Raw genomic sequence first — 115,343 nt, forward strand, 5'->3', positions numbered from 1 at the left:
TTCGTGGCCAGGGGATGCCGCGTTTGCGGGCGGCGGGCCAGGGGGACCAGCTCGTGCGGGTCCACACGTGGACGCCAAGCGAACTGTCCCGGCGGCAGCGCGACATCCTGGAGTCGCTGCGGGAGGTCGAGGATGCGCCGCCCGAACCCCGCCGGGGCGAGGATCCGAGCTTCTGGGAGCGGGTAAAGGCGGCGTTTACGGCGTAGCGGACCCGGACGCGACGGCCGCGGCGGGCTGCGACGCCATCCGCTCCGCAAGGCTCGCGAGGAGCCGGTCGAAGGGGACGGCGAACTTCTCGACCCCCTCCGCCAGGAGCTGATCCGTAACCTCGTCCAGGTCGATCCCGACGGCGGCCAACTCCGCCATCGTGCGACGGGCTTCTTCAACGCCTTCGGTCAGCGTGCCGGCAACGCGCCCGTGGTCCCTGAAGGCATCGATCGTCTTCTCGGGCAGCGTGTTGACCGTCAGGTCGCCGATGAGCGGCTCGACGTACATCACGTCGGAATACGCGGGGTTCTTCGTGCTCGTGCTCGCCCACAGCATGCGTTGGGGGTGGGCGCCGAGCCCTGCGAGACGGGTCCAGCGGTCCGTGGCCAGCCGCCGCTGGAAGCCGACGTAGGCGAGTTTCGCGTTGGCGATCGCCGCCTTGCCGAGCAGGGCCTCGCAGCGAGCGGCGTCGCCCTCGGCCCGGTCGGCCAGCGCCTCGAGCCTCCGGTCGGTCAGCCCGTCGATCCGGCTCACGAAGAAGCTGGCTACCGAGGCGACATGGTCAACCGCCCGGCCCGCTTCGAGCCGCTGCTCCAGCGCCTCCGTGTGGGCGTCCGCCACCGCCTCGTACGCGGCGATGGAGAAGAGGAGCGTGACGTTCACGTTCACGCCCTCGAACAGTGCCTGCCGGATGGCCGGGACTCCGGCCGGCGTGCCGGGGATCTTGATGAGGACGTTCTCGCGGGCCACCTCATCGTGGAGGCGACGCGCCTCCCGTACCGTGCCCTCCGTGTCGTTCGCGAGGTGGGGAGACACTTCGAGGGAAACGTATCCGTCGACGCCGCCGGAACTCTCCCACACGCCCCGCAGGATGTCGCACGCGCCCTGGACGTCGGCGATCGTGAGCCGGTCGTAGACGTCCTCGACGCCGAGACCCGCAGCGGTGAAGCGGGCGATGTCCGCATCGTACTGCGCGCTGCCCGTGATGGCGTTGTGGAAGATCGCGGGGTTCGAGGTGACCCCTCGCAACCCTTCGGCTTCGACCCGGTGGGCCAGCGTTCCGTCGACCAGCATCCCGCGCGTCAGGTTGTCGAGCCAGTAGCTCTGGCCCTGCGCCTGGAGTTGAAGCAGCGCGCTCATCTCTCTCCCCTCCCCATGGTGTCTCAGGATCGTGTGTCTCAGGCGTCCGATTTCAGGTGTCGGGCCTCGATATCCAGCACCTTTTGGAGCCGGCGTCGATGCCTCGACTCGGCCGAGAAATCCGCGGCCAGAAAGGCCTCCGTGATCGCGCGCGCGAGGGCGATCCCGATCACGCGCTCCCCCATGCAGAGGACGTTCATGTCGTCGTGATCGACCCCCTGCGCCGCCGAATACGTGTCGTGGCAGACGCCCGCCCGCACTCCCGGCACCTTGTTCGCGGCGATGCAGACGCCCACGGCGGATCCGCAGATGACGATGCCGCGCTTCACCTCGCCGCGCGCCACCCGCTCGGCGACGGCGAAGGCGAAGTCGGGGTAGTCGACGGAGTCCGTGCCGTGCGTGCCGACGTCGACGATCTCGTGGCCGGCTTCGCGAAGCTCCGCGGCGAGGATGTCCTTATAACCGACGCCCGCGTGGTCCGCCCCGACCGCGAGCTTCACGCCGGTCGCTCCGCCGCGAGCGCCTCCAGGGCCCGCGCGACGAGCGCCTCCGCGGTGAAGCCGAAGTGGGCGAAGTTGTCCGCCGCGGAGGCGGACTGGCCGAAGCGGTCGATCCCGATGACGGCGCCGTCCCGCCCCACCCATTCCGTCCACCCGAGGGTGGCGCCGGCTTCGATCGCGACCCTCGGAAGGTCGGGCGGAAGAACTTCGTTCCGGTAGGACGCCGGCTGGGCGCGGAAGAGTTCCCAGCTCGGGAACGAGACGACGCGCGCCGATACCCCGCGGGCCTCGAGGGCTTCCGCCGCTTCGACCGCCACCTGAAGTTCCGAACCGGTCCCGACGAGCACGACCTCGGGGGGGCCGGGCGCCGGCCTGACGATGTAGGCGCCGCGCTCCACCCCCTCGCGGGCAGCGCCGGCGGCGCGCGGGAGATGGGGGACCTTCTGGCGCGTGAGCACGAGGATCGTGGGTCCCGTGCGACGCTCGATCGCGACGCGCCACGCCTCGACGGTCTCCTCCGGATCGGCGGGGCGCAGCAGGACGACGCCTGGCATCGCCCGGAAGGAGGCGAGGTGCTCGATCGGCTGGTGCGTCGGCCCGTCGGCCCCGAGGCCGATCGAGTCGTGCGTCATCACGTAGATATTGGACAGTCCCATCAGGGCGGCGAGCCGCATCGATGGCCGGGCGTAGTCCGTGAAGGTGAAGAACGTCGCGATGTACGGCCGGATGCCGCCGTGGAGGACGAGGCCGTTCGCGATGGACGCCATCGCGTGCTCGCGGACGCCCCACCGCAGGTTGCGGCCCTCGGGCGCCTCCCTCGAGAAGTTCGGCGAGTCGATCAACGTGTTGTTCGAACCCGACAGGTCGGCGCTCCCGCCGACGAGTTCGGGGAGGCGGGGGGCCAGCGCGGTCAGGATCCGGCCGGAAGCGGCGCGCGTGGCGATCGGATCGTCGTCCGGACCGAAGCTCGGCAGGTCCTCTTCCCACGCCTCCGGCAGAACCGACCGGATGCGGCGTTCGAGTTCCGCGGCCAGCTCCGGGTGCGCCGCGCGGTAGCGCTCGAAGCGCTCTTCCCACTCCCCGGCGAGCGCTTCGCCGCGGGCGACCTGCCGGCCCATGTGAGTCCGGACGGCGTCCGGCACGAGGAACGGAGGTTCCGCCGGCCAGCCGTACACCTCCTTGGTGAGCCGGACCTCTTCCTCGCCGAGCGGCGCGCCGTGCGCGGCGGCCGTGTCCTGCTTGTTGGGAGCGCCGTAGCCGATGTGCGAGCGGACGATGATGAGCGACGGGCGGTCCTCCGCGCGCCGGGCCCCTTCGATCGCCGCGTCGAGCGCCCCGAGGTCGTTCGCGTCCGCGACGGACTGCACGTGCCACCCCAGCGACTCGAATCGCCCGCGCACATCCTCGGAAAAGGCGAGGTCGACGTCGCCATCGATCGTGATCCTGTTGTCATCGTAGAGCCAGACGAGCTTGCCGAGGCCCAGGTGTCCGGCGAGCGAGGCGGCTTCGTACGAGACGCCCTCCATGAGGTCGCCGTCGCTGCAGATGACGTACGTCCGGTGATCGATGATCGAGTGGCCCGGCCGGTTGAACACCGCCGCGAGATGCGCTTCGGCGATCGCCATCCCCACGGAGTTCGCGACGCCCTGGCCCAGCGGACCGGTCGTCGTCTCGACGCCGTCGACGTGGCCGTACTCGGGGTGGCCCGCCGTGCAGCTTCCCGCCCGCCGAAAATTGCGGATTTCCTCCAGGGGAAGGTCGAACCCGGTGAGATGGAGAACGGCGTACTGGAGGATCGCGGCGTGGCCGGCGGAGAGTACGAAGCGGTCCCGGCCGAACCAGGCGGGGTCTTGCGGGCTGTACCGCATGTGGCGCATCCACAGCGTGTACGCCACGGGGGCGAGCGCCATCGCCGTGCCTGGATGCCCGGATCCGGCTCGCTGGACGGCGTCCATGGCAAGCGTGCGGATCGTGTCGATGGACTGGGTTTCTACGGAAGGCCCCGCGCCCGGAGCGGCGGACCCGGAAACGGCTTCGACGGTCCCTGTCTCGTTCAATCGCCCCCTCGCGCGAGTTGAATCGCCCTTGGCTGGCCCAATGCCGGGAAGCCGGAGGCCGCGCGAGACAACTCGTAATGGGCGGGCCGCTTCGGCGGAGCGAACATAAGGGTTGGAGGCGCCGCCGGAAAAGGCTCCGCCGCGAAGGGCGCGAGGTTGGTGGCGATGGCGCGCCGACGACGGATACGTTGCCCCCCGTGAGCGATCAGACGTTCTTCGCCGAAGGTCTTTCGGGCCTGGAAGCCGGCGCGCGGGCCGAACTCGCGAGCGACGACGTGAGCCATGTCCGTGCCGCCCGGCTCCGCCCCGGCGGTCGCCTCGCGGTCACCGACGGCGCCGGGTGCCGTTGGGAGGCGGAACTCGTCGCGTTGGACCGGCGCCGCGCCAGCTGTCGGCTGCTCGCGCCCCTTCCGCCGGAACCCGCGCTTCCGCTGCACCTGTGGGCCCCCGTGGCGAACCGCGACCGTTCCCTGTGGCTCGTCGAGAAGGCCGTGGAGCTGGGCGCCGCCGCGATCACCTGGATCGAATGGGAGCGGTCGCGCTCCGTGGCCGACGCCGCCCGCTCCGAGGGCTTTCTGCGGCGGGCGGAGGGCCGCGCGAGGGCGGCGCTGAAGCAATCGGGCCGCAGTTGGCTCCCCCGTTTGCGCGGGTCCATGATGCCGGACGAGGCGCTCGGCCGCCACGACGGAGCCGGGTGGCTGGCCGACGCGGAAGGGCGACCCTGGCTCGCCGACGCGGAAGGGCGACCCTGGCTCGCCGCCGGGATCGCCCGCGGCCGGGAAGGGCGACGCGGGGGAAGCGGGCTGACCGTCGCGGTGGGGCCCGAGGGAGGCCTCACGCGGCCGGAGCGGCAGCGCTGCCTGGAGGCGGGCTTCGAACCCGTTTCCCTGGGTCCCGCGGCGTTGAGGTTCGAGACTGCCGCGGTGGTCGCCGTGGCGGTGGCGGCGGCGATGTTGGCCGCCGACGAAAACGAGGCAGGCGACGAGGGGATGACATGACGGACTGCGTGTTCTGCGGCATCGCCTCGGGGGCGATCCCGGCGACGATCGTCGCCGAGGCGGAGGACTGGGTGGCGTTCCGGGATCTCGAACCCCGGGCGCCGGTGCATGTGCTCGTCATCCCGCGGGCGCACGTGTCGAGCCTCGCGGCCCTCTCGAAAGGGCCGCTCGGAACCCGACTCCTTCTCGCGTGTGCGGCGGTGGCGGACGCGGAGGGGCTGGACGGCGGGTACCGCGTCGTCACGAATGTCGGCGGCGACGGCGGCCAGGCCGTGCCCCACCTGCACTTCCACGTGCTCGGCGGCCGCCGCATGGGCTGGCCGCCCGGGTAGCCGCCGTGGACCACGCCCTAAGGGTGATCGAGTTCGACCGCGTGCTGGCGGCGGTCGGCGAAGGCGCCGTGTCGGAGGCGGGCCGCGCTGCCGTGCACGGGCTCCGGCCGCTTCGGAACGCGGCATCCGCGCGCCGCTCGCTCGCGGCCGTGCACGAACTTCGGGAGCTGATCGGGAGCCGGGACGGATGGGTGCTGGATCCGATCGCGCCGCTGGGCGGGGCTCTCCGGCGGCTCGCGATCGAAGACGCGGCGCTGGAGCCGGCTCAATTGCTCGCGTGTGGACAGGTCATGGCCGTCGCGCGCGCCGTGCGGCGACTGGAGGCGCGCCTCGACCCCGATGGCCTCCCGGCCGAGCATGTGAGCCGGGTGTGGGGGGAGGCGGCCCTCGAGAAACGGATTGCGCGCACCTTCGATGCGACGGGTGCGGTCGCGGACGGGGCCTCCCCGGAGCTTCGGCGCATCCGCCGCGCGCTCGCCACGCGGCGCGGCCGGCTCGTTGACGAACTCACGCGCTACGCCCGCTCGCTCCCGGAAAGGGTCCGCGTGCCCGACGCCTCGGTCACCGTCCGCAACGGCCGCTACTGCATCCCGGTCCGCCGCGAGGGCAAGGGGATCGCAGGCGGTCTCGTACACGACGCGTCCGCCAGCCGCCGGACCCTGTTCGTCGAGCCGTCGCGCGCCATCGAGGCGATGAACGAGATCCGTGAACTGGAACTCGGCGAGGCCCGCGAGGTGGACCGGATTCTGCGGGACCTCTCCTCCGCCGTGCGCGCCCGCGCGAGCGAACTCGCCGCCTCGCACGCCGCCCTCGTGGAACTGGATTCGCTGCGCGCCCGCGCGCTCTTCGCGGACGAGATGGACGCCGCCCCCCCGGCCTTCGTCGAGGCGGGGTCCGAGGGGATCCACATCCGCGGCGCTCGTCATCCTCTCCTCGCCCTCGATGCCGGCGGAGCGGTCCCGTTCGACCTCGACCTCTCGGCGGGCGAACGCGTCCTTCTCGTGTCGGGCCCCAACGCGGGGGGGAAGACGGTGTTTCTGAAGACGCTCGGCCTGCTGTCCGCGCTCTCTCAGAGCGGCGTGCTGCCGCCCCTCGGCGCCGGGAGCCGGATCCCCTTTTTTCGCCGCTTCTTCGCGGTCATCGGGGACGAACAGTCGATCGAAGCGTCGCTCTCCACCTTCGGTGCGCAGGCGCGAAACCTGGCCGGCATTCTGCGCGACGCCGGAGACCGGGACCTCGTCCTCTTCGACGAGATTGGAAGCGCGACGGATCCGGCCGAGGGGGGCGCGCTAGCGGCGGCGTCGCTGCGGCGGCTGGCTCGGCAGGCTCGACTGACGGTGGCCACGACGCACCTCGGCGACCTCAAGCGCCTCGCCGACGAGAAGGCCGCGGCCGTGAACGCCTCGCTGGAGTTCGATGGAACGCGGCTCGAGCCGACATACCGTCTGGTCAGGGACCGGCCCGGCCGCAGCTACGCGCTCGTCATCGCCGCGCGGCTCGGGGTCCCGGATGACGTCCTCGCCGATGCCCGCGACCGGCTCGGGCCGGAGCACGTCTCGCTGGACACGCTCCTCGCCCGGCTCGAGGCCGAACGGGGCGAGGTCGAGGACCTTCGGGTCCAACTCGAGCGCCGGGCCGGAGAAACGGCCGAACGCGAACGCGACCTCGCGTCCAGGGAGACCGCCCTGGCCGATTCGGAGCGCGCCGCCGCTCGCCGGCGGGAGGTGGAGCGGCTCGCGGCGCTGCGCGAGGCGCGAGGCCGGGTGGAGGCCGCGATCTCACGGCTCGAGGCCGAGTTCGCGGCGGGGGATGAACTGCGCCGGCGGCAGGCGAAGCGGGCCGCGCGGGGGGAAGTGGAGCGGGCGCTTCGGGCGTCCTCCCGTGCGCTTGGTGCGCTGGGCGACTCCGCGCCTCCGTCCGCCGAGCGAACGGTCGGGGTTGGCGATACCGTCCGGTGGGACGCGTCCGAGCGGCCGGCGCGCCTCGTAGAGATTCGGGAGGACCGCGGTGTCATCGAGGTGGGAGGACTGCGGCTCACGGTACCGCTGCGCGAGCTGACGCCCCATTCTGCACCGGCGGGCGGTTCGTCCGGCCCGGCCGGCGTCCGCGAAGCCGCCGCACCGCCGCCGCGCCGACCGGACTTCAGCGTCGCCACGGAGGTCGATCTCAGGGGCCTGCGCGTCGACGAGGTGGAGGGGACGCTCAATCCGGCCGTCGATGCGGCTGTGGTCGGCGACCTCCCGTGGCTCAGGATCATTCACGGAAAGGGAACGGGCGCGCTGAGGGAGAGGGTGGGGCAGCTGCTCGCCGCGGATCCGCGGATCCGGCTCTTCAGAACCGGTGAATCGAACGAAGGGGGCACAGGCGTCACAGTCGTGGAATTCGAATGAGCGCGGGTTGCGCGCGGTGCGCGGGATGATGGACCGCTCAGCTCCCGGTGCGGAGGCGGGATCGTGGTGAGCGACAGCCTCGTAGAGGACATCCGCGCGCGGGCGGACATCCTCGAGATCCTGGGGGAGTACGTCCAGCTGCGACGATCGGGGAAGAGCTACCGCGGACCCTGCCCCCTGCACGGCGGAGACGGCCCGAACTTCGCGGTCGAACCGCAGCGCCAGATCTTCAAGTGCTTCGTCTGCGGGGAGGGCGGGGACGTCTTCGGCTTCCTGATGAAGCACCTCGGTCTCGACTTCCCGGAGGCGGTACGACACGTGGGCGCGAAGGTCGGGATCGAGGTTCCGCACCGGGAGGAGCGCCGCGAGGATCCGTATGCGCCGCTGCGCGGAGTGCTCGCCTTCGCGGCCGAGTGGTTCCAGAGCCGGCTGCGCGAGGCGGCCGGCGCCGGCGCGCGCGACTATCTGAAGGGGCGCGGGCTGTCGCTGGAGGAGGCGCTCGACTTCGGGCTGGGCTATGCGGACGACGAGTGGCGGGCGCTCCGCTCGGCTGCGGCTCGACACGGGATCGAGGAGGGGACCCTGCTCGAACTCGGGCTTCTCGCGACGAGCGAGAGGGCGGAGGAGCCGTACGACCGTTTTCGCGGGCGTCTGATGTTCACGATCCAGGACCTGCGCGACCGGCCGATCGGCTTCGGCGGCCGCATCCTCGATGCCTCCTCCGACGCGCCCAAGTACATCAACTCGCCCGAATCCCCCGTCTTCCACAAGGGGGAGGAGCTGTACGGGCTCAACCGGGCCCGGCACGCCATGCGACGCGAGGGCCACGCCGCGATTGCGGAAGGGTTCACCGATGTCATCGCGCTGCACCGGGCCGGCCTCGGCTTTGCGGTCGCCGGGCTGGGGACGTCGTTCACGGCGGACCAGGCGCGCCGCATCGGGCGATACACGAAGCGCGCCTACCTGCTCTACGACAGCGACCTCGCCGGACTGCGCGCGACGTTCAGAACCGGGGACATCCTCCTCGCCGCCGGGATCCACCCGATGGTCGTGTCGCTCCCGTCCGGCGAAGATCCCGATTCCCTCATCCGCCGGGACGGTCCGGCCGCCATCCGGCAGCTCCTCGACGACGCGGTGGATCTTCTCGAGCGCAAGCTCCAGATCCTTCGCCGCGAGGGGTACCTCGACCGTGTGGAGGGGCGCCGCCGCGCGGTGGATGGTCTGCTCAGCACCCTGAGGGCGGTCTCCGATGCGGCGCTCCGCGACATCTACGTGGACCGGGCGGTGGAAGGGCTGGGAATACGGCGCGACACGCTCGTGGATGAGATCGCGCGCCTCGAGCGCTCCCGGCTTCGACGCCGTCCCCCCGCCGCCGGCGCGGGACGTCCCCGTCGCGGGCCATCCCCGGCCTCGCGGACCGAACACGATCTTCTCCTCCTTCTCGTTCGCGATCCGGCGCTTACCCGCCAGGCCGTGCGCGTCGGACTCGGACCCGACCACATGTCCGACCCGCGGGGCCGCGAACTGTTCGAGATCCTGTCGGCGGCATCGGACGAGGGGGTCGATTCTCCGGACTGGACATCCGCCTCCGCCTCCGCCGCGGAATTGGCGAGGGCGCTGCGCGAGTCAGACCGGGAGCTCCCGGACGCCGCCCGGGTATTCGACGCCGTGGTGCGCCGCCTTCTCTATCGACGGCATCGCGAACGGATCGAGGAGATTGGCCGCGCGATCGAGCTTGCGGAGCCGGAGCAGCAACGTCGATTGTTGGGTGAGAAACAGGAACTCGTGCGCGAACTTCGTGCCGCGGGCGAGTCGGGGGCGTTCATGCCGGCCGCCGAAGGCGAGACGCCGCCTGCCGGGGCCGCGCAGCGATGACAGTCGGAGAGAGAATGCAAGCGACCGATATCGTCGAGGAGTTACTCACGCTTCAGGAGATCGATCACAGGATCCTGAAGATAGAAGATGAACTCGAGAGTCTCGGCCGGGAGGAGGCCGGGCTCCGGGAAACCGTGGAGACGCTGGAGTCGCAGGTCGCGCGGATCCGGGCGGAAGCGGAGGAGGCGGAAGGGCGCGTGCGGCAGTTCCACCGGTCCGTCGAGGCCGGCAGAGCGACGCTCAAGCGCCTCGAGGTACGCTCCGTCGCGGTGGCGAACATGCAGCAGCATCTCGCCGTTCGGAGCGAAACGGACACGGCCCGGCGCAACCTGCGGGCGGCGGAGGATGACCAGCTCGACGCCATGCAGGATGTGGAGACCGCGCGCGGGGCGCTGAAAGCGGCGGAAGCGGAGCTGCGGGAGGCCGCCTCGCGGCTGGCGGACCGGAGCACCGCCGCCGAGCAACTGCGGGCGACCCTGGAGGGGGATCTCCAGCACTGCGGCGCCAGCCGAAGAACGCAGGAAGACCGACTGGACCGCCGGGCACTGCAGTTGTACCGCACGGCGGGAGGAGGGGGGCGCCAGGCGGCGCTCGCCGAGCTCACCGTCGATGGGGTGTGCGGCCGGTGCTATACCTCGATACCGAAACAGCTACAGGCCGAGATCCGGGCGCGGCGGCACCTCGCCGTCTGCGAGGGTTGCGGAATCATCCTCTACCCCGGGGCTCTGGTGTAGTGTCGCTGACGCGTCCCGTCATTTGAGGCTTCGCATCATCGCGGGCGACCTGGGCGGCCGCTTCATCGACGCCCCCCGTGGACGGCGCACCCGTCCGACGGCGGAGCGGGTGCGGGAGGCCTGGTTCTCCGCGCTCGCGGGCGAGGTCGATGGAGCCCGGGTCGCGGATCTCTACGCCGGCTCGGGAGCCCTGGGGATCGAGGCGCTGTCGCGCGGCGCCGCGCACGTCCATTTTGTCGAGTCCGATCGCCGGGCGGTGGCGCTGCTCCGCCGCAACGTCGCCACGCTCGATCTCGCGGATCGATCGCGCGTGGTGCGGGACGATGCCATCGCCTGGGTCGACGGTCTCGACAAACCGGACGCCGTGCCCGGCCCGGGCGCGCCTCTCGACCTGGTCTTCGCGGATCCACCGTATGCGTCCACCGGCGGCGAGCGGCTGGTCGAGCGCTTCCGAGCCCGTCCATTCGCCTCACAACTGTGGGTCGAGCACCGTCCGGACGCCGAATGGGCGGTCGTGGCCGACTGGACGAGGGAATACGGTGACACCTGCGTCAGCCGGTTCCGGGCTCCGGCCGAAGCGTCAACCCGAACACTCTCACGGGGAACCCGATGAACAATGCCGTCGCCGTGTACCCCGGGTCGTTCGACCCGCTGACGGTCGGGCACGAGGACATCGTGCGCAGGAGCCTGGGGGTCGTCGAGCGCCTGATCGTCGCCGTGGCGGAGACGGCCACGCAGGCCAAGTCGGGACTGTTCGAGATCGAGGAACGCGTCGATCTGATCCGCGAAGTCTTCGCGGACGAACCCAGGATCGAAGCGACGTCCTTCTCCGGCCTGCTCGTGGATTTTGCCCGCTCCCGCGAGGCCCGGATCATCGTGCGCGGGCTGCGGGCCGTGAGCGACTTCGAGTACGAGTTCCAGATGGCGCTCATGAACCGCTCGCTCTGGCCCGAGGTTGAAGTGCTCTTCATGGCGCCCTCCACGCGTCACACGTTCCTGAGTTCCTCGCTGGTGCGCGAAGTCGGACGCCTGGGCGGGGACGTGACGGACTTCGTGAGCCCGGTCGTGAAGGCCCGCATGGACCGCGCCTTCGGGCGCGACGCAGCGACGCACGGGTGACGCCGCCGACCAGGGCCGGCTTCATCGACGGGCTGAGGGCGCGGGCCGCCGCCCTCGAGCGGCGCATCGGCTTTCCGGAGGCGCACGAGACCCGCACGGCGCTGGCGATTCGCCGGTTGCGTGAGGAGGGGTGGGTACGCCCCGTGGAGATCCGGGATGGCTCGGGCGGCCTCGAGCGTGCCGCGCAATGCCTCGCGGCGGGGGAACTGGACGGGGTCGTGGCCGGCGCCGTGCATCCGACGGCCGACGTCATCCGGGCCGGGCTGAAGGTCGTCGGCCTGGCCGACGGCGTGGAGACGGTCTCAGCCGCGTTCTACATGGTGTTTCCCGGTCCCGGCGAGCGGGTGCTCACGCTCACGGACGCCGCGGTCGTCCCGGCGCCCACCCCGGCCCAGATGGCGGAAAGCGCCTCGGCGGCCTGCGACGCGCACCGAGCGATTGCCGGAGAGGAACCGGTCGTCGCGTTTCTCTCATATTCCACTCTCGGCTCGGCCGCGGGTCCGGCGGTCGAACACGTGCGCGAGGCGCTGGACATCTTCCGCCACCGCCGCCCCGAAATCGCGGCGGACGGCGAACTCCAGGCCGACGCGGCGCTCGTCCCCGACGTCGCGGCGCTGAAAGCTCCCGGATCTCCGGTGGCCGGCCGCGCCAACCTGCTCGTCTTCCCGGGCCTCGACGCCGCGAACATCGCCTACAAACTGCTCGAACGACTCGCCGGAGCGCGCGCCCTGGGACCTGTCCTTCAGGGGCTGCGGCGACCGCTGAACGACCTCTCCCGCGGCGCGTCCGCCTCCGATATCGTGGATGTCGCCTGCATTACGGCCCTCATGTCACCCGGGAGCGAAGGATGACGTTTTCGATCGAACAGACGGGAGCCAACACCCTCGTCACCGTGGGCGGCCAGCTCACGATCAACAACCGCGGCGAACTGAAGGAGCGCGTGCTCGCGCGCCTGGCGGGTGGAGACACGGACTTCGTGATCGATTTCTCCGAGGCCGACTACATCGACTCCTCCGGCCTCGGGGTGCTCGTCAGTCTCTCCAAGCACATCCGCGACGCGGGGGGCCGCCTGACGCTGACGGGGCTGAACGAGGATCTCGAGCGGCTCTTCGCCCTGACCAGACTGGACTCGCTGTTCGAGATCGTCGAGTCCCGGGCGGCCGCGCTCGGCGAGTCCTGACCGGAGCCGCAGCTCCGGAATGAAGGACGGCGCCCCGGCCCGCATCCTGGTCCTCTCGAGTCGGCCGGACATTCTCCAGGCCGTCGTCGCCGCCGCCGCCGAGATCGATCCGCCTCCCGAAGTAAGGGGGCTCTTCGGACGCCCGCTCAATGTGCTCCCGACGGATCTCATCCTGGTGGACGTCGCCGAGCCGCGGGCGACGATGCCGTACCTGCACCGGCGCTTCGGCGCCGCGTCCGTGCTCGTGGCGCTCATCGACGGGGCATGGGTCGACCGTCTGGGCTCGGCGCTCGCCGAGGACTGGACCGACTACCTCTTCCATCCTCTCAACGCGGCCGAACTCGGGTTCGTGTGGCAGAAACACACGTCGCCCGCGGAGGCGCCGGATCTGAACCTGGATGTCGACGAGTCCGGGCACATACGCGTCGTTTTTCCGTCGCGCGTGCGCTACCAGCGGGCCGTGGTGGAGAGGGTCGTCGTGGCATGCCGGCACCTCGCCGATCTGGATCGCGAGACGGCATTCAGACTGCGGGTCACGCTCGGCGAGGCCGTGGCCAACGCGATTCTCTACGGGAGCGGGGACCGCCCCGGCGCCGTCGTTCGAGTCTCGGCGAAAGCGGACGCGGACGGCCTGCGCGTGAAGGTCTCGGACGAGGGAAGCGGATTCGATCCCGATGCCGTGCCGGACCCTGTCTCGGCGGAGGGCATCGGCCGGCCCCGGGGGCGCGGCCTCTTTCTGCTGAGGCAACTCGCGGACGGCGTGGCGTTCAACGAGACCGGCAACAGGGTCACGCTCTCATTCCGGGGCGCGCCGGATCCGCTCGTGAGGATCGAACCTCTCCTGAGACGCTTCGCCGAGGTCACGGGTCTCAGATTCCGGCTCGACCGGCTGTTCGAGGACGGCTCGCAGGTGCTGTTCGACAGCTGGGAGGATGACGAGAAACCGAGCGGCCCGCCGGAGGTCCGGGAAACGTGGCCGCTGGGCGATGCGGGACGGCTGCGCCTGGTCCACGAGCCGGCGAGCCGCGGCGATGCCGCCGCCACGCTGCTCGCCGGCTGGATCGGGGCCGTGGCCGAGGGCGAACAGTCACGGGAGCGGCTCCTCGCAAGACGGCTCCGCCGGGAGCGGGTGCTGGCCGAGCTGGAAATCGCCCGGGACCTGCAACTGAAGCTTCTTCCGCCCCCCGAGGATTTTCGCGATCTCGGCCGGATCGCGGCCCGCTGCGATCCGGCGCTCTCCCTGGGCGGCGACTTCTACTACCTCGTCCGGCTCGCCGACGGTTGCCTGGGGGTCATGCTCGGCGACGTCAGCTCGCATGGACCTTCCGCCGCGCTCATCATGGCCCGCACGCTGAGCGCCGTGGTCCTGGCGACGGGCGTGGAGGCCGAACCCGCGGCCGTCCTCGACGCCATGCACGGGCAGCTCCGGGCGGCACTCGACGCGACCGAGATGTACATGACGCTCTTCTACGGGGTCATCGATCCCGGGCGCGGGGAATTGCGATACGCGAACGCGGGCCACCCGTACGCGTATCTGCTCGGATCGGGCGGGGTCCGCCGTCTCACGGCGCTCGATCCGCCGGTCGGCGTGGCCGCGGTCCGGTCGTACCGGCAGACGCGGGTTCCGTCCGCGGGTGAAACGCTGTTGGCGTTCACCGATGGACTCGCCGAACTGAGCGACCCCCTCGAAACGCCGGATTCCCGGGTGAGGAGGCGCATCGACCGCGGCGATCTCGATCCCGAGGTTCTTGTGGCGGCCCTCTTCGCGGACAGCGATGACGAGATGAGACTGGACGACCGGACGGCCGTCGCGGCTTCCCTGTGACCTCCGGGCAGGCCGGACGCCCGCGGCCGAAGCGCGCGCTCGGCCAGAACTTCCTGGTCGACCCGAACATCCAGCGCAAGATCGTGCGGGAACTCGATCCGCAGCCCGCGGACGTCGTGCTCGAGGTAGGGCCGGGGCATGGAGAACTCAGCCAGTACCTCGTCGGGTGTTGCCGTCGCCTCGTCCTCATCGAGAAGGACCGCGACCTCGCCGGCGAGCTCCGCGGCCGCTGGGGCGACCGGCCGGACGTGGATGTGGTGGAAGGGGACGCGCTTCGCCTGGGACTCCCGGATTTCGTGCGGGGCGCCGCGGCGGTGCGCGTCGTGTCGAACGTCCCCTACAACATCACGTCGCCGCTCGTCTTCGCTTTCCTCGAACTCGATCCGTCCGCCGTACGCATCGTGCTCACCGTCCAGAGAGAAGTGGCGGAGCGGATCGTGGCGCCGCCGGGCATCAAGGCGTATGGCGCGCTCTCCGTCGGGGTGCAGGCGCTCGCGGACGCGTCGCTCGCGTTCCGGGTGGGCCGCCAGGCGTTTCGCCCCGTCCCCTCGGTCGATTCGGCGGTGGTTCGCCTGGAACCGCGGCCGGACGCCGCCGACGTGGACCGCGCGGCGCTCAGGACGCTGACGCGCGCATGCTTCAACCGCCGCCGCAAGCAGCTGCAGAAGACGCTGCGCACGGCTCCGGAGCTGACGTTCGCGGGAGACGCGGCGGCGCTGCTGAGGCGACTCTCGATCGATCCCGCGGTGCGGCCGGAGGCGCTGGATCCCCCCACGTTCGTGCGCCTGGCGGCGGCGCTTCAAGCCGGACAGGGAGGGGGCGCGCCGCGTTGAGTTGACGACGAACCGGCCCTATCTTGGTTTGTGAAACCTTTCACAAGGGCGGGCATGAGCGGCAGAATTTCCGATTCGACGGTTCGACGCCTCTCCCTGTATCTCCGCATGTTGCGCGACCTTGAGCGAGCTGGCGCGGAGTTCGTGTCCAGTTCCCAGCTTGCCGAACCCTCGGGGGCCACCTCCGCCCAGGTCCGGAAGGACCTGAGTCACTTCGGCTCGTTCGGGAAACGCGGGCGGGGATACTCGGTCGAAGGGCTCGTGCGGGCGCTGGAGGAGATCCTCGGGCTCTCGCGCAGTTGGAGGATCGCTCTGGTGGGCGTCGGCAAGATCGGGTCCGCACTGCTCGGATACGGCGGGCTGGCGGCGCGCGGATTCGATGTCGTCGCGGCCTTCGACGTCGACGAGGCGAAGATCGGGACCACGGCCTACGGACTCAGGATTCGTCCGATGACGGACCTCCGGCCGGTCATCGCGGAGTGCGGGGCGGAGATCGGGGTCGTAGCGACCCCGACGGAAGTGGCCGCCGAGGTCGCCGCGGAACTCGAGCGCGCGGGCGTGGGCGCGATCCTCAACTTCGCGCCGGTCGAACTCTCCGAGGTGAACGGCGTACCGATCCGGACGGTGGACATCGTGCTCGAACTGGAAGGCTTGAGCTACCTGATGTCCGAGGCCGGCCGGCGTACCGGGAGCGATGCGTGACGGGCGTGCACTTCGCACCCGACGGAGTGCTCGTGCGCGAAGCGCTGCGCCGGCTCGCGGACGGCTCCCGCTCGTCCGTGGAGCTCGCGGCCGAGGTGCTCGGAATGCACGGGTGCCCGCCCGCCATGGCCCGCCGGCTCGTCGCGCAGTTGCTCGACGGGATCCCCGAGGTGGTCCGCGACGGACGGGAGGGCGACGCCTGGCGGCTGGCCGGGGGAGGGCGGCGGACCGGGAAGCCGGCGGCCCGGGAGCTGCTCGACCTCCGATACGCCGTCGTGGACGTCGAGACGAACGGCGGCGTCGCCGGGGGGAACGGGCGGGTGGTCGAAATCGCGATCGTCGACGTGGACCGCGGCGCCATCGGGGGATGCTATTCGACTCTCGTGGATGCCGGGGTCACGATTCCGCCGTGGATCACGCGCCTCACCGGCATCCGCACGGAGATGACGCACGGTGCGCCGAGTTTCTCTCAGATCTGCGACCGGGTGCGCGGGCACCTCCGCGGCCGGGTTTTCGTCGCGCATAACGCGGCGTACGATTGGGGCTTCCTGCGCGCCGAGATGCGGCGGGCGGGGGCCGGCCTCCCGCGCGGGCCTCGTCTGTGCACGGTCCACATGGCGCGCCGACTGCTCCCGGGGCTCGAGCGTCGAGGCCTGGATTCGGTCGCCGACTACTACGGGATCGAGATCCGCGAACGTCACCGCGCGCGCGGCGACGCGGTCGCGACGGCGCGTATCCTCGTCCGCATGCTCGCGGACGCGGAGCGGCGGGGCTGGACGACGTGGCCCGCGCTCCGAGAGGCTCTCGGGCCGATTCCGACTCACGGGCGCGGCAGGCGGCGGGGCCGGCATCCCGGACGGCAGGAACGCGCGAACAACGGCACGGGCGATAACGACGGCACGAGCGATGGAACATGAGCGATAGCGACAGAATCCCGGTCATCGTCTCCGCGACGCGGCTCCCCACGGGCCGATTCATGGGCGGACTCTCCTCTCTCGCGGCCCCGGACCTCGGCGGTCTCGCGATCTCGGCGGCGGTCGACCGGGCCGGGGTCGACCCGGACGAGATCGACGACGTGATCATGGGGAACGTCGTGCAGGCGGGGGTCGGGCAGGCGCCGGCCCGCCAGGCGGCGATCCGCGGCGGGGTGCCCGTGACGGTTCCGGCCGTGACCGTGAACAAGGTCTGCGGCTCCGGCCTGAAGGCCGTCATGCTGGCGGCGCAGGCGATAAAGGCGGGTGACGCCCGGGTCGTGGTGGCCGGCGGGATGGAGTCGATGTCGAACGCCCCCTATCTCCTCCGGGGACACCGGGAGGGCGTGAAGTTCGGGGACCGCTCGCTCGTCGATGGCCTCATACACGACGGCCTGTGGTGCGCCTTCGGCACCTGCCACATGGGCGGCCACGCCGAGTACACCGCCCACAAGGCGGGGGTGAGCCGCGAGGACCAGGACGCCTATGCGCTCGGCAGCCATGAGAAGGCGATCCGCGCGATCGATGCCGGGGAGTTCGCCGACGAAGTCGTCCCCGTCCATATCGAGACGCGCAGGGGCACCGTGACGATCGACGCGGACGAGACGCCGCGGCGCGGCACGTCGCTCGAGGCGCTCGCAAAGCTCAGACCCGCTTTCGCGGGGGACGCTCCCCCGGAGGTGACCGAACCCAGCGTCACGGCCGGCAACGCGCCCGGCCTCAACGATGGGGGCGCGGCCACGGTCGTCGCCTCCGAGGCGTACGCCACCGCGCACGGTCTTCCGGTCCTCGGCCGGATCCGGGCCTATTCCGTCGGGGCGACCGCGCCGCGCGACCTCTTTTTCGCGCCCGTCGTCGCGGTGCGAAAGCTCATGACGCTGGATGGGACGGTCGTCGCCGACTACGGGCTCGTGGAGATGAACGAAGCGTTCGCCGTCCAGTGTCTCGCGGATGCCCGCCAACTCGGACTGGACCTCGATCGCGTGAACGTCCGTGGCGGGGCGATCGCCCTCGGCCACCCGATCGGGGCTTCGGGCGCGAAGATCCTCACGACGCTCCTCCATGCCATGCGCGATCGCGACGTGGAACGGGGAATGGCCACCCTGTGTCTCGGCGGGGGCAACGCGGTCGCGCTGAGCGTGGAGCGCCGGTGAACGTGAAGCCCGAAGGCTGGGCCTGGGCCGGGAGGCTGGCGGCCTTCGCCGGTCTCTTCATCGGCTTCGGCCTCGTGCTCGGATTCGCGGTCGCGGTCATCGCCGGCCTTCCGGACGCCGACGCGTCCCTCGCCATCGACCTGCGGAGCGTCGCGCCCGTGCTGCTCGCGGCATGCGCGGCCACCTGGCTGTTGGCCGTCGGCATCGACAGGCGTCCACTGTCCGCCCTCGGCCTGAGGGGCGGGTCTCCCGGTCTCGCGGAACTCGGCTCCGGCGTACTGGCGGGACTCGCGATCGTCGGCGCCGCCATTCTCGCCCTGGCCGCGCCGGGCTGGGTCTCGTGGTCCGCGTCCGCCGCCCCCGTCCTCACGGGAGTGAAGGTCTCGGCCCTGCTGCTGGCGGCGGCGTTCACGGAGGAACTCCTCTTTCGGGGATATCCCTTCCGCGTCCTTCACGTCCGGTTCGGGCCCGTGCCCGCCGTCGTCGCGACGTCGGTGGCGTTCGGTCTCATGCACGGCGCCAACCCGGGGGTGACGCCGCTGGCGCTGGTCAACCTGACCCTGGCCGGCGTGTTGCTCGGGGTGGCGTACTGGCGTTCCGGCAGCCTGTGGTTCGTCACGGGCCTCCACTTCGGCTGGAACTGGGTGATGGCGGCGAGCGGCCTGCCCGTGAGCGGGCTCGACGTGTCGATCTCCGGCCTCGAGGCCGCCGTCACGGGTCCGGTGCTGTGGACAGGCGGCGCCTTCGGGCCCGAGGGTGCGCTGAGCATCACCTTCGTGACCGCGCTTGGAACCGTCTGGCTGTGGCGGGTCGCGGGGTCTCGAAGCCGCGCCGGTTCCCGGTTGTCGACGACAGCGGGAAGCCCAGGCGCCGACGGGAGCCTCGATGCGCGCGGGTGATGTGTCGCGGGTCGGCGTCGTCGGCGCGGGTACGATGGGAAGCGGCATCGCCCACGTCTTCGCGCTCGTCGGCATCGATGTCCGCCTCGTGGACGTGGACCCCGAAGCGCTCGGCCGCGCCCGCGCCTCCATCGAGCGAAACCTTGCGCGCCAGGCCCGCCGGGACCGGATCTCCGCCGAAGAGGCCGTGGCGGCGCTCGAGCGGATCGCGACGGCGCGGTCGCTGGCGGCGCTCGAGGACGCGGAGGTCGTCGTCGAGGCCGCGAGCGAGGATCCGGCGCTCAAGTTCCGGCTGTTCGAGGAGTTGTCCGCCGCCGTGGGTCCGGAGACGCTGCTGGCGTCGAACACGAGTTCGATCTCGATCACCCGCATCGCCTCGCACGCCGCCGACCCCGGGCGCGTGATCGGGATGCACTTCATGAACCCGGTGCCGGTCATGCGCCTCGTAGAGGTCATTCGGGGGCTCGAGACCTCCGACGACGCGGCCGACCTCACGCTCGGCCTCTGCGCGCGGCTCTCGAAGACGGCGGTCCTGGCGAACGACTATCCCGGCTTCGTCGCCAACCGGATCCTGATGCCGATGATCAACGAAGCCGTCTACTGCCTCATGGAGGGCGTGGCGGAGGCCGAGGCGGTGGACACCGTGATGAAGCTCGGCATGAACCACCCCATGGGCCCGCTGGCGCTCGCCGACCTCATCGGGCTGGACACGTGCCTCGCGATCATGCGCGTCCTGCACCGGGAACTGGGCGACTCCAAGTACCGCCCCTGCCCGCTGCTCGCGAAGTACGTCGCCGCCGGAAGGCTGGGTCGGAAGACGGGTCGCGGCTTCTACGACTACTCCGCGGCATGATGACCGGCCGCCGCTCCTGGTCTGCCCTCGAACTCTCGTCCGAGGCGGAACAGATTCTCACGCTCGCCCGCCAGTTCGCCGAAGAGCGGTTGCAGCCCACGGCGGAAGCCCGGGACGCGAACGAGGATCGCTTCGATGCCGACATCCACCGGGAGCTGGGCGAGCTCGGCTTCCTCGCCATGCGGGTGCCGGAACGGTACGACGGCCTCGAGCTCGACCTCGTCACGTACCTCTACGTGCTGGAGGAACTCGCCTGGGGAGATGCGGGGGTCGCGGTCTCCGTCAGCATCCACAACTCGCTCGCCGCCGCGATCCTGCTACGGCGCGGAAGCGAGGCACAGCGGGCCGAATGGCTCCCCCGGATGGCCAGCGGAGAAGTCCTCGGCGCCTTTTCCCTCTCCGAGGCCGGCGCCGGTACGGACGCCGCGGCGCTTCGCACGCAGGCCGCGCCCACGGAAGGCGGCTGGATCCTCAACGGCGAGAAGATGTGGGTGACGAACGGCGCCTCCGCGGATGTGGCCCTGACCTTCGCCAGGACGGACACGGCGGAGGACCGGCGTGGGTCGCGCGGCATCAGCGCCTTCCTCCTGCCGCGCGGGACGGACGGCCTGTCGGTGGGGAGGAAAGAGAGAAAGATGGGACAGCGGGGTTCGGAGACAGTCGCGTTGTCTCTGAAGGATGTGTTTCTGCCGCAGGAACTTATGGTCGGTGAGGTGAACCGGGGCTTCAGCTATGCGCTCGAAGCCCTCGAGGCGGGTCGGCTCGGCATCGCGGCCCAGGCCCTCGGCATCGCTTCGGCCGCGGTGGACGCGGCGTTCGAATACGCCGATACCCGGCGCCAGTTCGGGCGCTCGCTGCGGGAGTTTCAGGGGATGGAATTCAAGCTCGGCGACATGGTGACCCGGCTCGAGGCCGCCCGGGGGCTGCTCGAGCGGGCGGCCGCGGCGCACACCATGGGAGACCCGCGGGCGCGCCGCCTCTCCAGCGTGGCCAAGCTGTTCGCGAGCGAGACCGCGATGACGAACGCCCGCGAGGCCGTACAGGTGCTCGGGGGCTACGGGTACTCGCGGGAATACCCCGTGGAACGTCTGTTCCGGGACGCGAAGGTCACGGAGATCTACGAGGGAGCCAACGAAATGCACCGCAGCCTGATCGCGCGGCAACTCTACAGAGAGAGGGGATACGTGTGAGTGCGACGGTGGAACGCAGAGCCAGCGGCGCCCTGGACCCGCGCCCGCTCCGCGAGATGGATCCCGCGGTGGCGGCTTCGATCGACCGGGAGTTGGAGCGGCAGCGCACGGGTCTGGAGCTGATCGCCAGCGAGAATTTCGTTTCCCGGGGGGTCCTCGAGGCGACAGGCTGCGTGATGACGAACAAGTATGCGGAGGGCTACCCCGGTCGCCGCTACTATGGCGGCTGCGAGTTCGTGGACGAGGTCGAGGACCTCGCCCGCAAGCGCGCGCGCCGGCTGTTCGGGGCGGACCACAGCAACGTCCAGGCGCACAGCGGCTCCGGGGCGAACATGACCGCGCTCCAGGCGCTCACCGAACCCGGGGCGACCCTCCTCGGGATGGATCTTTCGCACGGGGGGCACCTGACGCACGGTTCGCCGGTCAACTTCTCGGGGCTCTGGTACCGGGTGGTCCCTTATGGCGTGCGATCCTCCGACCGGACCATCGATTATGACGCCCTCCGGGCAACGGCGCTGGAGGTGCGCCCCACCGTCATCATCGCGGGGGCCAGCGCCTACCCCCGACGGATCGATTTCGGGCGTTTCGCGGAGATCGCCGAGGAGTGCGGCGCGCGCGTCCTCGTGGACATGGCGCACATCGCGGGTCTCGTGGCGACGGGACACCACCCCTCTCCGGTGCCGCACGCGGACGTCGTGACGACGACGACGCACAAGACGCTGCGCGGACCGAGGGGTGGGCTCATCCTGTGCCGCGAAGAACACGCGAAGGCGGTCGACAAGGCCGTGTTCCCCGGACTCCAGGGCGGTCCCCTGATGCACCTGATCGCCGCGAAGGCGGTCGCGCTGGGAGAGGCGTTGCGCCCCGAGTTCGGCGAGTACTCGGACCTCGTCGTGCGCAACGCCCGCGCTCTTGGACGGCGGCTCGCCGAACACGGCTACGATCTCGTGGCCGGCGGAACGGATACCCACCTCCTCCTCGTCGACCTCCGGACGACGGATCTCACGGGCAAGGATGCGGAGGCGCTCCTGGGTCGGGCGGGCATCACCGTCAACAAGAACACCGTACCGTTCGAAACCCGTTCGCCCTTTGTGGCGTCCGGTATAAGGATCGGGACGGCGGCGGTGTCGACCCGCTCCATGGGTGAGAGCGAAATGGAGAGAATCGCCGACCTCATGGACCGCGCCCTGCGCTCGGAAGGCGATGAAGCGACGCTCTCGGCGGTCGACGCCGAGGTCCGGGGGTTGTGCGAGGATTTCCCGCTCTACCCGGAGAATGACGGCGTTCCGCGGGAGGGCGCAGCTTGACGCCAACTTTTTCTCCCGTCTAACTTTGCCGTTCATGTCCTTGCGGGCGGTGCGCACGACGGCCGGGAAAGGGGCCTGGGACGAGGTGAGAAGAGGTGGACACAGCGGGCGTTCTGACGGGCATCAGGAAGGGCAACCCCAGGTATACGGAGGCCGCATACCTGTTCCTGCTCTCCGCCCTGCAGCGCCGGTTGTCCAGCCTGGAACTGCCTCGCCACATCAGCGGCGCCGAAGTCGCCGACGCGGTCCGGGAACTCGCGCTGGAGAGGTTCGGCCCTCTGGCGCGGACCGTACTCGAGCATTGGGGCGTGCACGGCACGACGGACATCGGAGAGATCGTCTTCGCGCTGGTTGAATGTGGAGTGCTGATCAAACAACCCGACGATTCTCGAGAGGACTTCGAGGGGCTCTTCAGCTTCGACGAAGCTTTTGAAGACAGCTACCCCTGGAGCGCGTAGGGGGGGGAACTGGAAGGGGAGGGGTGAACGCGTGGCCGATTCGGGGTCGTTCACGGAGTGCTTGAGTTGCACGAAGGGGGTTCTGCTCCCGCTTTCGGACTACGGACGCGACGGGGCGCCGATCCGGTACAAGGCTTGGGTCTGTTCGGATCCCAAGTGTGGGTTCAACATCCGGATCGACAACGGTGAGATCAGCTTCGGACGCAACGTCCAGCAGTCCTACAAGTAACTTCCCCGGCGGAGACTCCGCCGCCGCGGGGAGCCCCGCCATGAGGGTTCCCGCCCTCCCGTCATCGGACTGGTGGCGCTGCGCCGCTCGCGAGGTGTGGCTGCCCACCGCGGCAGAGATGGCGGAGATCGACCGTGTCGCCGTCGAATCGGGGGCGATACCCGAGCGCGCGCTGATCGAGAACGCGGGTCGAGCGCTGGCCCGCCACGTCCAGGAACGGTTCCCCACCGGCCGCGTCGCGGTGCTCGCGGGAAGCGGCCATAACGGCGCCGACGCCCTCGTGGCGGGACGGACCCTTTCCGCATGGGGACGATCGGTCGGGTTCGTGCGGTGCGGGAGCCGAACCCCGGACCCGGATGTCCTCGCGGGCTGGAGCCTGGCCCTCGAGCCGCCGGAAGCGCTGGATCGGGAACTCGCCGCGGCCGATGTCGTCATCGACGGCATTCTGGGGACGGGTCTGACGTCGGCCCCCCGCCCGCCCCAGGCGGCGGTGATCGAACGCGTGAACGCGGCCCGGGTCGCGGTGGTCTCGGCCGATGGCCCCAGCGGCGTGGACTTTACGGCGGGTCGCGTGCCGGGCGCGGCGATTCGGGCCGACCTGACCGTCACCTTCGGGTGGCCGAAGACCGGCCTGCTGAGTTTCCCCGCCCGCGAGCGCGTGGGCGATCTGATCTCGGCGGAGATCGGCTTTCCGCCGCCGGAGCCGCTGCCGTCGGCCCGGGCCGTGACCGCGGCATGGGTGGCCGGCTTGCTCGGAGTGCGGGCCGCCGACGGGCACAAGGGCGACTCGGGCTATCTCGCGATCATCGGGGGAGAGCGGGGCATGGCCGGCGCCGTGGTGCTCGCCGCCCGCGCCGCGATCCGGGCGGGAGCCGGCATCGTGCGCGTCGTGAGTGCTCCGGAGAACCGGAAAATCGTGCAGACGGGCGTGCCCGAGGCCGTATTCGTGGACTGGTCCGCGGCGGAGGCGGTGCGGTCGGCGCTGGACTGGGCCGGCGCGGTCGCGGTCGGACCGGGCCTGGGAAGGGGCCCCGGGCGAGCGGGGTTGATGCGGCGCGTGCTGGAGGGTGGATCAGTGCCGCTCGTGATCGATGCGGACGCGCTGAACGTGCTGTCGGCGGAGGCCGGGGGGCTGCCCGGTCCGCTGGCTCCGCGCCGCCCGGTCCTCCTGACGCCGCATCCCGGCGAGATGGCGCGGTTGCTCGGCACGTCCGTGAGCGAAGTACGCGCGGATGCGCCGGCCGCGGCCCGGCGACTGGCGGATGCGACGCGGGCGACCGTGCTGCTCAAGGGCGCGCCGACCTGGGTGGCTCGGCCGGGGGGCGAACTGCGCGCGACCACGCTGGTGAGCCCGGCGTTCGCGAGCGGCGGCATGGGCGACGTGCTGACCGGCGCGTGCTGCGCCTGCCTGGCGTCGGGCCTCGGCCCCGCCGACGCGGCGTCCGCCGCCCTGACGCTCACGGCGCTCGCCATTCTGCGCGGCGTCGATGAGGTCGGCGGATCCGCGGCGGATGTCCCGGATGCGCTTCCGGAGGCGCGACGGGCGCTCGAACGAGCGCGACCCGGCGCCTGGACGGGGGTCAACCTGGCCCTTCCCGCCGTGCCGGCCGCCGCGGCGGAGGACGGGAGCGGATGAACTTCGCCGGCCCGGCGCTCGCGGAGGGGCCCGAAACGGCGCGCATCCGGGCGTTCCTGGACGGGGCCGGGGCGTGCGGCGGCGGCACGAAGCCGGCGGTCGCCGTCACGTTGCCGGTCGGCGATGACGCCGCCGCCTTTCGTCCTCCGGATGGCGCTCAGGTCGTCGTGAGCTGCGACGCGAGCGTGGAGGGGGTTCACTTTCGCCGCGAATGGATGACGTGGGAGACGATCGGATACCGGGCAGCCGCGGCGGCGCTGAGCGACCTCGCGGCCATGGCCGCGACGCCCGTCGGCCTCGTCGTGGCGGCGGCCCTGCCCCCGGAGCTGGACATCGAGATCGCCGCGGCCCTCGGACGGGGAGTAGGAGAGATCGCCCGCCGGGTCGGCGCGGAGGTCCTCGGTGGCGACCTGGTCGCTTCGCCGGGCCCCGCGTTTCTCGACGTCACGGTCCTCGGCTGCGCGGTGGCCCCGACGACCCGGAGCGGAGCGCGGCCGGGCGACGAGCTGTGGGTGACCGGCGAAATCGGCGCGGCCGCGGCCGCGCTGCGAGATCTGGAGCGAGGACTGGAGCCCGACCCGCGGGCCCGCCGGGCCTTCGACCGCCCGCGCCCGCGGATCGACGAAATGCGGTGGCTCCGGGACCGGGTCCGGATCCACGCTGCGATCGACCTCTCGGACGGCGTGGCGCGGGATGCGCGCCATCTCGCGGCGGCTTCCGGAGTCGCTCTGGAGGTCGAGGCGGATCGCCTCCCGGCCGCCCCCGCCCTCGAGGGCTTTCGTCGCGCGCCGGCCGGCGAACGCCTCCTCCTCGCCGGCGGTGAGGACTACGAACTGCTCCTTGCCGTGCCGGCCGGAGCCATGCAGGAGGCGGCACGGGCATTCGCGGTCGCGTTCGATCTCCCGCTCACGCGCATCGGGAGCGTGCGCGAAGGGGAGGGGCTGACCGTGAGCGGGAGATTGAATCCGGCGCTCCCCGCGGGGTTCGACCACTTCGAGGTCGAGCGTTGACCAGGACGGCGATCTTCTACGTCACACTCGTGCTTTCGACGGTTTTCTTCGGGGCCCTGGCGGCGACGGTTTCCCTCGTCGGAGGCGGCCGGGCCTGGATGGACCGGGCCAACCGGGGCTGGGCTCGTTCCGTGCTCTTTGCCGCGGGCGTGCGCGTCACCGTCCACGGGCTCGAGCACCTCCACTCGTCGGGGGTCCAGATCATCGCCGCGAACCACCAGTCCTACTTCGACATCTGGGCGCTCATCGCCGGTCTCCCCGCCTCCGTACGCTTCATCGCGAAGCGGGAGCTGGGGAACATTCCGATGCTCTCGGTGGGGATGCGCTCCGCGGGGCATGTGCTCATCGACCGCGACCGGCCCCGGAGCGCGAGGAAGACGCTGCGGGAGGCGGGCGGCCGGATGAGGGCCGAGCGGTTGACGCTGGTGCTGTTTCCCGAAGGGACGCGGTCGCGGGACGGCCGGCTGGGGCGTTTCCGGCGCGGCGCCTTCGCCCTCGCGCTGGAGACGCGGGCGCCGCTGGTACCCGCAGCGGTCCATGGCGGCCAGCGCGTCTATCCGCCCGGTGCGAAGCGGGTGACGCCCGGTTCGATCACGATACGGCTGGGGCCGGCGATTCGGCTGGACGGGGCGGAGCCGGCCGACCGGAAGACGTTGCTGCGCGAGACCCGGGTCGCCATCGAGACGATGCTGCCGGACGGAGGCATGGACGGCGCCGCGCCCGGGTAGCCGCCGTACTTCCGGAATACGCTGCCCGGGCGGTCCGCGCGCGACTTGTTCCCGGGCCGCGGAGCCCTATCTTCCGGCACGGGTGGAGGAAGAAGCGATCGCCGGGATCGCCGGGGGGAGGGGACACGCCTGTATGAACCGCCCCATACATCACCGAAGCCGAAGCGTCCCGTGACGGCCATCGTCCGGATCGTGGGCCGCGAGATCGTCGATTCGCGCGGCAACCCGACGGTCGAGGCCGACGTGCATCTCGAGAGCGGTGCGATCGGCCGTGCCGCCGTGCCGAGCGGTGCATCGACGGGAGAACACGAAGCGGTCGAGCTGCGCGACCGCGACCCCGCGCGCTACGGCGGCAAGGGCGTGCGACGCGCGGTCGCGCACGTCAACGGGGAGATCGCCGCGACGGTGCGCGGGTGGGACGCCTCGGATCAGCGCGGGCTCGACTCCGCGCTCATCTCGCTCGACGGTACGCCGAACAAGGGTCGTCTCGGCGCGAACGCAATCCTTGCCGTTTCCATGGCGGCGGCCCGCGCGGCCGCCACCTCGGCGGGAACGCCCCTGTTCCGGCACCTCGGCGGCCGAGATCCGCACGTCCTCCCGGTCCCGATGCTGAATATCCTCAACGGGGGCGTGCACGCGAACAACACGGTCGACATACAGGAGTTCATGATTCTGCCGCTCGGCGCGCGGCGTTTCTCCGACGGTCTTCGGGTCGGCGTAGAGGTGTTCCACGCCCTCAGGCGCCGGCTTGCGGATGGGGGCTATTCGACCGCCGTCGGGGACGAGGGCGGCGTGGCGCCGGATCTGTCTTCGAACCGTGAGGCCCTGGATCTCATCATGGCCGCGATCGTCGACGCGGGCTACGAACCCGGCGCGGATGTGGCGCTTTCTCTCGATTGTGCCGCGTCGGAGTTCTACGACGCGAAGGCCGGAACGTACCGCCTCGAGAGCGCCGGCGAGGCCGGAGAACTCGACGCCCGGGCGCTCGTGTCGCTCTATGAGGACTGGCTGGGAGCGTATCCCATCGTCTCGATCGAAGACGGTCTCCACGAAGACGACTGGGAGGGATGGGCGACCCTCACGTCCCGGCTCGGAGACCGCGTTCAGCTCGTGGGGGACGATCTCTTCGTGACCAGCGTGGATCGGCTGGCGCGCGGTATCGAGGCCGGGATCGGGAACGCGATCCTCATCAAGCTCAATCAGATCGGGACCGTGAGCGAGACGCTGGACGCGATCCGCCTGGCCGCCGAAGCGAACTTCGGCGTCGTCGTCTCGCACCGCTCGGGGGAGACGGCCGACACGTTCATCGCGGACCTCGCCGTGGCGACGAACGCCGGACAGATCAAGACGGGAAGCGCGTGCCGGTCGGAACGCGTCGCCAAGTACAACCAGTTGCTGCGGATTGAAGAACGGCTCGGCCCGAGGGCGACCTATCCGGGGTCCGCCGTGTACGGAGGCCGATGATGGCGGAGGCGGCCAACCGTCGGCTGACGCGGGCGATCACGTTCATCGCCCTGATCGGGGCGGGTTACTACTGGATGGTGGGCGGAGAATACACGAGGGCCGGCCTGGACCGACTCGAAAGGGAGATCGAGTCGCGGCGAGCGGAGAACACGGCCCGCGAAGCGGAACTCGCGTCGATCCGGGCGTGGGCCGACAGTCTCGTGTCGAACTCCTGGGCGATCGAGCGCGTGGCGCGGGAACGGTACGGATTCATCCGTCCCGACGAGATCCTGGTGCGGTTCGTCGACCTGGGAGAGAGGGAAGATCCTCCCGCCGCCGCGCCGCCGGCGGTGAACGTGCCGTAGTTTCCCCGGCAAGTGCCCGGCCGCGTTCGAAGGGCGCCGCATCGGCCGGCGGCTTGCCCCGAGCGCCACGACGTGTAGGATTGCGGACCCACAAGTACGGCAGGGTAGCTCAGCCTGGTAGAGCAAGGGACTCATAAGCCCTGGGTCGGGGGTTCAAATCCCCCCCCTGCCACTCGTTATGGCGGCGCAACACGAACTCGGAGCCGGGCCCGTCAGGGCCCTTGTGCGGTTCTCCGGCGAGCTCTCGACCAAGGCGCGCCGGACGCGGTCGCGCTTCCAGAACCGGCTCGCGGCCAACCTGCGCGATGCGTTCGACGCCGAAGGGGTCGACGCCGCGCTCGAGTCCGGCTGGAGCCGCTTTCATGTGGAGAGCCCGGACGCGGACTTCCTCGATCCGCTCCTGCGCACCTTCGGCGTATCCAGTTGTTCCGTGCTGGCCGGCGAGTGCGAGGCGGACCTCGACACGATCGTCGCCACGGGGACGGCCCTCTTCGCCGAATCCGTGCGCGGCCGTAGCTACGCGGTGCGCGCGCGCCGCTCCGGCTCGCATGGCTTTTCCTCGTCCGACATCCAGCAGCGTCTCGGCGCGTCCCTCAACCCCGGCGCCACCGTGGACCTCGGGAATCCCGACATCACCGTGTTCGTCGAGGTCCGTGACGAACGGGTCTTCTTTCACGAGGACAGGATCCGGGGACCGTCCGGCCTGCCGCTCGGAGTGCAGGGGCACGCCCTCGCCCTCATCTCCGGCGGCTTCGATTCGGCCGTCGCCGCCTGGATGGCGCTACGCCGCGGGATCCGCCTCGACTACGTCTTCTGCAACCTCGGCGGGAGCGCGTACGAGCGGATGGTCGTGGAGGTCACGAAGATCCTCGCGGATCGCTGGAGCTACGGGACGCGGCCCCGGCTGCACGTCCTCGAATTCGGCCCGGTCGTCGAGGCGATGCGGGCCCGCGCAAAGCCCGCGTACCTGCAGGTTGTCCTCAAGCGGATGATGTATCGGGCGGCGGCGACGATCGGGGAACGGATCGGGGTCGAGGCGATCGTCACGGGCGAGTCGGTCGGACAGGTCTCCTCGCAGACGCTCCGCAATCTCCGCGCGATCGAGAACGCCTCCTCGCTTCCGGTGCTGCGACCCCTGCTCGGATTCCACAAGGAGGAGATCCTCGACCGGGCGCGGGAGATCGGCACCTACGACCTGTCCTCCCGCGTGCGCGAGTACTGCGATCTCGTGCCGCAACGGCCCGTCACGGCGTCGTCGCCGGAGGCCGCCGAAGCGCAGGAGTCGGCCGTGGGCTTCGCGGAACTCGATGAGGCGGTTGCCGGCGCGGCCGTGCACGATGTACGCGCCCTGCGTCCGGAATCCATGGTCGGGGCGTCTCTGTACGTGGCCGACGTGCCGGACGGGGCGCGCGTCCTCGACACCCGCTCCCGCGACGCGTTCGAGGCCTGGCACTGGCCGGGGGCCATCCCTCGCGACCTGCCGCAACTCGAGCGGGACTTCGGCGAACTCGATCGCGACGCGACCTACGTGCTCTGCTGCGCGGAGGGCGTGCGGACGGCCTACCTGGCCGAGGTCATGCAACGCGCGGGATACGAGGCCTACTCCTTCCTCGGCGGGGCGCCCCGCATGCGGCGCGTCGCGCGAGGCCGGCCGGGGATCGACTGATCGCGGCCCGCTTTGACACCCCTGCCCATGCGGGGCGAGCTTGGGCCGCATGAGCGGGAACGAGCGCGGGATGACGGCGGCCCTGGAGGCCGTGCGGCAGGGAGAGGTGCCGACGCACGTCGCCGTCATCATGGACGGGAACGGCCGCTGGGCGAGACAGCGTGGCCTGCCGAGGTGGGAAGGGCACCGCGCGGGCATGACGGCGGTGCGGGAGATCATCGAGGGGGCGGCGGAGGCCGGCGTGGCCCACCTGACCCTTTACGCCTTCTCGGATGAGAACTGGTACCGGCCGTCCATCGAGGTGGAAGCGCTGATGACGCTCCTCCAGGAGTACGTGAGGAGCCAGCGCGAAGCTCTCGTCAGGCACGGCATCCGGGTCACTGTGTTCGGCGACCGCCTGCGGCTTCCGGAAGAGGCCCGGCGGGCGATTTCGGAACTCGAGGCGTCGACGGAGGGCGGGACGGCCCTGGAGGTGCACCTCGCGATCAGCTACGGATCGCGGGCAGAACTCGCGGGGGTGGCGCGAACGCTCGCGCAGCGATGCCTGGAGGGCGAGCTGGCACCGGAGGAGATCGACGCCGAACGCTTCGGTGCCGAACTCCTGACGAGGGACTGGCCTGATCCGGACCTTCTGATCCGCACCTCGGGGGAGCAGCGCATCTCCAACTTCCTCCTCTGGCAGCTCGCGTACGCGGAACTCTTCGTGACGGATGTCCTCTGGCCCGACTTCACGCGCGAGCACCTCTTCGGCGCGCTCGTCGACTACCGGCGCCGCGAGCGGAGATTCGGGCTGGTCAAGACGTGAGGCCGCCGGGTCCGTCATGAGCTCCAATCTTCGCAGGAGGCTCGCCGTCGCCGGGGTCGGAGTCCCCCTCTGCGCGCTGTTGACCTACGCGGGCGGGGTCGTCTTCGTCACGGGGCTGGGCGCGGCGGCCGCGCTCGGTTACCGGGAGTTCGCGGCGATGATGCGCGGGACGGGGACGCGGGTCCTCGCGCTGCCGGGCGCGGTGGCCGCGTTTCTCTTCCCGTTCGCCGTCTTCGCGGGCGGTATCGAGGGCGGCGGAGCCTATGCCGCGGGCCTGATGCTCGGCCTCCCCGCGCTCGCGCTCGCGACGGTGGACCTCTCGGAGCGGCCGATGCGGGCCGCCGCCTGCACGACGTTCGGAGTCTTCTACGTCGGAGGGCTGCTCGCGCTGGGCGTCCCCCTGCGCGAAGGCGGACTCCTGCTCCCGGCCGGCGGCGATGCGGGCGCCGGGCGGATGGCCGGCACGCTTCTCTTCTTCCTTCCGATCGTCATCACGTGGCTTGCCGACACCGCGGCGTACGTCGGCGGACGAGCGCTCGGGAAACGCCCGCTCGCGCCGCGGCTGAGCCCCAACAAGACGGTGGCGGGAGCGGTGTGCGCGCTGCTGGCGGGCATCGCCACGGCCGTCCTCTATCCGCGGTTCCTCCTCCCGGACGTCTGGGTACTGGACATCGTGTCCACGCTGGCCTTCGGGCTGGTCGTGACGGGGCTGGCGATCATCGGCGATCTTGCCGAATCCGCGCTCAAGCGCGAGTGCGGCGTGAAGGATTCGTCGGGCCTTCTCCCCGGGCACGGGGGCATGCTGGACCGGCTCGATTCCATCCTGTGGGCGGTCCCGGCCGCGTTACTCTTCCTCGTCTTCGCGTGACGGCGGCCGGAGGCGGTCCGGGTTTCCCGGAGGTCCGGGCTTGAAACACGTCGCCGTCCTCGGCGCCACGGGATCCGTCGGCGGGGGCACGCTCGAGGTGATCCGCCGCCACCCGGCGCGGTTTCGCGCCGCCGTCCTGACGGCGAACCGCCGATGGGAGGCGCTCGACGCCCTCGCCCTCGACGAGGAGCCCGATTTCGTTGTGCTCGGGACTCCGCCCCCGGAGGACTTCGCTCCGCGCTGGGCCGGAGAATGGCGTTTCGGCGCGGCTGCGCTCGCGGAGGCCGCCGGATCGTCCGGGGTCGACATCGTGCTCAATGCGGTCGTGGGATTCGCCGGGCTCGACGCGACGCTGGCGGCGCTCGACGCGGGGAAGCGGCTTGCGCTTGCCAACAAGGAGTCGCTCGTGGCGGGAGGAGACCTCGTGATGCGGGCGCTGCGCCGCGGCGGCGGCGAACTCCTGCCCGTGGACAGCGAACACTCCGCGGTCCACCAGTGCCTGGCCGGGCGTCCCGTGTCGGAGGTCGCGCGGGTCACTCTCACGGCTTCGGGCGGTCCTTTCCGCGAGTGGCCGGCGCCGCGACTCGCCGCCGTGACGCCCGCCGACGCGCTGCGTCACCCCACCTGGTCGATGGGAGCCAAGATCTCGATCGACTCCGCCACGCTGGCGAACAAGGCGCTTGAAGTCATCGAGGCGCACACGTTGTTCGACCTCCCCTACGAGCGCATCGAGGTCGTCGTGCACCCCACGTCGATCGTCCACTCACTCGTCGAATTCAGGGACGGTTCCTCGCTCGCGCAGTTGGGCCGGCCCTCGATGGAGATTCCGATCCTGTGGGCGCTCGGCTACCCCGACCGGCTGGATGACGCACGTCGGGAGGCGGCGTTCGACCCCGTACGGGATGGTCCGCTGGCGTTCGAACCGGTGCGGGAGGAGGATTTTCCCCTCTTCCGGGCGGGGGTCGCGGCGGGAGAGGCGGGAGGCGAGTTTCCGGTGGCCTTCAACGCGGCCAACGAGGTTGCGGTCGAGAGGTTCCTCTCCGGGGACGTCGGTTTCAGGGAACTCGCCGATGTCGTGCTTCGTACGCTGGAACGGTTCTCGTCGCGCGCCATCGAATCGGTGGAGGATGCGCGGCGCGTCGATAGCCGGGCGCGCGCCATCGCCCGCGACCCACAGTGGGAGTCCAAGTCGGGAGACGCTGAGTGATCGTAACGATTCTGGTAACCATCCTTGTCCTGGGCGTGCTCATTTTCGTGCACGAGCTGGGGCATTTCGCCGCTGCGAAGAGCGTCGGGATCGACGTGCCGCGGTTTTCGATCGGCCTCGGCCCGAAGATGGTGGGTTTCCGGCGCGGGGGAACGGAGTATGTCCTCTCATGGATCCCTCTCGGCGGCTACGTCAAGATGGCGGGGATGGCGGAGGAGGAAGTGACGTCGACGCTCGAGGGCGGAGGCGCCCCGGAAGCGACGGCGGGCCGCGGCGCGCGCCCGGGGCCCGGCGACTTCGACGGGAAGCCGCTCTGGGCCCGCGTCTACGCCATCTCGGCCGGCGTCATCATGAACTGGCTGTTCGCGGTGGTCGCCTTCGCGGCGCTCGCCATGGGGCGTGGCGTGTTCGAGCCGCGGATCGCCGAGGTCGCGCCCGGGTCACCCGCCGCGGAGGCGGGGCTGCGGAGCGACGATCTGATCCGGCGCGTGGATGGCGCCGCGGTGCACGACCCCGCGCAGGTAACGATGCGGATCGAGCGCCGCCCGGGCGAATCGATCGACATCGTCGTCGAACGCGGAGGGGAGCAGCTCACCTTCGTCGCGACGCCCGACGCGGTCGAGCAGTACTCGGACCTCACGGGAGAATCGAGGACGGTCGGGCGCGTCGGGATCACCATCGGCGCTGACGGCGGTCGGGCGGGCCCCATCGAGGCGCTGGGACGCGGGTGGTCGGATACAGCCTACTGGGGCGGCGCCATCCTTCAGTTCCTCGGAGACCTGGTCACCGGACGAAGTTCGGCGCGGGAGGTGGGCGGCCCCATCCTCATCGGCGAGATTTCCGGTCGCGCCGCGCGCGCGGGATTCTGGGAGCTCCTGAGTTTCATGGCGATCATCAGCGTCAACCTCGCCATCTTCAACCTCTTGCCGATTCCCGTCCTCGACGGGGGCCACCTGCTCTTCCTGGGGATCGAGGCCGTCCGGGGCCGGGCGCTCAGCATCGAGGCGCGGATGCGGTTCACGACGGTGGGGATGGTCTTCGTCCTCGCCCTCATGGTGTGGGCCGTCGGGAACGACGTGCTGAGGGTGCTTCTCCGCTAGCAGGCCGTGGCCGGCTACAACAGAGTGAGTTGTTCGGCGTCGGCGCGGGCCCTCGCGAGCGCGGCCACGTCATAGCGGGGGCCGGGTTCGTCCTGAGCGGCGACGTCCAGCACTCCATCGTATCCCGCCGGCGCCAGCCCTTCCGCCACCCTGTCCAGGGCGAGTTCCCGGTCGTTGCACTCCTGGCTCAGGTGCGCGAGCAGGATACCGCCCAGCCCGGGGTGCGCGAGCTCGCGCGCGAACTCGGCCGCGTGGCGGTTGGAGAGGTGTCCGCGGCTGCCCCCGATCCGCTGCTTCACGCGCCAAGGATAGGAGGCGGCCCGGAGACGGTGCTCGTCGTGGTTCGCTTCCATGACGAGAAAGGCACACTCCCGGAGCGCCACGCGGACGGGGGTGGTCGGTCGCCCGAGGTCCGTCGCGATACCCACGCGCAGCCCCGTGGGCCGGTGCCGGACCGTGACGGCGACGGGTTTCGCGGCGTCGTGCGCGGTGGGGGCGGCCTCGATCGCGAGGTCGCCGATCTCGAGTCCCGTGAGCGGCAGGTCTCCGCATCGCTCCTGCCCGCGCAGGAGGGGGGCGCAGGCGCGGCGTGTCGGAGCGTTCATCGCGAGTGGCCAGCCCCAGCGGCGTGCTCCGATGCCGATGCCCGCGGCGTGATCCCGGTGCTCGTGCGTGACGACGACGAGGTCGATGGCTTCGGGCTCGACATCGAGTTCGCCGAGTCGGCGGGCGAGCTGGACCCCGGAGAACCCCGCATCTACGAGTACGCGGGCGCGGTCGCCCTCGACGAGGAACGCGTTGCCGCGGCTGCCGGAGCCCAGCGACGCGACGGTCAGGCTCACGAGCCGCGGGCCTCGTCCCAGGCGTCGCCCAGCCAGTCCCGGAGTTCCCGGGTCCCTTCGAGCCCCCGGCGCTCGGCGACCCGGAGGGCCGTGGAGAGGAAATCGCCGCGGCGATGCGCCTCCGGCCTCCGGCCTCCTCCCCACGAGAAGGGCTCCACCCACCGGGGCGGCGGCTCGGCGCCGAACAGGCTGGAGCCGGCGCCGACGACCGCGCCGGTTTCGAGCCGGGTGCCGACGCCGGTCTTCACGTGATCGCCGAGCAGGCAGCCGAACTTGACGAGTCCGGTGTCCTGCCGCGCGCCGGGCGGCCCGACCCGGATCGAACCATAGGTGTGCTTGAGATCGCTGTTTGTCGTGGCCGCGCCGAGGTTGACCCAGCGGCCGAGGTACGCATGTCCGAGGAACCCGTCGTGCGCCTTGTTCGAATAGCCCAGCATCGTGACGCGGTCGACCTCGCCCCGAACGCGGGCGCGGGGTCCCCCCGAGAAGCGCGAGATGTGGCCCCCGAGCAGCTGCGAGCCGGTTCCCGCGTAGAGCGGCCCGCCGAGGCGGGTGCCCGCGAGGACCTCGACTCCGGCGCCGAGTTCGATCGGGCCCTCGCGCGCATCGAACAGCACGCCGGGTTCCACGCGCGCGCCCTCGCCGACGCGGATCGGGGCGTCGCCGAGGCGCCAGCAGCCGTCCGGCAGCTCCGGTTCCGGGTCCGGCGCGGCCGCCAGGTCCGCGGCCAGCCGGTCGGGACCGGCGGATACCAGGTCCCACGGGTGTCCAAGCCAGGCGCCGGGCACCGCGCGGTCGGGCAGCCCGGGCCGGGGGCGGGGCGCGGCGAACCAGTCCGCCCGCGGCGGCTCGGCGTCGGCGCCCAGGCGGACGCCCGCCATCCGGTCGGCGACCCAGAGGTTGGCGGGCGCGTCGCTCCACGCCGCGTCGAGCGACGGCACGGCCCGCGCGTTCCACGCGGTCAAGGGCGCGGACAGCCCGTCCGCATCCAGGCAGCGCGGCGCTCCGGGCTCCGCGTACCGGCGCAGCCATGGGCGCGTCACATGCCCGGCCACGCGCGTCCGCGCCACCCGTTCCAACCGCTCACGCAACGTCCAGCGGCCGAAGACGAGTTCGCCGCAGGGCCGCGTGAGGGCGAAGGGGGCCCAGCCGTCCGCCCGCTCGTCGTCGAACATGACGAGCGTCGTCAACGCGGCGCGTCGGAGGAGGAGGGGTCCGCGTCGATCCGTCCCAGGCGAGCGTCGAGTCCCGCCGCTTCCTCGCGCGGCATCACGAGGAGTTCGCCGTTCGCCTCCACGATGACCAGCCCCGACACCCCGATGACCGTGGCCCGGCAGGACTCGGCCCACACGACGTTCTCCGCCGCGTCGATCAGACGAGTGGAGCCGACCGAAGCGTTTCCCGCCTCGTCCACCTCGCGGGAGCGCAGGAGCGCGCTCCACACGCCGAGGTCGTCCCAGGCGAATCGCGCCTCCACCGCGGCCACGCGCTCGGCTCGCTCCATCACGCAGACGTCGATCGCGACCGGCTCGGCCCGCGCGAAGAACCCCTCCGCATCGCCGCGTTCGAGCGCCGGCCACGCTCCCGCGAGTTCGTGCGCGCAGCGTCGGGCGGCCTCGAGCAGGTCGGCGGCTCGCCACGCGAAGATACCGGAGTTCCACAGGAAGCGTCCGGACTTCAGGTACTCCCGGGCCGTGGCGGGATCCGGCTTCTCCACGAAACGCCGTACCTCCCGTGCGCCGGACGCGGTCTCCCGCCCGGTCTCCACGTACCCGAACCCGGTCTCGGGGCGGTTCGGCCGCACGCCGACGCAGCACAGGTACCCTTCCCGGGCCGCCTCGAGGGCCGGCCGCAGCGTGTCGGCGAGGGCTCCCGGCGGCTCGATGCGGTGGTCCGCGTGCATGGAGATCATCAGGGCGCCCGGGTGGGCGCGCTCGATTTCGGCCGCGGCCCAGACGAGAGCCGGCCCGGTGCCGCGCGCCTCCGGCTCGACGAGCGCATCGACGCCCGCCGCATCCAGGCTTGGCCGCATGAGCTTCACGAGGCGTTCGGCCGCGACGACCCGGACGCGCGGGGCGCCCACGAGCGCGACGGCGCGGGCGAGCGTATCGTCGATGAGCGGGGCGGGCCCCGCGAGGGGCAGGAGTTGCTTCGGACGGGCCGGGGTCGATGCGGGCCAGAACCGGCGGCCGATCCCGCCCGCGAGGACCGCGCAGTACGCCTCGAGGTGCACCGACAGAGCCTCCCTCCCGTCCTCCGAACCGCCCTTCGCGTGCGCCGGGACCTTCCCGCCGCGGGCCGCCCGCGACGCGGCCAAGCTACGGACGCCGCGGGTGCCGCGCCACGTTGCCGGCCCTGCCGGCCGATCCCGCGCCGCCGGGGTGTTTTTTCTTGCCCGAGTCCTCCCCGGGCGACAGTTTTCGCGCCATGTTCCCCCGACAACGAACCTGCCCGTCCGTCCGGCTCGGAGCGCTGCTCCTCGCGCTCGCGGCGACGGCCTGCGACGATCCGTTCGATGCCTTCCTCGGCGATGTTCCGCTCACGCCGACGGAGGTCACGCTGTATGACTACGTGACGGGCCGCCTCGAAGATCCTCCAGCGTTCGACATCGTCCTCGCGGTGCCCGCTCGCGTCGACCAGACGCTGAACTGGGATTTTCTCTTTCGGATCCGGGCCGGCGCGCCGGAACTCGTCCCCTTCTCGGCGATCGCGGACAGCGTCACCGACGCGGGTCTGCAAATCACCGGCGAACGCTTCGACGCGGTGCTCGAGGCGCCGGAGGAGGGGTACACCCTGAACGCGCCCATCGCGGTGCAGCCGGGGGACGTGCTCATCGCGCGCAGCCGCGTCGACCCGAACAATTTTCTCGCGTGCAGCCGCTACGCGAAGCTGCAGGTGCTGTCCATCGATCCCGAAGCGGGCACGATCGTCTTCCGCCACCTGGTGAACCCGAACTGCGGAGACATCGTCCTCGAACCGGGAACGCACGGTTCGCTGTGACGCCCTGTCCGGCCGGTCCCGCCCCGCACCGACATGCTTGACCTCAGGACCCTCCGCGACGACCCCGAGCCGGTCCGCGCCGCCATGCGGAAACGCGGCGACGAGCAGGCCGCGGGACTCGTGGAGGAGGCGCTGCGGGCGGACGAGATCCGCCGCCGCCTGATCCGGGAAGTGGAGGTCCTCAAGGCCGAGCGAAACACGGCGTCGAAGGCGATCGGCGCCGCGAAGGGCAGGGGAGAGGACGCATCGGCGGAGATCGAGGCCATGCGCCATGTGGCCGCGCGGATCCGGGCCCTCAATGCGGACCTCGCGCGCACCGAGGCGGAGCTTCGCGATCACCTCCTGCAGATCCCGAACATCCCCGACGCACGCGTCCCGCCCGGCGAGGAAGGGGAGGGGCCGACGGTCGCGGAGTGGGGCGTCCCGCGGAAGGGCGACGTGCCGCCCCACTGGGTGCTCGGAGCGACGCACGGCCACGCGGACCCCGGCGGCGCCACGCTGCCGGGGGGCAAGACGCCGTCGCTGGATATCGAGCGCGGGGCGAAGATCGCGGGCTCGGGCTTTCCGCTCCTCGTCGGGGGCGGCGCCCGCCTCAGCCGCGCGCTCGTTCAGTTCATGCTGGACCTCCACGTCCGCGAGCACGGATACCTGGAGGTCCTGCCCCCTCTCGTCGTCTCGCGGGACTCTATGACGGGGACCGGCCACATCCCCAAGTTCGAGGACGACGCCTACCGGACGGACCCCGACGACCTCTTCCTCGTGCCCACGGCCGAGGTGCCCCTCACGAATCTGCACCGGGGAGAGATCCTGTCCGCGGGCGACCTGCCGCTCGCCTACGTCGCGCACACGCCCTGCTTCCGGCGGGAGGCCGGCGCCGCGGGCCGCGATACGCGCGGGCTCCTGCGGGTTCACCAGTTCGACAAGGTGGAGATCGTCCGCATCTGCCGGCCCGAGGATTCGGAGGCGCAACTGGAGCTCCTGACTCGCCACGCGGAGCGGGTGCTCGAGCTCCTGGGAGTCCCCTACCGGCGGGTGCTGCTCCCGCTGGGAGATCTCGGATTCGCGAACGCGATCACGTACGACCTGGAGATATGGGCTCCCGGCGTCGAGGCGTGGCTCGAGGTGTCCAGTTGCTCGTCGTACGGGGATTTCCAGGCGCGGCGCGCCGATATCCGCTTCCGGCCCGAGGGCGGGGGACGCCCCCTGCACGTGCACACGCTGAACGGTTCGGCGCTGGCCCTGGCCCGGCTCATCGTGGTGTTGCTCGAGACCGGTTTCCGCGAGGGTGAGGGGATCCTGCTGCCGGAGATTCTCCACCCCTATCTCGGGTTCGAGCGGCTCGAGTCCTGCCGGTGATCCGGCTCTGGAACCGGCGCGGCGGCGCGCTTCTGCTCGCGGTTCTGTCCACGGGTGTTCTCGTCTGGTCCGCCATCTTCTCGCGTCAGCAGGCGGAGGAACGCCGGCTCGACGCCGCGGTTCTCGGACAGTTGACGGCCATCAGCATCGCGGCCGCGGCGGGCAACCTCACGGTCGAAGAACAGAACGAACTCTGGAACCAGGCCTCGCAGCAGGTGGGCGCCCAGGTCCGGCGCCTCCGCATCCCCATCGTGATCACCGACACCCTGGGCAACCCGAGCAGTGAGGCGCACCTGCCCGACGACTTCCCACTCGGCCCGAACGGCAGGGCGGACGACCAGGCGCTGCGCGAATTCGTGGTCGAGCTCGACGCGCTGCGGCCGCCCTTCGAGGCGCCCGGCCTCCAGGTCCACTTCGGCGACCCCGAGTTCACGAGCCGTCTTCGCCTGGTCCCGTGGCTGCAGGCGGCGTCACTCCTCGTCATCCTCGGAAGTGGCGGCTGGCTCCTCTTTCTCTCCTTCCGGAGCGAGCGGGAGCGCATCTGGTCCGCCATGGCCAGGGAATCGGCGCACCAGATGGGGACGCCGCTCAGTTCGCTCGTCGGGTGGCTGGAGGTGCTCGAGGACCGGCCGCGCCCCCGGGGATCGGAGGTGGGGCAACCGGACCTCATCGACGAAATGGCGGCGGATGTGACGCGCCTCCAGAAAGTGTCGCGCCGCTTCGAACTCATCGGCCACAAGCCGAAGCTGGAGCCCATGTCCGTGCGCGCCACCGCCATCCAGCTTCGGCAGTACTTCGAGGCGCGTCTCCCCACGCTCTCCCGCACCGGCAAGATCGAGATCGCGGTGGAGATGGAGCCCGAGTCACCGGAAGTGCTGGGCAACCCGACGCTCCTGGAGTGGGCGTTCGAGAACCTGATCAGGAACGCGATCGACGCGCTGGCCCCGGATGGCGGCCGGATCGTGATCTCCCACCTCGGCCCGAGCGGCAGGCGTTCCGTGTTCCGGGTCCTGGACACCGGACCGGGGATCCCTCCCGCGCTCCGGGACAAGATCTTCAACATCGGCGTCACGACCAAGAAGCACGGTTGGGGCGTCGGCCTCTCCCTCGCGCGGCGCATCATCGAAGACATGCACGATGGCTCCATCCGCCTCGAGGACACGGGGCGGGGCGCGAGCTTCCGGATCGAACTCCCGCGTCACCGTCCACGGAAACGGGGGACGTGAGGGGACTCCGCCTCAACCCGGAGCAGCGGAACGCCGTCGAACACGGCGAAGGGCCGCTGCTGGTCCTCGCCGGCGCGGGCTCCGGGAAGACGCGGGTGCTCACGGCGCGGGCCGCCCGCCTCATCGAGGAGGGGCTGGAGCCCACGCGCCTCCTCGCCGTCACCTTCACGAACAAGGCCGCCGGCGAGATGCGGGAACGGATCGAGGGGCTCATCGGTCGTTCCACGCGGGGCCTGTGGATCGGCACGTTCCACTCGGTCGCCGCGCGCCTCCTTCGCACCGAGGCCCCGCACACCTCCCGCACGCGCGCCTTCACGATCTACGACGAGGACGACTCCATTCGCACGCTCAGGGATGTGATGGAGTCGGTGGGTTACGACCCCAAACGCTGGGCCCCCCGAGCGCTGCGCGGCCGGATCTCCAGCGCGAAGAACGCGCTCCTGGGTCCGGCGGAGTACGAGTCGGAGGCCTTCGACCTGATCTCGGAGGTCGTGGCGAAAGTCTATCCCGCGTACCAGCGCGAACTCGAGCGCCGCAACGCCTACGACTTCGACGACCTCCTGTTCGAGACCGTGCAGCTGCTCGAGACGGTCGACGGCGTGCAGGATCGCTACGCCGCCCGCTTCGCCCACGTGCTCGTGGACGAATACCAGGACACGAACCACGCCCAGTACCGGATGGTCAAGGCGCTGGCCTCGAAACACGGGAACCTCTGCGTCGTGGGGGACGATGATCAGGCGGTGTACGGATGGCGCGGGGCGGACATCCGGAACATCCTCGACTTCGAGGCCGACTTCCAGGGCGCGCACGTCGTGCGGCTGGAGCGGAATTACCGCTCGACGGGGTCGATTCTCGAGGTCGCGAACGCCGTCATCTCCCGCAACCTGGCCAGGAAACCGAAGCGGCTGCACACGGAGCGGGAGGCCGGCGATCCGATCGAGGTCGTCCGCTGCGATGACGAGCGGGCGGAGGCGGCGTGGGTATCGTCACGGATCGAGGCGGGCCGTGACACCCGGGGCCTGAACGAGTTTGCGGTGCTGTACCGCACGAACGCGCAGTCGCGGGCCTTCGAGGAGGCGTTCCGGCGGTCCGGCATCCCGTACCGGATCGTGGGAGGCGTCCCCTTCTACGAGCGTCGCGAGGTGAAGGACGTCATCGCCTACCTGCGCCTGCTCGTGAACCCGGCGGACGACGCCGCGTTCCTGCGCGCCGTGGGGTGGCCGAGGCGCGGCGTCGGAGCGAAGAGCCTCGAGCGGCTGGGGGAACTCGCCCGTGCGGGCGGCGGCGCGGGCGAAGCCGTGGAACCCCTGGCGGCGGTCGCGGCGCGGGCGCGGCACGAAGACGGCATTCCGAGGGCGGCGGCGCGCGGCCTGAGGCGGTTCGCGGGCGGACTCGCCGACCTGCGGGCTTCGCTCCCCGACACCGGCGCCCGGGAAGCGCTCGAGGCCTGCGTCGCGGTCTTCGGCCTGGCCACGGCGCTGGCGGAGGAGGAGGACGGCGCGGATCGCCTGGAGAACGTGAGCGAACTGTTCGCGGCGGCGGAGGTGTTCGAGCGCGACGATGTGGAGGACCCCGACGACGAAGCCACGGATCTCGAGTTGTTCCTGCAGTCCGTGTCGCTGCGCTCCGACCTCGATGAGGCCGACTTCGACGGTGAGGCGGTGACGATGATCACGCTGCACAACGCGAAGGGACTCGAGTTCCCGGTGGTCTTCCTGGGCGGGCTGGAGGAGGGCCTGTTTCCGCTCTCGAGGGCGATGGAGGCGCCCGGAGGGCTGGAAGAAGAACGGCGCCTCTTCTACGTGGGGGTGACGCGCGCGATGGACCGGCTGAGCCTGACGTACGCGGACCACCGCTGGCGGGCGGGGATGGCGAGCCGCTCGGCCCCCTCGAGCTTCATCGACGAACTCCCGGAGGAACACGTGCTTCCGCGGCTTGCGGCGCCGCGCCGGGGGCGGTGGCGTGCGCACGACGCCCGCGGGGCCGGCCGCCGGCCGGCGGGTGGAGCCGAGCCGCGAGGCCGCTCCTTCGCCTGGCAGAGGCGTCTGGACCGAGGCTCGGGCCGCGCGGTCGGCTCCGGCGCGGATGGAGCGTCGGGAGCGCCGGGCGAACTCGAGTATGACTACGACGACTCGCAGGTGCCGCTTTCGCTCGGCCCGGGCGTACGCGTCGTGCATCCGCGCTTCGGGGCCGGCGAGGTGCTGCAGGTGTACGGCTTCGGGAGGGAGGCCAAGGCCGACATCGCGTTCGAGAAGGTCGGTCGGAAGAAGGTCGTCGTCGCGTACGCGGGGTTGCGCCCCGCCTAGCCGCGGGCGCCGCGGTCAGTCTCCGCCGCGATCCCCCAGCGCCCGCACGACCCGCTTCGCGGTCGATACGTTGTCCTTGCCGCGCCGGAGTCCGCGCAGCAGGGAGGCTGTCGTGAGGAACGTCTCTTCGGCCTCCTCCTGGACGACGGCCAGCAGCGCCGCGACCTCCACCACCCGCTCCTCGACCAGGTCGACCATGCGGCCGGTGGACTCGCTTGCGCTCTGCAGCGCCTGGCCCACGCCGTCCGCGTCGTCCCGGAGCCGGCCCGCGATGCGCCGGGCCTGGTCGCTTGCCTGTTCGACGTTGTGCAGCACGGGCTTGAGGCGGTCGCTGAGGTCGGTGACCGTGCCGGAGATCCGTCCCAGCGGCTCGCGGGTTTCGCGCAAGAGGCGGATCGCGTGCAGGAGGACGATGAGAATCGCCAGCGCGACAATGAGCCAAACCGCCATCCCGGCCACGACCGCGATCTCGTATGTGGTCACTGCGGCTCTCCCTCGTCACTCCCTGTCAGGCGAGCGCTTCGCCGCTCTCGGCGCTGACGCGGAGTTTTGCCACGGACTGCCGGTGAGGAGAGTATAGGCCGCCCTCCGTCCGCCGGCTACTTTGGCGCGCGGTGCCGGCATCGCCGGATGTGGGTAAGGGGGGAGGAGGCGCGATGTACTATCGGATCGAGGGCGGAAACGAGCTGCGCGGCGTGTTCACGCCCGCCGGCAACAAGAACGCCGCCCTCCCGATCCTCGCGGCCACGCTCCTCACGCGCGAGCCGGTGCGAATCGAGAACGTCCCGCGCATCACGGACGTGGAGACGCTGCTCGACCTCCTCCGCAGTCTGGGCGTCGAGGGTGGCTGGACGGAGCCCGGCGTTCTCGAACTCGACGCCGCCGGCGTGGATCGGCGGGCGATCCCCGATGCGGACCTGGCCGGCCGGATCCGCGGATCGGTGCTGCTCGCGGGCCCCATGCTCGCCCGGATGGGGTCGTGCCAGCTCCCGCATCCCGGAGGGGATTTCATCGGGCGCCGCCGCCTGGACACTCACATGCTTGCGCTGCAGGCGCTCGGTGCGGCGGTCGACGTCGGAGACCGCTACGTCCTGCGCACTCCGGGTCTCCGCGGCGCCTCCGTTTTCCTCGATGAGCCGTCCGTGACGGGGACGGAGAACGCCGTGCTCGCCGCGGCGACGGCGACGGGCACGACGGAACTGCGGAACGCCGCCACGGAGCCCCACGTGCAGGACCTGTGCCGCTTTCTCGTCACGCTCGGCGCCCGCATCGACGGCATCGGGACTTCGCGGCTCGTCATCGAAGGCGTGGAGACCCTGGGAGGCGGGACCTTCCGGATCGGGCCGGACCACATCGAGATCGGAAGCGTGATCGGCTTGGCGGCCGCGACGGGCTCGACCCTTCGGATCGCCGGAGCGAACCCGGCCCATTTCGACCCCCTGCGCGTGGGATTCCGACGCCTCGGCCTCGAGTTCGCGTGGCGCGACGACCAGCTCCTCGTGCGGGGCGGGGGAGAGCTCGAGATTCAGCCCGACCTCGGCGGCCAGATTCCGAAGATCGACGACGGGCCCTGGCCGGCGTTCCCCGCGGATCTGATCAGCATTGCGCTGGTGGCCGCGACCCAGTGCCGGGGCACCGTCCTCATCCACGAAAAGATGTTCGAGTCGCGGATGTTCTTTGTCGACAAGGTGATCGCCATGGGCGCCCGCATCGTCCTCTGCGATCCGCACCGGGCCGTCGTCGTCGGACCGTCGCCGCTGCGCGGAGCGACCCTCGAGAGCCCCGACATCCGGGCCGGCATGGCGCTTCTCATCGCGGCGCTGGCTGCGGAAGGCGGGAGTCGCGTGCACAACATCGGACAGATCGAGCGCGGCTACGAGCGCATCCACGAACGCCTCGCGGCCTTGGGGGCTCGCATCGAGCGCGTGGCTCCGGAAGGCGCGTGACGGAGGTCGCGGAGGTCCCCGGGGACGGCATGCTGCGGCTGTCGCGGTGGGAGTCGCTCGATCCGAGCGTCGTGTGCGGGATCACGACGGCGAAGCGCGGGGACCTCGCGGTCGCGGACGCCTCCCCGGAGCGCGTGGCCTCGGTCTACGGGGATCTGGCCCGGGAACTCGGCTTCCGCCGGGTCTCGGTGCCGACTCAGGTCCACGGTACGGATCTCCGGGAGATCGGCGCCTCGCCCGTCCCCGACTCCGGGACCTGCACGGTCCACCGGGCGGGTCGCGTGGACGGCCAGCTCGCGGAGGGGCCCGGTTGGCTCTTGGCCGCGACGGCCGCGGATTGCGTGCCCGTCTATCTCTGGTCGCGCGAACGCGGGCGCACAGGCCTGATCCACGCGGGATGGCGGGGGGCCGCGGCGGGCATCCTTCCGCGCGCGATCGCCCGGCTCGTTCGCGGTATCGACGGTGGCTCCTTCGGCGCCGTCGGGGATCTCCGTGTCCATCTGGGGCCCGCGATCTGCGGACGCTGTTACGAGGTCGACACCCCCGTGCTCTCCGCCTTCGGCCTCCGCGGTACGCGCGCGCAACTCGACTTGAGGGGCATCCTCGCCGCCCAGGCCTCGGCGGCCGGCGTCGCACCCGACGCGCTTTCAAGCTCCCGCTTCTGCACGTCGTGCGGCCCCGGCGACCTTCATTCGCACCGCGCGAGCGGCGGTACGGCGGGACGGATGGCCGCCTTCCTGGGGCTGCGGAGCGACTGAACCGGGGACGCCGGCGAGCCGTACCTGCTGTTGCAGCGCGTCGAACCCCGCGGTATGTTCGAAGTCGCATGTCCACATACGTCCGCGCGGGCCGGCGGGCGATGGCGTTACTCGAAGTGGGGAAGCTGTACGGGCCCCACTTTTTTTTGCAGTAGGGCGAACCGGACTCGCCGAAGGGGTCGGTATGCTGGACTCGGCGGACATCGAACGCGCGGTCGAAGCCCTCGGCTTCGAGGTCGTGCAGATGGAGCGGGGCGGAGGCCGTCGCCGGCCGTTGCTCCGGCTCCGGATCGATCGGCCGGGCCGGCCGTCCGCTCGGTCGGGCGTGACCGTCGACGACTGCATCGCGGTGACGAGGGAACTGCGTGGCGCACTTGAAGATGGGGCCGACGAGGACTGCGTGCTCGAAGTGTCCTCGCCGGGAGTGGACCGGCCGCTGGTCAAGGCCGCGGACTACGACCGCTTCTCCGGGTCGCGGATCCGCGTGCGCGGCTACGGTCCGCTGGCCGACCGGGGCCGGAAACTGGAAGGCGTGCTGCTCGGGATGGTGGACGGACTCCCCGGGACGTTCGCGCTGGAGATCGAAGGGGATCGTGTGGAGATCCCGCTGGACCTCGTGGCCTCCGCCCGCCTGGTCTACGACTGGGACGCGGCCGGAGGCGTGGGTGGGAGATAGAGAGAGGCAATGAGCGATCAGATCCCGATCGTTGAAGCGTTCCGCATGATGGCGGCGAACAAGTCGCTGACGGAGCTGGAGCTGCATGATCTCATCCGTGAAGGGATCCACGCGGCGCTCGCCCGTCGTTTCGGCGGTCCGGTCGAAGCGGAAATCGACGTCACCGATGGAGGCGACATTTCGATCGTCGTCCTCAAGGAAGTCGTCGAGGAAGTCGAGGATCCGGCCCGGGAGGTGACGCTCGAGCAGGCTCGCTGGGATGATCCCGACTTCCAGGTCGGCGATCTCATGGAGATCCCCGTCGACTTCAGGGACTTCGGCCGCAGCGCGGTCATGGCCGCCAAGCAGAGGATCATCCAGCGCATCCGCGAGGGAGAACGAGACCGGATCCGCATGGAGTTCAACGACCGGGTAGGGGACCTCGTTTCGGGCGAAGTACAGGCGAGCGAGCGCGGCAAGCTCGTCGTCATGCTGAACCGGTCTCGCGAAGCCGAGGCGATCATTCCGTGGCGGGAGCAGAACCCGCGGGAACGCTTCCGCCAGGGCGAGCCGATCCGCGCCGTGCTGAAGCTGCTGGAGGAGACGCCGCGCGGTCCGCGGCTCATCCTCTCGCGGGCGGACCCCCAGTTCGTCGCCTCTCTGTTCGCGCTCGAGGTGCCGGAGATCTACCAGGATATCGTGGACATCAAGGAGATCGTCCGTGAAGCGGGAGGCCGCACCAAGGTGGCCGTCTCGTCCCGGGATGAATCCGTCGACCCGGTCGGAGCCTGCGTCGGCCTGAAGGGGTCGCGCGTCCAGGCCGTCGTGTCGGAGTTGAGCGGCGAACGGATCGACATCGTCCCGTGGCACCCGGACCCGGAGATCTTTGCCCGTCGAGCCTTGGCTCCGGCCCGGGTCGCCAAGGTGATCTCGGACCAGGAGCGGCACGTCATCACGGCGATCGTGGACGAGGACCAGCTGTCGCTGGCGATCGGACGAAACGGGCAGAACGTGCGGTTGGCGTCGCAGCTCATCGGTTGGCAGATCGACCTGTATTCCAGCCGTGACTGGATGGAGCGCGGCGGAGAGGCCGGCCTGTTCGGAGGCGATGACGAATACGAGATGTCCGACTTCCCGCTCTCCGAGCTCGAGGGGATCGCCCCCGCGACGCTCGCGGCGCTCGAGGCGGCCGGAATCAGCAGCTTTTACGGACTCCTCGACATGGACCGGGGCGACTTCCTTCAGGTTCCGGGGATCGGGCCGGACGAGGCGGACACGCTGGAAGCGCTCATCGATGAACTGACCGTCGTGGACGAGGCGCAGGCGGAGGGCGCCGCGGCCGCGAAGACGGCTGCCGATGCGCCGGCGGACGCGGCGGACGCGGAGGCGCCGCCGGAGCCGGCCTCCGCGGAGGCGGCCGATGCGCTGAGCACGGCCGCCTCGGGCGAGGGGACCGCCTGAAGCGCGGCGGCGGGACGCTGAGCCTGCTCGGCATCGCGACGCGCGCGGGCCGGGTCGCGCTCGGAACCCGGGCCGTGGACATCGCGGCGCGCAGGGGAAGACTCGCCCTGCTCGTGGTCGCGGGCGACGCGTCGCGGCATGCGGTGAACCGCCTCACGCCACAGGCGCGGCGGGCGTCGCGTGTAACGGTGGCGAGTCGACGGGCGCTCGGACGGGCGCTCGGACGGAACGATGTGGCCGTCGTCGGCGTCACGGATTCGGCGCTGGCGGAGCGGATTCTCGAAGGGGAGCGCACGCCTTCGCGGCGTGACGACAGCTCCGGGTCGTACGGAGACCCGGAAGGGCAGGTGCCTGGACAATGAAGCGTGTCTTCGAGGTCGCAGAGGAACTGAGACTCGACACGAGTCACCTCATCCAGTTGCTGCGGGAGATGGAGGTGCCCGTGCGCAGCCACATGTCGAGCGTGGACTCGGCGAGCGTGGCGCGTCTGCACGCGCGGCTCGAACGCGAACGGAGGGGAGAGACGGTCACCGGCACCGCGGCCCCCGTGCGGCGGCGCCGTCGGCGGCGGCGGGCCGCGCCCGCGTCGCTCACCACCGCGACGCCTGACGTCGACGTCGAAGAAGGCGTCGGCCCCTCCCCCGAGGCGCCGGAAGAGGCCGCGACGGCGACCATCGAGGCGGCGATCGAGGCGGAGGTCGAGCCTCAGGTCGAAGCCGAGGTCGAGATCGAAACGGAGGTCGAGCCCGACACCGGCATCGAGGCCGCGCCGGCGGAGACCGAAGTCGAGCCTGCAGCCGAAGCCGCTCCGGAGCCCGACGAGGCGGCCGACATCGCCGCCCCCGAGGAGGCCGCGTCGGCGGAGACCGAAGCGAGCGTCGAGGTCGGCGAGCCGACGGAGACGGAAGTCGCCGAGCCCGAGGCGGATCCGGAGGCGGAGGCGCCGGCCGCGCCGCCGCGCCCCGCGCGCCGGCCGAAGCCGGTCCGCCGGGACATGCCGTCGCCCGCCGCCCCCTCGGCACCCAGGGCCTCGGCGGGCCCCGGCGGCAAGGTGCGAATCTCGGCCGAGGGTTACACCGTCGATGGGCGCAAGAAATCTCGCGGTGGAGATGGGAAGAAACGGCGGCGCGTGGACCGGAACGCCGTCCAGCAGAACTTCCGCAAGACGCTGGCCGCGATGGGCCAGTCCTCGCCGCGGAAGCGGCGGCGCGAAACGCAGCAACAGCAGCGCGAGGCGGAGCGCGAGCAGCGCGAACTCGAACAGCGCACGGAGAAGGCGACGGTCCGGGTCAACGAGTTCCTCACCGTGTCGGAGCTCGCCGATCTGATCGAGGTTCCGCCGCAGGCCATCATCACGTCGGCGTTCAAGAACCTCGGTCTCATGGTGACGATCAATCAGCGGCTCGACTTCGGCCAGATCGAACTCATCTGCGAGGAGGCCGGCTTCACGGCGATCCGCGAGGAGGGGTTCGAGGCGGACCTCGCGAGCGATGACGAAGGCCTGCCCGAGGACGAGAGCCAGCTGGTGCCCCGCCCGCCGATCGTGACCGTGATGGGCCACGTCGACCATGGAAAGACCTCGCTGCTCGACCGTATCCGGAGCACGAACGTGATCGCGGGGGAGGCGGGGGGGATCACGCAGCACATCGGCGCCTATCACGTGGTTCTCTCGGAGGGCCGGACGATCACCTTCCTCGACACGCCCGGCCACGAGGCGTTCACGGCCATGCGCGCGCGCGGCGCGGAAGTAACGGACATCGTGATCCTCGTCGTGGCGGCCGACGACTCCGTGATGCCGCAGACGATCGAAGCGATCAGCCACGCCCGGAACGCGTCGGTGCCGATCGTCGTCGCGGTGAACAAGGTCGATCTCCCATCGGCGGACGTGGATCGGGTCAAGAGGGAACTCCTCGCGCGCGAGGTGGTCCTGGAGGACTTCGGCGGCGAGATCCTCGGCGCGGAAGTCTCGGCGAAGACGGGCGAAGGGTTGGACGACCTTCTCGAGAAGGTTCTTCTCCAGGCGGAGATTCTCGAGCTGAAGGCGAATCCGGAGCGAGAAGCCAGGGGGACGGTCGTCGAGGCGCAGTTGGACCGCGGCATGGGTCCGGTGGCCACCGTGCTCGTGGAGCGGGGGACGCTGGAGATCGGCGCGGATTTCGTCTGCGGACTCCATGGCGGGCGGGTTCGCGCGCTCCTCGATGAGCGCGGCCGGAAGATCACGAGCGCCGGACCGGGGATCCCCGTGCGGGTGCTCGGGATCGAAGGCGTGCCGCAGGCGGGCGACTCGCTCATCGTCCTGTCCGCGGCGCGGGTCCGCGAGATCGTCTCGCGGCGGCAGCAACTGGAGCGGGAGAAGGACATCCGCCGCCGGGCGACCGGTACGCGGCTCGAGGATGTCTTCGCCGCGGTCAAGGCGGGCGAGGGCGCACGTCTGAACGTCGTCATCAAGGGCGATACGGACGGCTCGGTACAGGCGCTCTCCGACAGCCTCGAACGGCTGTCGACCGACGAGGTCTCGGTCGAGGTCATCCACCGGGCGGTGGGCGGCATCAACGAGTCCGACATTCTCCTCGCCTCGACTTCCGAGGCGATCATCGTCGGCTTCCACGTCCGGCCCGACGCCGGAGCGGCGGCCGCTGCGGAACGCGAGTCGATCGAGATCCGGATCTACAACGTGATCTACGAAGCGGTCGAGGAGATCCGTCTGGCGCTCGAGGGCCTGCTCGCGCCCGAGCAGCGCGAGGTCACGGTCGGCATGGCCGAGATCCGAGAGCTCTTCCGCGTCCCCAAGGCGGGGACCATCGCGGGCTGCTACGTGCAGACCGGCACCATGCGGCGCAACCTCCCGATCCGCCTCCTGCGCGACCAGATCCAGATCTACCAGGGTCGGATCGACAGCCTGAGGCGGTTCAAGGAGGATGTGCGCCAGGTGAGAGACGGGTACGAGTGCGGCATCTCCATCGAGAACTACAACGACATCAAGGTCGGCGATGTGATCGAGTGCTACGAGGTGGTGGAGGTCGCGCGCACCCTCTCCGGAGCACCGGCAGGCTGACCTTCCGCGGGGCATCATGGCCGTCATCGGGGTGGGCCGCTGGGTGTTTCACCTCCCGGGCTGCCGGTCGCTCAAGGCGAAGCGTTCGGTGGTCCGCGGCTTGCGCGAGCGCGCGATCGTGAAGTTCCGGGTTTCCGCCGCCGAGACCGGCCTCCGCGACCGGGCCGCAATGGCCGAGATCACGGTCTGCGTCGTATCGGGCGAACGTCGGCACGCGGAGTCCGTTCTCGGACGCGTCGACCGCTTCCTGCAATCCGATCCGAGGGCCCACGTCATCGAGTCGGAGACCGAGTTCCTGTGAAGGCCGGCGACCCGGGGCGGGGGAGCGCGTGACCCATCGTCACCGGAGCGAACGGCTGGGTGAACTATTCCGGCGCGAACTCACGCGTCTCCTGCTCGGATCGCTCAAGGACCCCCGTCTCGACGGAGTGACGGTGACCGACGTGCGGGCGACCCGGGATCTCTCCTTCGCGACCGTCTACATTCGCTCGGACGAGGATGTGTCGGAGGGAATCGAGGGGCTGGAACACGCGGTGGGATTCATACGGCGGGAACTCGGCCGGTCGCTCCGGCTGCGGAAGATCCCGGAGTTCCGCTTCCTGCCCGACGAAACGCCCGAGCACGCGAACCGGATCGAGGAACTGCTGCGCCGGGCTCGCGAGGACGCGGGGCCGCGTGACGACTGAAGCCGGTCTGCTCCTCGTCGACAAGCCGGCCGAAGCGACGTCGCACGACATCATTCTTCGGGTACGGCGGAGGCTGGGCGTGCGCCGGATCGGCCACACCGGGACGCTCGATCCTTTCGCGACGGGGCTCCTGCTGTCGCTCGTCGGGTCGTTCACCCGGCTCGCCGACCTCTACCACGGACTCCCGAAATCCTACGACGCGACGATGGTGTTGGGACGGGAGACGGACACCGACGATCTCACGGGGAGGACCGTATCGGAAGATGCCGGCTGGCGGGAGTTGGATACCGAGGCCATTCGGGCCTCCTTCGCGGCTCGCGAGGGCGTCGGACGACAGGTGCCCCCCTCCTACTCGGCGCGCCACGCCGGTGGCGAGCGCGCCTACGCGCTGGCCCGCCGCGGGGAGCGCCCCGCACTCGAGGCACGCGAGGTGACCATCCAGGAGATCGCGGTCACGGACATCGACCTCCCTCGGGTCCGCTTCCGCGCGAGCGTTTCCACCGGCACCTACGTGCGGGCGCTGGCCCGTGACATCGGGCGCGACCTCGGACCCGGGGCGCACCTTGCCGCACTCCGCCGCACGGCGATCGGCCCCTTCGGAGTGGACGACGCGACGTCTCCGGACGCGGCGCGGGAGGCCGTGGCCGAGGCGTCCATCGCCTGGCGCCCGGAAGTGGCGGCGCTGCCGTGGTTGCGGCGCCGCGAACTGAACGATGAGGAACGGGACGAGATCCGGTACGGGAGGTCGGTGGAGCGCGGAGATGTGCTGCCGCCATCCCGGAGCACGCCCGATTCGCCGGACGGCTCCACGAACCCGGTCGCCCTGTGCGCCTCCGACGAACTCTTCGCCGTCGCCGAGGAGCGCGACGGCCGCCTCTACCCGAAGAAGGTGTTCGCCGCGTGAGCGGGCTCCCCCCCCACGTCCGGGGCACCGTCGTCACCATGGGGACCTTCGATGGGGTCCACCTGGGGCACCAGGCGATCCTGCGCGACGTTCGGCGGCGCGCGCGCGCACGAAACGGTCATGCCGTGCTCCTCACCTTCGACCCGCACCCCCTGAGCGTCGTGCGTCCGGAAGTTGCCCCTCCGCTCCTCACGCTGCCGGACGAGAAGAAGGAGATCCTCGCCCAGCTCGGGCTCGACTACGCCGCGTTCGTCGCCTTCACGCTCGAGTTCTCCCGCTATTCCCCCGAAGAATTCGTGGAGGACATCGTCGTCCCGCGCTTCCGTCCGGCGGAGGTCGTGATCGGGTACGACCACGGGTTCGGGCGCGGACGCGCCGGGGACGTCTCCGTGCTGGAGCGGATGGGCGAAGTCCACGGGTTCGAGGTCTCGGTCGTCGGAGGCGTCGAAACCGACGGATCGACCATCTCGTCCACACGGGTTCGGGGGGAGGTGGCGTCGGGCGACATGGAGGGCGCGGCCGCGGGCCTCGGCCGCCCCTATTCGTTCCGCGGGACGGTGATCCGGGGGCTGGGGCGGGGCCGCGCGCTCGGTTTTCCGACCGCCAACCTCGCGCCTCCGCCTCCCGACAAACTCCTTCCGGCGGAAGGCATCTACGCGGTGCGCGCTACACTGGGCTCCGAGCGGGTCGATGGACTGCTGCACCTCGGGCCCCGGCCGACCTTTGCGGACGCTCCGCCGGCCATCGAACTCTTTCTCATCGATTTCGACCGTGACATCTACGGGGAGCGTGTGATCGTCGATGTCCTCCACCGGCTGCGCGAGGTGCGCGCGTACGAGTCGGGAGACGATCTCGCCGCGCAGATGCGCCGGGACCTCGCGACCGGCCTCGAATACTTCAGGGGAAGAGGCGGATGAGCGGCAAGCTGACGGCATCGACCCGCAATTCGTGGTTCATCGCCTTCGTCGTCTGTACGGGAATCCTGGTCGTCTGTGCGGGAGTTCCGCGGCCGGCGGCGGCCCAGGCGCTCCTGCCGATTGCGGACCGGGCGGGGGACTGCACGGTTCGGCTCCGGGAAGTGCTGCGTCTCGGCGATCCCGGCGACCCGGGAACGATCGGAAGCCGCCCGGAGATCACCCGGACCGCGGCGGGCGAATACATCGTCGCGAGCGTCGAGAACCGCGGCCAACTGCTCGTATTCGATTCCGACGGCGCGTTCCTGGAGACCCTTGGAGGGAACGGAGACGGGCCCGGCGAGTATCGCGTCCCGGGCCGCATGCGTCCCGGATCCGATGGCAGCCTGCGGATCCTCGACCTCGTCAACCGCAGGATCACGCTCCTGTCCGCGGATGGAGGATGGATCGAAACCACAGACATCCGAAGCCTCCACGGGCTCGATTTCGCGGTCATCGACCGTGGCGAGCGGTACGCCGTGTCCGGTTTCGGACAGGTGGACGACGTGCTCGGCGCGACGACCGAGATCGTCGATCGCGGCGGAGTACGGTCCGCCAGCCTCGGCGCCACCCCGGTGGAGTCGTGGGTCGTGAACTTCTTCCGCGCCCCGGTCGCGGTGGACGGGGAGGGCAGCGTGTGGACGACCCGGGCCGGGGAATACGGGTTCGAGGCGTGGGATCCGGAGGGCGGGAGCGGGCCGCGCGCGCGCCTGGCCGGAGACCCGGAGTGGTTTGACCCCGGGCCGCCGCAGCCGGGGGCGCCCGTCTCGGCGCCGGCTCCCTCCATCGTCATCAGCCTTCGTTTCGACCGCGGCCTGCTGTGGGCGGGCACCTGGGTCGCCGACGAGAACCGGGAGGCGAGCTCCGGTGCCGCGCCGTCTCCCCTGGAACTCGACCGGCTCCTCGACACCGTCCTGGACGTGATCGATCCCGCCAGCGGAGCTCTCATCGCGCGTATCCAGCGCGACGAGGCGCTGCGGGGGACGGGCGATGACGCCCTCCTGTTCGGCGTTCGGGAGGACGGCGGCATCGCCCGCGCCGTCATCTTCGAGCCCGCCCTCGCCGGCCCCGCCTGCCCCTCCTCGATGTCGCCCGGGATGTGAGCACAGCCTCTTCCCGGACGGCCGAGCCGATCTTCGCGGCGGAGGGGTTCGCCAAGCGATTCGGTGCCGCGGAAGTGCTCAGAGCCGCTTCGGTCCAGGCGTGGCCGGGGCGCGTGACGGTCCTCCTCGGGCGCAACGGCTCCGGGAAGAGCACGCTCCTGCGCTGTGCCCTCGGGCTTCTCGGTGCGGAAACCGGCGCCGTCAGGTGGCGCGGACGGGCAACGCTACGCCCGCGGATCGCCCGCATGGCTCGCGAGGGTCTGTGCTTCGTGCCCGCGGCGGGACTGGCCGTTCCGCGTCGGTGCGTTCACGCCCACCTGACCACGCTGGCCGCGGCATTCCCGGAGGCTCGTCGACTGACCGACCTGGATCCGCTCGACGTGTCCCCGCTCCTCGGCAGCCGGGTGCGCGAACTCTCGGGCGGGGAGCGGCGCCGCGTGGAGCTCACGCTCGGACTCCTCCGCAACCCTCTGTGCCTGATCGCCGACGAGCCCCTCACCGGGTTGGCCCCGGCCGACCAGCAGCGGGCGGTCCGCGCCCTGCGCGACGCGGCCGGACGTGGCGCGGCGGTGCTGATCACGGGGCACGAGGTCGAGCTGCTCATGCAGGCCGCGGATGAGGTGGTCTGGATCACGGCGGGAGGGACCCGCGTCACGGGAACTCCGGAACAGACCTGGAGACATCCCGAGTTTGTCCGGGACTACCTCGGCCGCCGCGGCCGAACGGAGCTGAAAACGGGTTCGAAACCGCATCCGGCGGACCCGGACCGCGGTCGGGCCGTAGACGTCGGCTCCGGAGTCTCCCCGGCGCGCCGGCCGGGCCGCGCGCGCCGCATCTGGCTGCCGATGGCCGGCTCTGCGGTGGCGATCTGGATCATCGTCCGGCTCGTGATGGCCGCTTTCGGGGCGGCGGTGGGCACGCCCCTGCGTGCGGGTGGCGGCACGCCGTCCCTGTGGGCCGCGGGCGTCACGATACCTGTCGTCGGGATCTGCGTCCTTCTCTCGTGGATCGACCATCTCCGGCGGGGGGAGGGCGCTTTCCTGTCGACCCTCGGAGTCGGCCGCGGTCCCCCGTTCATCGCCTGGGCCTCGACCTGCCTTGCCCTGGAGATGGCGGCTGCCGCCATTCTCGCTGCCCTGTGAGCGGACGGGTAATCCGAGTACCGCGTGGCGCCGCACCTTTACAGCCACGCGTGCCGATTCTAGTTTGGTGGACTGTATGTGAAACGGCACGGCGGGGCTTCGCCATCTTGCCGGTCGCTCCGCGGTCTGAAGCGGGGCGGCGGATCGAGGGACAATAGAGAGACGTGGAAAAAACAGAGAAGCAGGGAATCATAGAGAAGTTCTCGCGGCGCGAGAACGACCAGGGGTCGGCTCCGGTGCAGATCGCACTGCTCACGGCCCGCATCGAAGAGTTGACCGGGCACTTCCGGGATCATCCGAAGGATCATCACAGTCGACGCGGACTGCTGAAGATGGTTGGTCGGCGCCGTCGACTGTTGAACTACCTCCGCCGGACGGATCTCGACCGCTACCGAACGGTCATCGAGGAGCTCGGGCTACGCCGTTGAGGCGCCGCCCGGCTGCGCAGCTTCCGCCTCCGCCGGCCCGCATCGTCGGGTCCCCCGCTTTCCTTCCCTCGTACCGCGCCGGATCCCCCCGACCGGGGTGCTGAATCGAAGAAGATCGAAGAAGCTGATGCAAGGCTGAAAAGAAACCAGCTGAAAAGAAAACCATGAGCGTCCGGCCCGGTGAACGGCCGGCGCGGCGCGCGGAATCCCGCGGCGCCACACCCGAAGAAAGAAGAGAAAAAAGAGAATGACACACCGAATCGAAACTGAATTCCACGGACGGCCCCTGATCCTGGAGACGGGCAAAATGGCCCGGCAGGCCGATGGCGCCGTCTATGTGCAGTACGGGGAGACCGCAGTGCTCGTTACCGCCACGGCGGACCGCAAGCCCACGCACCTCCCCTTCTTCCCCCTTACGGTCGAGTACCGTGAGAAGACCTACGCCGCCGGCAAGTTTCCCGGCGGGTTCATCAAGCGGGAGACGCGGCCCGGCGAGAAGGAGACGATCTCGGCGCGGCAGATCGACCGGCCCCTCCGGCCGCTCTTCCCCGCGGACTACCGGAACGACACCCAGGTCGTCTGTTTCATCATCTCCGCGGACCAGGAGAACGACGCCGACGTCATCGGCATGCTCGGGGCCTCGACGGCCCTCCTCCTGTCGCCGATCCCGTGGGGCGGTCCCATCGCCGGCGTGCGGGTCGCCCGCCGGGAGGGCGAGTGGCTCGTCAACCCGACCTTCGAGGACCTCGAGATGTGCGACCTGGAGATCGTCGTCGCCGGCTCCGAGGACTCGATCGTGATGGTCGAGGGTGCGTGTCTGGAAGCCACCGAAGACGAGTTCCTCGAGGCGATGCGCGTCGGACAGGAGGCGATCGTCGAACTCATCGGGCTGCAGCGGGAACTGGTCCGGATGGCGGGAGCCGCGGAGACGTTCGAGTACGAGTCCGTCGGACCCGACCCGGAGGTCGTGGCGAAGGTCACCGACCAGGCGGCCGGGCGCGTGGGAGATGCGCTGCGGATCGCGGACAAGGAGGAGCGCGGACGCGCCCTGTCCGCCCTCCGCGAAGAGGTGACGGCGCGACTCGAAGCGGAGCACCCCGACTGCGGCGGCGACGTGGGCGCCGCTCTGCGAAAGCTGGAGAAGGAGACGATGCGCCGGCGCATCCTCGAAGACGGAGAGCGGATCGACGGCCGCGGCATGAACGACGTCCGCGACATCACGTGCGAGGTCGGCCTCCTGCCGCGAACGCACGGTTCGGCGCTGTTCACGCGGGGGCAGACGCAGGCGCTCGCCGTGACCACGCTCGGGACGGTGCGGGACGAACAGCGCATCGACTCCGTGGACGTGCGCGAAGAGACTTCGAAGTCCTTCATGCTCCACTACAACTTCCCCGGCTTCTCCACGGGCGAAGTGCGGATGTTCCGCGGTACGAGCCGCCGCGAGACGGGGCACGGAATGCTGGCCGAGCGGGCGCTTCAGGCGCTCCTCCCGGCGTACGATGATTTTCCGTACACGGTCCGCGTCGTCTCCGACATCCTGGAATCGAACGGGTCGAGTTCGATGGCTTCCGTCTGCGGCGGATCGCTCTCCCTCATGGATGCCGGGGTGCCGATGCGGGCCCCGTGCGCGGGGATCGCGATGGGGCTCATCAAGGAGGGCGACCAGGTCGAGATCCTCACCGACATCCTCGGCGTGGAGGACGCCCTCGGCGACATGGACTTCAAGGTCGCCGGGACGGAACGCGGGATCACGGCCGTCCAGATGGACATCAAGGCCGACGGACTCTCCGTCGACACGCTGCGGGAGGCCCTGGCGCGGGCGCGCGACGCCCGGCTGCGGATCCTCGCGTCGATGAACGAGACGCTCGAAGCGGCCCGCGAGGAGATGTCGCCGCACGCGCCGCGGATCGTCACGCTGCAGATCAACCCCCAGAAGATCGGCGAGGTCATCGGGCCGAAGGGCAAGACGATCCGGATGATCCAGGAGGAGACGGGCACCGAGGTCAACATCGACGACTCGGGCACCGTCACCATCGCGGCGCCCTCGGGCGCGGGGGCGCAGCATGCGCGCGAGATGGTGGAAGGTATCGTTCAGGAGCCGGAGGTCGGGCGGATCTACCGCGGCGTCGTGAAGAACACGACGGACTTCGGTGCCTTCGTCGAGATCATCCCCGGGGTCGAGGGCCTGTGCCACATCTCGGAGCTCGAGGAAGGCCGCACCGCCAAGACGGAGGATGTGGTGAGCCCGGGGGACGAGGTGAAGGTGAAGCTGCTCGCCGTGGATGACCGCGGCCGTCTCAAGCTCTCGCGGCGGGCGGCCCTCGCCCCGGCCGAGTAGGCCTGACCGCGTTGCGTCCCGGCCCGCCTGCGCGCGGGCCGGCCCGGGACCTGCGGCCGATGGCTGGCCGGCTCGACCGGGAGGTGGTCCGAACCTGCCTCCCGGATGGCCCCATCGTGCTCAGCGAGCGCATGGATTCCGTGCGCTCCGTCGCCATCGGCCTCTGGGTGCGGCAGGGTCGCGTTCATGAGGATGCCGAGCACGGCGGCGCATCCCATCTGCTCGAGCACATGGTCTTCAAGGGGACGCACCGGCGCTCCGCCCGCGATCTCGCCTGGGAGGTGGAGCGGCTCGGCGGCGCGCTGGACGCGTATACCACCCACGAATTCACCGCCTTCCAGGCGCGGATACCGGCGGGGGCGCTCGGCGTCGCGCTCGACGTGCTGTGTGACCTCGCCTTCTTTCCGCGGCTCTCCGGACGGGACCTCGACGTGGAACGCGAGGTGGTGCTGGAAGAGATCGCGGCCGCGGCGGAGGTCCCGGAGGACATCGTCTTCGAGGAGCACGCGCGCGCTCTCTACGGTGGGCATCCGTACGGCGAACCGATCCTCGGCACCCGCGCGTCGGTGCGGGCGCTTTCCGTGTCCGCGCTGGCGGAAGTGCACGATCGCGCGTACCGGCCGGGGAACGTGGTCGTGGCGGCGGCGGGAGCGGTGGAGCACGACGATCTCGTGGAGGGGCTGGCGCGGTGGCTCCCTCGCCGGGCCGCCAGCCCCGCGCCCGTGGACCCGCCGGCGCCGACCGGCGAGCCGGGCTTCCGGTGTCTGCGACGCGAGGGCGGCCGGCAGACGCACATCGTGACGGGAGGACTCTCCGTTCCGTACCGCGATCCCCTTCGCTACGCGATCCACGTCACGGCGACGGCCCTCGGGGGCGGAATGAGTTCGCGACTCTTCCAGAGAATCCGCGAAACGCGCGGGCTCGCCTACGCCGTGTACAGCTTCCACGGGTTTCATGCGCAGGCGGGCCATGTCGGCGCCTACGTCGGGACCCGGCCCGAAACGGCGGCGGAGGCCCGCGAGGCGGTGGAGGGGGAACTCGCCCTTCTGGCGCGGGAGGGATTGACGCGCCAGGAACTGGACGACACCCGCAGCCAACTGAAGGGGCAGTTCCTGATCTCGCTCGAATCGCCTGCGAGTCGCATGAACCGGCTGGCCGGCATCGCCCTGTACGGCCACGAGTACCGCACTCTGGACGAGGTGGCGGCGAGAATCGACGCGGTCGGCCGTGCCCAGTGTCTCGAAGCCGCCGCATACTTCGCACCCGAACGGCTCGCGACCCTCGAGCTGGCCCCCCGGGAGGGAACCCAATGATCGTTGGCGTACCGAAGGAGATAAAGGCGGACGAAAGTCGTGTGGCCCTGGTTCCGGCCGGCGCGACCGCGCTCGTTGCGGCCGGACACACCGTGTGCGTCGAACGCGACGCGGGACTGCGCAGCGGCTTTCCCGATGACATGTACGTCGCCGCGGGAGCCGAGGTGCTGGATTCGGTGGATCGGGTATGGGGGCGGGCCGAACTCATCGTCAAGGTGAAGGAGCCCATCGAATCCGAATACGCCCGGATGCGGCCCGACCAGGTCATCTTCACGTACTTCCACTTCGCGGCCGACGAACGCCTCACGCACCACACGCTGGAGAGCGGCAGCGTCGCGATCGCCTACGAAACGGTCCAGCTTCCGACGGGGGAACTCCCCCTCCTCACACCGATGTCCGAGGTGGCCGGGCGAATGGCGATCCAGCAGGCGGCCAAGAACCTGGAGCGCGTCGCGGGCGGGTACGGGATCCTGCTGGGTGGCGTGCCGGGGGTGCTCCCGGCCGAGGTCGTCATCCTCGGCGGCGGCGTCGTCGGCGCGAACGCGGCGACGATCGCGGCGGGTTTCGGCGCCCATGTGACGGTTCTCGACGTCAACCTCCCGCGTCTCCGGTATCTCGCGGAGGTCATGCCCGCCAACGTCGATACGCTCTACTCGAACCGCCACTCGATCCTCGAGCAGATCGAACGGGCGGACGTCGTGATCGGCGCCGTGCTCGTCCCCGGCGGGAAGGCGCCGAAGCTCGTGCGGCACGACGATCTGCGGCGGATGAAGGACGGTTCCGTGATCGTCGACGTGGCCGTGGACCAGGGCGGCTGCGTGGAGTCCGCGCGCCCGACCACGCACAACGACCCCACCTACACCGTCCACGGGGTCATCCACTACTGCGTGGCGAACATGCCGGGGGCCGTACCGAGGACTTCCACGCTGGCCCTGACGAACGCGACGTTCCCCTACGTCCTGCACCTGGCGAACCGAGGGTGGAAGGTTGCGTGCGACGAGGATCCGGATCTCGCCCTGGGGGTCAACATCGCGGGAGGACGGGTCACGTACGAGGCCGTCGCGCATGCGTTCGATCTCGAATACACACCCCTGGAGTCGCTCTCCGCGTGAGTCCGGGCGGCCGGGAGCGGGCAGTCCCGCGAGGCGACTTTCCTGCGTCCGAAAGTACGTTTACATTTCCGCGTCCTTCACCCGGATTGACAGTTTCCGGTACGATTCGCCGCCCTGGAGGTGTCCCGCCCGTGTCCTTCAGCCCACCGATCCCGCGCCGGCCCGGAAGGGCGGCCTGCTAGATGGGGAAGTGGTCGCTACGGGGTAACTTCCTGCCGATCAGCAAGATCGGAGTGGACCTGGGGACCGCGAACACCCTCGTACACGTTGAAGGCGAGGGCATCGTCCTCAACGAACCGTCCGTCGTCGCGGTCCGAAAGGAAACCGGCCGCATCGAAGGGATCGGGCTCGCCGCCAAGCGCATGCTCGGCCGCACGCCGAGCGGGATCGAAGCGGTTCGGCCTTTGAAGGACGGGGTGATCGCCGACGTGGACATCACCGAGATGATGATCCGCTACTTCCTCAAGGAAGTGATGACCACGCGGCTCTTCAAGATCCGGCCTCTCGTCGTGGTCGGCGTACCGTCCGGCATCACGGAACTCGAGCGCCGCGCCGTCCGGTCCAGCGCGCACGCCGCCGGCGCCAAGGAAGTCTACATGGTGGCGGAACCGATGGCGGCGGCCGTCGGCGTGGGGCTTCCGGTGGAGACGCCGGCGGGCAACATGATCATCGATGTCGGGGGCGGGACGAGCGAGATCGCGGTGATCGCGCTTTCCGGATCGGTCGCGGACACGTCGATCCGGGTCGGTGGCGACGAGCTGGACTCCACGATCGTCTCTTTCCTCCGCAAGAACTACAACCTCCTCATCGGCGAGCCGACGGCGGAAGCCGTCAAGATCCAGATCGGATCGGCGTATCCCACGGACGACGACAAGGAGATGCTCGTCAAGGGCCGGGACCTCGTCTCCGGCATTCCGAAGACCGTGCGGGTCCATTCGGCCGAGGTCCGGGAGTGTCTGCAGGAGCCGATCCGGCAGATCGTCGCCGCGGTGCGGAGGGCGCTCGAGATCACGCCGCCGGAACTCGCCTCCGATATCGTGGACCGGGGTGTGGTCATGACGGGGGGTGGAGCCCTCGTGCGAGGGCTGGATACGTTGCTGGGCGAAGAAACGGGGCTCCCGATCCATGTCGATGCGGAACCGCTGACCTGCGTCGTTCGGGGCTGCGGGAAGATCCTCGAGGAATTCGGACGGTATCGTGGAGTTCTCACGAGTTGACGCCGCCCCCCTGCTGAATCGCCGCCCGTGAGCTATCAGGGCGTCCGGCCGCCGGGTCGCGGGCCGCTCGATGTCGTCGTCTTCTCCCTCGCCCTCATCTTCAGCGGCATCGCCGCGGGCCTTTCCAGCGCACACCAGAGCCAGGTGGAGTCCGCGGTCCGCGCGACCGCGCTCTACCCGTTCCTGCTGCTCCATCGCCTCGGCGCGGAGCGGGGCCAGATCGAGAGTCGCGTCGAGGGCCTGCTTGCGGAACGGGATTCCCTCACGGAACTCCTGCTGCGCTACAGGGACCGGACCGCGCCGGTCGAGGACGCGTCGTCCGCCCGGGATCTTGGCGGGCTCCCGGCCGGATCGGTCGCGCCGGCGGTCGTCTACCCGGGACGCCCTCACGTCGGCAATCCGGACCTGTTCGTGTTGTCGGGACCCGATTTTCGGGGTCGTGAGTTTCCCGTCGGCGTCTTCACCGGCATCGGCCTGGTCGGGGTCGTGAGAGCCCCGCACGGACGGGGGGGACGCGGCGAATTCTGGAGCCATCCCGACTTTCGGGTCAGCGTTCTGGCCGAGGGGGAAGGGGTGTCGGGCTTCGTGCGGCCGCTGCGCGCCGACGGAGGGCAACCGGTGCTCCTCCTGGAGGGTGCGCCCTTCCAGGCGGACATACCCGTCGGGACTCTGCTGGTCACGACGGGTATCGCCGGCGTTTATCCGCCGGGGGTGCCGGTGGGGCGCATCCGCGAACCCGACGAGCCGGAGGCGGGCTGGATGAAGCGCTATGTCGTCGAGCCATCCGTGCGTCCGGAAGAGGTCCGCGACGTGTTCGTGTGGAATCGACCGGCGTTACCGGCAAGCGTCGAGGCGGACACGGCGTCCGCTCCGGTGGAACCCGAGCCTGCGCCGGCGGACACGGCCCCGGCCCCTCGGTGAGTCCGGCGGGGAAGTGGTTCGTCGCCGGACTCCTGCTGGTCCTGCACTTCACCCTGCACCCGCTGTGGAGCCGATGGCCGATCGCGCCCGACCTGGTGGCCGGCGGGCTGATTCTGAGTTCGCTCCAGCTCCGCTGGGGGCGGGCCGCCGGCTTCGGGTGCGTGATCGGCCTCATGGAAGCATCGATCTCACTGGGACCGATGGGCCTCACGATGTTACTCTTTTCGCTGACGGGGGCGCTCGTCGGCTGGGTGCGGGGCCTGATCTATTCGGATTCGGATTACGCGACGCCGGTTTTCGTCTTCTTCGGGACGTGGTTGCTGCGGTTTGCGGTCACCGTCTTCGTCGGCGGAGATTCGTCGGCGGGCGTCCTGCTCGTCCACGGCGCCGGATCGGCCGCGCTGACCACGGCGGTCTGCTGGGCCGCGGCGAAACTGGTGTCGGCCGTCACGAGGTGAAGGGGAGGATGTGAAGGGCGACAACGAACACCGCGCGATCCGGAAACAGCGAGGCCGCTGGGCGGCGGGCGCGATCTTCTTCTGCCTCTCGATCGTCGCCGCCGGGTTCATCAATCTGCAGATCTTCAGCACCGAGTTGTACACGCTCCTGTCGAGCGAGAACCGGCTGCGGACCATCACCGTACCGGCCCCGCGCGGGACCATCTACGACCGGTATGGACGGGCCATTGCCGACAACGTGCCGGGATACGACGTGTCGATGCTGCCCGGGCCCCGCGACTCCATCGCGGTCGGACTCGATCGCCTCGCTGAGCGGCTGGACCTGTCGCCCGAGCGGCGCGCCGCGCTGCTGTCGCGCAACCGGGAACGTCCGGGCGAGGCTCTGGTCGTGCGCGAGAACGCGAACTTCGAGCAGGTCGCGTTCATCGAGGAACGTCGGCCCCGGTTCCGGCGCGTCGTCGTGGATCAGAGGCCGCGCCGACGTTACCCGGCAGGGCCCGCTGTCGCGCACATGATCGGATACGTCGGGAAAATCAGCCCGGAGGAACTGGCTCGGTCCGAATATGCGGGCTACGAATCCGGCCAGTCGATCGGGAAGACGGGGCTGGAGCAGCAGTACGAGCACCGGCTGGCGGGGCGGAACGGGATCCGTTACACGGAAGTGAACGCCCTGGGTACGGTCGTGCGGGACCTGGGGGTCGCCCAGGCGCAGGCTCCGGTGCCCGGAGAGGACCTGCATCTCGGCATCGATCTCGACCTGCAGGTGTACGCGGCTTCGGTGTTTCCGGAAGGGATGCGGGGCGGCGTCGTGGCGCTGGATCCGGTGACCGGCGAGGTGCTCCTGCTCTACAGCCACCCCACGTTCGACCCCAACGCATTCATCGGCGGCATCCCCCTGGATCTGTGGAATTCCCTTCGCGAACACCCGGACCAGCCCATGCTGGACCGGGTTTCCAACGCTTCCTACCCGCCGGGATCCACGTGGAAGCTCGTCATGTCCTCCATCGGGATGAAGACGGCGGACCTCGCGATCGATACGTACCACCCGTCCGCGTGCACCGGCGGACTCAACTACCACACCCGCCGCTTCCGCTGCTGGCTGACGAGCGGACACGGCCGCCTGAACCTCTCCGAAGCGATCAAGCACTCGTGCAACGTCTGGTTCTACCAGGCCGGGCAGCGGATCGGTCTCGACCCGCTCCTCGCGGGGGTCGGGGAGTTCGGCTTCGGACGCGCGACCGGGATCGACCTCCCGAACGAGAGGCCGGGCCTCTTCCCCGACTCCCGACGGTGGTACGACGAGCGGTTCGGGCCCGGCGGGTGGACCGAAGCCGTCGTGTGGAATCTCGCGATCGGGCAGGGCGAAAACGCGCAGACGCTGCTGTCGATGGCCCAGTTCTACGCGGCGCTGGCGACGGGGATGGCACCCGTAAAACCTCACCTCGTGCGGGATGAGATGCTCGCGCAGCAGCGCGTTGACTGGACGTTCGATCTCCCCGACGTCCAGCGGCGGCAACTCGTCGACGCGCTGGCGCGCGTCGTGAACGAACCCGGGGGCACCGCGTACGGCAGCCGCCTGGCGCGCTGGACTTTGGCCGGCAAGACCGGCACGGCCCAGAACCCGCACGGCGAGCCCCATTCCTGGTTCGTGGGGTTCGCGCCCGCCTGGGATCCCCGCATCGTGATCGCGGCGATCGTGGAGCACGGGCACCCGGACGGGGCCCCGTCGCTGGCCGTGCCGCTCGCGTCCGGGATCGTGGACCGCCACCTCGAAACGCTCGGTTTGCCGCCGGAGGACACGCCCGGTGTCCGTCCGAGGGCAGCGCTGACGGCGCCGGCGGGCGGATGATCGACCGCCTGCGCATCCCCGGCGTGGGCGATCCGGTGCTTCTGGCGCTGGTCCTGTTCATGACCGGGCTCGGGATCGCGATGATCTACTCGGCCGGACAGGTCGACGTGCAATCGCTGGCCACAGGGATCTGGGTACGACAGCTCTACTGGTTCGGCGTGGCGACCGTCGCGCTCGCCGTGACCTCCCGCTTCTCCCTGCGTTTCCTCGAATGGCTTGCGCCGTGGGTCTACGGGCTCACGGTGCTCCTCCTCATCCTCGTGTTCTTCATCGGGACGGGCCCGAACGGCAGCTGGCTCGAACTCGGCCCGGGGCGGCTCCAGCCGGCCGAAGTCTCGAAGCTGGGGACGATCCTCATGCTGGCGCGCGTGATGGGAGGCGCGCAGGGACCGTACGACCGGCTGCTGGAGTTCTGGAAGCCCGGTGTCATCACCCTCGTCCCGTTCACCCTCGTGCTGCTGCAACCCGACCTTGGGAGCGCCATGATCTTCGGGGCGCTCTTCCTCGCTGCGCTGTTCTGGAGCGGCGTACCGCTGCCCAAGATCTTCCTGCTCGCGTCGCCGGGCCTCAGCCTCCTGCTCGGCTTCAACTGGATCGCGTGGGGCCTCGGCTTCCTCATCGTCGCGGCCTGCCTGTACGTGCACCGCCTCTTCATCCTCGAGGCGGTGGGCGTGCTCCTCGCGAACGTCTTCGCGGGCGCGCTCACGCTCCGCCTGTGGGATTCGCTCGCCGACTATCAGCGGAACCGGCTTCTCGTCTTCCTGGATCCGGAGATCGATCCCCTCGGCGCCGGATGGCATCTCATCCAGTCGAAGGTCGCCATCGGCTCCGGCGGACTCCTCGGCGCCGGCTTCGCGAACGGTCCGCAGAAGCGGCTCGCCTTCCTTCCCGAGCAGCATACGGACTTCATATTCTCCGTCGTGGGGGAGGAGTTCGGATTCATCGGCGTGATGCTGTTCCTGGTGCTCTTCGCCTTCCTCCTCTGGCGCGTGCTGCGGGTGGCATCCTCGATGGACGACCGGTTCGGAAGCCTGATCGCTTTCTGCCTGTTTGCGGTACTCCTGACGCACATCGTGGTGAACCTGGGGATGGCGGTCGGCATGATGCCCGTGACCGGACTGCCCTTGCCGCTCCTCAGCTACGGGGGGAGCTTCCTGCTCGTTCTCTACGCGGGCTTCGGGATCGTACAGCGCGTGGCGTGGGAGGCCTGAGTGTCCTGGTTCAGCAAACCGAAGCGCAAGCTGGTTTCACAGAAACGTGAGCTTCCGGGCGATGTGTGGGATCGGTGCGCCGGGTGCGGCGAGATCCTCTACAGCGGACGGCTGGAGGAGAACCTCCACGTCTGTCCGAGCTGCGGGCATCACTTTCGCATCACCGCGGAGTCCTACGAGGCCATGCTGCTCGACGGCGGAGGCCTCGCCGAACTCCACGACGAGCATCTGCGCTCCGCCGATCCGCTCGGATTCGTCGATTCCCGCAGCTATGCCGAGCGCATCGCGCAGGCGGAGCAGCGCGGCGGCGACCAGGATGCGATCCGAACCGGGCGCGGCGAGATCGGAGGCAGGGAAGTCCACCTGGGGACCATGGACTTCCGCTTCATCGGCGGATCGATGGGGTCGGTGGTGGGCGAGAAGATCCGCCGTCTCGCCGACCGCTCCCTCGAGCGACGGGTGCCGCTCATCATCATCTCCGCTTCCGGCGGCGCGCGGATGCAGGAAGGGATTCTCTCCCTCATGCAGATGGGGAAGACGGCGGCCGCGCTCGATCAACTCGCGGGCGCGGGCATCCCCTACGTAAGCGTCCTCACGAACCCGACCACGGGCGGGGTGACGGCATCCTACGCGATGCTGGGGGATGTGATCCTGGCGGAACCCGGCGCCCTGATCGGCTTTGCCGGCCCGCGCGTGATCAAGGAAACGATCCGGCAGGACCTTCCGGAGGGGTTCCAGACCGCGGAGTTCCTGGAGGAGCACGGGATGATCGACCGCATCGTCCCGCGTCCGGAGATGCGCGGCGCCCTCGCAAGCCTCCTGGATCACATGTGCTGACCGAGGGCGGGGACGCCCTCGCGGCTCTGTTCGATCCCCGCCCGGCCACCACGATCCGCTGGGGCCTGGACAGGATCGAGGCGCTCCTGGCGGAGCTGGGCCGGCCGGAACGAAGCTTCAAGGCTCTCCACATCGCGGGCACGAACGGCAAGGGTTCGACCGCGTGCTTCGCGGCGTCGGTGCTCGAAGACGGCGGCACCCGCGCGGGCCTCTACACTTCGCCGCACCTCGAGGACGTTCGGGAACGGTTTCTGGTCGACGGGGCCTGGGTGGAGGAGCCGGCGCTTCAGTCCGCCGCCGCCCGGGTCATCGGTTGCGACGCGGCCGCGGCCTGCACGTACTTCGAGTTGACCACCGCGCTCGCCTTCACCTGCTTCGCGGAGTGCGGCGTGGAGGTGGCGGTTGTCGAAACCGGGCTCGGCGGCCGCCTCGACGCGACGAACGTGCTTCGTCCCGCCGGCACGGCGATTACCCCGATCGGCCTCGACCACACGGAATGGCTCGGCGGGTCTCCCGAGGAGATCGCGAGGGAGAAGGGAGGGATCTTCAAGCCGGGCGCGCCGGCGTGTCTGGGCCGCATCGACCCGGGTCCGCTCGCGGCGCTCGAGCAGCTCGCGCGTGGCGTCGGAGCGCCGGTGGCGCGGCTCGGGAGGGATGCGGAAGTGTCGGACATCACGGTGCGGGCCGATCCCCCGGGGACGCGTTTCCGATACGTTTCGAGGTTGCGTCCCCACGGCGTGGAGCTTGCCACGGGCCTCCCGGGCCGGCACCAGGCGCACAACGCGGCGCTGGCCCTCCTGCTGCTGGACTGCTCCGGCTGTCCGCCGGAGGAAAGTTCCGCGCGCCGAGGGATCGCGCGGGCGTACGTGGCCGGCCGCTTCGAGGTCCGGCCTCCGGAGGCCGGACGTCCGGGCTGCGTGTTCGACATCGCGCACAATCCGGCGGCCATCCAGGTACTCTGCGAGACGCTGGCGGAACTGTCGCTGCCGCGGCCGCTCGTCGCCGTGGCCGGCATGCTGGCCGACAAGGACTGGAAGGGAACGCTGGCCCGACTCGCGCTTGACAGCGACACTATGATTCTGACTCGACCCGCCGTCCCCGTGGAGAGACGGTGGGACCCGTCCCGGGCGAGGGAGTGGTTGTCGCGGGAACAGGGTGTCGAATCGATCGTGTGCCGGAACGTGGCGGAGGCGGTCTCGCGGGGGCTGACCCTCGCCGGTGCGGGAACGCTGCTGGTCACGGGATCCGCAACGACCGTGGGCGAGGCCCGGGCATTGCCGGAACTCGCCCGCGTACGGACAGGAGACGAATAAGAGATGCTGTACGACCCCAGGCTGGTACAACCGATGCGAGAGGAACTCACCCGCCTCGGCGTGCGTGAGCTGACAACCTCCGATGAAGTGGACGAGGCCCTCGGGGCCGGCGGGGAGACGCTCGTCGTCGTGAACTCCGTCTGCGGCTGCGCGGCGCGCAACGCGCGGCCCGCCGTGGCGATGGCCATGGGCCACGGAAAGCAGCCCGACCGCGTCGTCACGGTCTTCGCGGGGCAGGACGTGGAAGCGACGGCGCGTGCGCGGCAGTACTTCACCGGCGTGCGACCCTCCTCGCCGTCCCTCGCGCTGCTCTCGAACGGGGAGCTGCAGTTCATGCTCGAGCGGCACCAGATCGAGGGTCGCGAAGCGCGCGATATCGCGGCCGACCTCACGAAGGCGTACGACCAATACTGCGCGGCGAGCTAGCGACGCGAGCCTCCTGCGGCGGGCCGCCGACGCGCTTCGGCCCGCCGACACTCCTCGGACTGCCGGGGCCGTGAGTTCCGGGGAAATCCGCGGCCTGACCGGTTTTCGAGATTTCTTTCCCGAGGAACTCGCGCTTCGCCGACACATCTTCTCGGCCTGGCGGCGGGTCGGCGCCCGCTACGGATTCACGGAGTACGACGGACCGCCGCTCGAGGCGCTCGAACTCTACACGCGGAAGTCGGGCGAAGAGATCGTAGGCCAGCTGTACGAGTTCGAGGACAAGGGGGGGCGGGCGGTGGCGCTGCGGCCCGAGATGACGCCCACCTTCGCGCGCATGATCGCCACCCGCGCCGCCGGGCTTGCGAAGCCGGTACGCTGGTTCTCGATCCCGCAGCTCTTCCGCTACGAGCGGCCGCAGCGCGGCCGGCTCCGCGAGCACTTCCAGCTCAACATGGACATCGTCGGCGAGACGGATCCGCTCTCCGACGCGGAGATCATCAGCGCCGGGATCGACGCGCTGCGCGAACTCGGCCTGGGGGCCGCGGACATCGTGGTCCGCATCTCCGACCGGCGCCTCATCGGCGCGCTCCTCGACGCGCACGGAATCTCCGGCGAGGACCATGTCCCGGTGTTCGGCGCCCTCGACCGGCTTGAGAAGGAGGGGGAGGACGGGGTCCGCGGGCGGCTCGCGGAGCATGGCGTGGGGATGGAAGCGGCGACGCGCCTGCTGGCGGCCATCCGGCTCCCGCTCGAGGAACTGGCGGCGGCGCACGAGGGGGACGAAGCGATCGCCGAGGCGGCGGACCGGCTGTCGACCGTGTTCGCGCATCTCGGTGCGGCGGGCTTCGCCGACTTCGCCAGGTTCGACGCGGGGCTGGTCCGCGGACTCGCCTACTACACCGGGACCGTGTTCGAGATATGGGACCGCCGCGACGAACTGCGCGCGATCTGCGGGGGCGGCCGCTACGATGATCTGCTGAAGGCGCTGGGAGGCGTGGATCTTCCGGCGCTCGGCTTCGGCATGGGGGATGTGGTCCTCACGGAACTGCTCAGGGACCGGGACCTCGTGCCCGTCGCGACCCGTCGCGTGGACGACTACATCGTATGCGTTTCCGACGCGGAGCGTCCGCTGGCGCTCGGCATCGCCCGCGCGCTGCGCGACCGGGGACGGCGGGTGCTCTACGACCTCCGCCCGCGCGGAGTCGGACGCCAGTTCAAGGCCGCCCACCAGGTGGGCGCCGGTCGCGCCGTCGTGCTGGGGCCGCGGGAAGCGGAGCGGGGCGTCGCGGTACTCCGCGACATGGCCTCCGGCGAGGAACGGGAGGTCGCGATCGAGACCCTGACCGGGCCGCCCTCCGCCGAAGCGAAAGGGGAGTATGTGAGGTGAGTCGCGTTCTCATCCTCGATTTCGGGTCCCAGTTCACGCAGCTCATCGCGCGGCGCATTCGCGAGGAGGGGGTGTACTGCGAGGTGCATCCGCCGACGCGGAGCCCCGCGTGGGTCCGCCGCTACGATCCGGCGGCCATCGTCCTCTCCGGAGGGCCGGCGAGCGTGTACGACGAAGGCGTCCCCACGGCCCATCCCGAGACCCTTGCCATGGGCGTCCCGATCCTCGGGATCTGTTACGGCATGCAGCTCGTGGCGGATCTCGTCGGGGGCGAGGTGCAGCAGGCCGAGCGGCGGGAGTACGGACGGGCCGAACTCAGGGTCCGGTCGACCGACCCCCTCTTTCGCGGGTTTGCCGACGGCGAGCCCACCCAGGTCTGGATGAGCCACGGCGACTCCCTGCACGCGCTGCCGCCGGGCTTCGAGGTCTCGGCGACCACCGAGAACTCCATCGCCGCGATCCGGTCCGAGGAGCTGCGGATCTGGGGCGTGCAGTTCCACCCCGAAGTCGCCCATACGACCCGCGGCGGAGAGATGCTGCGGAACTTCCTGTTCGAGATCGCCGGCTGCGAGATGAGCTGGAACGCCGCGAACATCATCGATCACCAGCTCGCCGCGGTGCGCGAGACGGTGGGGGACGGACACGTGATCTGCGGACTCTCCGGGGGCGTGGACAGCTCCGTCGCCGCCGCGCTCGTACAGCGGGCGGTGGGAGACCGGCTCACCTGCATCTTCGTCGACACGGGCCTGCTGCGGAAAGGCGAGCGCGATGCCGTGGAGGCGGTGTTCGGCGAACGCATGGGGATGCGGCTCGAGGTCGTCGACGCCGCGGATCTCTTCATCGACCGCCTTGCCGGCGTCGAGGAGCCCGAGGAGAAGCGGGTCATCATCGGCCACGCGTTCATCGACGTGTTCGAGGAGGCGGCGGCCCGGCACGGTGACGCGCGTTTCCTGGTGCAGGGAACGCTCTACCCCGACGTGATCGAATCCGTCTCCGTGTGGGGACCATCGGTGAAGATCAAGTCGCACCACAACGTGGGTGGACTCCGCCCGGATCACCCCTTCGAACTCATCGAGCCCCTTCGTGAACTCTTCAAGGATGAGGTGCGCGCCGTGGGTCGCGAGCTCGGCCTGTCGGAGGAGATCGTGGGGCGCCACCCGTTTCCGGGGCCGGGTCTGGGGATCCGCATCCTGGGCGACGTCACGCGGGAGAAGCTCGCCACGCTGCGGGAAGTGGACGCGATCTACCTGGAGGGCATTCGCGACGCGGGGCTCTACGACGAGATATGGCAGGCGTTCGCCATCCTGCTGCCCGTGCAGTCGGTCGGCGTGATGGGCGATGCGCGCACGTACGAGAACGTCGTCGCGCTGCGCGCCGTGACCTCGCTGGATGGGATGACGGCCGACTGGTTCCAGTTCCCGCACGACGTGCTGGGCCGCATCTCGAACCGCATCATCAACGAGGTGAAGGGGGTGAACCGCGTGACGTACGACGTGTCCTCCAAGCCGCCCGCCACCATCGAGTGGGAGTAGCCGCCGTGCCTGGATCTCGCGGCGCGAGCGGCGGTGGGGCGGGGGGGCGCGCCGGGTGCCGCGAGGTCGCGGCCTGGGCGGACGACCTTCTGCGCGTCGCCGAGATCGAGGACTACCCATCCGCCCTCAACGGTCTGCAGGTGGATGGACGCCGCCCCGTGGCGCGCATCGGCGCCGCCACCGACGCCTGCCTGGCCACGATCGACCTCGCCGCCGAGGCCGGATGCGAGCTTCTGATGGTCCACCACGGGCTGTTCTGGGGCGGCTTGCGCCCCTTCGTCGGCCCCGCGTACGAGCGCTTCCGCCGGCTCTTCGAGAGCGGGATGGGGCTGTACTCGGCGCACCTTCCGCTCGACGCGCACCCGCGGATCGGCAACAACGTCCTCCTCGCCGCCGAACTCCGCGTCGCGGATGTCGAACCGTTCGGCTCCTTCAAGGGGAATGACGGGATCGGCGTCATCGGCGCGGTCGAGGCGTCCCGGAGCGAACTCGCGGCCCGGGCCGAAACCGTGTGCGGGCACACCCCCATCGTGATTGCCGGGGGCCCGGAACGCGTGTCGCGGCTCGCCATCGTCACGGGCGGCGCGGGCTCGTTGATCGAGTCCGCCGCCGTGGCGGGCGCCGACACCTTCCTCACGGGCGAGGGGAACCACCACACGTACCACGAGGCGATGGAACTCGGCATCAACGTGATCTACGCCGGCCACTACGGGACGGAGACGCTGGGTGTCCGGGCCCTGGCGAAGCGCGCGGCGGAGCACTTCGGGGCGGAGCACACCTTCTTCGACGTCCCCACCGGCCTCTAGCCCGGCGCCCGGGCACCGCCGCTAGAAGACCGAGACCTTGAGGTCCGTCAGGTAGCGATCCGGCCGTTCGCGGATATCCCGCAGGAGGAGGGCGAGTTCCTCGCCCGAGGCGCGCAGCGTCCCCAGCGTCTCCAGCAGTTCATCGTGGACCGCATCGTCGCGCAGGAGCTTTCCGAGCGTTCCCTCGCCGCCTTCCAACCCCCGCGCGATCTCGGCGAGGGACCGGCCGGCGGCCGAGAAGTCCGTGCTGGCGGCGGCGAGCCGCGTCGAGAGCGTGTCGAGGTTGGCCAGCGTGCGATCGACTTCCTCGGATCCGGTCATCCCCGCGAGCCGGTTCGACAGGGTGTCCATGTTGGCGAGCAGGCTGCCGATCGACGCCCGTTCCGTCTCGAGAATCCCGGCGAGTTCGCGCATCGCGAGCGTGAACGCCTCCGACCCGGCGGAGACATTCTCGGCCAGGCCGCCGCCGAGCAGCGTCTCCAGCTCGCCGATCAGGGAGCCCACCTCGTCCCCGAGGGTCGAGGCCAGCGATGTGAGGTCGGATGTGCGGTCGAGCGAGAGCGTATCGCCGTCCGCCAGCGCCCGGGCACTCGTCCCCGGCGTGAGTTCGACGAGTTGCTGGCCCAGGAACCCATCCGGCTGGATCGTGCCCCGCGTGTCCGCCGGCAGTTGGACGCGCGTGGAGAGCGTCATCGTGAGGACGACGCGCTCCGCTTCGAGCGCGACCTCGTCCACGGTGCCGACCTCCACCCCGCGCAGCAGGACGGGCGACGCGGTCGCGATCCGGTTCGCGTTCTCCGCGATCCCCCACACGCGGATGGTGGGGCCTCGGAACGGCGAACCCGATATCCAGAACAGCCCCGCGACGATGACGGCCGCCGTCAGGATGACGAAGGCGCCGACCCGGACCTCGGCGCCGTGGTCGCGCAGCCCCGGATCCCTCACGCGGGGCCCCGTGCGGGCGCCGCGTCGAGAAACTCGCGCACCGCCCGGTTGTCGGTCTCGCGCAGTTGCTGTGGCGTACCCTCCGCCGCGACGACCCCGTCCGCGAGCAGGGCGATCCGGTCGGCGAGGAAGAAGGCGGACTCCACGTCGTGGGTCACGACGATACTCGTCGCATCGACTTCCTCGCTCACGCGCGCGATCAGGCGGTTGATGCGGGTCGCGTTGACGGGATCGAGTCCCGTCGTGGGCTCGTCGTACAGGACGTAGCGGCGCTTGCCGATGATGGCGCGCGCGATGGCGACCCGCCTCTGCATGCCTCCGGAGAGTTCGGCCGGCAGGAGCGTCAGCACTTCCGGCTCGAGGTTCACGTGATCGAGCGCCGCCCGGACCAGTTCCTCGCATTTGGCCGCGCGGCCGCGGCAGAAACCGGGTGGGAGGCCCATCAGCAGGTTCCCGCGCACGGTCATGGAATCGAAGAGGGCGGAATTCTGGAACACGTAGGCGGTCCTGGTGCGAACGGCGGCCATCTCGGCCCGGTCGGCCGAAGGTACCGAGATCCCATCGACGAGGATGTCTCCGGCGTCCGGATCGAAGAGGCCGACGATGTGTTTGAGGAGGACGCTCTTACCCGTCCCTGACGGCCCCATGATGGCGAGGGTTTCGCCTTCCCGCACGTCGAGGTCGACGCCGCTCAGGACCGGACGTCCCCCCAGCCACTTGTGCACGCCGATGATCCTGATCACGTGAGCGTCTTGTACACCGGCCCGAGTACCGTGTCGAGGACCATGATCGAGACGATGATCGCGACGACCGCCCTCGTCGCCGTCCGGCCGACGCCCGCCGCTCCGCCGCTCGCCCGAAGCCCCACGTGGCTCGAGATGAAGGTGATGGCGAAGCCGTACGCGACCGCTTTCACGAGGGAGAAGATCAGCGCGCCATGGTGATAGTACCCCTTGGCCCCATCCACGTACTCGGCCGTGCTCAACCCGAGGATGCCGACCGATGTCACGTAGCCGCTGAAGATCCCCATCGCGTTGGCGAGCATGACGAGCGGGATCAGAATGATGGTCCCCGCCACGACGCGCGGGACCACGAGTTCCACCACGGGGTCCCGGCCCATCGTCAGAAGCGCGTCGATCTGGTTCGTCACCTTCATCGTGCCGAGTTCGGCCCCGATGGCCGCTCCGACGCGCCCCGCGAGGACGACCGCGGTCAGTACGGGTCCGAGTTCCGTCAGCATGCCGCCCACGACGCCGCCCGCGACGATCTCCCTCGGCAGTCCCTGGGAGAGCTGGTACATCGTCTGCTGGGCCATGACCGCGCCCGAGAGGGCGCCCATGAGCAGTACAAGCGGGAGGCTGTCGAGCCCGATGAACTTCGCGTGCTGCACCGTCGCCAGCGCGTACCGGCGCGGATAGGCGAGCGCGCGGAGCGTCGCGATGCCGAGTATGCCCGCCCTTCCCGCGTGGAGCGCCGCGGCACGGGCGGAACGGCCCGGAGCGGCGAGGAGATTCGGCGCCTTCAACGGCTTTCTTGCCTCTCCGCGTCCGGAACATCCAGTTGCGATTCCGGTCGCGGGACCCCGTCGAGCACCTCCACCTCCAGTCGAATCGCCTCCCACAGCCGCTGCATGCGCCCGGGGTCGTCTCCGAGCCGGGCGACGAAGTCCTCGAGTTGCTGTCCGGTCACGCCATGCTCATCGAGCGCCGCCGCCCGTACCGAGTCGCCCTCCGCGGTGTCCGCGTACCTCGCCCGCGCCCAACTGAGCCTGGCCATGACCTGAACGTACGTATCGTCGTCCAGCCCGCCGCCCGAGCCGCCGCAGGCGACGGTCGCGAGGCCCGCGACGACCAGGACCCCCTTCATGATGCCAGCGCGGGCGCGCGGGTGCTTCACTCGGAAGCCCGAAGCGAGGCCCGATAGAGCCACAATATGAACCCGACGACGACCGCGGCGCCGATCCAGCTCGCGGCTGTATCGAAGCCCTCGGGTGCGAGGCTCAGCACGTCCGTGCTCTGGTAGACCGCGAACGGGATCGCGAGGAAAATTCCGACGAGCGCCTCGCCGGTGATGAGTCCGGAAGAGAACAGGAGCCCGCGATGGTTCGCCTGCCGGACGGCGCCTTCGTCACCCCCGCCTCGCAGCACGGCCCGGCCCACCAGCCACGCTACGAGTCCGCCCACGAAGATCGGGACTTCGAGTTCGATGGGCAGGTAGATCCCGACCGCTACGGCGAGGACGGGCACCCGCAAGCTCGATCCGCGCGCCTTGAGCACCTGGTCCAGCGCGATCACGCCCGCGGCGATGAGCGCCCCGATCCCGATCATCGCCCACGGGAGATTACGCGAGAAGACGCCATCCGCGACGGAGGCCATGAGCGTCGCCTGCGGCGCCTGCAGCATCGCCTCGGGGTCCATTCCTTCGCGCGGCAGCACGCCGCCGAGCCCGTACGCCTCGAACAGGAGGCCCAGGATCGGCGCGATGACGAGCGCGGCCGCCGTGACGCCGACGAGCTGCATGATCTGCTGCTGCCGCGGCGTCGCGCCGACGATCCGCCCCGCCTTCAGGTCCTGCATGTTGTCCCCCGCGATCGCGGCGGCGCAGGCGACGACGGCCCCCACGAGGATGGCGGTTGCGGCCGCCGAGAGCGCCTGAGGCGCGGAGACGGTGAAGTCGACCTGCAGCCCCAGCAGGAGGTAGAGGATGAGCGAGATCGTGAGGATCGTCGCGATCGTCACGCCCGAGATCGGGTTGTTCGAGGAGCCCACGAGACCCGCCATGTAGCCCGCGACCGAGGCGAAGAGGAATCCCGCCAGGAGGGCGAAGACGGTCCCCAGCGCGAGCACCAGCCAGTAGAGTCCGGGCGTGATGGCCAGCGAGCCGCGGTCGACAACGAGCACGAACACCGCCAGGATCGGCACCGCGAGCGCCACCGTCCCGACCCCGACGAAGTTGATCGGCATGTCTCGCTCGGTGCGGACGATCTCCGGCCCGCCGTCGGCCGCGCGGGCCGCGCGCAGCGCCTCGATGGAGGATCGCACGCCATCCCTCACGTGGCCGAGGAGCGAAACGAGGGCCCACACCCCGCCCACGACCATGGCGCCGACGCCCATGAAGCGAATCTGCGCGCTCCAGATCGCGGCGGCCGCATCGTACCCGCTCGCATCCCCCGTGATGCCCGCCACGACCTGCGGGTCGGTGATCGCCATGTAGATGGGGATTCCGGCGAGCCAGGAGATCGCGCCGCCCGCGAGCACGAGGCTGCCGACGCGGGGTCCGACGATGTATCCGACGCCGAGCAGGGCGGGGGAGAGGTCGCTTCCGACCCCGAACACGGAACGACCCAACGTGAAGCCGTGCTCGATCGAGGAGCCCGCGATCTTGAGGCCGGTCTGCGACAGCTTCAGCAGGGCGGCCGCCAGACCCCCGACCGCGATGAGCTTCGCGCCGGAGCCGCCGCTGGTCCCGGCCTTCAGCACCTCCGCGGTCGCGACGCCCTCCGGGAAGCGCAGATCCGCCTCGACGATCAGGGCGCGCCTGAGCGGTATGGTGAAGAGGACGCCCAGAATCCCGCCGCAGAGCGCGATCCCCATCGTGGGCAGGAACGGGAATCCGGCCCAGTGGCGGAGGAGGATGAGGGCGGGCAGGGTGAAGATCACGCCGGCGGCCAGCGACTCGCCCGCGGATGCCGCCGTCTGGACGATGTTGTTCTCGAGGATATTGTGCTCGCGGAACATCCTGAGGATCGCCATGGAGATCACGGCGGCCGGGATCGACGCGGACACGGTGAGCCCCACCTTGAGGCCCAGATAGGCGTTTGCCCCGGAGAGGACGGCGGAGAGGAGGATGCCGAGGACGATCGCCTTGCCGGTGATTTCGGGCAGCGATTGCGACGCGGGAATGTAAGGCTTGTGCGCGCGCGATTCCGGTGCGCCGGCTGCTGGGTTCGACATGGGCATCCCTCCAGATTGTCCCGGAGCCGACACGGGAGACGGTCGAATCCTCATGGGGCGGGGTCGACCGTGGGGACGCTAGTTACGAGCCCGGCAGGGGTCAACACGGGAGCCCCTGCCGAAGTGGCACCAGATGGGCGTCCTTCACGGCGCGGGTCACCGCCTGATCGGCGGTCATCCCGCCGTTCCGGCGGATCGGGTGGTCGAACCTGGCGCCCGGAAGGGCACGGGGATTGCTCATGAAACGGGGAGGCCGACATCCGATGCCGGCGGCCGGACGCGAAGATCCACGGAAGGACTCGAAGGCAGCGAACATAAGATGATCCCGAACGACAGACTCACGCTCAAGGCCCGCGAGGCCCTGAACGACGCGACGCTTGCGGCGCGCCGGTCGGACAACCCCGCCGTCGAGGACGTGCACCTCCTCGCGGCGCTGCTCGCGCAGGAAGGCGGCGTCATCGTGCCGATCCTTCAGACGGTCGGCGTCGATCTTCCCGACCTGGAGACGCGGCTCGAGGGGGCCCTGCGCCGCCTGCCGAAGCAGAGTGGAGCGGCTCCCGCCTCCAGCCGCGAACTCGACCGCGTTCTCGACGCGGCGGATGCGCTCGCCGGGGAGATGGGGGACTCGTTTGTGACGACCGAGCACCTCCTCCTGGCCCTCGCCGGAGAGAAGGCCTCGACGACGGGCCCGCTGCTTCGGAACGCGGGCGCGGGTCCGGAACCGGCACGCCGGGCGGTTGAGGAGGTCCGGGGGCCGCATCGCGTGACGGATCAGGATCCGGAGGGGAAGTATCGCGCCCTCGAGCGGTACGGCGTCGACCTGACGGCCGAAGCGCGCGCCGGAAAGCTCGACCCCGTCATCGGCCGGGATGCGGAGATCCGCCGCGTCATGCAGGTCCTCTCGCGGCGGAGGAAGAACAACCCCGTCCTCATCGGCGAACCCGGCGTGGGCAAGACGGCGATCGCGGAGGGGCTCGCGCAGCGCATCGTCGCGGGAGACATCCCCGAATCACTGCGGAACAAGCAACTCGTACAGCTCGACATCGGCTCGATGCTGGCCGGCGCCAAGTACCGGGGCGAATTCGAAGAGCGCCTCAAGGCGACGCTGAAGGAGATCACGGAATCCGGCGGCCGTTACGTCGTCTTCCTCGACGAGCTCCACACCGTGGTCGGAGCGGGGGCCGCCGAAGGGGCGGTGGACGCCGGAAACATGCTCAAGCCCGCCCTGGCCCGGGGGCAGCTCCGCATGGTGGGCGCGACGACGCTCGACGAATACCGGATGCATATCGAGAAGGACCCGGCTCTGGAGCGGCGGTTCCAGCCGGTCCTCGTCGGCGAACCCGGCGTGGAAGAGACCGTGGCCATCCTGCGCGGACTCAAGGAGCGCTATGAGGTGCATCACGGCGTACGGATCACGGATCCGGCGCTCGTGAGCGCCGTGCGCCTGTCCGACCGCTACATCGGGGACCGGTTCCTGCCCGACAAGGCGATCGACCTCGTGGACGAGGCCGCGTCCCGGCTCCGCATCGAGATCGACTCCATGCCGGAGGAGATCGACGAACTGGATCGTCGCGTCACGCAACTCGAGATCGAGCGCGAGGCGCTGCGCGAAGAGGACGACGCGCGGAGCCGGGGACGGCTCTCGGAGCTGGAGGGCGAACTCGCCGCTGCGCGCGAGTCGCTCGCGGGACTGAACGCGCGCTGGATCCGCGAGAAGGACACCATCGAGACCGTCCAGCGCTTCAAGCGCGAGATCGAGGAACTCGGCGTGGAAGCGCAGCAGGCGCAACGGCGCGTCGACCACCAGCGTGCGGCCGAAATCCTGCACGGGGAGTTGCCGAAGCTGCGCACCGAACTCCTCGCCGCGGAAGCGAAGCTGAAGGAGATCCAGGACGAGGGTTCCTTCCTGAACGAGGAAGTCGGGCCGGGCGAGATCGCCGAGGTGGTGGCGAGCTGGACCGGCATTCCGGTGGCCCGGATGCTGGAAGACGAGAGGGATCGTCTCGCCACGCTCGAAGAGCACCTGCACCGGCGCGTGGTGAACCAGTCGCACGCCATCACGGCCGTGTCCGATGCCGTGCGCCGCAGTCGCGCGGGGCTCCAGGACCCGAACCGTCCGATCGGGAGTTTCATGTTCCTCGGCCCCACCGGCGTCGGGAAGACGGAGACGGCGAGGGCGCTGGCGGAGTTCCTCTTCGACGAGGAATCCGCCATGGTCCGGATCGACATGTCCGAGTACATGGAGCGGCATGCGGTGGCGCGTCTCATTGGAGCGCCGCCCGGGTACGTCGGCTACGAAGAGGGGGGACAGCTTACCGAGGCCGTGCGGCGGCGGCCCTACACCGTGGTGCTCTTCGACGAGATCGAGAAGGCGCACCCGGAGGTCTTCAACGTCCTCCTTCAGATCCTGGATGACGGGCGGCTGACCGATGGCCGTGGACGCACGGTGGACTTCCGCAACGCCGTGCTCATCATGACGAGCAACATCGGAAGCTCCATGATCCTCGCCCGTTCCGAGGCCCGCGAGTCGTGGGCCGGGACGGAGGCGGAGGTCGAAAACGCCCTGCGCGGCCGCTTCAAGCCGGAGTTCCTAAACCGGGTGGACGAGATCCTCGTCTTCCGGCCGCTGAGCCGGGAGCACCTCGAGTCGATCGTCGGGATGCAGGTGGACCGGGTGGCCCGAATGCTTGCGGAGCGGGACATCCGGATCGAGGTCGGCGGGGCCGCCAGACGGAGGATCGCGGAGGTGGGGTATGATCCCGCGTTCGGTGCACGCCCGCTCAAACGGGCGATCCAGCGGCTCATCGCGAACCCGCTTGCCATGGCCTTTCTGGAAGGGCGTTTCCGGGAGGGCGATGCGCTTCGTGTGGAGCTTGACGAGGACGGCGACGGGCTGCGCTTCGTACCGTCGGGGGCAAACGATTCGAGGGAGGGGGAGGAATGAGTGCAGCACGGTTTTCGCCGCGGGCTGCCGGCTTCCGGGAGGGTCGGCGCGTGCGCGTCGCGGTGGTCACGGCCGCGGCGGGTTTCGCGCTTGCCGGCTGTGCTTCGCGCGGGGGCGCCGGGGCGGAATACGGCACGGACCTGTATGGAGCGGAGTCTGCGGAGGCGGCGATCGGGCGGTTTATCGATGCCGCGCAACTGCGCGACTACGCGGCCATGGCCCGGCTGTTCGGAACGGATGAGGGCCCTGCGGAACGCCGCTGGGGGCGGGTCGAGACGGAGCAGAGGATGTTTGTGCTTGCGGGCCTGCTCGCGCCGGGCGGCTACGAGGTCCGGCCGAATCCCGTCGCCGGGGCCGACGGCGCCTCGCGCTGGTTGGTCGATCTGACGGGGACGCGAAACGGAGCTGTGAGCGTCCCGTTCTTCATCGTTTCGGATGGGAACCGCTGGTTCGTAGAGCGCATCGGGACGGAGGGGCTCCGGACTCCGTGACCCCGGCGGGGCGCTCGTGATAGCGCCGGAGCCGCCGGGGGTCGGCGCCTGCGAGGAAGGCCGCGCGGAGCGCCCAGTGCCTGACGACCGTGCGAAGGAAACCGGTTTCCCAGCGCCGACTCGAGGTTCGCGCCGCGAGGGGGAGAAGGCGGAAGCGAGCGACTCGCCGGACGGCCCGGACGAAGGTCACGTCCTCGAAGAGGGGAAGATCGCTGAAGCCGCCGCAGGCTTCGTAGGCATCGCGCGTCGCGAAGAGGGCCTGATCGCCCGTGGCGGTGTGGAGCCGGTGAGTGCGCCAGTTCACGCCCCATTCGAGCAGGCGATAGCGCCAGCCGCGCGCGCGCGGGTCGAGGGCGAAGCGGAAACAGCCCGCCTCCGCGCCCGCGCGAACGGCGGCGCGGATGGCCGTCCCGGCGCCGTCGGGAAGCCACGTGTCCGCGTGCAGGAAGACGAGAATCTCTCCGGTCGCGGCCCGGGCCCCGGCGGCGAGCTGGGCGCCGCGATTCGGGCGGGTCGACAGGACGCGGCCATGGTCCGCCGCGATCCCGGCCGTCCGATCCCGGCTGCCTCCGTCGACCACGATGACTTCCGCCCCGGGGCCGAGAGCGGATCTTGCGCGCCGGAGCGTCTCGTCGAGCCGCGCCTCCTCATCGAGCGCCGGCACGATGATGGAGAACTCCGGTCCGGGGCGCGCCGGTCGCCGTGGCGACCCTGCGGAGGATTCCGGCTCCCGTGTCACCCGCGCTCGGGACCCTCCCGCATCTCCAGGAGAACTCCGTTCAGCGAGCGCGGATGCAGAAACGCGATGCGGGCGCCGCCGGCGCCCCGGCGGATCCGGGGCGGTATGGCTTCCGCACCGGCCGCTTCGGCCGCCGCGAGGGCATCCTCGAGACCGTCGACGCGGACGCAGACGTGGTGAATGCCGGGACCACGCCGGTCGAGAAAGCGGGCGATGGGCGACTCCGGGGTCAGGGGAGCGAGCAGCTCGATCCGCCCGGAGCCCTCGCCGAAGAAGGTGGCGCGAATGCCCTCCGAGGGAACGGTTTCCTCGCCGGACGGCGACCGGCCGAGGATGGCCGACCATTGCCGCACGGCGTCCGGCAGCGAGTTGACCGCGATTCCCACGTGGTCGATTATGGGCGCGCCTGGAATACGTTTGCCTTGGTTCACTGCGGCCGGAGACCCTCTCGTGGTTGGACTTCGCCTGCGCCCGCGCGCGGGAACGTATTCCGGACCCGGCGCCGGAGCCAGTGAGGAGAAGCGTCCTTCCCGGCCGGGTGAGCCGGACGGCAAGGAATAACAGGAGATTCGAATGGCTGATGCTGCGAATGGAGGACCAATCGAGATCACGGATGCGAATTTCGCGGACGAGATCGAGGGCGCGGACGGTCTGGCGATGGTGGATTTCTGGGCGGCGTGGTGCGGCCCGTGCCGGCTCGTCGGGCCGATCGTCGACGAGCTCGCGCAGGAGTATTCGGGGCGCGTCACGATCGGGAAACTCGATGTGGACGCGAACCCGCAGACCGCGTTCCGCTTCAACGTGCGCTCGATCCCGAGCATCCTCTTCTTCAGGGATGGCGAGGTCGTGGACACCCTCGTGGGGGCGCACCCCAGGGACTCTCTCGAGAAGAAAATCCTCGAGCACGCCTGAGGGGCGGGCGCCGCCACGGGTCACGCCGATTCTGCGCCCCCCGGCACCGATGGCTCGGGGGGCGCGAACGCATCGGGCGGGTGAACGGGAGACGAGGACGTGTCGTGACGGGGACGCTGTACGTGGTCGGCACGCCGATCGGGAATCTGGACGACATGCCTCGGCGTGCGGTGCGGACTCTGCGTTCGGTCGACGTGTGCTACGCGGAAGACACGCGGCGCACGGGCACGCTGCTCGCGCGGTTGGAGGCGGACGTCCCGTTGCGGTCACTGCACCGGCACAACGAGCGCGCGCGGGTGGACGAGTTGCTCGCCGCCCTCGCCGCCGGGCGCTCCGCGGCGCTCGTGTCCGACGCGGGCACGCCGACCGTCTCCGATCCGGGTTGCCGGGCGGTGGCCGCCGCCCGCGAGGCGGGGCACGAAGTGCTTGCCGTCCCGGGTCCCTCCGCCGTGCTGGCCGCGCTGTCGGTGTCCGGCTTCCCGGCCGACCGGTTTCTCTTTCTCGGATTCGTTCCCCGGCGGGGCGGCGAACGCGCCGCGTGGATCGGCGACCTCCGCGCATGCGCGGACACCGCGGTCGCGTTCGAGGCGCCGGGGCGGCTGGCCGCGCTCCTCGACGAGTTGACGGAAGCGGGTCTGGGTGAGCGGGCGGCCGTGGTCTGCCGGGAACTGACGAAACTGCACGAGGAAAGCACGGCCGGATCCGTGCGCGCGTTGGCGTCCGCGTTCGCGTCGCGCGAGGTCAGGGGCGAAGTGACGATCGTCTTCGCGGGCGGTACGGCGGGCAACGAAGCGCCCGATCTGGCGGTCCTGATGGAGGAGGCGCGACATTGGTCGCGCGATGGCCTGCGGCGGCGCGAGATTGCCGACCGCCTGGCCGCGGAGTTCGGTCTGAGCCGGAACGAGGCCTATCGCGTGAGCTTGCAGGTTCAAGAGGCGCCCTCGGAATGAGTGAAGGATTCGGCTTCGAACGGCTGGCCGCCGCCTGCGCGGCGGCCCGGGCGCGCGCCGCGGGGACGGCGGCGGCTTCGGCCATTACGCTGGGTGGAGCGCTGATCCTCGTTCTTTCCCTGCTCCCGGTTTCCGCTCGGGAGGGCCGCGGCTCGCTCGTGCCGCTTGCGCTCGCCCTCGTCCTGTGGGCCGGCCTCGCCGGGCTGGCGTGGATCGCCCGCCGCGTTTGGCGGGCGCTGCATCCGCATGCCGTGGCGGGGGAGGCGGACGCCGCGGCGGGATTGGGAGCCGGCGACGTGCGCTCCGCGATCGAACTGGAGCGGGCGGAGCGTGCGGCGGCGGGATTGGCCGCGCTCCACCGCGCGCGTGTGTCGGAGGCGCTGGGGAAGGCCGCGCCGCGCGGGCTGCTGCCGGTCACCGGCCCGGGATGGAAGCGGCGGATTCGCCGTTCGGGGGTCGCCGTGGCGCTCATGCTGCTCGCGATCTCGGGGGCCGCGCTTCTGCGGCCGCAGCCCACGTTCTCCGCCGCCGCGGCGCTCGGGGCGCCGTGGCGCACCGCCTTTCCGGCGCCGCTTCCGCCCCTCGGCCTTACCGGCGCGGCCGGTGTGCCGCGGGGCGAGGCGGCGGTCGTGTCCATCTCGGCCACGGGGCGCGACGGAGTCGACCTGGTGTGGCGCGCCGCGGGCCGGGCGCCGGAGAGAACCCTGCTCGAGGTATCGGCGGCCGGCTCGGCGCAGGGCCGCACCGGGCCGATCATCTCTCCCACGGCGGTGTGGGTCGAAGACCGGGAGGGCTTCGCGAGCGACACCCTCCGCGTCCGTCCCCTCGAGCCGCTCCTCGTCCAGGATCTCCAGCTCACCGTCGAATTCCCGGCCTATCTGGGGCGCGGATCCGAACGCTACCGCGGCCGGATTCCGCCGCTTGTGGCGCCGGAGGGTGCGAGGTTGCGGTTGAGCGGAGAGACGAACCTCCCCCTCGATGGCGGGGCTCTCGCATGGAAGCCCGGCGAGGGTGAGCCCGGTGAGGCGGCAGCCCCGATCCCGCTCGAGATCGCGGGTTCGCAGTTCGCTGTCTCGTGGATTCCGGAGAGGACGGGCGCCTGGGAATGGGACCTGCGGGCTGAATCTTCGCTCGGCGCGCCCATCCTCCCCGACCCGATCCGCGTGCTCGTCGTTCCCGATCTTCAGCCGCGCATCCAACTCCTCTACCCGGCTCCGGACACGACTCTGGGCTACCAGCGCGTGATGCCGGTCATCGTGGACATCGAGGACGACATCGGTCTCCGCCGGGCCTTCGTTCGTAGTTGGCGCTCGGGTTTGGGGCGCGAGAACGCCGAGCGGCGGGAGGCGCTTTCGCCCGATCCGGCCGGGGCGGAGCGGGCGGTCTTCCGGCACTTGCTGGACCGCAGCGCGGAGTCCTTCCTCCCCGGGGACACGCTGTTCTACCGCTTCGAGGCCTTCGACGGACATCCGGCCAGGGGGCCCGCGCTTTCCGAGGTGTTTCTGCTTCGCGTCCCAACGTTCACGGACATCCGGGACCGGCGCGCCGAGCAGACCGAGGCCCTCTCCGAAGACGCGCAGGCCCTGGAAGAGAGGTTGGAGGCGCTGTCCGAGGCGGCGGCCGACGCGGCGCGGCAGACGGACGCGGAAGGGTACGACAGCGAGGACGTTCGGTTCGAGGCCACCGAAGAGGCGCGGAGCGTGCTGGAAGAGGGGCAGCGCGCCGAGGAGGAACTCGCGGGGATCGAGGAACAGATCGAAGCCCTGCAAGAGGAACTCGAGGCCTCGCCGCTCTCGGACCCGGCGCTGCAGGAACAGTTGGAGCGGCTCGCCGAACGCTACAGGGAGCTGACCGAAAGCGGACTCGAGGAGCAGATCGAGGCGCTGGCGGAAGCACTGCGGGAGCTGGACCCGGAAGCGGTCCGGGAAGCGCTCGAACAGCTCTCCGAGGACTACGAGAATCTGCGGGAGCAGGTGGACCAGACGCTCGGCATGCTCGAGCAGGCCGCGTTCGAACAGGCGATGAAGTCGGCGCAGGCCAACGCGGATGAACTGGCGCGGGAACAGCGGGAGATCGCCGGGGAGGAGGACGCCGAGGCGTTCCGGGAAGGTCAGGAGTCGCTCGTCGAACAGGCCGAGGCGCTGGCGGAGCGCCTGGCGGAGTTGGAGGCCGAACTCGCGGCGGCGGACCGCGAGACGGCCGCGGACTCGGCCCGGGCCGCCGGGGAGCGCACGCAGGAGGCTCTGGGGAAGATGGCGGACGCGCAGAGCGGAGCCGAGCCGTCGCCGTCCGGGGAAGCGGGGGAAGTCGGCGAAACGGAACGGCAGGCGGCGGAGGAAGCCGCGGAGGCGCTCGAACAGGCGGCGGGCGCCCTCGGCTCGGCGCAGCGGGAGATGAGCGGAGAGCAGGGGGAGGCCGCCGTCGAGTCGCTGGCTCGCGCGCGTGGCGAGGCGCTCGCGCTGGCGGAAGAGGAGGGTCGGCTCTCGGAGGCGACCCGAGGCGAGGACTCGGTGGATCCGGCATCCTGGCGTGCGCGGCAGGGGGCCGTGCGGCAGGGGCTCGAGAACCTGGTCGAGAGACTCTCGGAATCCGGAAACGAAGCGGCCATGCTCAACCAGCGTACGGGGGCGGCGGCGGGCGAGGCGGCGGAGCGCATGGATCAGTTGCTCGACCGGCTCGCGGGGGATGGGGCGCGGCGTCTCCCGTCCCGGGCGGAGGTCGAGGGCATCCAGGAATCGCTGAACTCGCTGGCCCGGCACCTGCTGGCGAGCGAGGAGGCGGCGCGGGCCGCCGGGGAGCAGTCCGCCGGACAGGACGCGGCGGATCAGATGAATCAACTCGCGCAGCAGCAGCAGGCGGTGACGCAGGAGACGAGCTCGCTCCTCATGCCCGGTCCGCGGCCGTCGGGAGAGGAGCGGCGGCGCGAGGAGATCGCGCGGCGGCAGGAAGAGGTCGCGGAAGAACTCGGGGAAATGGAGGACCCGGAGGGCGATCTCCTGGGACGTCCCGAGGAAATGGCGGAGGAGGCGGCCGAACTCGCACGACAGCTCGAGTTGGAGGGGCCCACGCAGGAAACCCTCGAACGGCAGCGGCAACTCTTCCGGCGCATGCTCGATGCGGGACGCTCGCTGGAGGACGAGGATCTCGATCCGAACGAACGGGAATCGCGCGAGGCCACCGCCCCGCCGGGGATCCCGCCGCCGATCGATCCGGAGCTGCTGCGGGGACGCCGCTACCCGGCGCCCTCGGAGGTGCTGCTCCGGGAACTGCCGCTCTTCTATCGATCGCTGATCTTCGAGTACTTCGACCGGCTGAACCGCGTGCCTCCGGTGGGCGCCGAGGCCCGGCGGGAGCCCTGACGTGGATCGTCCCAGGTTCCGGTTCCCCGCGGGAGGGGCCCGCGGAGCCACGCGCATCGTCGCGCTCCTTGCGGGAGTTTGCGGAGCCCAGTTGCCGGCGGGTGCCGAGGTGGCCGGTCAGGCGTCCGCGGCCTCCGAGCAGCGCACGGTGGCACGCGCGGAGCGCCTCCGCGCGAGCGGACGGGCCTCGGAAGCCGCATCCGCCCTGCGTGAGCACCTGGTGCGGGCGCCCGCGTCGCCGGGCGCACTTGCGCTGTTCGGCGAACTGGCGCTGGAATCGGGCGAGGCGGCCGCCTTCGTGCCCTATGCCGAAGCCGCCGTCGTCGCGGCCCCGGACGATGAGGTTGCCCGGCTGTGGTGGGTGCGGGGGCTCACCGGTGCGGGGCGGCTCGATTCGGCCCTCGCCGTGAGCGACCGCTGGCTGAAGGAAGCCCCCCGGCGCTCGGCGGCGCGGCTGGCCCGCGCCGATGCCCAGCTCGCGGCGGGTGACTCGGCGGGGGCGGTACGCACTCTCGGCGACGCGGCGGACCCCGACAGGGAACTCCTCGCCCGCTTCGCCGACCTCCTTCTCACCGTAGGTGACGGCGATCGCCTGGCCGCGGCCTGGGTCGGGCTTCTCGCCCTCGCACCGCCGGCGACGGATGAGGTGGAAACGGGCCTCCGGACCGCCGAGGCCCACGGATCCGGCGCCCTTGCGGCCTCCTTCGAGCGGCTGCGCGCGCGCCTGGCCGGCCGGCGGGACCAGGCATCCCGAGCGGGGGCCATCGTTGCGCTGCGGCTGGGGCGCCCGGAGGCCGCCCGGGCATTGGCGGAGGCCGCGCCGCCGAGGGACGATCCCGAAGCGGCCGCATTCCTGCGGGAGTACGTGCGCGAAGCGGAGGCGGCGGCCTTGCCGGGAGAGGTTGCCTGGTCCGCGCGGCGGCTCGCCGGACTGAGTGCGCGACCGGCGGATCGCCTGCGCTGGCTCGCGCTCGCCGGCGACCAGGCGCTGGCGGCGGGGGATACCGCGTCGGCGCGGCGGGCGCTCGAGGAACTGATTCGGGAGAGCACTCCGGGCGACGGACCTCACCAACTGGCATCGGGCCGCCTGTTCGGGCTTCTCGCGGCCAACCCCGCTTCGCTCGCCGAGGCGGCCTCGGCGCTCGACCGCTATGTGAGACAGTATCCGGACTCCGCGGCGGTCGAGGCCGGGCTGCGCGGGGACCTCGCGCTCGGCCACGCGCGCGCGGGCGATCTCGGCGCGGCGGAGGCGCTGGTGGCCGACGCGCGGAACCGGATTCGCATCGCCGCGTCGGGACGCCTCGACGCCGCGGCGGCCCGGCTGGCGCTGTACGCGGGGCAGCCCGATTCCGCACGGGAGCGGGCGAGCCGGAGCGTGCGCGAGGCGGAGATCGGGGCGGCCGAACGGACGCGCCGCCTCCGGCTGCTGACGCTGGTGCAGGCGGCGGACACGGCGGAGGTCCGCATCGCGGGCGCCGCCGCGCTCGAGCTCCTCGCCGCTCCGGAGGCGTTCGATCCCGGGCCCGCTCTCCGCGACCTGGCCGGCCGCCCGGCGTCGAGCGGCCGTTCCGTCGTGCTGGGCTTCCTCGCCGACGCGGCAGACGAGGCCGGACGGGCCCGCATCGCCGGCGCCCTGCGTCGCCGGATCGTGCTCGAGTACCCGGGGAGCCCCGAGGCCCCGGCCGCCCTGCTGGATCTCGCGCGTGCGTCCACTTCCGCCGACGCCGCTTCATGGCTGGAACAACTGATCGTGGGGTATCCGCGGAGCGCCCTGGCGCCTGTCGCGCGCCGCATGCTCGCCGAGCTCGATGGAGGAGGCCGATGAGGGCCGAGACAAGACGACGGGGCCTGCGGCGCTGCCTCCTGTTGGCGGGGCTCGCCTCGCTTGCGGGCGCACCGGGGCTCGGTGCCCAGCTTCTCGTCCCCATGGACCGGGAACAGGAGAACCACCTCAAAGCCTACGGGTATGCGTTCGGCATCCTCTCCGAGGGTCAGTCGGCGGAGTGGCTGCTGAACTACCGTGCGGGGTCCTTTCTCGTGCCGGACCTGCCGTCCAACCGTCGGCGGGCCGCGCTGATGGGGGTGACCGTAGAGACGCTCGACGGTTCCGACGTGGCGCGGATCCGCCGCGAGATCGAAACCCGGAACATGGAGGCCGTGCCCCTGGAGAAGGCGCCCACGATCGCGGTCTACACGCCGCCCAACAGCTCTCCGTGGGACGATGCCGTGACGATGGCGCTCGAATACGCCGAGATCCCCTACGAACGGATCTGGGACCGGGAGGTCCTCTCCGAGGAACTCGAGAACTTCGACTGGCTGCACCTCCACCACGAAGATTTCACGGGGCAGTATTCGAAGTTCTATCTGACCTACGCTTCCGCGGCCTGGCTGCAGGAGGAAGTCGCCCGCAACGAGGCGGTCGCCCGCGAACTCGGGTATCCGAACGTCCCCGCCCTGAAGAAGGCCGTCGCGGCCAGGCTCCGGAGTTACATCGAGGGCGGTGGTTTCCTGTTCGCGATGTGCACGGCGACGGAAACGCTGGAGCTGGCCCTCGCTGCGGCGGACACCGATATTGCCGCCTCGTTCGCGGATGGCTCGCCCCCCGACGCCGCGGCGAGCGACAAGCTCCACTGGTCGAACGCCCTCGCCTTCCGCGATGCGGTGCTCGTGACGGACCCCACCCTCAGTGCCTTCAGCGATATCGACGGGCACCAGGTGAACACTCCTTGGAGGGTCGACCTCGGCAGCTTCTCGCTGTTCGAGTTCAGCGCCAAGTTCGATCCCGTTCCCGCCATGCTCACCCAGAACCATCGGCGCGTGCTGCCGGATTTCTACGGTCTCACGACGACCTTCCGGAAGGAGCGCCTTCAGGCCGGGGTCACCGTGCTTGCGGAGGAGGATGCGCGCGGACGCGTGAAGTACCTCCACGGCAGCTTCGGCGAGGGCACCTTCACGTACCTCGGGGGACACGACCCGGAAGACCCGCGCCACCTGATCGGCGACGCGCCGACGGATCTGGACCTCCATCGGCACTCCGCCGGTTATCGGCTGATCCTCAACAACGTTCTCTTCCCGGCCGCGAAGAAGAAGAAGCTGATCACATGAGGGCTCCGCCCCGGGCGGCCGGCCGGTCCGCCGGCCACGACGCGAGACCCGTCAGGCGCGGGACTGCGGCCGGCAGGTAGATTCGGTGTCGCGTAGCGGATACGCGGGCTTCGCCGAGCGGAGACGCGAACGCGAGCGCTCCCAGCGCCGGACGCTGGCGATGGGGCTCCTCGCCTCGGTGTTCCTCCACATTCTCCTCCTGGTCGCGGCGGGCGGCGTCCGGGTCGAGTCGCTCCCCTTCACGCTCCCCCCCGTCGAGACCGTGCCCGCGCCCGACGCCCTCGTCGTGGTCGAGATTGCGCCCACCCTGCCGGAGGACCTCCCCGAGGATCCTCGGCCGGAGCCGTTGCCGCCGCCCGAGGAAGATCCGCCGGAGGTCGAACCCGAGCCGGAGGAAGAGGAGGAAGAGGAGGAGCCGGAAGAAGAAGCGGAGGAGGAGAGAGGTCCGATCCCGGGCGCGCCGGGCCTCATCGTGGCGGGCCAGCCGACGCCGCCCGAGGCGCCCCGGGGCCGGACCAACGCCTCGCGGCTCCAGCTCCGGTTCAGCGACGCGCGGCTGTGGTTCGACCCGCAGTCGCCCCGTCTCATCGGGGAGAGGCTGGTCCAGTTCGCCCGGGCGGACAGCGCGGTGAGGGCGATCCTGCGCGACTGGCTCGACAGCCTCCAGCTCGAAGAAGATGTGCGGCAACGTGCGCGCGACTGGACGTTCGAGCGCGACGGGAAGCGGTGGGGGTTTTCCGAGCAGGGGATCCACCTGGGCGACGTCACCATCCCCATCCCGATCGGGTTCGCTCCCACGGGGCCCCAGAGGCGGGCGTACGAACAGGCGATCCGCGACCTGACGGCCATCCAGATCCAGAACCTCCGGGACGACGTGGAGGCCGCCGCGGCGGAGGCGCGGGCCCGCATGCGCGAGCGCTCCGAGGAGGAGGTCCGCCGTCGGCGCGGCGACACCCTGCGCGTCCGCGGACCCCCGTGACCTGGACGCGCCGCGCGGTCGCCGTGCCCTGCGGTTCCGAACCCGCGGCGGCTCCGTTAGACTGAGCCGCAGCCCGGACGCCGGGGGGCCTCCCCGTCGCACCGACGTTTCTCCCGATACCGAAACCGTCAGTCAGGAGCCGCCCCTTGGGTGACGCTCAACCATCCACCGAGCTTTCCTCCCGTTACGATCCCGCGGGGCTCGAACAGCCGATGTACGAGCGCTGGGTCGACGCGGGCCTGTTTCACGTTCCGGCCGACGGCGTCGAGCGGCCCTGGGTGATCGTGATCCCCCCTCCCAATGTCACTGCCGCGCTGCACATGGGTCACGGGCTCAACAACACCCTGCAGGACGTCCTGATCCGTCGGCGGCGGATGCAGGGGTACGACGCCCTGTGGGTGCCGGGCACGGATCACGCCGGGATCGCGACGCAGAACGTCGTCGAGCGGCGGTTGCGCGGCGATGGGCTCACCCGCTTCGATCTCGGACGAGAGGATTTCGTCGAGCGCGTCTGGGAGTGGGTCGACGAGTACGGGGGACGGATCATCGACCAACTGCGCACCATCGGGTGTTCCTGCGACTGGGAGCGTACGCGCTTCACGCTCGACGAGGGGCTCTCCAACGCGGTGCGCGAGGTCTTCGTCCGGCTCTACGAGAAAGACCTCATTTACCGCGGTCGCTACATCATCAACTGGTGTCCCCGCTGCCGCACCGCGCTCTCGAACGAGGAGGCAGAGCATCGCGACCTGGATGGCAAGCTCTACCGACTGAGGTATCCTCTGGTGGACGGCGGCCACGTGGAGGTCGCGACGACGCGGCCGGAGACGATGCTCGGCGACACGGGGCTCGCGGTGTCTCCGGAGGACGCGCGATACGCGGACCTCGTCGGCCGGGAGGCCGAACTGCCTCTGGTCGAGCGGCGTCTCCCGATTGTGGCCGACGAACACGTGGACCCGGAATTCGGGTCGGGGGTGGTGAAGGTCACGCCCGCGCACGATCCGAACGACTTCGACATCGGGCAGCGGCACGGACTCGAAGCGCTCGACGTGATGACGGACCGGGGAGCGATGAACGACGCCGTCCCGGAGGCCTATCGCGGCCTCGACCGCTTCGAGGCGCGCCGCCGCGTCGTGGCGGACCTCGAGGCGGGTGGCTGGCTCGTCGGCGTGGAGGACCATGTCCACGCCGTCGGTCGGTGCTACCGCTGCGACACGGTCGTCGAGCCGCGCCTGAGCCTTCAGTGGTTCGTTCGCATGAAGCCGCTCGCGGAGCCGGGGCTGGCGGCCTACGAGAACGGGGAGCTTCGCTTCCACCCCGCGCGATTCGGTCGCGTGTACCGCAACTGGATGGAGAACATCCGCGACTGGTGCATCAGCCGGCAGCTGTGGTGGGGACACCGGATCCCCGTCTGGTATTGCGACGTCCCGGACTGCGACGAACTCGTCGTCTCCACCGAGGACCCGGACGACTGCCCCGCGTGCGGGGGCGAGCTGCGCCAGGACGAGGATGTGCTGGATACCTGGTTCAGTTCGTGGCTCTGGCCTTTCTCGACCCTGGGCTGGCCGGACCGCACCGAGGACCTCCGGTCGTTCTATCCCACGGCGACGCTCGTCACGGCGCCCGAGATCCTCTTCTTCTGGGTGGCCCGCATGATCATGGCGGGTTTCGAGTTCATGGGAGAGCTGCCGTTCACCGATGTCCTGCTGAACGGGACGGTCCGGGACCACCTCGGACGGCGCATGTCGAAGTCTCTCGGGAACGGCATCGACCCGCTGGAAGTTGTTGAACTGTATGGCGCTGACGCCATGCGCTTCACGCTTGTTCGAGGGTCTCCGCTCGGAACGGACATCCAGTTGGACTACGAGAACCTGGAAGCCGCGTTCCGTCCGGGGCGCAACTTCGCGAACAAGATCTGGAACGCGGCGCGGTTCGCGTTGCCGCACGCGCGTTGGGGCGACTCGGCGGACGGGCCGGCACCGACGGCGCTCGCGGACCGGTGGATCCGCAGCCGCCTCGCGGGGGTAGCGGACGAGATGGATGCCGCCTACGAGGGGTATCGTCTCCACGAGGCGGCGGAGGCCGGCCACTCATTCGTGTGGGGAGATTTCTGCGACTGGTACCTGGAGCTGGCGAAGCACCGGCTGACCGGGGACGGCGACTCGGCTCGGGAGGTCGGGCAGACCCTCACGCTCGTGATGCGCGGCTGGCTGTCGCTCCTCCATCCGATCGTGCCCTTCGTCACGGAGGCGATCGCGGCAAGGCTGCCCGACGCTGACGCCGCCGGGTCGCTCGTCACCGGGCCGTGGCCGGACTGCCCCGACGACTGGATCGATCCCGATGCGGAAGCGGGAATCGAGGCTCTCCGGGAGTTCGTGGGGGCCGTCCGAACGCTGCGCGGGGAGTACGGCGTGGCGCCGGGAACCCGTGTGCGGGTTCGGGTGACGGGTGCTTCGCCGGCCCTGCTGTCGGCTCTGGCCGAGGAGGAGGGCAGCGTTGCGCGCCTGGCGGCGCTGTCCGGGATCGAGCGGGTCGCGGAGGGCGCGGGTGCGGCGTCCGCGGATGGCGCCGGGGCGCACGCGGTGCTCCGCTCGGGCGGAGAACTCTTCATCCCGCTCGAAGGGGTCATCGACCTTGAAGCCGAACGCGGGCGCATCCGCACGGAGCTGGAACGCACGGCCGGCCTGCTCGCGGGGAGCCGCGGCAAGCTCGAGAACCCCGGGTTCCTCGGGAATGCGCCCGAAGAGGTCATCGCGCGGGAGCGTGAGAAAGTGACATCGCTGGGAGAACAGCGGACGCGCCTCGAGGAGAAACTCCGATCGCTGCGGGCGGGCGTCTGACGCGCGCCGGGCCCGGAACCGCCGGGCGGGGGCCGGGCGCACGCGAGCGGCTCGTCGCCCTCTTCGCCGACGGTCGGTTCGTCTCGGCGGCGACGGCTTTGCTGATCATGCTGGGATGCGCGAGGGAGATGCCTCCGCCGGGCGCACGGCCCGACGAAGTTCCTCCCTTCATCGTCCGCATCAGCCCGGCGCCGGACTCGACGGTCGTCGACTTCGATGGGGCGCTCGAAATCCGTTTCAGCGAACCCGTGCGGATACCGAACGGTCTCGCCAGGGAGATGTTCGTCACCCCGATGGAGACGTACGAGGCGCAGACGGGATTCTCCGATCTGCGGCTCCGACCTGAGGACGGGTGGCGGGACAGTGTCGCCTACTGCTTCACGATTCCGACGGATGGGATCAACGACCTCCTGCGAAACGAGATGGAAGAACCGGTCGAATTCTGCTTCTTCACGGGAGCGGATATCCCGCACACTTCGGTGGAGGGAGAGGTGATCGACGCGCTGACGGGGCAGCCGCTGGAGGGGGCGCGGGTCATCTTCTGGGCGGGTCCCGATTCCATCCCTTACGGCGCGATCTCGGACAGCACCGGAAGGTTCGCGGCGCGCGGATTGCCGCCGGGCGAATACGAAGCCTTCGGGTTCGTGGACCGCAATCGCAACCTGATCCCCGATCGTGTGCTCGAGTCCTACGACAGCACGTCGGTGACGGCATCGCCCGAGGCGCCGACGGAGTTGAGGTTCGTCGTCGTGGCGCCGGATACGACGCCGCCTCTCCTGGCTCGCGCGCTCGTCGTCGGAAGCGAGACCGTGCAGCTCGAATTCGATGACTATCTCCTTAATCCTCAACCGGAGGCGCCCGGTATCGCGATTCGCGACTCGGCGACGAACGCGACGCTGGAGATCATCGCCACCCTCATCGGCTCGGCCGACGAGGTGACGTTCCTGTCCGACTCCGCGGCGTTGGCGGACTCCGTCGCGGCGGCGGACTCCGCGGCCGTAGCCGACTCGGCGGCGGTCGGTGACTCCGCGGCGGCTGAAGCGCCGAGCCCGGATTCCGCCGGCGCCGCGGCTTCGGACTCGGTCGCGGAAGAGGATCCCGTGCTTCCGTCGAGGTTCATCACCGTGCGGCTCGGCGCGGCCCTTGACTCCGGGACATACCGGGTTTCGGTCACGGGCGTGGTGAACGTGCGCCGTCTCACGGGGGGCGGCGACACGTCGTTCGTGGCCGAGCCGGAGCCCCCCTCCGACGACTCGGCGGCGGTCGCCGACTCGGTCGCCGCGGCGGACTCGGCGGCGGTGGCGGACTCGACGGCTGCCGAGGGCGACTCCGTCACGGTGCAGCAGGATCCGGTGCCGCCGGCGCCCGACAGTCTCGACATCCCGGGAGTCCCATCGGACACGACCGGGGCGCCACCGGACACGGTCGAAGTGCCGCCGGACACGGTCGGAGTGCCACCGGACACGGTCGGAGTGCCACCGGACACGGTCGGAGTGCCGCCGGACACGGTCGGAGTGCCACCGGACACGGTCGGAGTGCCGCCGGACACCGTCGCAGCGCCGCCGGACACGGCCCGTAGGCGCGCATGACGGACCCGCGCCGCCGGCTCCCGTCCATGGACGCGCTCCTCAACGAGTCCGAGGTCGGCGCCTGGATCGACCGCTACGGCCGCGAAACGGTGAAGGACTCGCTCCGCCGGGCCCTGGACCGCACCCGCGCGGAACCCGGTCCGGAGGGGTCGGGGCCGGGCGATCTCCTTCGGGCGGCGGAACGCGATCTGAAGGCGCGATCCCGGCCCTCGCTGCGGCGGGCGCTCAACGGAACCGGCGTCGTGCTCCACACCAACCTCGGCCGCGCGCCGCTCGCCGACGAGGCGGGCCGCGCCCAGGCGGAGGCCGCCGGCTACGGGAACGTGGAACTCTCCCTCGCGACCGGCCGGCGCGGCTCCAGGTACGATCACTGCGGCGAAGTCGTCTGCGAGCTGACGGGTGCGGGCGCGGCGATCATCGCGAACAACAACGCGGCCGCCGTGGCGCTGGTCGTGAACGAACTGGCGCGGGGCCGCGAGGTGCTCGTGTCGCGCGGGGAACTGGTCGAAATCGGAGGTACGTTCAGGATCCCCGATGTGGTGGAGCGGAGCGGCGGCCGGTTGAGGGAGGTCGGCACGACGAACCGGACGAGCGTGTCCGATTACGCGGCAGCCATCGACGAATCGACCGGGCTCATCCTGCGGGTCCACCCCTCGAACTACCGGGTCGAAGGCTTCGCGGCCCGCCCCCCCCTGACGGCGTTGGTGTCCCTCGCGCGGGAGCGCGGCATCCCTCTGGCGCACGATCTCGGGTCCGGGTTGCTCGATGCGGATCTCCTGCCGGGATTTCCGGAGGGACCCACCGCCCGGGGATCGCTGGCCGCGGGCGTCGACCTCGCGACCTGGAGCGGCGACAAGCTCCTCGGGGGCCCGCAGGCCGGGATCATCGCGGGGGACGCGGCGTTGATCGGGCGATTGCGCCGGAATCCGCTGCTGCGGGCGTTCAGGGTGGACAAGACCACGCTCGCCGCCCTCGATGCCACACTGATGCTGTACCGAGATCCGGATCTCGCCGTCCGGCGCGTGCCGGCGCTGCGGATGCTGCGCGAGCCGGTGGAGGCGGTCGAAGCCCGCGCGGCAGCCGCGCGCCCCGAGCCTCCCCCGCGAACCGGCGCGCGCGTGGACGTGGTGCGGACCGAGGCGATGGTCGGAGGGGGCGCCTTTCCGGGGTTCGCGATTCCTTCGGCGGGCTGGGCCGTGACCGGGGTCGATATCGAGCGGCTCGCGGCGGAGTGCCGCGCCGGCCCGGTCCCGCTCATCGGCCGCATCGAGCGTGCGGCGTTCATCGTCGATGTGCGGGCCCTGCCCGGCGAGGAAGCGGGCCGGGCCGCGGAAGCCCTCGCCTCGGCGCTCGACCGGCTCGCCGATGCCTGACTCTGTGCGGATCGCGGTCCTCGCGTCGGGAGGCGGTTCCAACTTCCAGGCGCTCGTCGACCGCTTCCGCCGCGCGGACGTTCGCTACCGCGAGGTCGTCGGTGTGATCGCCAGCCGCGAGCGAGCGGGCGTCCTGGAGCGGGCGCGCCGGGCAGGGGTGGCCGCGGCCATCGCGCCGCCCGCAGCGACGCGTGCGGAGATGGCGACGTTCCTCCGCCGCGCGCTGGACGGGTGGAGAAGCGACATCGTGGTCCTCGCCGGCTACATGAAGCTCGTGCCCGAGACCGTCGTGCGGGCGTACTGGGGGCGGATTCTGAACATCCATCCCGCGCTGCTGCCCTCGTTCGGAGGCCGGGGGATGTACGGCGCGCGCGTGCACCAGGCGGTCATCGAGGCCGGTGCCCGCGTCACCGGAGCGACCGTCCACTTCGTCGACGAGGCGTACGACCGGGGGCCCATCCTGTGCCAGTGGCCCGTACCCGTGCTGGCGGGCGATACTCCGGAATCCGTCGCGGCCCGCGTGCTAAAGGTCGAGCACCGGATCCTGCCCGCGGCCGTCGAAGCGCTGGCGTCGGGGGCGGTGCGGCTGGACGCGGACCGTCGGGTCCACTGGGTTCGCGAATGGTTCGAGACAGACACGTTCACCAACCGGGAAGGATGAGTGGGGATGCCGACTGCGCTCGTGAGCGTTTCGGACAAGACGGGAATCGAGGAATTCTGCGCGGGTCTGATCGCGCGGGGCTGGGAGATCGCGTCCACGGGGGGGACGATGCGGGCGCTGCGCGCGGCGGGGCTGGAGGTCCGCAGCGTGAGCGATCTGACCGGCCATCCGGAGATGCTCGGCGGCCGGGTGAAGACGCTGCATCCGAGGGTGCACGGGGGGATCCTGGCGCGGCGCGAAGTGCCGGACGACCTGGATCAACTCGCCGCGCACGGGATGGCTCCCATCGATCTCGTGGCCGTGAATCTGTACCCCTTCCGCGAGACCGTGGCCGGCGGCGATGTCACGCTCCGGGAAGCGCTGGAGCAGATCGACATCGGCGGCCCGACGATGCTCCGGGCATCGGCGAAGAACCATCCATCCGTCTGGTCGGTCTGCGACCCGGCCGACTACGGGCGCGTGCTCGAGGCCATCGATGCCGGGGACGTGCCGGAGGCGGCGGAACTGAGGCGGGAGTTGGCGGCCAGGGTGTTCGGTCACACCGCGGCGTATGACGCGGCGATCACCCGCTACCTGACGCAGGCGGACGTAAAGGGGGATTCGCCCGACCTTCCGGCGGGGGAGACCGTCGTCCCGCTCGTATCTGTGCAGGCGCTCCGGTACGGCGAGAACCCCGACCAGCAGGCCGCCTTCTTCCGCGACGGGTCCGGCGCGCCGCGGGGGATTCCCGCGCTCGCGCAACTCCACGGCCGGGAACTCTCGTTCAACAACATTCTCGATGTGGACGGAGCCCTCACGGCCATCGCGCCCTTCGTGTCCGGGGAACGCGCCGCCTGCGCGATCCTCAAGCACTCGACGCCGTGCGGCCTCGCCGTCGGCGCATCCCCGCTGGAGGCCTACGAGAAGGCGCTCGCCTGCGATCCCGTCTCGGCGTTCGGATCCGTCATCGCCTTCACGGACTCGCTCACGGAGGCCGTCGCGGAAGCCCTGTCGCGGAACTTCGTGGAGTGCGTCGTGGCGCCGGGATACTCGGAGGACGCGCTCGATCTCCTGCGGGCGAAAAAGAACATCCGGATTCTGAAGCCGGAGGCGGGCGCGGCGCTGGACGCGAGCGGCCATCTGCGGGACGGGATCGAAGTGCGCGGCGTGCGCGGCGGGGTGCTGATGCAGGCGGCCCCGCGCCCGGCACGCGAGGTGGATCGGGAGGCGCACGTCCCGACGGCTCGGGCCCCGAGCGAGGCGGAGTGGGACGATCTCTCGTTCGCCTGGTCCGCGGTGCAGAGTGTGAAGTCGAACGCGATCCTGCTCGCGCGTGATGGGGCGACGATCGGAATCGGCGCGGGACAGATGAGCCGCGTCGACTCGGTGGAGATCTCGATCCGCAAGGCCCGGGCGCAGGGGTTCGACGTGGCCGGCGCCGTCCTCGGGTCGGACGCCTTCTTCCCCTTCCGCGACGGCATCGACGCGGCGGCGGCCGCCGGGGTCACGGCCATCGCGCAGCCGGGCGGGTCGAAGCGCGATGCGGAGGTCATCGAGGCCGCGAACGAGCACGGCATGGCGATGGTCTTCACCGGCCGGCGGCTCTTCCGGCACTAGTTCCGGCCATCCGCGGCACGCCGGGCAAGGCCCTGCGTCGTGTGAAGGGTTGCGAAACACGCGGCGCCGGAGCGGTTATACTGGGGCAGGTGACGCCGCAGGCGAAGCGGCCGGCGACCGGCGAGGGCCGGGGGCCGAACGGCAAGGGAGACTCCCATGGCGAACATTCATATTCCGCCCGGCTGGCGGCTCAGGGAGAGCGAAGCGACGCCGGAGTCGGTGTACCTCGACCGGCGGCAGTTCGTGGCCCGCATGGGCGGGGGAGCGGTCATTGCCGCCGCCTCGCTCGCATGCCGGCCGGGACGGGCGGCGGAAGCCCAGCAGCGCGGTCCCCTCGACAACATCCCGGACACCCCGACCGCGGATCTCTATCCCGCGGCCGTGAACGATCCGCGCTTCACGCCGGGCGACCGCCACAAGGAGGTTTCGCCCGAGGAGATCGTGGCCACGTACAACAACTTCTACGAGTTCGGCACGGACAAGGACGGGGTGTGGCGCAACGTCGGCCCGTTCGAGGCCCGGCCGTGGGAACTGGAGGTCACGGGCCTCGTCGAGAACCCCGGCGTCTACGATCTCGTAGAGCTGGAACGCGCCTTCCCGCTCGAGGAACGGATCTACCGGCACCGCTGCGTGGAGCGGTGGTCCGTCGTCGTGCCCTGGATCGGCTTCCCGCTCGCCAAACTCCTGGAACGGGTGCGGCCGCTCAACAGCGCGCGCTACGTCGCCTTCGTCACGTTCAACCGTCCCGAGCAGGCGTACGGGATGAAGTCGATGACCTGGTGGCCGTGGCCGTACCATGAAGGGCTTCGCATGGACGAAGCCATGAACGAACTGGCGTTCGTGGTGACGGGCATGTACGGACATCCACTCCAGAAGCAGAACGGGGCGCCGGTCCGGATCCACCTTCCGTGGAAGTACGGTTACAAGAGCCCGAAGAGCATCGTCGGCATCGAGATCACCGACAGACAGCCGGCTACGTTCTGGAATACGTCGACACCCGCCGAGTACGGCTTCTATTCCAACGTGGACCCGGATCTGCCTCACCCCCGCTGGTCCCAGGCGCAGGAGGAGATCGTCGGCACGGGACAACGGGTGCCGACGCTCCCGTTCAACGGATACGGCGAGTGGGTAGGGGAACTCTACGGCGGTCGCGTGACGCCGGTCGGAGACGTGCCGCACGCCCGCTGAGGTTCCGGCGGGCGGCGCTCCCCCGCCCGCCGTCCCCGGCTCCTTGACCCGCCTCCCGTCCGCGGCTACAGTCCCGCGGGCTTCGTGGAAGCGGAGCTTGCCCTGAATTCGAGACTTTCCCCGAACGCATATAGATACGCCCTTGAGACGACGCGCGATCGCAGCGCTCGTGCTTTTTCTGGGGGTCCTGATCAGCCAGGGTTGCGGCGGTGAGTACCCGCAATCCGCACTGCACCCCAGTTCAGACTCCGCCGAGATCCTCGACCGGCTGTTCGACCAGATCTTCTGGTGGGCGGTCGGCGTGTTCGTAGTGGTCGGGGGCATTCTCACTTACGTGGTCGTCCGATTCCGGGAGCGGCCGGGTGATGCGCGGCCGAAACAGGTCCACGGTCACCTCCTCCTCGAAGTGGCCTGGACGCTCGCTCCGGCGCTCATCCTCGTGGCGATCGCGATTCCGACCATCCGCGCCATCTTCATCATCGACCGCTCGACGCCGGATCCGGAGGCGCTCGTCGTCGAGGTCATCGGCAAGCAGTGGTGGTGGGAATTCCGTTATCCGGAACTCGGGATCGTGACCGCGAACGAGGCGCACGTCCCGCTGGGCCGCACCGTCGACCTGAGGCTCCGCTCCGCCGACGTCATGCATTCGTTCTGGATTCCGCGCCTGGCCGGAAAACGGGACCTCGTGCCGGGGATCGAGAACCAGCTCTGGTTCCGGCCGGATTCGGTCGGCGTATTCCACGGGCAGTGCGCGGAGTTCTGCGGCACGGCGCACGCGCTCATGGGAATGCGCCTGATCGTCGACGAACCCGACGACTTCGAGCGCTGGGCCAGGGCGAACGCGGCGCCCGCGTCGACACCCGCGGACGCGGAGGCGCGGGCGGGGCAGGGCGTGTTCATGGCGAACGCGTGCGTGAGCTGTCACACGGTGAGGGGGACGCAGGCGACGGGACCGTTCGGACCCGATCTCACGCACTTCGGGAGCCGGCTCACGATCGCCTCGGGCGTACTGGAGAACACCGCCGCGAACCTGGCGCGCTGGCTTGACTCCACCCAGCACGTGAAGCCCGGCAACCTGATGCCCGAGGTGGAACTGAGCGACGCGCAGGTTCGGCAGCTCGTCGCCTACCTCGGCTCGCTCCGCTAGCCCCATGGCCATGACTGACGGGTATTCCACGGGGATCCGGAGCTGGCTGTCGACGGTCGATCACAAGCGGATCGCGATCATGTACTTCGTGGTCGGGTTCGTCTTCCTCCTCATCGCGGGCGTCGAGGGACAGCTCATCCGGCTCCAGCTCGCCGCCCCCGAGCGCAGCTTCCTCGATCCGGACCTCTACAACCAGCTGTTCACGATGCACGGCACGACGATGGTGTTCTTCGCCGGCATGCCGCTCGTCGTCGCCTTCTTCAACTTCGTCGTGCCGCTGCAGATCGGGGCGCGCGACGTCGCCTTCCCGCGCCTGAACGCGTTCTCCTTCTGGGTCTTCCTCTTCGGCGGCCTCTTCCTGTACGCGAGCGTTCCCCTCCGGGTGATGCCCGACGGGGGCTGGTTCGCGTACATGCCGCTGACGAACGCGGAGTATTCGCCCGGCCCGGGCCTCGACTTCTACGTCCTCGCGCTCCTGATCTCCGGCGTGGGGTCGATCGCGGGCGGATTGAACTTCCTCGTCACGATCCTCAACATGAGGGCGCCGGGGATGACGTTCATGCGGATGCCGCTCTTCACCTGGATGGCGCTCATCGTCTCCGCGCTCATCCTGCTCGCCTTCCCGCCCTTCACGGTCGGCCTGATCTTCATGCTCTTCGACCGCCGCTTCGGAACGCACTTTTTCGACGCGGCGGCGGGCGCGGACCCCGTCCTCTGGCAGCACCTGTTCTGGGTCTTCGGCCACCCCGAGGTCTACATCCTCATCCTGCCGGCCTTCGGCATCGTTTCCGACGTGATCCCGACGTTCTCGCGGAAGATCCTGTTCGGGTATCCGGTCGTCGTCTTCTCGGGCGTCCTCATCGCCTTCCTCGGCTTCGGCGTCTGGGTGCACCACATGTTCTCGGTCGGGCTCGGGCCGGTGGTGAATGCCGTCTTCGGTGGGGCGACGATGCTCATCGCGATCCCCACCGGGATCAAGATCTTCAACTGGATCGCGACGATGTGGGGGGGTCGCTTACGCTTCCGGACGGCGATGCTGTTCGCGGTCGGATTGGTGGCGACGTTCACGATCGGCGGCCTGAGCGGCGTCATGCACAGCTCGCCGCCGGCGGACCTGCAGCAAACGGACACGTACTTCGTGGTGGCGCACTTCCACTACGTGCTCATCGGCGGGACCGTCTTCGGCCTCTTCTGCGGCTTCTACCACTGGTTCCCGAAGGCGACGGGGCGGATGCTGCACGAGGGCCTGGGGAAGGCCCACTTCTGGCTCAGCTTCATCGCGCTGAACGTGACCTTCTTCCCCATGCACTTCTCCGGGCTCCTGGGAATGCCGCGGCGTACGTACACGTACGCGGAAGGGCTCGGTCTGGATGTGTTCAACCTGATCTCGACCATCGGGGCCTTCATCTTCACGCTCTCCTTCGTGCCGCTGGTGTGGAATCTGTGGCGCACGTGGCGGCGCGGGGAGGCGGCCGGACACAATCCGTGGGACGCGTCGACGCTCGAGTGGACGATGGCCTCGCCGCCGCCGCACTACAACTTCGCCGAAATCCCGGTCGTCGACCGGCGGGACCCGCTCTGGCATCCCTACATCGAGCCGGAGTCGCGCGCGGAGGGGGAGGAGCCCGGGGGCGCCGTGCCGCGGCGGCAGCCGGAGGAGCCGCCGGAGCCCGTGGTCATGCCGAACCCGTCGTACTGGCCGCTCGTGCTCGCCGTGGGGATGCTCCTCATGACGGTCGGCGGGCTCGGGTCGCTGGGGCTGACGCTCTTCGGCCTGCTCGTGACGGCGGTGGGGCTCTTCGCGTGGGCTTTCGAGCCTCCGTTCGGCGAGGAGGCGCACTGATGGAGGGGCCGACCTCGACGGGCATCCCGAACCGCAAGCTCGCGATGTGGACCTTCATCGGGTCGGAGTGCATGCTGTTCGGCACCCTGATCGCCACGTACATGATCTACCGCGGCCGCAACCTCGTGCCGCCCTATCCGCACGACCTCCTGAACATCCCGTTCATCACCGTCACGACCTTCGTGCTCCTGATGAGCAGCCTCATGATGGTGCTCGCGCTCGCCGCGGTGCAGAAGAACGATCTGCGGGCGACGAAGCTGTGGCTCGGCATGACGGCGCTGTTCGGCCTCATCTTCCTCGGCGGCCAGTACTACGAGTTCAGCCACTTCGTCCACGAGGGGCTGCCGCTGTCGAGGAACCTGTTCTCGTCCACCTTCTTCGTCCTCACGGGGACGCACGGCGCCCACGTCGCCGGAGGCGTGATCTGGCTGAGCACGCTCCTCGTGAGGACGGCGCAGGGGAAGCTCGATGCCCGCCACGCGGAGACGGTGGAGATCGCCGGGCTCTACTGGCACTTCGTGGACGTCGTGTGGATTATCCTCTTCACCCTCATCTACCTGCTGGTGTGAGGCACACGTGAGCCACTCCGCCGAATCGCACCCGAGCACGCGCCTCTACATCGCCGTCGCGGTGATCCTCGCCGCGCTGACGGCGCTCGAGGTAATGGTGTTCTACATCGAGGCGCTCGCGCCGGTGCTCATCCCGATCCTGCTCGTGATGATGGCGGCGAAATTCGCGCTCGTCGCAATGTTCTTCATGCACCTGAAGTCCGACGGCCCGGTCCTCACCTCGATCTTCGCCTGGGGGGCGTTCATCGCCACGGCCATCGTCGTCGCACTGATGGCGATCTACGGCAAGTTCGGCGCCTAGCCTCGGCCTGCTGGACCGTCAGCGGGACGGGGTGGCGGAGAGTGCGTAGAGAAAGAGGTTCACGCCCATTCTGATCGCGGACTCCCGTACTTCGGGTGCGTCCCCGTGTACGCCCTCATCCTCCCAGCCGTCCCCCAGGTCGGATTCGAAGCTGTAGAAGACCGCGAGCCGGCCATCGAGGAAGATGCCGAACCCCTGGGCGGGATTCCCGTCGTGTTCGTGGACCTTGGGCAGGCCGTCCGGCATCTCGTAGAAGACCCGGTAGATGCTGTGCTCGAGCGGTACCTCGGCGAGCGGCGTGTCCGGGAAGAGGCGAGCGATCTCCCGGCGAAAGGACTCGTCCAGGCCGTAGTTGTCGTCCACGTGCAGGAAGCCGCCCCCGTACAGGTAGGCACGCAGGCGTTCGACCTCGAGGGCGGTGAAGGACATGTTGCCGTGTCCGGTCGCGTACAGGTACGGATGGTCGGCGAGGTCGGGATCGGCGGCGCCGACTTCCGCGGGCCGGTCGGCGACCGGAACCCCGGTCCGAAGCCGGATCTGCTCGAGGAGGTTGTCGAGGCTCGAGGGGTTCGCGTACCAGTCGCCCCCGCCGTCGTAGCGCAGCCGCGCGATCGTCGGTGGCTCCGTCCCCCGCGAGCCGTCCGGCGGCTGGCCGGCGAGGCTCGGACAGGAGCCGAGCGCGGCCAATGCGGCAGCGGCGACCGTGACGAAGCCGATCACCATCTGCGGCGTGCGGTCGCCGCGCCGCTGCGTGGCCCGGCAGTGCGGACAGATTTTCGTCGCGTCCGGCACGTTGCACCGGCAGCGCCGGCACGGCTTCATACGAACTCCTCCGCCAGGGCTCGACCTGGGTTCATCTTGGCGCCTCGGTCGCATGGCGCGGCACTTCGGCCGCGTGGTGTCCCACCCGTAGATTATCGGTTCGCGCGGTCCAGGGCGAAGGCTTAGGATGTGCCGCGCGACGGGCCGCTTTCCGGCCTGCCGGACCACGAGGACCTGGACGATGCGTCGATACTCGGCCTACGACCCCCCTGAGTACGTCTCCTGGCAGCCGGACCCCGAACTCCTGGAGGAGTACAGGTCGCGCATCCGGGCGGACGACGCCCGCGCGCGCGAGATCGCCGTGTTGCCTCCCGCCGCGCACATCGCGCTGTACCGCGGACTCCTCCGCTTCCGCCTCAGCGACATCGCCCTCACGCGGTGGGTGAAACAGGGCGTGATCTCGAAGGCGTGGCTCGGGACCGGCGAGGAAGCCGTGACCGTGGGGGCCGTGAACGCGCTCGACCGCCGCGGTCCCGACGGAGACATCGTCGGGCCCATGATCCGCAACCAGGGCGCGAACCACGAGATGGGCATGCCGATGGCGGAGGTGTTTCGCACCTACCTCGGGACGGCGGACGCCCCCGCGGGGGGACGCGATCTGCACCTCGGAGACCTGCGCTACGGCGTGTGTCCGCCCATCAGCATGGTCGCGACGCTGTCGACGGTCATGAACGGGTTCGCCCTCGCCTTCCGGATCCGCGGAGAACCGCGGGTGGCCCTGACCTGGGTCGGGGACGGCGCGACGAAACACGGCGAGGCGCACGAGGCGTTCGCCTTCGCGGCTTCGCTCGGGCTGCCGATCGTCTTCATCATCCAGAACAACCAGGTGGCGCTGGGGACGCGGCTGGACCAGCACCATGTGCCGCCCGACTTCTCGGACTGGGGGGCGGCGTACGGGATTCCCTCCGAATCGGTCGACGGGAACCATGTGCTGGAGGTCTATGCGGCCACGCGGGTGGCGGCCGAACGCTGCCGGCGGGGGGAGGGGCCGCAACTCCTCGAGGCGCGCACCTTCCGCATGGGAGGGCACGCGACGCACGACGTGCGCGAGGCCCGGGCCACCTTCTCCAGCGAGCTGTTCCGATACTGGGGACGGCGGGATCCGATCGGGCTCTATGAAGAGTACCTGGCGGAGGTCGACCTCGGAGTCGCCGGCGCCGGAAACCTGCGGGAGCGGAACCTCCGCAAGCTCGCATCGGTGGAGCGGGAAGTGGAGGCGGAGATCGAGCAGGCCGCGGGCGAGGCGCTGGCGAGCCGCGAGATGGCCGTGCCGCGCGGCGAAACGGTGACGCACGGCGTGTACGGAGGGGGGGCGGCATGACGGACGGTGGCGCCCGCCCGCGGCGGTCGGGCCGGATCGGTGGCGCAGCGTGGACGTTGTACGACGCGGGCCGGGCGCCATCCGGCCTCGGTCTCGGCTACTTCGTTTGCGACGACCCGCAGGCGGCGGACCGGCGGGCGGCGCTTCCCGCCGGGCAGGCCCTCGCGGATCTCGACGATGACGCCTTCCGCGCGTTGTGGGAGGCGGGTCGACCGCTCACGGCGACTGAACGCCGGGTCGTCGACGGGAGCGGAGCGATCTGGCTCGCCCAGGGCATGGGACCGGTCTGGGCCGAGGGCGGGAGCGCGGCGGGTACCACGGGCCTTCGCCTGCGCTGCGTCAGCGCTCATCGCCCCGTGGTGGAACTGAACGGCGCCACGCTCTCCGGGACGTCGGACGCGGAACTGATCGCGCGCATCGGCGCGCCCGAAGGAGTCGCGCCATCCTCCGACTGACGTTTCTCGGAACGGCTTCTTCGCGGCCGACGGTGTCGCGGAACGTTTCGTCGCTCGCGCTGAAGCGGGAAGGGCGGCTGTTTCTCCTCGACTGCGGCGAGGGAACGCAGCGGCAGATGATGCGCTACGGGGTGGGTTTCTCCCTCGGAGACATCCTCATCACGCACCTCCACTCCGACCATTACCTCGGGCTGCCGGGTCTGCTTCGCACGATGAGCCTCCAGGGGCGCGAGGAACCGCTCCGGATCTGGGCGCCAGGCGGGGCGGGCGAGACGCTCCGCGCGCTCCGGGATCTGGGAGGGGATCGCCTGGCGTTCGAGGCGACCGTGCACGAACTCCGGGCGGGTGAAGCGGTCGAAGGGGAGGGATTCCGAGTGGAGGCGTTCGCGACCGAGCACACGCGGCGCTCGCTCGGATACGCCCTCATCGAGGATGATCGCCCCGGGAGGTTCGATGTGGCGGCGGCCCGCGAACTGGGCGTCCCGGAAGGCCCGCTCTTCGGTCGGCTCCACCGCGGCGAGAGCGTGGATCTCGAGGACGGCCGCCGCGTGCGCCCCGCGGAACTCGTGGGTCCTCCGCGGCCGGGCAGGAAGGTTGTGTACACGGGGGATACGCGTCCCTGTCCCGAAACGGTTCGGATCTCGCACGGCGCCGATCTCCTCGTGCACGAGGCGACGTTCACGGAGGAGGAACGGGGTCGGGCGCGGGACACCGGCCACTCCACCGCCGCGGATGCGGCCCGGGTCGCGCGCGAGGCGGGGGTGCGGCGGCTCGTGCTGACGCACGTCAGCGCCCGCTACGCCGAACGGCCGGCGCAACTGCTCGAGGAGGCGCGCGCCCTCTTCGCCCGGGTGGAACTCGCGCGCGACGGCTGGTCCACCGAGGTCTCCTTCGATGACGCGGACGCGGGGGATCCCGAGCCTTGATCCGCGTGCGCGTACCCGGGGACAAGTCGATCTCCCACCGCGCCGCGCTTATCGCGCCCCTCGCCTCGTCGCCATCCGTCGTCCGCGGCCTTTCGGACGGCGTCGACGTGCGGGCCAGCGTGCGGGCGATGCAGCGGCTCGGCGCCGCCGTCGAGTGCACGGACGAAGAGCGCGGTCTCACGATCCGTTGCGCGGGCGGCGGGCTCGAGTTCGGCCTGGCTCCGCGGCTCGACTGCGGGAACAGCGGGACGACGGCACGCCTGCTCGCCGGGATCCTGGCGGGTTCCGGCGCCGCGGCGGTCCTGGATGGCGATCCATCGCTTCGCAGCCGACCCATGCGCCGCGTCATCTATCCGCTGCAGGCCATGGGGGCGCGGATCGAGTACGACGGAGAGCCGGAGCGGCTCCCGGTGCGGCTCCACGGGCGAGCCACGGGGGCCCTGCGGACGCTGCGGCACCGCGGCAGGGTCGCCAGCGCCCAGGTCAAGTCGGCCGTGCTGCTGGCCGGTGTGCTGGGCCGCGTGCGGGTCGAGGTCAGCGAGCCCGCCCTCTCCCGCGATCACACCGAACGCATGCTCGCGGCGATGGGCGTGCCGATCGCGTTCGATCCGGAGCGGATGGGAGCGGGAGAGGTGCGCTTCGACCCATCCGGCTGGGAAGGCGGGCTCGAGGGGCTCCGCATGACCGTGCCCGGCGACCCCTCCTCGGCCGCCTTCCTGATCGGAGCGTCGCTCCTAGGCGGCCGCGCGGTGCGGGTGGAAGCCGTGGCGGCCAACGCCGGGCGCATCGGGTTTCTCTCCGTGCTCGAGGAGATGGGGGCGCGGGTCGACCGGGACCCCGAGCCGGCCCAGGCGGACGAACCGCTGGAAACGTGGACCGTCCATCCTCCGGACGGTCTGCGGGCGTTCTCGATCGGCGGCGACCTGATCCCGCGGGTGGTCGACGAGATTCCGCTCCTCGCCGTCCTCGCCGCCCGGGCGCGGGGTCGTTCCGAGATCCGCGATGCCGCCGAGTTGCGCGTGAAGGAGAGCGACCGCCTCGCCGTGCTGGCCCGGACGCTCGGGAGGCTCGGGGTCGTCGTGGAGGAAAGGGCGGATGGGCTCACGATCCGGGGCCGCGCCGGACGGTTGCGCGGCGACGTCGAGACCCGCGGCGACCACCGGATCGCCATGGCGTTCGGAGTCCTCGACGCGGCGGGAGACGCCGACCTGCGGATCGACGACCGCGCATGCGTGGACGTCTCGTATCCGGGCTTCTGGGAGGCGATCGAGCCGTTTCGCCGCAGGGGCCGCCGAGCGCGTTCCCCCCGGACGGGACGAGTGATCGCGGTGGACGGGCCCGCCGCCTCCGGCAAGAGCAGCACCGCCCGGAGCGTGGCCCGGAGACTCGGCTTTGTGCATGTGAACTCCGGGCTGCTCTACCGGGCGATCACCCGGTGGGCCCTCGACCGGGGCATCGCCGAAGACGGCCCGTCGATCGAGGCGGCCGCGCCCGGGCTGGAGATCGATCTCGTCCCCGCGGGCGATGGATTCGACGTATCCGTGGAGGGAACCCGCCCCGGCCCGGGTCTCGAAACGCCCGAGGTGACCGCGCGGGTGTCGGCCGTTTCCATGCTTCCGGCGGTTCGGGAGGTCGTGCTGGAGCGGCTGCGCCGGGCGGGCCGCCGGCACGACATCGTCTGCGACGGACGCGACATCGGTACGGCGGTCTTCCCCGGCGCGGACCTGAAGGTCTTTCTCGTCGCGGAGGCCCGTGAGAGGGCGCGCCGTCGACTGCGCCAGCGTGGCGCCCCCCTGACGGACGATGAGGTCGAGCGCGAGACCCGGCGTCTCGATGCACGCGACCGGCTGGATCGTTCGCGTCCGCTGTCCCCGCTGCGGCGAGCGTCCGACGCCATCGAGATCGATACGACCTCCATGTCCCCGAAACGGGTCGTGGATGCGATCCTCGAGCTTGCGGCCGCCGCTTTCCGTTGACGCTTTCGCGGCCCGAATCTAAGTTGGCTTACTGTTCGAGGACCGGTGGCGGAAAAAGTGGCGCTCCGCCCCGGATCCTGTGGAGACCCGACACCAGGGGATCGGCCGGCGGCTGGGCGGAGATGGTGAAGCTCGGTTGAGGTCGATTCTTTTTTGCCACGAGGCCCGGCGGGACGCACGGTTGGCCCCGCGCGGGAACTTGATTCCCTATGCCCGACGACACGAACCCTCAGACCGACGTCCCCGAGACCGACACCCCCGAGGAGATGGAAGCGGTGACGGAAGTCGCCGACTCCGCTCCGGACGACGCGGAGGTCGCCGTTGCGGCCCCGGTCGCCTTCGAGCCGAGTGCCATCGACCTGGATCTCGACGCCGACCCCCGGGACGACTCGCAGCACGACCAGGCGGAGTACGCCGAACTCTACGCGCTCTACGAGGACACGCTCAGCCGCATCACGGAAGGCGAGATCGTCTCGGCGCAGGTCATCGGAAAGACCGAGACGGACATCATCCTCGACGTCGGCTTCAAGTCCGAAGGGGCCGTCCCGCTCGAAGAGTTCTCGGATCCGGACGAAGTTCAACTGGGCGACTCCGTCGATGTTCTCCTCGAGAGCCTCGAGGATGAGGAAGGCGTCGTCGTCCTGTCGAAGAAGAAGGCGGATTTCCTCCGCGTCTGGGAGAAGATCAAGGATGCCTTCGACAACGACCGACCCGTGCAGGGGCGCATCAAGCGGAAGATCAAGGGTGGCGTGACGGTCGACCTCATGGGGGTCGACGCTTTCCTCCCGGGGTCGCAGATCGCGCTTCGCCGCGTGCCCAACGTCGACGACCTGCTGGGCGACGAGTACGACTTCAAGATCCTCAAGCTCAACAAGCGCCGCCGGAACATCGTGGTGAGCCGTCGCGTCCTTCTCGAGGAGGAGCGGGCAGGGAAGCGCGAGGAGCTGAAGAAGGAGCTGTCGGTGGGCGATGTGCGCCCCGGGATCGTCAAGAACATCACGGACTTCGGCGCTTTCATCGACCTGGGCGGCATGGACGGCCTCCTCCACATCACCGACATGTCCTGGGGGCGCATCGGCCATCCCTCGGAAGTCTGCGAGATCGGCCAGTCGCTCGAGATCAAGATCCTCGACATCGACTGGGATCGGGAGAGAATCTCGCTCGGTCTGAAGCAGCTTCAGGAGTACCCCTGGAAGAACGTGGCCGAGAAATACCCGGTCGGAATACGCGTGCTGGGCCGCGTCGTCTCGATCACGAACTACGGCGCCTTCATCGAACTCGAGCGCGGGATCGAGGGTCTCGTCCACATCTCCGAGATGTCGTGGACCCGCAACGTCCGCCATCCTTCGCAACTGGTGGGCATCAACGACAAGGTCGAATGCGTCGTGCTGCGCGTCGATGAGGAGGCGCAGAAGATCTCGCTCGGGATGAAGCAGGTGGAGGAGGACCCGTGGCTGGCGCTCCCGGCGCAGTACCCGCCGGGGACGAAGATCCGCGGACTCGTGCGCAACCTCACGTCCTTCGGGGCCTTCGTGGAGGTCGAGGCGGGCATCGACGGTCTCGTACATATCTCCGACATGAGCTGGACCCGGCGGGTGCAGCATCCGGCGGAGGTGCTTCGCAAGGGGGAGGAGGTCGATGTCGTCGTGCTATCGATCGATCCCGACCAGAAGCGGATCTCCCTCGGTTTGAAGCAGGTGCAGGAAGACCCCTGGTATCAGCTCGCGCAGGCTTACCAGCCGGGACGGGAGGTGGCCGGCTCGATCACGCGGTTGCTCGAGAAGGGCGTCGTCGTGGACCTCGGGAGCGATCTCGAAGGGTTCGTGCCGATCTCGCAACTCGGTGTGGAAGCGCCGATCGCCGAGCCCGCCGACCACTTCGACGAGGGTCATCGGTTGGATCTGCGCGTACTCGAGACGGATCCGATCAACCGCCGCATCGTCCTCGCCGTCGTGGACGCGCCCGATGTTCCGTACGACGCCGAGGAGGTGGAGTACGAGAACATGGCGGCGTCGAAGTCCGGTTCCGCGGCGGACGACACGGACGAGGGGGAGCAGTCCGATTCCGGTGGTGAGGCAGGGGAGTAGCCCCTTCCACGAGCGGCGAAGAGCGGCGCAGAGGCGCGTAGCCCTCGGCTGCGGCGCCGTTCTGGTCGCGGCCGCCGGTTGTGCGTTCATCGCCGGCAACCCACCCATCGAGACCGCCGCGCCGAACGCGGTCGATGCGGAGGGAGCGGCAGCCGCGCTCCGACTCGCCGAGGCGGACTACGAGCAGGGGCGATTCGCCGAGGCCGCGGCGCGCGCGGATTCCCTCGACGCCGCATGGCGTGAGGTCGAACCTCTTCGCCCCCTCGCGGACCGCGCCCTCTCCGTGGCGGGCCGGGCGCTGGAGGCGCAGAGGCTCCCGCGGGCCGCGGCGGATCGCTATGGCCTCCTCCTCGCGCGGGCGCCTGCCGACCCACTGGAAACGGCCACCCTGGAGCGACTGGTTCGGGTCCTCTCGGACACGAGTCGCGAGGCGGAGGCGGTCGCCGCGATCCTCTCCACGCCCCGAGGGCCCGAGACGGTCGGCGCCGAGGAGCTTCGCCGGTTGACCTCCGCCCTCACGGTCGCGGAATTGCGTCCCTTGACGGAGACCTTCCCGCCGGAGACCGCCGCGGCCGCGATCGTTCATGCCCACCTTGCCCGCCTTCTCGTCATCGAGAGGGAGGCGGATGAGGCGAGGCGTCTGGCCGCCCGCATCCTCGAGGGGCAACCCGCGGAACGCGAACGGACCACGGCGGAGATGATCGCGGGAACGGAGGCGGATCTCGGCAGCGGAAACGCGCGCATCGGCGCGATCCTCCCGCTCACGGGCGACCTCTCGGAGGTGGGCCACGTCCTGCGCGAGGGAATCGAACTCGCCGTCGAGCGGTATCGCGACGGGCGCCCGTCCGGCTTCGACGTCGAGCTCATCGTCCTCGATGACGAATCGGATCCGGAGAACACGGCGGGCCTCGTGCGGTCGCTCGAAGGACGGGACGTGATCGCGATCGTGGGTCCCCTGCGCTCCGAGCCCTTCGCGGCGGCCGCACGGGCGCGCCGGAATCCGAGGCTGCCGATCATCAGCCCCACGGCGACGGAGGTGCTGAACCCCGCGCCGGCGACCTACTCCCTCTACGACGCGGGCACGCGCGCCTCGGATGTGGCGGAGGAACTGGCGCGCTGGACGCTGGAGGAACTGCGGCTCCGGCGGGTCGCCGTCCTCGAGCCGGATGGGGTCGGACTCGGTGGAGCCGTGGGCGCTTTCACCCGAACGATCCGGGAGTACGGCGGCCTGCTCGTCGGTCACGAACGGTACGATCCCGGACTCACGACCTTCCAGGAGCCCATCGAGGCCGTCGCGGCCTCGGAGCCGGACGTCGTCTTCGCCCCGGCGGCGTCCGCATCCGGCGTTCTCGCCGTGGCGCCTCAGCTGTTCTATTACGGGCTCTACAACGTGATCGTCGTGGGGAGCGAAGCCTGGGCCGAACCGGCCGTGTTGCGGCGCCTCGAACGCTTCGCGACGGACCATCGGGTGATCGGTCTTGTCACCGATCGCGTCAACCCGGGTACGCCGTGGCAGCGATTTGTCACGGACTATGAGAGACGATATCGAAAAACGTTGCGGGACAACATTATGCCGGCTCTGGCGCACGACGCGACGCTTCTCGTGCTCTCCGCGCTCGACGGTGCGAGGCTGCCGATCCCGGCCGCGCTCGCCGCATACCTCGAGTCGGGGCCGGAAATCGAGGGTGTGACGGGCCGCCTGCGTCCCGAAGCCGAGCGATCCGTCGTGCGGCGCTCCACGGAGGTCCGCATGCTGGTCGACGGCGCACCCGTGGAGGCGGACACGGAGGAGCTTCTCGCCTGGCTGGCGGAGGTGCGGGCGGCGCCGTCTCCCTTTGCTCCGCGCGACTCGCTGCGCGTGGACACCCTGCGCACGGAGGCGCGCCGCCGGGCGGGAGCGATGAGCATCCCATGAGCATGCGCGAGAAGCTGGCCGACCTCGAGGCCCGATCCGAGCGCGCAGCCCACGGAGATCCGGACCGGCTCGCCCGCCAGCATGAGCGCGGCAAGCTGGGCGCCCGGGAGCGCCTCGAGATCCTCCTCGACGAGGGGAGCTTCGTGGAGTTCGACCGCTTCGTCGAGCACCGCTGCACGGACTTCGGGTTGGGGGACCGGCGCATCCCCGGCGACGGCGTCATCACGGGCTACGGCCGCATCGACGGACGTATCGTCTACGTGTTCAGCCAGGACTTCACGGTCTTCGGGGGGTCGCTGTCGGAGGCGCACGCCGGCAAGATCGTGAAGGTGCTGGACCTCGCGACGCGGAACGGCGCCCCCTTCATCGGCATCAACGACTCGGGCGGCGCACGGATCCAGGAGGGGGTCGCCTCTCTCGGCGGCTACGCGGACATCTTCCTCCGGAATACGCTGGCCTCGGGCGTGATCCCGCAACTGAGCGCGATCCTGGGGCCGTGTTCCGGAGGGGCGGTCTACAGCCCCGCCATTACGGACTTCGTGTTCATGGTGGACGGGGTGAGCCACATGTTCATCACGGGCCCCGGCGTCGTGAAGACCGTGACGCACGAGGACGTGACGTTCGACGAACTCGGCGGCGCGGCCGTACACGCGAGCCGGTCCGGCGTGGCGCACTTCCGTTCGGCGACCGAAGTCGAGGCGCTCGGCGCCGTACGTCGCCTTTTGTCGTATCTGCCCCCGAACAATCAGGAGACGCCGCCGTGGCGGGAGACGACGGATCCGCCGGACCGGGCCGACGAGGCACTTCTCGAGATCGTGCCGGACGACCCGAAGCTTCCGTACGACATGCTGGACATCATCCGCCGGGTCGTCGACACGGGAAGCCTGATGGAAGTCCACGAGGATTACGCCCGCAACATCATCACCGGCTTCGCCCGGCTCGGCGGCAACGCCGTGGGCATCATCGGCAACCAGCCCGCGGTCCTCGCCGGCGTCCTGGACAGCGATGCGAGCATCAAGGCCGCGCGTTTCGTCCGCTTCTGCGACGCGTTCAACGTTCCGCTCGTGACCTTCGAGGATGTTCCCGGCTTTCTCCCGGGGCTGCGGGAAGAGCACGAGGGCATCATCCGGAACGGCGCGAAACTCCTGTTCGCCTACTGCGAGGCGACCGTGCCGAAGCTCACGGTCATCACCCGCAAGGCATACGGGGGCGCGTACGACGTCATGTCGTCGAAGCACATCCGCGGCGACCTCAATCTCGCGTGGCCCAGCGCGGAGATCGCGGTGATGGGCGCGAAGGGTGCGGTGGAGGTCCTGTTCCGGCGCGAGATCGCCGCGGCCGAGGACCCGGTGGCGCGCACGGCGGAACTCGAAGCGGAGTATCGGGCGAAGTTCGCCAACCCCTACCTGGCGGCCGAGCGCGGGTTCATCGACGACGTGATCGACCCCCGCGAGACGCGGGCGCGCCTCGTGTCCGGGCTCGAGGCCATGGCCGGGAAGCGCGACCGGAACCCCCCCAGGAAGCACGGCAACATCCCGCTGTGACCCCTTTCGAGGCCGGATGTTCGACAAGGTCCTGATCGCGAACCGCGGCGAGATCGCGGTTCGGGTCATCCGCGCGTGCCACGAGGAGGGCCTGGGAACGGTCGCCGTCTACTCCGACGCGGACCGCCAGGCTCCCCACGTGCTTCTTGCAGGCGAGGCGGTCCGGATCGGCGGGGCCGCCGCCGTGGAGAGCTACCTTTCGATCGACCGCCTCGTCGCCGCCGCGGAGGAGACGGGGGCGGGCGCGGTCCACCCGGGGTACGGCTTTCTGGCCGAGAACGCCGACTTCGCGCGTGCCGTCGAGGCCGCCGGGCTCGTCCATGTCGGACCTCCCGCCGAGGCGATCGAAATCATGGGGGACAAGACGCGGGCCCGGGCGCGGATGGTCGAGGCCGGAGTCCCCGTCATCCCGGGCAGCGACCCACTCGCTTCGGCGCGGGACGCCGTCCGCGAGGCGGGCAGGATCGGATTTCCCGTCCTGCTGAAGGCGGCGG

Annotated in this window: 103 protein-coding genes and 1 tRNA gene (2 of these 104 cut by a window edge); 89 read left to right on the forward strand and 15 right to left on the reverse strand. The window is 70.4% G+C overall.

The window, feature by feature from the left end; all coding sequences use genetic code 11:
- Nucleotides 1–206: the 3' end of a molecular chaperone DnaJ gene (gene dnaJ / locus RN743_RS12820; RefSeq protein WP_310780376.1), read on the forward strand. The gene continues 964 nt to the left of window position 1, outside the view; 206 of the gene's 1,170 nt are visible here — the last part of the coding sequence; its start codon lies off the left edge, out of view; it ends in the stop codon at nucleotides 204–206.
- Here dnaJ and tal read toward each other — a convergent pair.
- The 3 genes from tal to tkt are packed head-to-tail and all read right to left on the reverse strand — an operon-like array spanning nucleotide 196 to nucleotide 3,904.
- Nucleotides 196–1,347, reverse strand: coding sequence for a transaldolase (tal, locus tag RN743_RS12825; RefSeq protein WP_310780378.1), 1,152 nt, complete (start codon nucleotides 1,345–1,347; stop codon nucleotides 196–198). The two genes, dnaJ and tal, sit on opposite strands and share 11 nt — an antisense overlap.
- A 38-nt stretch (nucleotides 1,348–1,385) precedes the next feature.
- Nucleotides 1,386–1,847, reverse strand: coding sequence for a ribose 5-phosphate isomerase B (gene rpiB, locus RN743_RS12830; protein ID WP_310780380.1), 462 nt, complete (start codon nucleotides 1,845–1,847; stop codon nucleotides 1,386–1,388).
- Nucleotides 1,844–3,904 (reverse strand): transketolase, encoded by a 2,061-nt coding sequence (gene tkt / locus RN743_RS12835; protein ID WP_310780382.1) that lies wholly within the window; start codon nucleotides 3,902–3,904, stop codon nucleotides 1,844–1,846. Before tkt ends, rpiB begins: the two co-directional genes overlap by 4 nt.
- Nucleotides 3,905–4,101: 197 nt before the next feature.
- Between tkt and RN743_RS12840 the strand changes: the two genes are divergently transcribed.
- From RN743_RS12840 to rseP, 31 genes are all read left to right on the forward strand, one after another.
- Nucleotides 4,102–4,902, forward strand: coding sequence for an RsmE family RNA methyltransferase (locus tag RN743_RS12840; protein WP_310780384.1), 801 nt, complete (start codon nucleotides 4,102–4,104; stop codon nucleotides 4,900–4,902).
- Nucleotides 4,899–5,234: an HIT domain-containing protein gene (locus RN743_RS12845; protein ID WP_310780385.1), complete on the forward strand. Its 336-nt coding sequence runs from the start codon at nucleotides 4,899–4,901 to the stop codon at nucleotides 5,232–5,234. The genes RN743_RS12840 and RN743_RS12845 overlap by 4 nt, the downstream gene beginning before the upstream one ends.
- Before the next feature lie 5 nt (nucleotides 5,235–5,239).
- Nucleotides 5,240–7,624 carry a Smr/MutS family protein gene (locus RN743_RS12850; protein WP_310780387.1) on the forward strand — a complete coding sequence of 795 codons (2,385 nt, stop codon included), beginning with the start codon at nucleotides 5,240–5,242 and terminating at the stop codon, nucleotides 7,622–7,624.
- 66 nt (nucleotides 7,625–7,690) lie between these two features.
- Complete coding sequence (dnaG, locus tag RN743_RS12855) at nucleotides 7,691–9,499, forward strand: DNA primase (RefSeq protein ID WP_310780389.1); 1,809 nt, start codon at nucleotides 7,691–7,693, stop codon at nucleotides 9,497–9,499.
- A gap of 14 nt (nucleotides 9,500–9,513) precedes the next feature.
- Nucleotides 9,514–10,233 carry a hypothetical protein gene (locus tag RN743_RS12860; protein ID WP_310780391.1) on the forward strand — a complete coding sequence of 240 codons (720 nt, stop codon included), beginning with the start codon at nucleotides 9,514–9,516 and terminating at the stop codon, nucleotides 10,231–10,233.
- Nucleotides 10,234–10,255: 22 nt separating this feature from the next.
- Nucleotides 10,256–10,846, forward strand: a complete 591-nt coding sequence (gene rsmD / locus RN743_RS12865; protein ID WP_310780393.1) for a 16S rRNA (guanine(966)-N(2))-methyltransferase RsmD — start codon at nucleotides 10,256–10,258, stop codon at nucleotides 10,844–10,846.
- Entirely contained in the window at nucleotides 10,843–11,352 is a 510-nt protein-coding gene (gene coaD / locus RN743_RS12870; RefSeq protein ID WP_310780395.1) for a pantetheine-phosphate adenylyltransferase, read from the forward strand. The genes rsmD and coaD overlap by 4 nt, the downstream gene beginning before the upstream one ends.
- Complete coding sequence (locus RN743_RS12875) at nucleotides 11,349–12,203, forward strand: phosphate acyltransferase (protein ID WP_310780396.1); 855 nt, start codon at nucleotides 11,349–11,351, stop codon at nucleotides 12,201–12,203. Before coaD ends, RN743_RS12875 begins: the two co-directional genes overlap by 4 nt.
- A complete protein-coding gene (locus tag RN743_RS12880) occupies nucleotides 12,200–12,532 on the forward strand; it encodes an STAS domain-containing protein (protein ID WP_310780397.1) in 333 nt (110 codons plus the stop codon). The genes RN743_RS12875 and RN743_RS12880 overlap by 4 nt, the downstream gene beginning before the upstream one ends.
- Before the next feature lie 19 nt (nucleotides 12,533–12,551).
- Nucleotides 12,552–14,357 carry a SpoIIE family protein phosphatase gene (locus tag RN743_RS12885; protein WP_310780398.1) on the forward strand — a complete coding sequence of 602 codons (1,806 nt, stop codon included), beginning with the start codon at nucleotides 12,552–12,554 and terminating at the stop codon, nucleotides 14,355–14,357.
- Nucleotides 14,354–15,190 carry a 16S rRNA (adenine(1518)-N(6)/adenine(1519)-N(6))-dimethyltransferase RsmA gene (gene rsmA, locus RN743_RS12890; protein WP_310780399.1) on the forward strand — a complete coding sequence of 279 codons (837 nt, stop codon included), beginning with the start codon at nucleotides 14,354–14,356 and terminating at the stop codon, nucleotides 15,188–15,190. The genes RN743_RS12885 and rsmA overlap by 4 nt, the downstream gene beginning before the upstream one ends.
- A 54-nt stretch (nucleotides 15,191–15,244) precedes the next feature.
- Complete coding sequence (locus RN743_RS12895; protein WP_310780400.1) at nucleotides 15,245–15,892, forward strand: redox-sensing transcriptional repressor Rex; 648 nt, start codon at nucleotides 15,245–15,247, stop codon at nucleotides 15,890–15,892.
- Nucleotides 15,889–16,809: a 3'-5' exonuclease gene (locus RN743_RS12900; RefSeq protein WP_310780401.1), complete on the forward strand. Its 921-nt coding sequence runs from the start codon at nucleotides 15,889–15,891 to the stop codon at nucleotides 16,807–16,809. The genes RN743_RS12895 and RN743_RS12900 overlap by 4 nt, the downstream gene beginning before the upstream one ends.
- A complete protein-coding gene (locus RN743_RS12905) occupies nucleotides 16,806–18,017 on the forward strand; it encodes an acetyl-CoA C-acyltransferase (RefSeq protein ID WP_310780402.1) in 1,212 nt (403 codons plus the stop codon). The genes RN743_RS12900 and RN743_RS12905 overlap by 4 nt, the downstream gene beginning before the upstream one ends.
- A complete protein-coding gene (locus RN743_RS12910; RefSeq protein WP_310780403.1) occupies nucleotides 18,014–18,916 on the forward strand; it encodes a type II CAAX endopeptidase family protein in 903 nt (300 codons plus the stop codon). Before RN743_RS12905 ends, RN743_RS12910 begins: the two co-directional genes overlap by 4 nt.
- Nucleotides 18,903–19,769: a 3-hydroxybutyryl-CoA dehydrogenase gene (locus RN743_RS12915; RefSeq protein ID WP_310780404.1), complete on the forward strand. Its 867-nt coding sequence runs from the start codon at nucleotides 18,903–18,905 to the stop codon at nucleotides 19,767–19,769. Before RN743_RS12910 ends, RN743_RS12915 begins: the two co-directional genes overlap by 14 nt.
- Entirely contained in the window at nucleotides 19,766–20,959 is a 1,194-nt protein-coding gene (locus RN743_RS12920) for an acyl-CoA dehydrogenase family protein (RefSeq protein ID WP_310780405.1), read from the forward strand. The genes RN743_RS12915 and RN743_RS12920 overlap by 4 nt, the downstream gene beginning before the upstream one ends.
- A gap of 56 nt (nucleotides 20,960–21,015) precedes the next feature.
- The gene (gene glyA / locus RN743_RS12925; RefSeq protein ID WP_343219036.1) at nucleotides 21,016–22,266 is read left to right on the forward strand and encodes a serine hydroxymethyltransferase; all 1,251 of its coding nucleotides are present in this window, start codon (nucleotides 21,016–21,018) and stop codon (nucleotides 22,264–22,266) included.
- Nucleotides 22,267–22,361: 95 nt separating this feature from the next.
- Nucleotides 22,362–22,724, forward strand: coding sequence for a Minf_1886 family protein (locus RN743_RS12930; protein ID WP_310780407.1), 363 nt, complete (start codon nucleotides 22,362–22,364; stop codon nucleotides 22,722–22,724).
- Between the two features lie 61 nt (nucleotides 22,725–22,785).
- Nucleotides 22,786–22,953 (forward strand): hypothetical protein, encoded by a 168-nt coding sequence (locus RN743_RS12935; RefSeq protein WP_310780408.1) that lies wholly within the window; start codon nucleotides 22,786–22,788, stop codon nucleotides 22,951–22,953.
- A gap of 40 nt (nucleotides 22,954–22,993) precedes the next feature.
- Complete coding sequence (locus tag RN743_RS12940) at nucleotides 22,994–24,589, forward strand: NAD(P)H-hydrate dehydratase (RefSeq protein WP_310780409.1); 1,596 nt, start codon at nucleotides 22,994–22,996, stop codon at nucleotides 24,587–24,589.
- Nucleotides 24,586–25,599: a thiamine-phosphate kinase gene (gene thiL / locus RN743_RS12945; RefSeq protein ID WP_310780410.1), complete on the forward strand. Its 1,014-nt coding sequence runs from the start codon at nucleotides 24,586–24,588 to the stop codon at nucleotides 25,597–25,599. The genes RN743_RS12940 and thiL overlap by 4 nt, the downstream gene beginning before the upstream one ends.
- Nucleotides 25,596–26,327, forward strand: coding sequence for a lysophospholipid acyltransferase family protein (locus RN743_RS12950; RefSeq protein WP_310780411.1), 732 nt, complete (start codon nucleotides 25,596–25,598; stop codon nucleotides 26,325–26,327). The genes thiL and RN743_RS12950 overlap by 4 nt, the downstream gene beginning before the upstream one ends.
- Before the next feature lie 171 nt (nucleotides 26,328–26,498).
- Nucleotides 26,499–27,791 (forward strand): phosphopyruvate hydratase, encoded by a 1,293-nt coding sequence (gene eno / locus RN743_RS12955; protein ID WP_310780412.1) that lies wholly within the window; start codon nucleotides 26,499–26,501, stop codon nucleotides 27,789–27,791.
- Nucleotides 27,788–28,135 (forward strand): septum formation initiator family protein, encoded by a 348-nt coding sequence (locus RN743_RS12960; RefSeq protein WP_310780413.1) that lies wholly within the window; start codon nucleotides 27,788–27,790, stop codon nucleotides 28,133–28,135. Before eno ends, RN743_RS12960 begins: the two co-directional genes overlap by 4 nt.
- 98 nt (nucleotides 28,136–28,233) lie before the next feature.
- A tRNA-Met gene (locus RN743_RS12965) sits at nucleotides 28,234–28,307 on the forward strand.
- 6 nt (nucleotides 28,308–28,313) lie between these two features.
- Complete coding sequence (gene thiI, locus RN743_RS12970; RefSeq protein WP_310780414.1) at nucleotides 28,314–29,801, forward strand: tRNA uracil 4-sulfurtransferase ThiI; 1,488 nt, start codon at nucleotides 28,314–28,316, stop codon at nucleotides 29,799–29,801.
- Between the two features lie 49 nt (nucleotides 29,802–29,850).
- Nucleotides 29,851–30,606, forward strand: coding sequence for a polyprenyl diphosphate synthase (gene uppS, locus RN743_RS12975; RefSeq protein WP_310780415.1), 756 nt, complete (start codon nucleotides 29,851–29,853; stop codon nucleotides 30,604–30,606).
- 16 nt (nucleotides 30,607–30,622) lie between these two features.
- Nucleotides 30,623–31,474 (forward strand): phosphatidate cytidylyltransferase, encoded by an 852-nt coding sequence (locus tag RN743_RS12980; protein ID WP_310780416.1) that lies wholly within the window; start codon nucleotides 30,623–30,625, stop codon nucleotides 31,472–31,474.
- A gap of 40 nt (nucleotides 31,475–31,514) precedes the next feature.
- On the forward strand, nucleotides 31,515–32,681 hold the full coding sequence (dxr, locus tag RN743_RS12985; protein ID WP_310780417.1) for a 1-deoxy-D-xylulose-5-phosphate reductoisomerase: 1,167 nt from the start codon (nucleotides 31,515–31,517) through the stop codon (nucleotides 32,679–32,681).
- Nucleotides 32,678–33,781, forward strand: coding sequence for an RIP metalloprotease RseP (gene rseP / locus RN743_RS12990; protein WP_310780418.1), 1,104 nt, complete (start codon nucleotides 32,678–32,680; stop codon nucleotides 33,779–33,781). The genes dxr and rseP overlap by 4 nt, the downstream gene beginning before the upstream one ends.
- 14 nt (nucleotides 33,782–33,795) lie before the next feature.
- Here rseP and RN743_RS12995 read toward each other — a convergent pair whose 3' ends face one another.
- Genes RN743_RS12995 through RN743_RS13005 form a run of 3 tightly spaced genes read right to left on the reverse strand, consistent with a single transcriptional unit; the run spans nucleotide 33,796 to nucleotide 36,940 of the window.
- Nucleotides 33,796–34,623 (reverse strand): MBL fold metallo-hydrolase, encoded by an 828-nt coding sequence (locus RN743_RS12995; RefSeq protein ID WP_310780419.1) that lies wholly within the window; start codon nucleotides 34,621–34,623, stop codon nucleotides 33,796–33,798.
- Nucleotides 34,620–35,813 carry a putative sugar nucleotidyl transferase gene (locus RN743_RS13000; RefSeq protein WP_310780420.1) on the reverse strand — a complete coding sequence of 398 codons (1,194 nt, stop codon included), beginning with the start codon at nucleotides 35,811–35,813 and terminating at the stop codon, nucleotides 34,620–34,622. Before RN743_RS13000 ends, RN743_RS12995 begins: the two co-directional genes overlap by 4 nt.
- Nucleotides 35,810–36,940 (reverse strand): sugar phosphate nucleotidyltransferase, encoded by a 1,131-nt coding sequence (locus tag RN743_RS13005; protein ID WP_310780421.1) that lies wholly within the window; start codon nucleotides 36,938–36,940, stop codon nucleotides 35,810–35,812. The genes RN743_RS13000 and RN743_RS13005 overlap by 4 nt, the downstream gene beginning before the upstream one ends.
- A gap of 110 nt (nucleotides 36,941–37,050) precedes the next feature.
- Between RN743_RS13005 and RN743_RS13010 the strand changes: the two genes are divergently transcribed.
- Genes RN743_RS13010 through RN743_RS13025 form a run of 4 tightly spaced genes read left to right on the forward strand, consistent with a single transcriptional unit; the run spans nucleotide 37,051 to nucleotide 42,511 of the window.
- The gene (locus tag RN743_RS13010; protein WP_310780422.1) at nucleotides 37,051–37,623 is read left to right on the forward strand and encodes a hypothetical protein; all 573 of its coding nucleotides are present in this window, start codon (nucleotides 37,051–37,053) and stop codon (nucleotides 37,621–37,623) included.
- 33 nt (nucleotides 37,624–37,656) lie between these two features.
- Entirely contained in the window at nucleotides 37,657–38,979 is a 1,323-nt protein-coding gene (gene serS, locus RN743_RS13015; RefSeq protein ID WP_310780423.1) for a serine--tRNA ligase, read from the forward strand.
- Nucleotides 38,976–40,205: a HAMP domain-containing sensor histidine kinase gene (locus RN743_RS13020; protein ID WP_310780424.1), complete on the forward strand. Its 1,230-nt coding sequence runs from the start codon at nucleotides 38,976–38,978 to the stop codon at nucleotides 40,203–40,205. Before serS ends, RN743_RS13020 begins: the two co-directional genes overlap by 4 nt.
- Complete coding sequence (locus RN743_RS13025; protein ID WP_310780425.1) at nucleotides 40,202–42,511, forward strand: UvrD-helicase domain-containing protein; 2,310 nt, start codon at nucleotides 40,202–40,204, stop codon at nucleotides 42,509–42,511. Before RN743_RS13020 ends, RN743_RS13025 begins: the two co-directional genes overlap by 4 nt.
- A gap of 15 nt (nucleotides 42,512–42,526) precedes the next feature.
- On the opposite strand, the gene RN743_RS13030 is transcribed toward RN743_RS13025, so the two are convergent.
- Nucleotides 42,527–42,994: a DUF948 domain-containing protein gene (locus tag RN743_RS13030; RefSeq protein ID WP_310780426.1), complete on the reverse strand. Its 468-nt coding sequence runs from the start codon at nucleotides 42,992–42,994 to the stop codon at nucleotides 42,527–42,529.
- Between the two features lie 173 nt (nucleotides 42,995–43,167).
- Between RN743_RS13030 and murA the strand changes: the two genes are divergently transcribed.
- The 27 genes from murA to RN743_RS13165 all read left to right on the forward strand — a co-directional run bounded on the left by murA (nucleotide 43,168) and on the right by RN743_RS13165 (nucleotide 72,322).
- A complete protein-coding gene (murA, locus tag RN743_RS13035) occupies nucleotides 43,168–44,457 on the forward strand; it encodes a UDP-N-acetylglucosamine 1-carboxyvinyltransferase (RefSeq protein WP_310780427.1) in 1,290 nt (429 codons plus the stop codon).
- Entirely contained in the window at nucleotides 44,454–45,215 is a 762-nt protein-coding gene (locus RN743_RS13040; protein ID WP_310780428.1) for a laccase domain-containing protein, read from the forward strand. The genes murA and RN743_RS13040 overlap by 4 nt, the downstream gene beginning before the upstream one ends.
- Before the next feature lie 184 nt (nucleotides 45,216–45,399).
- Nucleotides 45,400–45,891 carry a hypothetical protein gene (locus RN743_RS13045; protein ID WP_310780429.1) on the forward strand — a complete coding sequence of 164 codons (492 nt, stop codon included), beginning with the start codon at nucleotides 45,400–45,402 and terminating at the stop codon, nucleotides 45,889–45,891.
- Nucleotides 45,892–45,900: 9 nt separating this feature from the next.
- A complete protein-coding gene (gene nusA, locus RN743_RS13050) occupies nucleotides 45,901–47,331 on the forward strand; it encodes a transcription termination factor NusA (RefSeq protein ID WP_310780430.1) in 1,431 nt (476 codons plus the stop codon).
- Nucleotides 47,332–47,363: 32 nt separating this feature from the next.
- Entirely contained in the window at nucleotides 47,364–47,693 is a 330-nt protein-coding gene (locus RN743_RS13055) for a ribosomal L7Ae/L30e/S12e/Gadd45 family protein (protein ID WP_343219037.1), read from the forward strand.
- Nucleotides 47,690–50,386 carry a translation initiation factor IF-2 gene (gene infB, locus RN743_RS13060; protein ID WP_310780432.1) on the forward strand — a complete coding sequence of 899 codons (2,697 nt, stop codon included), beginning with the start codon at nucleotides 47,690–47,692 and terminating at the stop codon, nucleotides 50,384–50,386. Before RN743_RS13055 ends, infB begins: the two co-directional genes overlap by 4 nt.
- A gap of 16 nt (nucleotides 50,387–50,402) precedes the next feature.
- Nucleotides 50,403–50,687 carry a DUF503 domain-containing protein gene (locus RN743_RS13065; RefSeq protein ID WP_310780433.1) on the forward strand — a complete coding sequence of 95 codons (285 nt, stop codon included), beginning with the start codon at nucleotides 50,403–50,405 and terminating at the stop codon, nucleotides 50,685–50,687.
- 28 nt (nucleotides 50,688–50,715) lie between these two features.
- Entirely contained in the window at nucleotides 50,716–51,072 is a 357-nt protein-coding gene (gene rbfA, locus RN743_RS13070; protein WP_310780434.1) for a 30S ribosome-binding factor RbfA, read from the forward strand.
- Nucleotides 51,062–51,976, forward strand: a complete 915-nt coding sequence (gene truB / locus RN743_RS13075; RefSeq protein WP_310780435.1) for a tRNA pseudouridine(55) synthase TruB — start codon at nucleotides 51,062–51,064, stop codon at nucleotides 51,974–51,976. The genes rbfA and truB overlap by 11 nt, the downstream gene beginning before the upstream one ends.
- A complete protein-coding gene (locus tag RN743_RS13080; RefSeq protein WP_310780436.1) occupies nucleotides 51,973–52,893 on the forward strand; it encodes a bifunctional riboflavin kinase/FAD synthetase in 921 nt (306 codons plus the stop codon). The genes truB and RN743_RS13080 overlap by 4 nt, the downstream gene beginning before the upstream one ends.
- Nucleotides 52,890–54,032, forward strand: coding sequence for a 6-bladed beta-propeller (locus tag RN743_RS13085; protein WP_310780437.1), 1,143 nt, complete (start codon nucleotides 52,890–52,892; stop codon nucleotides 54,030–54,032). The genes RN743_RS13080 and RN743_RS13085 overlap by 4 nt, the downstream gene beginning before the upstream one ends.
- Nucleotides 54,029–55,174, forward strand: a complete 1,146-nt coding sequence (locus RN743_RS13090; RefSeq protein WP_310780438.1) for an ATP-binding cassette domain-containing protein — start codon at nucleotides 54,029–54,031, stop codon at nucleotides 55,172–55,174. The genes RN743_RS13085 and RN743_RS13090 overlap by 4 nt, the downstream gene beginning before the upstream one ends.
- Nucleotides 55,175–55,338: 164 nt before the next feature.
- Nucleotides 55,339–55,602, forward strand: coding sequence for a 30S ribosomal protein S15 (rpsO, locus tag RN743_RS13095; RefSeq protein ID WP_310780439.1), 264 nt, complete (start codon nucleotides 55,339–55,341; stop codon nucleotides 55,600–55,602).
- 247 nt (nucleotides 55,603–55,849) lie between these two features.
- On the forward strand, nucleotides 55,850–57,940 hold the full coding sequence (locus RN743_RS13100) for a polyribonucleotide nucleotidyltransferase (RefSeq protein ID WP_310780440.1): 2,091 nt from the start codon (nucleotides 55,850–55,852) through the stop codon (nucleotides 57,938–57,940).
- Nucleotides 57,941–57,999: 59 nt separating this feature from the next.
- Complete coding sequence (locus RN743_RS13105; protein ID WP_310780441.1) at nucleotides 58,000–59,253, forward strand: pitrilysin family protein; 1,254 nt, start codon at nucleotides 58,000–58,002, stop codon at nucleotides 59,251–59,253.
- Entirely contained in the window at nucleotides 59,250–60,365 is a 1,116-nt protein-coding gene (gene ald / locus RN743_RS13110) for an alanine dehydrogenase (protein ID WP_310780442.1), read from the forward strand. The genes RN743_RS13105 and ald overlap by 4 nt, the downstream gene beginning before the upstream one ends.
- A gap of 182 nt (nucleotides 60,366–60,547) precedes the next feature.
- Nucleotides 60,548–61,582 (forward strand): rod shape-determining protein, encoded by a 1,035-nt coding sequence (locus RN743_RS13115; protein ID WP_310780444.1) that lies wholly within the window; start codon nucleotides 60,548–60,550, stop codon nucleotides 61,580–61,582.
- 27 nt (nucleotides 61,583–61,609) lie between these two features.
- On the forward strand, nucleotides 61,610–62,503 hold the full coding sequence (locus RN743_RS13120; protein ID WP_310780445.1) for a rod shape-determining protein MreC: 894 nt from the start codon (nucleotides 61,610–61,612) through the stop codon (nucleotides 62,501–62,503).
- The gene (gene mreD, locus RN743_RS13125; RefSeq protein WP_310780447.1) at nucleotides 62,500–62,961 is read left to right on the forward strand and encodes a rod shape-determining protein MreD; all 462 of its coding nucleotides are present in this window, start codon (nucleotides 62,500–62,502) and stop codon (nucleotides 62,959–62,961) included. The genes RN743_RS13120 and mreD overlap by 4 nt, the downstream gene beginning before the upstream one ends.
- 10 nt (nucleotides 62,962–62,971) lie before the next feature.
- Nucleotides 62,972–64,810: a penicillin-binding protein 2 gene (gene mrdA, locus RN743_RS13130; protein WP_310780449.1), complete on the forward strand. Its 1,839-nt coding sequence runs from the start codon at nucleotides 62,972–62,974 to the stop codon at nucleotides 64,808–64,810.
- Entirely contained in the window at nucleotides 64,807–66,021 is a 1,215-nt protein-coding gene (gene rodA, locus RN743_RS13135) for a rod shape-determining protein RodA (RefSeq protein WP_310780451.1), read from the forward strand. Before mrdA ends, rodA begins: the two co-directional genes overlap by 4 nt.
- On the forward strand, nucleotides 66,022–66,858 hold the full coding sequence (gene accD, locus RN743_RS13140) for an acetyl-CoA carboxylase, carboxyltransferase subunit beta (protein WP_310780453.1): 837 nt from the start codon (nucleotides 66,022–66,024) through the stop codon (nucleotides 66,856–66,858).
- Nucleotides 66,852–68,171: a Mur ligase family protein gene (locus RN743_RS13145; RefSeq protein WP_310780455.1), complete on the forward strand. Its 1,320-nt coding sequence runs from the start codon at nucleotides 66,852–66,854 to the stop codon at nucleotides 68,169–68,171. Before accD ends, RN743_RS13145 begins: the two co-directional genes overlap by 7 nt.
- A gap of 3 nt (nucleotides 68,172–68,174) precedes the next feature.
- Nucleotides 68,175–68,597, forward strand: a complete 423-nt coding sequence (locus tag RN743_RS13150; protein WP_310780457.1) for a BrxA/BrxB family bacilliredoxin — start codon at nucleotides 68,175–68,177, stop codon at nucleotides 68,595–68,597.
- A 70-nt stretch (nucleotides 68,598–68,667) separates the two neighbouring features.
- Complete coding sequence (hisS, locus tag RN743_RS13155; protein WP_310780459.1) at nucleotides 68,668–69,984, forward strand: histidine--tRNA ligase; 1,317 nt, start codon at nucleotides 68,668–68,670, stop codon at nucleotides 69,982–69,984.
- Complete coding sequence (gene guaA, locus RN743_RS13160) at nucleotides 69,981–71,516, forward strand: glutamine-hydrolyzing GMP synthase (protein ID WP_310780461.1); 1,536 nt, start codon at nucleotides 69,981–69,983, stop codon at nucleotides 71,514–71,516. Before hisS ends, guaA begins: the two co-directional genes overlap by 4 nt.
- A gap of 5 nt (nucleotides 71,517–71,521) precedes the next feature.
- The gene (locus tag RN743_RS13165; RefSeq protein WP_310780463.1) at nucleotides 71,522–72,322 is read left to right on the forward strand and encodes a Nif3-like dinuclear metal center hexameric protein; all 801 of its coding nucleotides are present in this window, start codon (nucleotides 71,522–71,524) and stop codon (nucleotides 72,320–72,322) included.
- Nucleotides 72,323–72,343: 21 nt separating this feature from the next.
- Here the strand turns inward: RN743_RS13165 and RN743_RS13170 are convergent, their stop codons facing one another.
- Genes RN743_RS13170 through RN743_RS13190 form a run of 5 tightly spaced genes read right to left on the reverse strand, consistent with a single transcriptional unit; the run spans nucleotide 72,344 to nucleotide 77,220 of the window.
- Nucleotides 72,344–73,267 (reverse strand): MlaD family protein, encoded by a 924-nt coding sequence (locus RN743_RS13170; protein ID WP_310780465.1) that lies wholly within the window; start codon nucleotides 73,265–73,267, stop codon nucleotides 72,344–72,346.
- On the reverse strand, nucleotides 73,264–74,010 hold the full coding sequence (locus RN743_RS13175) for an ATP-binding cassette domain-containing protein (RefSeq protein WP_310780467.1): 747 nt from the start codon (nucleotides 74,008–74,010) through the stop codon (nucleotides 73,264–73,266). The genes RN743_RS13170 and RN743_RS13175 overlap by 4 nt, the downstream gene beginning before the upstream one ends.
- Nucleotides 74,007–74,792 carry an ABC transporter permease gene (locus RN743_RS13180; protein ID WP_310780469.1) on the reverse strand — a complete coding sequence of 262 codons (786 nt, stop codon included), beginning with the start codon at nucleotides 74,790–74,792 and terminating at the stop codon, nucleotides 74,007–74,009. The genes RN743_RS13175 and RN743_RS13180 overlap by 4 nt, the downstream gene beginning before the upstream one ends.
- A complete protein-coding gene (locus tag RN743_RS13185) occupies nucleotides 74,789–75,133 on the reverse strand; it encodes a hypothetical protein (RefSeq protein ID WP_310780471.1) in 345 nt (114 codons plus the stop codon). The genes RN743_RS13180 and RN743_RS13185 overlap by 4 nt, the downstream gene beginning before the upstream one ends.
- 26 nt (nucleotides 75,134–75,159) lie before the next feature.
- Complete coding sequence (locus RN743_RS13190; protein WP_310780473.1) at nucleotides 75,160–77,220, reverse strand: oligopeptide transporter, OPT family; 2,061 nt, start codon at nucleotides 77,218–77,220, stop codon at nucleotides 75,160–75,162.
- A gap of 319 nt (nucleotides 77,221–77,539) precedes the next feature.
- On the opposite strand from RN743_RS13190, the gene clpB reads away from it, so the two are divergent.
- Both clpB and RN743_RS13200 read left to right on the forward strand, forming a co-directional pair.
- A complete protein-coding gene (gene clpB, locus RN743_RS13195) occupies nucleotides 77,540–80,164 on the forward strand; it encodes an ATP-dependent chaperone ClpB (RefSeq protein ID WP_310780475.1) in 2,625 nt (874 codons plus the stop codon).
- Nucleotides 80,161–80,655, forward strand: a complete 495-nt coding sequence (locus tag RN743_RS13200; RefSeq protein WP_310780477.1) for a hypothetical protein — start codon at nucleotides 80,161–80,163, stop codon at nucleotides 80,653–80,655. The genes clpB and RN743_RS13200 overlap by 4 nt, the downstream gene beginning before the upstream one ends.
- Here RN743_RS13200 and RN743_RS13205 read toward each other — a convergent pair.
- Entirely contained in the window at nucleotides 80,588–81,394 is an 807-nt protein-coding gene (locus RN743_RS13205) for a TIGR04283 family arsenosugar biosynthesis glycosyltransferase (protein WP_343219031.1), read from the reverse strand. The two genes, RN743_RS13200 and RN743_RS13205, sit on opposite strands and share 68 nt — an antisense overlap.
- Nucleotides 81,391–81,780, reverse strand: coding sequence for a methylmalonyl-CoA epimerase (gene mce / locus RN743_RS13210; RefSeq protein ID WP_310780481.1), 390 nt, complete (start codon nucleotides 81,778–81,780; stop codon nucleotides 81,391–81,393). Before mce ends, RN743_RS13205 begins: the two co-directional genes overlap by 4 nt.
- 187 nt (nucleotides 81,781–81,967) lie before the next feature.
- Here mce and trxA point away from each other — a divergent pair, with 187 nt between their 5' ends.
- The 16 genes from trxA to RN743_RS13290 all read left to right on the forward strand — a co-directional run bounded on the left by trxA (nucleotide 81,968) and on the right by RN743_RS13290 (nucleotide 103,803).
- On the forward strand, nucleotides 81,968–82,306 hold the full coding sequence (gene trxA / locus RN743_RS13215; RefSeq protein ID WP_310780483.1) for a thioredoxin: 339 nt from the start codon (nucleotides 81,968–81,970) through the stop codon (nucleotides 82,304–82,306).
- Nucleotides 82,307–82,410: 104 nt separating this feature from the next.
- Nucleotides 82,411–83,256: a 16S rRNA (cytidine(1402)-2'-O)-methyltransferase gene (rsmI, locus tag RN743_RS13220; protein ID WP_310780485.1), complete on the forward strand. Its 846-nt coding sequence runs from the start codon at nucleotides 82,411–82,413 to the stop codon at nucleotides 83,254–83,256.
- Entirely contained in the window at nucleotides 83,253–86,615 is a 3,363-nt protein-coding gene (locus RN743_RS13225; RefSeq protein WP_310780487.1) for a hypothetical protein, read from the forward strand. Before rsmI ends, RN743_RS13225 begins: the two co-directional genes overlap by 4 nt.
- A gap of 1 nt (nucleotide 86,616) precedes the next feature.
- The gene (locus tag RN743_RS13230; RefSeq protein ID WP_310780489.1) at nucleotides 86,617–88,440 is read left to right on the forward strand and encodes a hypothetical protein; all 1,824 of its coding nucleotides are present in this window, start codon (nucleotides 86,617–86,619) and stop codon (nucleotides 88,438–88,440) included.
- Nucleotides 88,437–89,720: a hypothetical protein gene (locus RN743_RS13235; protein ID WP_310780490.1), complete on the forward strand. Its 1,284-nt coding sequence runs from the start codon at nucleotides 88,437–88,439 to the stop codon at nucleotides 89,718–89,720. The genes RN743_RS13230 and RN743_RS13235 overlap by 4 nt, the downstream gene beginning before the upstream one ends.
- 85 nt (nucleotides 89,721–89,805) lie before the next feature.
- On the forward strand, nucleotides 89,806–90,699 hold the full coding sequence (locus RN743_RS13240; protein WP_310780491.1) for a hypothetical protein: 894 nt from the start codon (nucleotides 89,806–89,808) through the stop codon (nucleotides 90,697–90,699).
- Nucleotides 90,700–90,845: 146 nt separating this feature from the next.
- Nucleotides 90,846–93,536 carry a valine--tRNA ligase gene (locus RN743_RS13245; protein WP_310780492.1) on the forward strand — a complete coding sequence of 897 codons (2,691 nt, stop codon included), beginning with the start codon at nucleotides 90,846–90,848 and terminating at the stop codon, nucleotides 93,534–93,536.
- 128 nt (nucleotides 93,537–93,664) lie between these two features.
- Nucleotides 93,665–95,125, forward strand: coding sequence for an Ig-like domain-containing protein (locus RN743_RS13250; RefSeq protein ID WP_310780493.1), 1,461 nt, complete (start codon nucleotides 93,665–93,667; stop codon nucleotides 95,123–95,125).
- Nucleotides 95,122–96,498, forward strand: a complete 1,377-nt coding sequence (gene selA, locus RN743_RS13255; protein ID WP_310780494.1) for an L-seryl-tRNA(Sec) selenium transferase — start codon at nucleotides 95,122–95,124, stop codon at nucleotides 96,496–96,498. Before RN743_RS13250 ends, selA begins: the two co-directional genes overlap by 4 nt.
- The gene (gene purN, locus RN743_RS13260) at nucleotides 96,491–97,159 is read left to right on the forward strand and encodes a phosphoribosylglycinamide formyltransferase (protein ID WP_310780495.1); all 669 of its coding nucleotides are present in this window, start codon (nucleotides 96,491–96,493) and stop codon (nucleotides 97,157–97,159) included. Before selA ends, purN begins: the two co-directional genes overlap by 8 nt.
- Nucleotides 97,160–98,755, forward strand: a complete 1,596-nt coding sequence (gene purH, locus RN743_RS13265; protein WP_343219032.1) for a bifunctional phosphoribosylaminoimidazolecarboxamide formyltransferase/IMP cyclohydrolase — start codon at nucleotides 97,160–97,162, stop codon at nucleotides 98,753–98,755.
- A gap of 156 nt (nucleotides 98,756–98,911) precedes the next feature.
- Complete coding sequence (msrP, locus tag RN743_RS13270) at nucleotides 98,912–99,943, forward strand: protein-methionine-sulfoxide reductase catalytic subunit MsrP (RefSeq protein WP_310780497.1); 1,032 nt, start codon at nucleotides 98,912–98,914, stop codon at nucleotides 99,941–99,943.
- A 142-nt stretch (nucleotides 99,944–100,085) separates the two neighbouring features.
- Complete coding sequence (coxB, locus tag RN743_RS13275; protein ID WP_310780500.1) at nucleotides 100,086–101,090, forward strand: cytochrome c oxidase subunit II; 1,005 nt, start codon at nucleotides 100,086–100,088, stop codon at nucleotides 101,088–101,090.
- Between the two features lie 4 nt (nucleotides 101,091–101,094).
- Nucleotides 101,095–102,933: a cytochrome c oxidase subunit I gene (ctaD, locus tag RN743_RS13280; RefSeq protein WP_310780502.1), complete on the forward strand. Its 1,839-nt coding sequence runs from the start codon at nucleotides 101,095–101,097 to the stop codon at nucleotides 102,931–102,933.
- Nucleotides 102,933–103,502: a cytochrome c oxidase subunit 3 gene (locus RN743_RS13285; protein WP_310780504.1), complete on the forward strand. Its 570-nt coding sequence runs from the start codon at nucleotides 102,933–102,935 to the stop codon at nucleotides 103,500–103,502. The genes ctaD and RN743_RS13285 overlap by 1 nt, the downstream gene beginning before the upstream one ends.
- A 7-nt stretch (nucleotides 103,503–103,509) precedes the next feature.
- Entirely contained in the window at nucleotides 103,510–103,803 is a 294-nt protein-coding gene (locus RN743_RS13290) for a cytochrome C oxidase subunit IV family protein (protein WP_310780506.1), read from the forward strand.
- 18 nt (nucleotides 103,804–103,821) lie between these two features.
- Here the strand turns inward: RN743_RS13290 and RN743_RS13295 are convergent, their stop codons facing one another.
- A complete protein-coding gene (locus RN743_RS13295) occupies nucleotides 103,822–104,625 on the reverse strand; it encodes a DUF4159 domain-containing protein (RefSeq protein ID WP_310780508.1) in 804 nt (267 codons plus the stop codon).
- A gap of 181 nt (nucleotides 104,626–104,806) precedes the next feature.
- On the opposite strand from RN743_RS13295, the gene RN743_RS13300 reads away from it, so the two are divergent.
- The 8 genes from RN743_RS13300 to RN743_RS13335 form a co-directional block, all read left to right on the forward strand.
- On the forward strand, nucleotides 104,807–105,946 hold the full coding sequence (locus RN743_RS13300) for a thiamine pyrophosphate-dependent enzyme (RefSeq protein WP_310780510.1): 1,140 nt from the start codon (nucleotides 104,807–104,809) through the stop codon (nucleotides 105,944–105,946).
- Nucleotides 105,943–106,401 (forward strand): hypothetical protein, encoded by a 459-nt coding sequence (locus tag RN743_RS13305; protein WP_310780512.1) that lies wholly within the window; start codon nucleotides 105,943–105,945, stop codon nucleotides 106,399–106,401. The genes RN743_RS13300 and RN743_RS13305 overlap by 4 nt, the downstream gene beginning before the upstream one ends.
- Entirely contained in the window at nucleotides 106,389–107,327 is a 939-nt protein-coding gene (rnz, locus tag RN743_RS13310; RefSeq protein WP_343219038.1) for a ribonuclease Z, read from the forward strand. Before RN743_RS13305 ends, rnz begins: the two co-directional genes overlap by 13 nt.
- Nucleotides 107,328–107,332: 5 nt before the next feature.
- A complete protein-coding gene (gene aroA / locus RN743_RS13315) occupies nucleotides 107,333–109,303 on the forward strand; it encodes a 3-phosphoshikimate 1-carboxyvinyltransferase (protein ID WP_310780671.1) in 1,971 nt (656 codons plus the stop codon).
- A gap of 209 nt (nucleotides 109,304–109,512) precedes the next feature.
- Entirely contained in the window at nucleotides 109,513–111,390 is a 1,878-nt protein-coding gene (locus tag RN743_RS13320; protein WP_310780516.1) for a 30S ribosomal protein S1, read from the forward strand.
- Complete coding sequence (locus tag RN743_RS13325; protein ID WP_310780518.1) at nucleotides 111,374–113,305, forward strand: ABC transporter substrate-binding protein; 1,932 nt, start codon at nucleotides 111,374–111,376, stop codon at nucleotides 113,303–113,305. Before RN743_RS13320 ends, RN743_RS13325 begins: the two co-directional genes overlap by 17 nt.
- A gap of 2 nt (nucleotides 113,306–113,307) precedes the next feature.
- Nucleotides 113,308–114,849: an acyl-CoA carboxylase subunit beta gene (locus RN743_RS13330; protein WP_343219039.1), complete on the forward strand. Its 1,542-nt coding sequence runs from the start codon at nucleotides 113,308–113,310 to the stop codon at nucleotides 114,847–114,849.
- 16 nt (nucleotides 114,850–114,865) lie between these two features.
- A protein-coding gene (locus RN743_RS13335; protein WP_310780522.1) for an acetyl-CoA carboxylase biotin carboxylase subunit crosses the window boundary here: on the forward strand, nucleotides 114,866–115,343 show its 5' portion. It continues 1,013 nt past the right edge of the window; 478 of the gene's 1,491 nt are visible here — the first part of the coding sequence; its start codon is at nucleotides 114,866–114,868; the stop codon falls past the right edge of the window.

The sequence above is a fragment of the Candidatus Palauibacter scopulicola genome, from assembly GCF_947581915.1.
GTDB classification, from domain to species: domain Bacteria; phylum Gemmatimonadota; class Gemmatimonadetes; order Palauibacterales; family Palauibacteraceae; genus Palauibacter; species Palauibacter scopulicola.

Coding starts and splice junctions, on each gene's coding strand:
- tal (WP_310780378.1), bottom strand. CDS start 1,347: ATGAGCGCGCTGCTTCAACTCCAGGCGCAGGGCCAGAGCTACTGGCTC.
- RN743_RS12845 (WP_310780385.1), top strand. CDS start 4,899: ATGACGGACTGCGTGTTCTGCGGCATCGCCTCGGGGGCGATCCCGGCG.
- RN743_RS12860 (WP_310780391.1), top strand. CDS start 9,514: ATGCAAGCGACCGATATCGTCGAGGAGTTACTCACGCTTCAGGAGATC.
- coaD (WP_310780395.1), top strand. CDS start 10,843: ATGAACAATGCCGTCGCCGTGTACCCCGGGTCGTTCGACCCGCTGACG.
- RN743_RS12880 (WP_310780397.1), top strand. CDS start 12,200: ATGACGTTTTCGATCGAACAGACGGGAGCCAACACCCTCGTCACCGTG.
- RN743_RS12885 (WP_310780398.1), top strand. CDS start 12,552: ATGAAGGACGGCGCCCCGGCCCGCATCCTGGTCCTCTCGAGTCGGCCG.
- RN743_RS12895 (WP_310780400.1), top strand. CDS start 15,245: ATGAGCGGCAGAATTTCCGATTCGACGGTTCGACGCCTCTCCCTGTAT.
- RN743_RS12905 (WP_310780402.1), top strand. CDS start 16,806: ATGAGCGATAGCGACAGAATCCCGGTCATCGTCTCCGCGACGCGGCTC.
- RN743_RS12915 (WP_310780404.1), top strand. CDS start 18,903: ATGCGCGCGGGTGATGTGTCGCGGGTCGGCGTCGTCGGCGCGGGTACG.
- RN743_RS12920 (WP_310780405.1), top strand. CDS start 19,766: ATGATGACCGGCCGCCGCTCCTGGTCTGCCCTCGAACTCTCGTCCGAG.
- glyA (WP_343219036.1), top strand. CDS start 21,016: ATGGATCCCGCGGTGGCGGCTTCGATCGACCGGGAGTTGGAGCGGCAG.
- RN743_RS12940 (WP_310780409.1), top strand. CDS start 22,994: ATGAGGGTTCCCGCCCTCCCGTCATCGGACTGGTGGCGCTGCGCCGCT.
- thiL (WP_310780410.1), top strand. CDS start 24,586: ATGAACTTCGCCGGCCCGGCGCTCGCGGAGGGGCCCGAAACGGCGCGC.
- RN743_RS12960 (WP_310780413.1), top strand. CDS start 27,788: ATGATGGCGGAGGCGGCCAACCGTCGGCTGACGCGGGCGATCACGTTC.
- thiI (WP_310780414.1), top strand. CDS start 28,314: ATGGCGGCGCAACACGAACTCGGAGCCGGGCCCGTCAGGGCCCTTGTG.
- uppS (WP_310780415.1), top strand. CDS start 29,851: ATGAGCGGGAACGAGCGCGGGATGACGGCGGCCCTGGAGGCCGTGCGG.
- RN743_RS12980 (WP_310780416.1), top strand. CDS start 30,623: ATGAGCTCCAATCTTCGCAGGAGGCTCGCCGTCGCCGGGGTCGGAGTC.
- RN743_RS13010 (WP_310780422.1), top strand. CDS start 37,051: ATGTTCCCCCGACAACGAACCTGCCCGTCCGTCCGGCTCGGAGCGCTG.
- serS (WP_310780423.1), top strand. CDS start 37,657: ATGCTTGACCTCAGGACCCTCCGCGACGACCCCGAGCCGGTCCGCGCC.
- murA (WP_310780427.1), top strand. CDS start 43,168: ATGTACTATCGGATCGAGGGCGGAAACGAGCTGCGCGGCGTGTTCACG.
- RN743_RS13045 (WP_310780429.1), top strand. CDS start 45,400: ATGCTGGACTCGGCGGACATCGAACGCGCGGTCGAAGCCCTCGGCTTC.
- nusA (WP_310780430.1), top strand. CDS start 45,901: ATGAGCGATCAGATCCCGATCGTTGAAGCGTTCCGCATGATGGCGGCG.
- infB (WP_310780432.1), top strand. CDS start 47,690: ATGAAGCGTGTCTTCGAGGTCGCAGAGGAACTGAGACTCGACACGAGT.
- RN743_RS13065 (WP_310780433.1), top strand. CDS start 50,403: ATGGCCGTCATCGGGGTGGGCCGCTGGGTGTTTCACCTCCCGGGCTGC.
- RN743_RS13085 (WP_310780437.1), top strand. CDS start 52,890: ATGAGCGGCAAGCTGACGGCATCGACCCGCAATTCGTGGTTCATCGCC.
- RN743_RS13100 (WP_310780440.1), top strand. CDS start 55,850: ATGACACACCGAATCGAAACTGAATTCCACGGACGGCCCCTGATCCTG.
- RN743_RS13105 (WP_310780441.1), top strand. CDS start 58,000: ATGGCTGGCCGGCTCGACCGGGAGGTGGTCCGAACCTGCCTCCCGGAT.
- ald (WP_310780442.1), top strand. CDS start 59,250: ATGATCGTTGGCGTACCGAAGGAGATAAAGGCGGACGAAAGTCGTGTG.
- RN743_RS13115 (WP_310780444.1), top strand. CDS start 60,548: ATGGGGAAGTGGTCGCTACGGGGTAACTTCCTGCCGATCAGCAAGATC.
- rodA (WP_310780451.1), top strand. CDS start 64,807: ATGATCGACCGCCTGCGCATCCCCGGCGTGGGCGATCCGGTGCTTCTG.
- RN743_RS13150 (WP_310780457.1), top strand. CDS start 68,175: ATGCTGTACGACCCCAGGCTGGTACAACCGATGCGAGAGGAACTCACC.
- RN743_RS13185 (WP_310780471.1), bottom strand. CDS start 75,133: ATGAAGGGGGTCCTGGTCGTCGCGGGCCTCGCGACCGTCGCCTGCGGC.
- RN743_RS13190 (WP_310780473.1), bottom strand. CDS start 77,220: ATGTCGAACCCAGCAGCCGGCGCACCGGAATCGCGCGCGCACAAGCCT.
- clpB (WP_310780475.1), top strand. CDS start 77,540: ATGATCCCGAACGACAGACTCACGCTCAAGGCCCGCGAGGCCCTGAAC.
- RN743_RS13200 (WP_310780477.1), top strand. CDS start 80,161: ATGAGTGCAGCACGGTTTTCGCCGCGGGCTGCCGGCTTCCGGGAGGGT.
- trxA (WP_310780483.1), top strand. CDS start 81,968: ATGGCTGATGCTGCGAATGGAGGACCAATCGAGATCACGGATGCGAAT.
- RN743_RS13225 (WP_310780487.1), top strand. CDS start 83,253: ATGAGTGAAGGATTCGGCTTCGAACGGCTGGCCGCCGCCTGCGCGGCG.
- RN743_RS13235 (WP_310780490.1), top strand. CDS start 88,437: ATGAGGGCCGAGACAAGACGACGGGGCCTGCGGCGCTGCCTCCTGTTG.
- RN743_RS13250 (WP_310780493.1), top strand. CDS start 93,665: ATGCCTCCGCCGGGCGCACGGCCCGACGAAGTTCCTCCCTTCATCGTC.
- selA (WP_310780494.1), top strand. CDS start 95,122: ATGACGGACCCGCGCCGCCGGCTCCCGTCCATGGACGCGCTCCTCAAC.
- purN (WP_310780495.1), top strand. CDS start 96,491: ATGCCTGACTCTGTGCGGATCGCGGTCCTCGCGTCGGGAGGCGGTTCC.
- msrP (WP_310780497.1), top strand. CDS start 98,912: ATGGCGAACATTCATATTCCGCCCGGCTGGCGGCTCAGGGAGAGCGAA.
- ctaD (WP_310780502.1), top strand. CDS start 101,095: ATGGCCATGACTGACGGGTATTCCACGGGGATCCGGAGCTGGCTGTCG.
- RN743_RS13285 (WP_310780504.1), top strand. CDS start 102,933: ATGGAGGGGCCGACCTCGACGGGCATCCCGAACCGCAAGCTCGCGATG.
- RN743_RS13295 (WP_310780508.1), bottom strand. CDS start 104,625: ATGAAGCCGTGCCGGCGCTGCCGGTGCAACGTGCCGGACGCGACGAAA.
- RN743_RS13300 (WP_310780510.1), top strand. CDS start 104,807: ATGCGTCGATACTCGGCCTACGACCCCCCTGAGTACGTCTCCTGGCAG.
- RN743_RS13305 (WP_310780512.1), top strand. CDS start 105,943: ATGACGGACGGTGGCGCCCGCCCGCGGCGGTCGGGCCGGATCGGTGGC.
- RN743_RS13320 (WP_310780516.1), top strand. CDS start 109,513: ATGCCCGACGACACGAACCCTCAGACCGACGTCCCCGAGACCGACACC.
- RN743_RS13330 (WP_343219039.1), top strand. CDS start 113,308: ATGCGCGAGAAGCTGGCCGACCTCGAGGCCCGATCCGAGCGCGCAGCC.